This window comes from Actinotalea endophytica (assembly GCF_025717005.1).
Taxonomy (GTDB): domain Bacteria; phylum Actinomycetota; class Actinomycetes; order Actinomycetales; family Cellulomonadaceae; genus Actinotalea.
The window spans coordinates 232,019-345,760 of record NZ_JAOVZU010000003.1 but is presented as its reverse complement, the minus strand read 5'-3'; the positions used below and the strand labels follow the sequence as shown (position 1 = coordinate 345,760).

The window sequence follows — 113,742 nt, the reverse complement described above, 5'->3', positions numbered from 1 at the left end:
CCCCCGCCCGCCCCCCCCCCCGCCCCCCCCCGGGGGGGGGGGCCCCGCCGCCCCCCCCCGCCCCCCCCCCCACGCCTGGGTGCCTCACGCATCGCGGCCTGGCCAGGGTCGCGAGCGCTCGCAGGTCAGCAGTCCTTGATCGACCTGAAGGTGCCCCAGAGGCGGTTGTATCGGAGCTGCTCCGTGGAGTTCGCCGAGATCGCATAGCAGCCCGAGTCGTTGGCGTTCGCGATGTCGAGCCTGACCGTGATGGTGCGGCTGCACGAGTTCTTCACGTTGATGTATCGGTAGGAGAACGCAGAGCCGCTGCCCACGGCAGACGCGCACTGCACGTCGCTCGCCGCGGCCGCGGGCCCGGCGAGCGCGACCGAACCGATCGTGAGCGCCGCTCCGGTGAGCAGGGCGATGGCGCGCTTTCGCATGTGATGTTCCTTTCGTCCGGAATAGGGCGCGGTCACCGTAGCCAGTATGTTGATCAAGGACAAGTTGCGCAGTGACAAGAGTCATGTCGGCATCGACCATGATCGAACATGGCGGGACGCGATCGCGCGTGCGTGTCGGGCCAGCAAGGATGGGGCCATGGAGCCGCTTGCGCCGCAGACCCCCGACCCCCGCCCGGTCGACCGGCTCGCCGCGTTGCGGCGCAGCTACGTCCTCGGGACGCTCGACCCGGCCGACGTCGACCCGGACCCGGTCGCCCAGCTCCGCAGGTGGCTCGACGACGCTCAGGACGCGGGGCTCGTGGAGCCGAACGCGATGGTGCTGGCCACGGTGGACGCCGACGGCGCCCCGGCGGCCCGGACCGTGCTCTGCAAGGGGATCGACGAGCGAGGCCTGGTCTTCTACACCCAGGTGCGCTCCGCGAAGGGGCGGCAGCTCGCGGTGCACCCCGAAGCGGCCGCAGTGTTCGTCTGGCACGCGATGGACCGCCAGGCGATCGTGCGCGGCGCGGTGACCCCGGTGAGCCGTGCGGAGGTCGCGGCCTACTTCGCGAGCCGCCCGCGTGGCAGCCAGCTGGCCGCATGGGCGAGCGATCAGTCGGCCGTGGTGGCGTCCCGCGCCGAGCTCGAGGCGGACTACGCCGCGGCGGAGCGCCGGTTCGCCGGAGAGGACGTGCCGATGCCGGAGCACTGGACCGGCTACCGCCTCGCGCTCGGCACCGTCGAGCTGTGGCAGGGGCGCCGGGATCGCCTGCACGATCGCGTGCGCTACCGCCCGCTCGGGCACGGCTGGGTGGTCGAACGTCTGGCACCCTGAGAGGTGTCGACAACGGCGGGGGGAGACGGACTGACGGAGGTGCAGGGCATGAGCCGAGACTTCGGGTCGGACTTCCTGTGGGGAGCGGCCACGGCGGCGTACCAGATCGAGGGCGCGACCACCGAGGGCGGCCGCGGCGCGAGCATCTGGGACACCTTCTCCGCGACGCCCGGCAAGGTGCTCGACGGGCACACCGGGGCGGTCGCGGCGGACCACTACCACCGGATGCCGGCGGACGTCGCGCTGATGCGGGACCTCGGGCTCGCTGCCTACCGGTTCTCGGTGGCCTGGCCCCGGATCCAGCCGACCGGGTCGGGTCCGGCGCTCGCGGCCGGCCTGGACTTCTACTCCCGCCTGGTCGACGAGCTGCTCGGCGCCGGGATCGAGCCCGTGCTCACGCTCTATCACTGGGACCTGCCGCAGGCCCTCGAGGATGCGGGTGGATGGCCGGCTCGCGACACCGCGCTGCGCTTCGGCGAGTACGCGGCGCTCGTCGTGGATGCCCTGGGTGACCGGGTGCTGCGCTGGACGACCCTGAACGAGCCGTGGTGCTCGGCCTTCCTGGGCTACGCGTCGGGTGTGCACGCACCGGGACGCACCGAGCCGGCGGGGGCGCTCGCCGCCGCTCACCACCTGAACCTCGCGCACGGGCTGGCCGGGCGGGCCGTGCGCGACGGGCTCGGCGACCGAGGCCTGCTCTCGCTGACCCTCAACCTGCACGTGGTGCGTCCCGCGTCCCAGGCTCCGGGAGACCTCGACGCCGCTCGACGGATCGACGCGGTGGCCAACCGGATCTTCCTCGAGCCCGTGCTGGACGGCACCTACCCGGCGGACCTGCTCGCGGACACCGCGGCGGTGACGGACTGGTCGTTCGTCCACGACGGCGACCTCGAGGTGACGCACACCGGTCTCGACGTGCTCGGCGTGAACTACTACTCGTCGCAGGAGGTGCGCGCGGCGCGGCCGGGTGAGCCCCGGTCCATGGACGACGGGCACGGTGCCTCGACCTCCTCGCCGTGGGTCGGGTCGCCGGACGTGGAGTTCCTGCCCCGCTCCGGCCCGCTGACCGCGATGGGCTGGAACATCGACCCCTCCGGCATGACCGAGCTCCTGGTCGGGCTGCACCACCGGTACCCGGAGCTCCCGCTGATGATCACCGAGAACGGGGCCGCGTTCGACGACGAGGTCTCGCCGGACGGCCGCGTGCACGACCCCCGCCGGATCGCGTACGTGCACGACCACGTCGCCGCGGTCGGGGATGCGATGGAGGCCGGTGCCGACGTCCGCGGCTACCTGCTGTGGTCGCTGATGGACAACTTCGAGTGGGCCTACGGCTACCACCGCCGGTTCGGCATCATCCGGATCGACTACGACACCCTCGAACGGACCTGGAAGGACTCGGCCTACTGGTACCGGGCGCTGATCAGCACGGGCCGGCTTCCCTCGCCGACCGATCCCGGGGTGGTTCCCGACTAGACGCCCGACCGCGCACGGTCCGGACGAGGCCCGTCGCGGGTGGAGCCGGGCGGAGACACCCTGCGCGGCGCACTCCCGCGCCGGACGCCGCGATGCCAGGATGGGGCGATGACGACGGCGTCCGGGACTGCTCTGCGTGGTCGCGTCGTGACCGAGCACGGTGAGCTCCCCGGCGGCCTCGTGGTGGTCGACGCGGACACGGTCGTCTGGGTGGGTGCCGTCGCCGACGCGCCGCCGGAGCTGGCGGCGATGCCGGACGCCGCCCCACCCGACTCGACCATCCTCCCCGGGCTGATCGACCTGCACTGCCACGGCGGTGGCGGCGAGAGCTTCCCGGACGCGCCCGGGCCCGAGCAGGCGCGCACGGCTGCCCGCGAGCACCTGGCGCACGGCACGACGACGCTCGTCGCGTCCCTGGTCACCGCCCCCCGCGAGCGGCTGGTCGAGCAGACCGCGCTGCTCGCGACGCTGGTCGCGGACGGGGACCTGGCGGGCATCCACGTCGAAGGCCCGTTCCTGGCGCCGGCCCGGTGCGGCGCGCAGTCCGCCGAGCACATGGTGGCCGGCGACCCGGCACTCGTCACCGCGCTCGCCGACGCCGCGGACGGCGGACTCATCGGGGTGACGGTCGCGCCCGAGGTGCCGGGGGTGCTCGACGGCGTCCTCGCCGCCGTGGTGGCGGAAGGTGCGGTGCCGTCGTTCGGCCACACCGACGCGTCGGCCCCTCAGGTCGCCCGGGCGGTGGAGGAGGCGCGGCGCCTGCTGGCCGGCGGCCCGCGCGGCCGGCGCCCGGTGGCGACCCACGTGTTCAACGGCATGCGTCCGCTGCACCACCGCGACCCCGGACCGATCCCGGTGCTGCTCACCGCTGCCCGGCGCGGCGAGGTGGTGGTCGAGCTCATCGCCGACGGGGTGCACCTCACGTCCGAGGTGATCCGGATGGTGTTCGACCTCGTGGGTGCCCAGGGCATCGCCCTGGTGACCGACGCGATGGCCGGCGCCGGGATGCCGGACGGGTTCTACCTGCTGGGTCCGGCCCGGGTGCAGGTCACCGACGGGGTGTCCCGCCTGGTGCGCGGCGGTGCGATCGCTGGGGGCACGTCGCACCTGCTCGACGTGGTCCGGACGACGGTGGCGGCGGGCGTCCCGCTCGCCGAGGCGGTGCACGCCGCGTCGAGCACGCCGGCGCAGGTGCTCGGCCGTGGGGACGTCGGGAGCCTGGCCGCGGGTCGGCGGGCAGACCTCGTCGTCGTCGACGAGGAGCTGCGTCCGCGTCGGGTGATGCGTGCCGGGGCCTGGGTGGCCTGACCCCGGCACAATGGGGGGATGGCTCGCCGCTCGTCCAAACGCCCGTGGGGTGCACCGCACCCGGAGCTGGACACCGAGCGCGCCCGAGGCGGCTCGCGCGTCGAGCACCGCTCGGACGGCGCCTGGACGGTGCGCAGCGTCTCGGCCGCGGCCGCGACGAAGTCGTACCTGTGCCCCGGGTGCCAGCAGGAGATCCCACCCGGCACGCCGCACGTGGTCGCGTGGCACGATGACGCGTTGCTCGGCGCCCAGGCGGGCCTCGAGCTGCGGCGGCACTGGCACTCCTCGTGCTGGTCACGACGCCGCTGACGGCTCGTCCGGACGCCGCTGAGCCGCGCTCCCGCACCGCCACTAGGCTCGAGCTGATGAGCACCTCGCCCGCACAGATCCGTGCGCTGTCCGTCCTTCCCGCCACGCGCACCGAGATCGAGCTGCACACCGCCGACGGCCTCACGCTGGTCGGCGAGCTCGCCGTCCCGGTGGACCGGCCCCCGCTGGCGACCTTGATCACGCTTCACCCGCTGCCCACGCACGGCGGGTTCATGGACTCGCACGTGCTGCGCAAGGCGTCCTGGCGACTGCCCGCGCTCGCCGGCCTCGCCGTCCTGCGCTTCAACACGAGGGGGACCTCGAGCCCGCGCGGCACGAGCGGGGGCGAGTTCGACGGCGGCCAGGCCGAACGTTTCGACGTCGCAGCAGCGATCGAGTACGCGGAGTTCCACGAGCTGCCGCACCCGTGGCTGCTCGGCTGGTCGTTCGGCACCGAGCTGGCCCTGATGCACGGCGCGGACCCGGCGGTCGAGGGAGCCATCCTGCTCTCCCCGCCGCTGTCCCGGGCGACCGACGCCGACCTGGACCGCTGGGACGCGTTCGGCCGCCCGCTCGTGGCGTTGGTCCCGGAGCACGACGACTTCCTGCAGCCCGACGAGGCGCGTCGCCGGTTCGCGCGCGTGCGCCAGGCCGAGGTGATCGGCGTGGACGGTGCCAAGCACCTGTGGGTCGGTGAGCCGTCCGTACGCCGGGTGCTCGACGAGGTGGTGGCGCGCGTGCTCCCGGGCCACGGACCGCTGCCCACCACGTGGGACGGGGCGATGTCGACCGCCGCCAGCGGCGAGGCTGACGGCTGAGGCGAGGAGGAAGCCATGACGACCGACGGCATGCTCGCGCTGCACACCCTGCGACGGGGTGGGTCCGGGACGCCTCCGCTTGTCCTGCTGCACGGTTTCCCGCTGGACCACCGGATGTGGCTCGACGTCCTCGACCTGCTCACGGGCGATCCGACCGTCCTGGCACCCGACCTGCCCGGCTTCGGGGTGTCGCCGATCGGCGAGGACGTGGCCGAGCACGTCGGGGGTACCGGGCCCTCGGTCGACGTGATGGCGGACGCGGTCGCGGCCGCGCTGCGTGCGGCCGGCGTCGAGCGGGCCGTCGTCGGCGGGCTGTCGATGGGTGGCTACGTCGCGATGGCGCTGGCCGAGCGGCACCCCGACCTGATCGCCGGTCTCGCGCTCCTCGACACCAAGTCCGGCGCCGACCCCGAGCCCGCACGGGCGAACCGCCTCCGGATCGCCGACGCCGTCCTGGCGGACGACAGCGTCGACGCGGTGCTGCCGATGCGCACGACTCTGCTCGGCGCGACGTCCAGGCAGACCCGAACCGACCTCGTCGAGCACCTGGAGACCTGGATCGCCGACCAGGGGGCGTCCGGCGTGGCCTGGGCCCAGCGCGCCATGGCGGCCCGCCCCGACCGCACCGACGTCCTGCGGGGGGTCGGGGTGCCGGCCGTCGTCGTGGTCGGCGAGCAGGACGACCTGAGCCCGGTCGACCAGGCCGAGCTGATGGCCGAGGCCCTGCCGGACGCGACGTTGGTCGTGGTGCCGTCCGCAGGGCACATGACGCCGATCGAGAACCCCGAGCCGGTCGCCGCCGCGCTGAGCGCCCTGCTGGCGCGCGCGGGCCGCTGAGGCCGCGATGAACGCCCTGCACGTCTATCTCGACGGGTGGAGACGCAACGACGTCGCCGCCGCCGTCGGGGTCCTCACCGAGGCGTGCGTGCTGGTGGACTCCTCCGGGACGGTGCTGCGCGGGCGCGACGCCGTCGCGGAGTGGATGTCCGGCTGGTTCGCCGGCGGCGGTGTGGTGCACGACTGGCAGATCACCGACGAGTCCGTCGCCGACGGCGTGATCACGGCCCAGTGGGTGGTCCACGCGACGATCCAGGGCGTCGAGGCGAGGGTCGAGGGCCGGACGGTGGCGCACCTGCGCGACGGCGCGATCAGCTACCTGCGGGACTACACGACGTCGACGCCGTTGGGCGACTGGGACGGCACCTGGGCCGGGTGACCGGCGTGCCGACGCAGGCGGCCGATCGCGGCGACCGGCGGAGAGCTCAGTCGCCGAGCACGCGCCGCAGCGCGTCGGCGAGGTCGATCGACTCCCCGTCCCGCGCGCCGCGACCGAGGACCATCGGGGGGTCGGACTCCTCGAGCGTCACGCCGCGCAGCAGGGCCATCGAGCCGGCCGGGACGCTGAGCAGGTAGAACCTGCCCTCGGTGTCCACCCCGACGGTCTCGTTCGCGCGCAGGTACCAGCCGGTCAACCCGGTGCGGTACCGACGGCGTCCGTCGTACGAGCGGGCACGCAGCGGCTCCGGCTCGAGCCCGCGTTCGCGTGCGACCTCGAGGAACGCGGAGATCAGCTCCCGGGCACGGACCGTCTCCTTGGCCCGTGCCCGGTCGAGCGCAGCGGCTCGCTCGGTTGCGGCGTCGGCGCGGCGCTCGCGCCAGTCGTCCTCAGGCACCGCGGCCGGCACGCGCCTTCGAGTCCGCGGCCGTCGACTCGTCGGTGGCCGGCTCGTCCGCGGCGGGGGCCTCGTCGGCGGGGGCGTCCTCGGCGGGGGCGTCCTCGGCAGCGTCGGACGGGGAGTCCGCTGCGTTCGCGTCGGCCTCCGGCGCGTCGTCCACGTCCGTGGCATCCTCCCCGGCCCCGGTCTCGTCGGCGTCGGAGCCCTGCTCGGGCGAGCTCCCCTCGATCGCGGCGAGGCGCGCCTCGGCGGCCTCGACCTTCGCGAGGGTGCGCTGGCTGGGCACGGGCTCGTGGCCCAGGAGGCTGCGCAGCTCGTCGAGGTACGACGTGATGGCCTCGCGCTGGCGGTTGAGGTCCTCGACCTGCCGCTGAGCGGTGGTGCGCTCGCGCTCGGCCTCGGTCATCGCCTCGGAGAGCATGTTCTCGGCGTGCTCGCGAGCCTCGGCGACGACGCGGTCCGCGTTGCGCCGCGCGTTGGACAGCAGCTCCTTGGCGTGCGTGTCGGCGTCGCTGCGGATCTTCTCGGCCTGCTCGAGGGCGTGGGCGACGCGCTGCTCGGCGTCGGCCGCGTGCGCCTCCGCGTCGGAGACCAGCTTCTCGGTCGCGGCCCGGGCCGCGTCGTGGCGGGCGGCGTCGGCGTTCTCCGCCTCCTCGCGCTTCGTCGCGATCTCGACCTCGGCGTCCGCGAGCGCGCGGCCGGCCTGGCTGCGCAGTGCCTCGGCCTCGGTGGTCGCGGCGCTCAGCGTCTCGGTCGCCGTCCGCTTGGCCTCGGCGATCATCCGGTCCGCGTCGATCCGGGCCTGCTCGCGCAGCTCGGTGGTCTCCCGTGCGGCGGTCTCGCGCAGCTCGGTGGTCTCGCGTGCAGTGGTCTCGCGGAGCTCGGTGGTCTCGCGCGCGGTGGTCGACCGGAGGTGCGTGGTCTCCCGTGCGGCGGTCTCGCGCAGCTCGGTGGTCTCGCGCTCGGCGGTCGCCCGCAGCGTGCTCACGTAGTCCTCGGCCTCGGAGCGCTCGGCGCCGATCTCCTCGGCGAGCTCGTTGCGTGCGGCCTGGGCCTCGTCGGCCACCGCGGAGCGCAGCTCGGCGACCTCGCGGTCGGCCGTGGCCCGGACGAACGCGGAGTACTGGTCGGCCTCGGTGCGCAGCGCGTTGCTCTCCTGCTCGGCGTTGTGCCGGATGGCGCGGGCGTCGCGCTCGGCCGCGGTGCGCAGCGCGTCCGCCGCCTCCTGCGCGCGGGTCCGCAGCACGGCGACCGTGGCGTCGGCCTCGGCCCGCAGCTCGGCGGTCTCGCGCTCCGCGGCGGTGCGCAGGGCAGCGGCGTACTGCTCCGCCTCGGTGCGCAGCGCTGCGGTCTCGGACTCGGTGCGCTGCCGCAGGGCGGTGGTGTCGGCGTCGGTCGTCGAGCGCAGCTCGGCGGCGTAGCTCTCGGTCTCCTCGCGCAGCGCGCGGGTCTCGGCCTCGGTCGTCGAGCGCAGCTCGGACGCGTAGGTCTCGGTGGACACCCGCAGCTCGGTGGTCTCCCGCTCGGCGGTGGCGCGCAGCGTGCCGATCTCGCGCTCGAGCGTGCCGCGCCGCTCGGCCTCCTCGGTGGTGATCGCGCTGGAGATCCGGGCGGCCTCGCGCTCGGCCGACCCGACCAGCTCCTCCGCGCGGCGCTGCGCCGACGTGAGCGTGGACTCGGCCTCGGAATCCGCGGTGCCGCGCACCTCCTCGGCCTCACGACGGGCCGTGGCGAGCATCTCGGCGACCTCGTTCTCGGCACGGGCGCGCAGCTGCCCGGCGGCGAGCTTGGCCCTGGCCATCGCGTCGGCCGCCTGGGCGTTGGCCTGGGCCAGCACGTCGGAGGACTGCTCCTCGGCGGACCGCAGCAGCTGCTCGATCCTCGACCCGAGGCCGGAGTACGTCGGCCGCTCCGCCTCGCGGAGCTGGCGGTGGGCCTCGGACAGCTCACCGGCGAGCTGCATGGCCTTGGCGTCGAGCTGTTCGACCTGCCCCCTGGCGTCGTTGAGCTGGCGCTCGACGTCGCCGAGTCGCTGCTCGACCTGCGCTCGGTCGTACCCCCGCAGGACCACGGGGAAGATCGATCGCTCCTCGGACACAGGAACCTCCAGGCTTGGCTCGGTTCGGGCCTCGCCGGGGTCGTCTCCTCGGCGGCCAGGATCGCCCGGGGTGCGCGGCGAACCATCGCCAAGCCTAACGGTCCGGGCAGGGCGCCCCCAGCCCGGTTCCGGGTCGAACCCGCCCGCCCGGGCGGTCGACCCACCGTCGAGCGACGACCCGACGATCGTCTCGGAGCCCGAGCGGCGACGTCTCGGAGCGCGCTGCCGCCCGGCGCGGGAGAGCCCGGTGGGCACGATCTGCGCACACACCGGCCACACACCGACCACCGGGCGGGCACGCACGGTCGATCGTGCTCGCCTATCCTGGGGCGTCACGTCGGAAAGGGACATTCTGTGCTGTCTCGCGTTCTCGCGTCGCTGCTGTGCCTGCTCGGCGCCGCCGCGATCGCCCTGGGCGTCGCCTCGGCGACCGTCTGGCGCTCCTCGGACACCTTGGCCGCCACGGCCTCGGCGAGCGGGTACCTGGTCACCGACCCCGGTGTCCTCGACCTCGCCGCGGACGAGGTCACCGTCACGGCGTCGGCCACCGGCCCGGTCACCATCGCGCTCGGCCGGACGGCGGACGTCGAGGCATGGGTCGGTGAGGACGAGGCCACCCGTGTGACCGGTCTGGCCACCCTCACCGAGCTGACCACCGAGGCCGGGCAGGGGGTGAGCGCGACGTCGTCCCCGACGGCGACGGACGCGCCGAGCGAGTCGGCGACCGACACCGCGTCGGCGACCGAGTCACCCGAGCCCACGGACTCCGCGACCGAGTCCGCGGATCCCTCCGCGACCGAGTCCGCGGATGCCTCCGCGACCGAGTCCGGGGACGACGCGGCCTCCGGCGAGGACGGCGAGGCCGCGTTCGCCGACCCGTCCGGGTCCGACCTGTGGCTCACCGAGGCCACCGGCGACGGTCGCGCGACGATGACGTGGGAGCGCACCGACGGTCGCTGGAGCGTGCTCGTCGCGGCGGCCTCCGGCGACGACGTCGCGCTCACCCTCACCTGGCCGCAGGAGGTGACCACCCCGTGGCTGCGCCCGGGGGTCGCCGGCGGTTCGGTGCTCCTGGTGCTCGGCATCGCGTGGTGGGCGCTGATCCTGGTGCGTTCGCGCCGGGCCGTGGCCGGCGTCGGGGCGGCGGGCTGGTTCGGGCACGCACGGGACGTCCTGGGCTCGGGCCGCCCCTCGCGCGCGCCGTCCCCGACCGAGGGCACGACCTCCGTGGCGACCGCGGCCGAGAGCGCTGCGGTGCCACCGGTGGCCTTCTCGGCCGGTCGACGCGCGGCCCTCTCGGCGGTCTCCGCGTCGGACACGTCGGTCGCACCCGGTGCCACTGCGGGTGGCCTCGAGCAGCCTCCGGCGGCCGCAGGCGAGCCGGGCCCGGCCGAGGCCACCGGGCCGCGCCCGTCCACCGCGGCGCAGCCGACCGAGATCCTGCACGTGAGCGCCGACGGGGCGCCGATGACCCGGCGCCAGCTCCGCGAGCTGCGCGAGCGTGAGGAGCGCGAGCGCGCGGAGCTCGCCGCGGCCGACCGGCACGGGCGCCGCCCGCGCCCCGAGCCCGAGCCCGAGCCCGCGGCGACGCCCGGAGCCCCTCAGGGAACGGGGCCCGCGGCCGATACCGCCGGGCCGCAGCCAGGGGCTGTCGAGTGGCCCCGGGTAGGCACGGTGCGGATGCCCGAGCGAACCGCCTCCAGCCCCGAGACGACCGCTCGGGTGTGGCCCGCCACGGCCTTCGGTCGGGCCGCAGGGTCGGACCAGGCTGCGCCCGACCAGGCTGTACCGGATCGTGCTGTGCCGGATCGTGCTGTGTCGGATCGTGCTGTGCCGGCCCGTGCTGTGCCGGCTCGGGCTGTGCCCGAGACGCCGGTGCCGGAGGCGGTCACCGGGCGGGACACCTCGGACCAGGCGGAGCTCGACCGGGAGGCGGCGCGGACCGGACTGCGACGTGCGCTCGACCGGGCGATGCGGCGCAAGCCGGCGACGCCGCCGGTGGCGTGGAGCCCGCTCGAGGCGTCGGGCGAGACGCCGGAGGTTCCCGAGCTGCCCGAGCCACCCGCCGCGTCCAGCCCGTCGGCGGATGCCTGGCGGCGCGCCTGGGGCCTGCCGGGCACCGCACCGGGTGCCAACCACGACCAGGGGGAGGAGAAGCGATGAAGCGTCGGACCGCTCTCGTCCTCGCGCTCGTGCCGCTGCTCGGCGCGTGCGCCGCGCCCCTGCCCGTCCCCGAGCCCGAGGCCGTGCCGGCCGTCGCGCCGGCCGCTCTGGAGTCCGTGCAGGTCGACCGGGTCCTGACCGACCTGCACGCGGTTCTCGACGACGCCGACGCAGCCGGGGTGGCGGCTGCCGGGGCCGAGGACCCGGGGGCCGCGCGCACGGCTGCCGTCGATACCCTCGGAGCCCGTGCCTACGGTCCCGCCGAGCAGATCCGCCAGGCCCAGTACCTGCTCGCCGCGACCACCGGGGCGGACGCCCTGACGACCATCCCGTCCGGCGCCCAGACGGTGGTGGACCCGGCGACCACGACCTGGCCGCGCGTGCTCATGGTCGTCACCGACCCGTCCGAGGACCTCCAGGCGCCACTTCTGCTCACCCTGGTGCAGGAGGATCCGCGCTCGGCCTACAAACTGTGGGCGTGGGAACGGTTGTTCGGCGGCGTCGAGCTTCCGGCGACCACGCTGCCCGGCGTGGGCAGCGACCCGGTCCCGGCCGACGGCGGCACGGCGACCCTCACCCCCGAGGAGACGATCGACCAGTACGTCGACGTCATCGCGCACGGCACCGAGTCGGAGTACTTCGACGGGTTCACCGACACCCCGCTCCAGCAGCGGATCGCCGAGCAGCGCTCGGCCTGGAGCGCGGCCGTCGGCCAGGGCACGTTCACCGAGACGTACCAGCCTCTGGACACCGGCCCCTGGGCTCTGGCCACCGCCGACGGCGGCGCGATCGTGGTCGGCGGTTTCGGCGGCCTGACGACCCTGACGCTCGCGGACTCGACCCTGAAGGTCGCCGACCCGGCCACGACGACGCTGCTCGGCAAGGACACGATCACCAAGAACCTCAACCTCGCCTGGACCGTGACGGTCGCGTTCTCGGTGCCGCCCGCCGGATCCACGGACCCGGTCACGGTGCTCGGCGCCGAGTACGCTCTCGTCGCGGCCTCGGGGGAGTGACCGACCCGCACTGCGAGGAGCCCATGAGCACGACACCCGGATCTGACATGCGCCTGAACCTGCACGGCGCGGTGGACCTGTCCAGCCTCGGTCGGCCGCCTGCCGCCCCGCCGTCCGCGCCGACGGGTTCGGTGGTCGACGTGACCGACGAGGCGACCTTCACCGCGGTCGTCCAGCAGTCGACCTCGGTCCCGGTCGTGCTGGTCCTGTGGTCCTCGTACAGCGCGGCGAGCACCCAGGTGGCCGACGACCTGGCCGGTCTGTCCAGCGAGATGGGTGGCAGGTTCCTCGTCGCGCGGCTCGACGCGGAGGCCCACCCGGAGATCGCGCAGGCGATCGGTGCGCAGGCGATACCGACCGTGCTCGGCGTGCTCCGCGGTCAGCCCGTGCCGCTGTTCCAGGGCCCGGCGGAGCGTGAGCAGATCCGGGCACTGCTGGAGAAGCTGCTCGAGGTCGCCGAGGCCAACCAGATCACCGGGACCGTCGCCGCCGAGCCGGGGGAGGAGCCGGCCGAGCCCGAGGAACCGCCGCTGCCCCCGCTGCACGCCGAGGCGTACGACGCGATCGAGGCCGGCGACCTGGACCGCGCTGGCGACGCCTACCGGCGGGCCCTGGCACAGAACCCGCGGGACGAGATGGCCAAGGTCGGACTGGCCCAGGTGGAGCTGCTCGCCCGGGTGCAGGGCCTGGACGCAGTGCAGGTCGCGCAGCGCGCGCAGCAGACGACGGACCTCGACGCGCAGCTCGACATGGCGGACCTCGAGCTAGCGGCCGGTCAGGTCGACGAGGCCTTCGCGCGACTCCTGGCGGCGATCCGGAGCAGTGCCGGACCGGACCGCGAGCGGGTGCGTGTGCGGCTCGTCGCGCTGTTCAGCCTGGTGGGCGACGCCGACCCCAGCGTCGCCAGGGCACGCCGAGAACTCGCCAGCGCGCTGTACTGACCGGACCCCGTCGACCGGCCGGTCCGCGCGGATCGGGTTCGATCCGGCGCGGACCGCGGTCGGGTCTCAGGCCTGGCCCGGCTGCTCCTCGGGGACCAGCACGATCGCGCCGAGCGCGGGCAGTCGCACGCTCGCCGAGTAGCCCTGCGCGTGCAGCGGCTGCGGCAGGGCCTCGACCTGGCCGAGGTTGCCGACACCCCAGCCCCCGTAGACGTCCGCGTCGGTGTTGATGGCCTCACGCCACACGCCGCCCACCGGGAGGCCGAGCCGGTACCCCTCGTGCGTCACGCCGGCGAAGTTCACCGCGATCACCGCGGTGCGACCGGTCCGGTCGCGGCGGATGTAGCTGAGCACGTTGTGCCCGGCGTCCTGGGCGTCGATCCACTCGAAGCCGGCCGGGTCGGCGTCAAGCTCCCACAGGGCGGGCTCGGAGCGGTAGAAGCGGTTGAGGTCCACCACGAGCCGGGCGATGCCCTGGTGCGTGGGGTACTCCAGCAGGCGCCAGTCGAGGCCGTGCGACTCGTTCCACTCCGAGGTCTGGCCGAACTCGCCACCCATGAAGAGCAGCTGCTTGCCCGGGTGGGTCCACTGGTAGGTGAGCAGCGTGCGCAGACCGGCCGCCTGCTGCAGGTGCTCGCCCGGCATCTTGTGCATCAGCGAGCCCTTGCCGTGCACGACCTCGTCGTGGCTGAGCGGCAGGACGAACTGCTCGGAGAACGCGTAGACCATCGAGAACGTGATCTCGTTGTGGTGGTACCGGCGGTTGATCGGCTCCTCCGCGAGGTAGCGGAGGGTGTCGTTCATCCAGCCCATGTTCCACTTGAAGCCGTAGCCCAGGCCGCCGCCCGACGTCGGCGTCGTGACGCCCGGCCACGCGGTGGACTCCTCGGCGATCATCAGGATGCCGCCCGAGCGCCGGTAGGCCGTCGCGTTCGCCTCCTGGATGAATGCGATCGCGTCCAGGTTCTCCCGTCCGCCGTGAACGTTCGGGCGCCACTGGCCGTGGCTGCGCGAGTAGTCGAGGTAGAGCATCGAGGCGACCGCGTCGACGCGCAGCCCGTCCACGTGGAACTCCTCGAGCCAGTACGTGGCGTTGGCGACCAGGAAGTTGCGCACCTCGTTGCGGCCGAAGTCGAACACGAAGGTGCCCCAGTCCGGGTGCTCGCCGAGCAGCGGGTCCGGGTGCTCGTACAGCGGCGTGCCGTCGAACCGGCCCAGCGCCCACTCGTCCTTGGGGAAGTGCGCGGGAACCCAGTCGAGCACGACCCCGACCCCCGCCTGGTGCAGCCGGTCCACGAGCAGCCGGAAGTCGTCGGGGTGACCGAACCGCGAGGTCGGTGCGTAGTACGAGGTGACCTGATAGCCCCACGAGCCACCGAACGGGTGCTCGGCGACCGGCAGGAACTCGACGTGCGTGAAGCCCATCTGCGTGACGTGCTCGACCAGCTGGTCGGCGAGCTCGCGGTAGCCCAGGCCGGGCCGCCACGAGCCGAGGTGCACCTCGTAGATGCTCATCGGGCCGTCGTGCGGGTCGGACGTGCGCCGGCGGTCCATCCACGCGTCGTCGCCCCACCGGTGGCCCGACTCGACCACGACGGACGCCGTGGCCGGCGGGATCTCGGTGCCCTTCGCGAGCGGGTCGGCCTTCTGCCGCCACGAGCCGTCCTGCGCGAGGATCTCGAACTTGTAGGTCGCGCCGGCGGCAACGCCCGGGACGTACAGCTCCCACACGCCGCTGTCGCCGAGCGCGCGCATCGCGTGAGTCGCGCCCTGCCAGTGGTTGAAGTCGCCGACCACACGCACCGCGCGTGCGTTGGGTGCCCAGACCGCGAACGCGGTGCCCACGACGTCGCCGAGCGCGCTCGGGTAGCGCCGGACGTTCGCTCCCAGGGCGGTCCACAGCTCCTCGTGGCGGCCCTCGCGGACGAGGTGCAGGTCCATCTCGCCGAGCGTGGGCAGGAAGCGGTAGGGATCGTCGGCCGTGCTCGGGGCGCCGCCGTAGGTGGCCTCGAGCCGGTAGTCGGGAACCGCGTCGGCCTTGAACGCGGTGACCCAGACGCCCTCGTGCTCGTGGGTGAGCTCGCGGCGTCCCTCGGCCGTCACGAGCACGACCGAGTCGGCCATCGGGCGCAGGGCGCGGACGGTCACGACGTCGTCGTCGAGGTGCGGACCGAGGATCCGGTGCGGGTCCTGGTGCACCCCTGCGGCGATCGCGCCGAGCTCCTCGGTGAACACCGCGCGGGGGGTCGGGTCAGGCGTGGCGGAGGGCGTCGTCGTCATGAGGCCCACCCTGCCACGCTGGGCACCGGAGCGCAGTGGTCACGTGCGATCCGTGCTGACGAGTCGGTCGACCGCGTGCAGCGGCACGTCGATCCAGTCGGGACGGTTCCCGGCCTCGTAGACGACCTCGTACAGGGCCTTGTCGAGTTCGAGCGCGGTGAGCAGCTCGCCGTGCTCGCGGGGGTCGGCGCCGGCGACGCTCGCGTACCCGCGGCAGAAGGCGTCGCGCGCGTCGGCCGCCCAGGCCGCGGCGGCCCCGGCGGTGGCCGCGTCGTCCGTCGCCACCTGCACCTGGCCGGCGGCGTAGTCGAACGACCGCAGCATCCCGGCGACGTCACGTAGCGCGAGGTCCGGCCTGGTGCGCTCGTGCAGCGCGCGCAACGGCTCACCCTCGAAGTCCAGCACCACCCAGCCCCGGCTCGGGGAGTGCAGCACCTGACCGAGGTGGTAGTCGCCGTGCACGCGCTGCAGGTCCGGGACGTCGGACAGGGCCAGGTGCCCGGCGCGGTCGGCGAGGGTCGCGCGGTGCCGGTCCAGCGCGTCCGTGCTGCGCAGCGCCCAGGCGATCCGCTCGCGCAGGCCCTCCTCGGTGGCGCGGCGCGCGTCCGCTCCGGCCGGCGTCGTCCCGAACGCGTCGGCCAGCGCGGCGTGCAGGCGGGCCGTGGCCGCGCCGAGACCGTGGGCCTCGGCGCTGAAGTCGCGCCCCTCCTCGACGGCTGCGACCGCCTCGCGCCACGCGTCGCGGCCGTCCGCGACGAACTCGGTGGCGACCGCCAGGTGCCCGTTCGCCTCGTCGCCGCCGGGCGTGCGCCACGTGCCGCCGAGCCAGCCGATCACCGCGGGGACCTGGGGGAAGCCGTCCAGCCCGCGGAGCACCTCGACGTCGGGGTTGTCGCCGGGGTGCAGCGTCCGGAAGACCTTGACGATCAGGGGCCCCGATCCGTCGACGTCCACGATGACGCTCGTGTTCGACTGCTCGCCACGCAGCACCCTCGACCGGCTCGGTGCCGGGACGGGACGGCCGGCCGGGTGGTCGAGGGCCGCGAGGAGCGCGGTGACGTACGCGGGGTCGTGCGGGCCGTCGTAGACCCAGCGGGTGCGGCCGTGCTGCTCGGTGGTCCCGACCAGGGCGTGCTCGCCGGCCGGCAGCGGGGCGGCCCGGTACGTCAGCGGCACCTGGACGACGTCGAACCGGTCGCCGGAGTCGAGGCCGATCACGCGCACCTCGATGGTCGCGTCCGGGTCGGGCCCGCTCAGCGTGAGCGTGCCGAGCGGGCGCAGGCCCACGCCGCGGCCCTTGGCCGGGTACCAGCGCTGGGCCGGCATCCACCCGGCCAGCAGCTCGGTGACGGACGGGGGCACCGTGCTCATCGGGTACCGACCGAGAGCCAGAAGAAGTCGCGCGAGCCGAGCGTCACCCGCACGGTCCCGTCGGCGCCGATCGTGCCGAAGTCCGCACCACCGAACACGTCGGTCATCCTCGCGCCGACGTGATCGGGCAGTCTGAGCGTGGCGGCTCGGGCGGTCGAGGCCAGGTTCGCCACGCACAGCACGGTCTCGCCAGGACCCGAGCGCAGGAAGGCGAGCACCGACTCGTGGTCGGCCTCGACCGGGGCGTAGTCGCCGTTGCCGAACACCGGGTGCTGCCGCCGGATCGCCAGCATGCCGTGCACCCAGTGCAGCAGCGAGGTGTTCTGCGCCAGCTGGGACTCGACGTTGATCGCCGTGTAGTGGTGCACGAGCGACTGGATGACCGGCAGGTAGAGGCGCCCGGGGTCGGCGGTCGTGGAGAACCCCGCGTTGCGGTCCGGGGTCCACTGCATCGGGGTGCGCACCGCGTCACGGTCCGGCAACCAGATGTTGTCGCCCATGCCGATCTCGTCGCCGTAGTACAGGCACGGGCTGCCCGGCAGCGACAGCAGGAGCGCGTGCGCGAGCTCGATCTCGGCACGGGAGTTGTCCAGCAGCGGTGCCAGCCGGCGGCGGATCCCGACGTTGGCCCGCATGCGCGGGTCGGGCGCGTACCAGCCGTACATCGACGCGCGCTCCTCGGTGGACACCATCTCGAGGGTGAGCTCGTCGTGGTTGCGCAGGAACGTGCCCCACTGACCACCCGCGGGGATCTGCGGGGTGTCGGCCAGGATGTCCACGATCGCGGACGCCTTCTGGTCACGCATCGCGTAGTAGATCCGTGGCATCACCGGGAAGTGGAAGCACATGTGGCACTCGGGGGCGTCCGGTGTGCCGTAGTACGCGACCACGTCGTGCGGCCACTGGTTCGCCTCCGCGAGCAGGATCCGCCCGGGGAACTCGGTGTCCACCATCGCGCGCAGGTCGGCCAGGTAGGCGTGCGTGGCCGGCAGGTTCTCGCAGTTGGTGCCCTCCTCCTCGAACAGGTAGGGCACGGCGTCGAGGCGGAAGCCGTCGATGCCCATCCGCAGCCAGAACCGGGCGACGTCCTTCATCGCCTCGCGCACGTACGCGTTCTCGAAGTTGAGGTCGGGCTGGTGGGAGAAGAACCGGTGCCAGAAGTACTGCCGGCGCACCGGGTCGAACGTCCAGTTCGAGACCTCGGTGTCGACGAAGATGATCCGGGCGTCGGAGTAGCGCTCCGGGTCGTCGCTCCAGACGTAGAAGTCCCCGTACGGGCCCTCGGGGTCCGAGCGCGAGGCCTGGAACCAGGGGTGGGCGTCCGAGGTGTGGTTCATCACCATGTCGATGACCACCCGGATGCCGCGCACGTGCGCCGCCTCGATCAGCTCGGCGAACTCGGCGAGCGTCCCGTACTGCGAGGCCACGGCGGTGTAGTCGGAGATGTCGTACCCGCCGTCACGCAGCGGCGAGGGGTAGAACGGCGGCAGCCACAGCGCGTCGACGCCGAGCCACTGCAGGTAGTCGAGACGGTCGATCAGGCCGCGCAGGTCACCCGTGCCGCCTCCCGTGGAGTCGGCGAACGAACGCAGCATCACCTCGTAGAAGACCGCCGTCCGGTACCAGTCGGGGTCGTCGGACAGCCCGGGGTGGTGCTGGGCGGGCAGCGCCGCGGTCGGTTCGGCCCGGGACGGCATCGCGCGTGCCGGGTCGACGCCGCGCTGGATGTCCTCGAGCCGGATCGGGCCGGTGTCGACGGGAGCCGGGGTGGGGACCTCGCTCACGGTGCCTCCACAGCAAGGACGTGCCCGCAGCGCGCCCACGGGTCGAGCCGGACATAGGGGTTCGCGTCCCACGTGTAGGTGTCGCCGGAGAGCAGGTCGCGGACGACGAGCGCGGCCCCGCCGTCGGCGGGCGCGGGAAGACCGAGGGCCGCGAGGTCGAGCTCGACGTGGCCCTCGCGGGTGTGGTGCGGGTCGGTGTTCAGCACGACCAGCACCGTGTCGGCCTTGCCCGTCGGGCTCTGCGCGGCGGTGACCCGGCGGGAGAAGCAGATCGTCGCGTCATCGGTCGTGGGGTGCACGGTCAGCCCGCGCAGCCGCTGCAGCGCCGGGTGCTCGCGACGGACCTGGTTCAGCCGGGTCAGCAGGTCGCCGATCCCGGTCTGCCTCGCCGCGAACCAGTTGCGCGGCTTGTACTCGTACTTCTCGTTGTCGATCTGCTCCTCGACGCCCGGGCGCGGCACGTTCTCGACGAGCTCGTAGCCCGAGTAGATGCCCCAGGTCGGGGCACCGGTCGCGGCCAGGATCGCCCGGATCGCGAACGCCGGCGGCCCGCCGTGCTGCATGTACGGGGTCAGGATGTCGTGCGTCGTCGGCCAGAAGCTCGGCCGCATGTACGCGGCGCCCGGGCCGGAGACCTCCTCGAGGTACTCGGCGATCTCCTCGCGCGTGTTGCGCCAGGTGAAATACGAGTACGACTGGTGGAACCCGATCTTGGCCAGCGTGTGCATCATCGCGGGGCGGGTGAACGCCTCGGCGAGGAAGATCACGTCCGGGTGGCTCGCGTTGACGTCCGCGATCAGCCACTCCCAGAACTCCAGCGGCTTGGTGTGCGGGTTGTCGACCCGGAACGCGGTCACGCCGTGGTCGATCCACACCTGGAGCACGCGACGCACCTCGGCGTAGATCCCGGCGGGATCGTTGTCGAAGTTCACCGGGTAGATGTCCTGGTACTTCTTCGGCGGGTTCTCCGCGTAGGCGATCGAGCCGTCCAGCCGGGTGGTGAACCACTCCGGGTGGCTGGTCACCCAGGGGTGGTCGGGCGAGCACTGCAGCGCCAGGTCGAGCGCGACCTCGAGGCCGAGGTCGCGGGCCCGGGCGACGAACGCGTCGAAGTCGGCGAACGTGCCGAGCTCGGGGTGGATCGCGTCGTGCCCGCCGTCCGGCGAGCCGATCGCGTACGGCGAGCCGGGGTCGCTGGGCTGCGCGGACAGCGAGTTGTTGCGCCCCTTGCGGTAGGTCGTGCCGATCGGGTGGATCGGCGTGAGGTACACGACGTCGAACCCCATCTGGGCGATCGCGGGGAGCCGGGCGGCCGCGGTGCGCAGCGTGCCGGAGCGCCAGCGACGGGTCGACGGGTCGAAGGTCGCGCCCTCCGAGCGCGGGAACATCTCGTACCACGAGCCGGCGAGCGCGAGCGGGCGCTGCACCTCGAGCGGGTAGTCGGGCGAGGCCGTGAGCAGCTCGCGCAGCGGGTGCGCGTCGAGCGCGGCGACGACCTCGGCGGACTGCCCGGCGGAGAGCCGGACCCGGGGCGCGGTCTCGGTGTCGCGCAGCCCTGCCGCCGCGCTCTCGAGGGCTGCGCGTGCGTCCTCGGGTAGGCCGTCACGCGCGGCGGCGCGAGCCATCAGGGCCGCGCCCTCGGCGAGCATGAGCTCCACGTCCACACCGGCCTCGACCTTGATCGAGGCGTCGTGCACCCAGGTCGCGTACGGGTCGGACCAGCCCTCGACCCGGAACGACCAGCGTCCCGTGGCGTCCGGCACCAGGTCCGTGCGGTAGCTGTCCAGCCCCTTGTTGACCACGGTCATCCGGGTCCTGGCGTGCTCGGCGCCGTCCGGCCCGACCAGCACCGCGGTCGCTGCGACCGCGTCGTGACCCTCGCGGAACACGCGTGCGGTGATCTCGACCGCCTCGCCGACGACGGCCTTCGCGGGCCACCGGCCGGCCTCGAGCACCGGCTGGACGTCGACCACCGGGATCCGGCCGATCGAGCTCGAGGCGCCACCGGGCAGCGGCGGGATGGCCTGCTCGCGGCTGGTCGCAGGAGCGACCGACACCGGGGCGTGCGGGACCTCGGCGGGAGCCGCCGGCGGTGGGGTGGTCGCGGCCGGTGCCGGCTCGGCCTTCGGTGCGGGCCGGGCGGGCGGGGTGGCAGCCGCCGGTGCGGGCTCGGCGGCAGCCGCCGGCTTCGCGTCGCGGGGCTTCCGCGCGCGGGACTCGCGGGACTCGGTGGTGCGTCGGCGGTTGCCGCCGCCCCGACCGTCGGACGGGCGCGTGCTCTCGGACGGGCTCACGTTGCGAACCTACCCAGGGTCGGCTCGATCGGCACGCGTGCCGCGGCCGCGAGGGCTCACTCGGGTGCGCTGGCATAGACCCGCATCGTCAGCGGGTCCATCGGGATCGTGTCACCGGGCAGGACGGCGCGGCCTGCTGCGACGGGGTCGAGCTCGTCGGGGTGCTCCGCGGCGGAGTCCCAGCGCAGGCGCCACACCCCGTCGGTGCCGTCCGCGGCGACGACCTCGGTCTCGTCCAGGCTCCCGTTGATCACGACGAGCACCGCCGAGCCGTCGCACGCGGTACGGATCATCTGCAGGGTCCGTACCGCGGGGTCGTGCCACTGGTCGGTGCGCAGCTCGTGCCCGTCCGCGGTCCGCCAGAACAGGTCGGGCCGGGGGTCGGCGCAGTCGTCGTGCGGAACGCCGCGGAAGAACGCGGCCTGGTGCAGCGCGGGCAGCTCCTGGCGCAGCGCGACCAGGTGCGCGGCGGTGGCCAGCACGTTCTGCCGCCACGGGCTCAGCTCCCAGTCGAGCCAGGACATCGCGTTGTCCTGGTTGTAGGCGTTGTTGTTGCCACGCTGCGTGCGGCCGATCTCGTCGCCCGCGGTGATCATCGGCACGCCCGCGGACAGCAGCAAGGTGCCGAGCAGGTTGCGCATCGAGCGACGCCGCAGGGGGAGGATCTCCAGCCCCGGGCCGGCGGCGTCGAGCGGGCCCTCGATGCCGTGGTTCCAGGAGCGGTTGTCGTCGCTCCCGTCGCGGTTCTGCTCACCGTTGTCGAGGTTGTGCTTGTGGTCGTAGGCGACCAGGTCCGCCAGGGTGAAGCCGTCGTGCGCCGTGATGTAGTTGATCGAGGCCACCACACCGCGCATCAGCGGGGGGTCGGAGTAGCCGAACAGGTCGGCGGAGCCGGCCAGCCTCGTCGCGAGCTCGCGGACACCATGACCGGGCCGGCCGTGCGCAGCGGCCGCGGGGTCGCCGAGCCAGAACGAGCGCACCGCGTTGCGGAACCGGTCGTTCCACTCCGACAGCGGTGCCGGGAACCCGCCGGTCTGCCAGCCGCCCGGGCCGACGTCCCACGGCTCGGCGACGAGCTTGAGGTCGGACAGCACCGGGTCGGTCTGCAACGCGACGAGGAACGGGTGGTTCGGCGTGAAGCCGTCCGCGTCGCGCCCGAGCGTCACCATGAGGTCGAAGCGGTAGCCGTCCACGCCCACCTGCTGGGCCCACCAGCGCAGCGAGTCGAGCGCGAGCTGGACGACCCGAGGTCGACGGAAGTCGAGCGAGTTGCCGCAGCCGGTCACGTCCGCGAACCGGGCGGGCGTGCCGCCGTCGTGCAGGTAGTACACGGTCGGGTCGAGGCCGCGGAACGACAGGTGCGGGCCGTCGGTCCCACCCTCCGCGGTGTGGTTGTAGACGACGTCGAGCAGCACCTCGATGCCCGCGGCGTGCAGGGCCTGCACCGCGCTGCGCACCTCGGCGAGCACGGCGTCCGCACCGGCACGCTGTGCTGCCTCGGTGGCGTAGGCGGGGTGCGGCGCGAAGAAGCCGAGGGTGTTGTAGCCCCAGTAGTTCGTCCGTCCGGCCCGGACCAGCCACGGCTCGGTGGCCGCGGCCTGGATCGGCAGCAGCTCGACGGTCGTGACGCCGAGCCGCGTCAGGTGCTCGATCGTCGCGGGGTGGCCGAGACCGGCGTAGGTGCCGCGCAGCGCGGGCGGCAGCGACGACAGGCGTCGGGTCAGGCCGCGCACGTGCGCCTCGTACACGATCGTGCGGGACCACGGAACCCGCGGTCGGGTGTCCGGGGCCGGACCCGGGTCGGCGACCGCGACCGAGTGCGGGACGACGCCCCGGGAGTCGGTGCGGTCCGGGTCGAGCCGGTCGTGCGCGGGTCGGTGCTCCGCGTCGACCCGGTGCCCGTACGTCTCGGCCGGTCCCGCGGCGAGGCGCTGGAGGCCGTCGAGGCCGCGCGCGTAGGGGTCCACCAGCAGCTTCGCGGGGTTGTACCGCAGCCCGGCGGCCGGGTCCCACCGGCCGTGCGCCCGGAAGCCGTAGCGCTGGCCGGCGGTCATCCCCGGCACGTGCGCGTACCACACGCCGTGGCTCGGGCCGGTGAGCGGGACGCGCCGCTCGGTCCACCCGTCGGGCGACGTCGGGTCGGGATCCAGGAGGCACAGGTCCACCGCGGTGGCGTGCGAGGCGAGCACCGCCACGTCGGCACCGTCGGCGCGCAGGTGCACGCCGAGCGGGCGCAGGCCGCCGTGGGTGGTGTCGTCGTGACGCATGGTCACCCAGTGTGGCCCACGCACGGGCGCGCCGCGTGCACGTGCCGTGACGATTCACCCGGCCCCGGCCCGCGCGATGCGCCCGACCGGCGACCGCGGCGAGCGCCGGGTAGCCTGGTGCGTCGCCGTTGAGAGGGAGTGCTGAGCTCGGTGAGGATCGTCGTGTGTGTCAAGCACGTCCCGGACCTGATGGCCGAGCGGAGGCTCGACGACGCCGGTCGCGTGGTCCGCGACGGCGGTGACGGGACGCTCAACGAGCTCGACGAGAACGCCGTCGAGGCCGCTCTGACGCTCGCCGAGGAGCACGACGCCGAGGTCGTCGCGCTGACCATGGGCCCGGACGACGCCGTCGACGCCGTGCGCCGGGCGCTCCAGATGGGCGCCGACCGCGCCGTCCACGTGCTCGACGACGCGCTCACCGGTACGGACGTGTTCGGTACCGCCCGGGTGCTCGCTGCGGCGGTGCGCCGGATCGCCGAGGACGGCCCGGTGGACCTGGTCGTCACCGGCATGGCGTCGCTGGACGGCCTGACCTCGATGCTGCCGGCGGCGCTGTCCGCCGAGCTGGGCCTGCCGCAGCTGACCCTCGCCGTCGAGACGGCGATCGCCGACGGCGCGGTCACCGTGCACCGGGATCTCGATCACGCCACGGAGGTGCTCCGCGCGCCGCTGCCGGCACTCGTCTCGGTGACCGACCAGGCGAACGAGCCGCGCTACCCGGCCTTCGCCGGGATCATGGCGGCCCGCAAGAAGCCCGTGGACACGATCGGGCTCGACGACCTCGGTCTGGACGGCAGCGGTCTCGGCGCGCAGGGCGCGCGGACCGAGGTGCTGACCGCCACCGAACGGCCACCGCGCACCGACCGGGTGCTGCTCACCGACGAGGGCGACGCCGGGCTGCGCCTGGCCGAGTACCTGGTCCAGAACAAGCTCGTCTGAGGAAGCCCTGATGACCACCGACGTCCTCGTCCTGCTCGAGCACGCCGACGACGGCGCGCTGCGCCCCTCGGTGCCCGAGCTGCTCACCCTCGGCCGGACCATCGGCACCGTCGGCGCGGTGTGGGTGGCCGCCGCCGATCCCGGTGCCGACGTGCTCGCGGAGCTCGCCGCGCACGGCGTGCAGGAGCTCCACGTGGTGACACCCGACGCGCACCCGCGCCTGACCCCGGTGATCGCCGAGGCACTCGCCGCGTTGGTCGAGCCGTCGACCCGGGCCGTCCTGCTCGGCTCGTCGTTCGAGAACAAGGAGGTCGCCGCGCGGCTCGGGGTGCTGACCGGCGCCGGTGTGATGGTCGACGTGGCCGCGCTGAGCGTCGACGGCGAGCGGTTGGTCGCCGAGAAGCAGGTGTTCGCGGCCACCTGGACCACCCGCTGCACGGTGCGGACCCCGCTCGCGGTGCTCGCGGTCAAGCCGCACGCCGTCCAGGCCGAGACCACCGGGCCGAGCGAGCCGCAGGTGGTGCGGCACGAGGTGAGCGTCTCCGCGGTCGCCGCCGCGGTCGAGGTGGTCGAGCGGACCGAGCGCGCGCCGTCGGAGCGCCCGGACCTCGGTGCCGCGCAGGTCGTCGTGGTCGGCGGCCGCGGCACGGACGGTGACTTCTCGGCGCTCGACGAGCTCGCCGACGTGCTCGGCGGTGCGGTCGGGGCGACCCGGGTGGCCACCGACGAGGGCTGGATCGACCGGGACGCCCAGATCGGGCAGACCGGGGTCACCGTCGCGCCGCGCCTCTACATCGGGGCCGGGGTCTCGGGGGCGGTGCACCACCGCGGCGGGATGCAGGCCTCGGGCACCATCGTCGCGATCAACACCGATGCCGACGCACCGATCTTCGAGATCGCCGACCTGGGGATCGTGGGCGACCTGCGCCAGGTCCTCCCGCAGGCCACCGCCGAGCTGCGCCGCCTGCGCGGCTGAGCGCACGCGGGCCGGTCAGAACCGCCGCAGCCAGTCCAGGGCGGCGATTCCCTGCGCGAGCTGGAACGGTCGCAGGTTCGCGATCCCGGGCGGTGCGGGCTGCACGGCGTTCCGCACGAAGTACCCGGTCAGGCCGGAGACGACGGCACGAACGACGTCCGGGTCGGCGCCCTCCGCCGTCGGGTGGGACCAGAACAGCTCGGCCGGGTCACCGCCGCCCTGCATCGCGATGCTCGGCAGCATGCCGGCCAGGTCGAACCAGGCGGGTGCGTCCCGCGAGGCGTGCGGCCAGTCGACGATCCACACGCCGTGGTCGCCGAGCAGCACGTTGTCGGCTCGCAGGTCGTTGTGCGCGATCGTGTGCCCGACGGCACGCTCGGGCGCCTCGGCGGCCCAGGACGCCGCGTCGTCGAGGTGTGCGCGCAGCCATTCCCCGTGCTCGCCCACCGCGGCGGCCGCGGCCTCGAGGTCGTCCGGCTCGGCCGCGAGCTGCGGCCAGCAGGCCGCGAGCCCGGAGAGGGCGACTGTGATCGGCGGGAGCTGCTCGGGTGCGGGCGTCCCGGCCTCGGCGAGCTCGGTGATGACGTCCAGGACGCGCACCAGCTGCTCGTCGCGCCACGGATGCTCGGGCGGCCGGCCGGGGACGGCCTCGATGCCGAGCATGACCCACCAGCCGTCGTCGTGGGACCACAGGAGTCGTGGCGCCGGCACGCCCGGCGGGAGCGACTCGATCGCCCTGATCTCGGCGCGCGCCAGGTTCGGTGAGTCCGGGTTCTGCTCGGGCGAGACGGCCTTGACGAACACCTCGGTGCCGTCACCGAGCTCGAGGAGAGAGGCGTAGCCAGGGCTGAAGCCCGTCGTCGCGGGGGCCTCGGCGACCACCGCGGCACCCGAGAGCTCCGCGATCCGCGCCTTGAGGCTGCGCGGCAGGTCCGCCCAGGCCAGGCGGGATCCGCTGAACGCCAGCGGTGGGCCCTCGTCGGTCACGCCCGCGATTGTGGCAGGCCGCGCGCCGGGCCGCCCGGCCGTCCGACACTCGGGCGTCCCTAGACTCGCTTGGCGTGACCTACCTCGACCACGCGGCGACCACGCCCGTCGACCCCCGGGTGATCGAGGCGATGACGGAGCAGCTCGCGGCGGTCGGCAACCCGTCGTCGGCGCACGGCCCGGGTCGAGCGGTCCGTCGGTCCGTCGAGGAGTCGCGCGAGCGGATCGGCGCGGCACTCGGCGTCCGTCCCCGCGACGTGCTGCTCACCTCCGGCGGTACCGAGGCGGACAACCTCGCGGTCAAGGGCCTGTGGTGGGCGCGGCACGGCGCCGACCCACGCCGGACCCGGGTGCTGGTCAGTGCCGTCGAGCACCACGCGGTGCTTGACCCGGCGCGCTGGCTCGCGACGCAGGGCGCGACCGTGGTGGAGCTCCCGGTCGACCGGGTGGGCCGGGTCGACCTCGCGGCCCTGGAGGTGGAGCTCGCAGGCCACCCGGACCGGACCGCGCTGGTCTCGGTGATGGCGGCGAACAACGAGATCGGCACGCTGCAGCCGGTCGGGGACGTCGTGGCGCTCGCGCACGCGCACGGTGTGCCGGTGCACACCGACGCCGTGCAGGCGGTCGGCCACGTACCGGCGGACCTGACCGCCTGGGGTGCGGACGCGGTGACCGTCACGGCGCACAAGCTCGGTGGTCCGGTCGGGGTCGGGGCCCTGGTGGCCCGGCGCGGGCTCGACCTGGTGCCAGTCCTGCACGGAGGCGGCCAGGAGCGCGACGTCCGGTCGGGGACGCTCGACGCGGTGGGTGCGGTGGGGTTCGCGCTCGCGCTCGAGCTCGCGCTCGACGGGCTGCCGGCCGAGGCCGCGCGCGTCGCCGCACTGCGGGACCGGCTGATCGCAGGGGCGCGGGAGCTCGTGCCGGATGCCGTCCTGGGTGGGCCGGAGCCGGCCACCGGTGACCGGCTCCCGCAGAACGCCCACCTGGTCTTCCCCGGCTGCGACGGGGACTCGCTGCTGTACCTCCTCGACGCGCGCGGCATCGCGTGCTCGACCGGGTCGGCCTGCACGGCAGGTGTGCAGCAGGTCTCGCACGTGCTCACCGCGTGCGGTGTGGACGAGGTCCTGGCGAGGGGCGCGCTCCGCTTCTCCCTGGGCCGGACGTCGACGCCCGAGGACGTCGACGCACTGCTCGGCGTCCTGCCCGAGGTGGTCGACCGGGCACGCGCCGCGGGGGCTGCCGCGGCCGGGTGACCGGTGCCCCGCCCCTTCGGCGAGGCAGGGCCCTTGGACCCCGGCGGACGGAGGTCGCGCGCGCGTACCGTCGAACTGGGTGCAGCCGGAGCGCCGCGTCCGGCGGTCGCCGACTGCCCGGGTGAGAGGCAAGACCATGCGCGGCATCCATCGTGCTCCGGTCCGATCCCTGCGAACCCGCGGCGCCGCCGTCGTTGCCCTGGTCGCACTGGCCCTCATGGCCGGCGCGGGCTGCGATGCGAGACTGCTGCCTCCGCTGACCGGTGAGGTCGGTGGCGTCGTCACGATGGACAGCGACCGCGTTCGCGGCGTCGTGGTCGACGTGCTCGCGGCGGGCGGCGGCGTGGTCGGGAGCGCGACCACGAACGCAGCCGGCCGGTTCTCCGTGACCAGGGTGCCGCTCGGCGACGTGGAGCTGCGTGCGACGTCCCACGGCCAGGTCACCTGGTACGACCGGGCCGCCGACCGCAGTGACGCGACGGTCCTGACCGTCCGCAAGGGCCGGCCGCTCTCGGTGGACTTCGCCCTGCTGCCGGCCACCGCGGCGGTCACCGGCGAGGTGCTGGGCTGGATGGACCCGCTCGGTGGCGCGACGGTGACGGTCTACGACGCCGCGACGGACGAGCCGATCACCTCGGTGGAGCTGGGGGAGTACCAGTCCTCCTACCTGATCACCGGCCTGCCGCCGGGTGACGTCAAGGTCGGCGCCACGCGGGACGGGTGGCTGCCGGGCTTCGCGAACGGTGTCCGCACGCTGGCCGACGCCACCGTGTACACCCTCGAGCCTGGGCAGACGCTCACGCAGTCCTGGGACCCGATGGTGCTCTACATCGACCTCACGCCGATGTCGACGCTGATGGGGTGGGTCCACGGCGTTCGGGACGACCCCGAGCTCGGCTGGGACGGTCCGTTGCCGGATGCGACCGTGAGCCTGCTCGGCACGGAGACGGGTGAGGCGCTCGCGACGACCCGGACGGACGAGCTCGGCAACTTCCGGTTCGACGGGCTGGCTCCGGGGACCTACACGCTCCGGGCGGAGAAGGACGGGTGGCTGCCGATCTACGTCGGGCAGGTGGACAACGTGGCCGACGCGGCACCGTTCACCTTCTACGGCGGTGAGGTGCAGTCGACCGGCATGACGCTCTATGCCGAGCCTGCGATCACGGGCGAGGTGCTGGGCAACTTCGACCCGCTCGGTGGTGCCACGGTGACGGTGTACGACGCCGCGACGGACGAGCCGATCACCTCGGTGCAGCTCGGAGAGTACGAGACCACGTACCGGATCGAGGGTCTGATGCCCGGTGAGGTGAAGGTCGGTGCCACCAAGGACGGGTGGCTGCCGGGCTTCGCCGACGGTGTCCGCACGCTGGCGGACGCCACCGTGTACACCCTCGAGCCGGGGCAGACGCTCTCGCAGTCCTGGGACCCGATCGTGCTCTATGTCGACCTGACGCCGATGTCGACGTTGATGGGTGAGGTCCTGGGGATCAGGGACGACCCGGTCTACGGCTGGGACGACCCGCTGCGCGGTGTGACGGTCACGTTGCTGGACGCGACGACCGGTGCGACCGTCGCCACGACCCAGACCGACGAGCTCGGTGACTTCCGGTTCGACGGGGTTGCCCCCGGCGGGTACACCCTGCTCGCGGAGAAGGACGGGTGGCTGCCGGTCTATGCCGGGCAGGCCGACGACCTCGCCGACGCGGCGACATTCACCTTCGTCGGCGGTGAGGTCCAGGCGACCGGGCTCACCATCTACGCCGAGCCCGCCGTGACGGGCGAGGTGCTGGGCAACTTCGACCCGCTCGGTGGTGCCACGGTGACGGTGTACGACGCCGCGACCGGCGAGCCGATCGCCTCGGTGCAGCTCGGAGAGTACGAGACCACGTACCGGATCGAGGGTCTGACGCCGGGTGAGGTGAAGGTCGGTGCGGCCAAGGACGGGTGGCTGCCGTGCTTCGCGGAGGGTGCCCGCACGCTCGCGGACGCCACGGTGTACACCCTGCAGCCGGGGCAGACGTTGTCGCAGTCCTGGGACTCCGGCGTGCTCTACATCGACCTGATGCTGATGCCGAGGCTGTACGGGGAGGTCACGGGGATCAGGGACGACCCGGTCGACGGCTGGGACGGCCCACTCCCGGGCGTGACGGTGTCGCTGCTCGCGCTGCCGGGCGGTGACGTGGCCGCCACGACCCTGACCGATGCGTACGGTGCCTACCGGTTCTCCGAGATCCCGCCCGGCACGTACACCGTGCTGGCCGAGAAGGACGGGTGGCTGCCGATGTACGCCGGCCAGTCCGACACCCTCGCCGACGCGCAGACCTTCACGCTCTCCGGCGCTGAGGCGGCGTGGCTCGAGACGACCCTGTACGCCCGGCCCGCCGTGGCCGGTCAGGTGCTCGGTTGGATGGATCCGCTGGGCGGGGCCACGGTGACCGTCTACGACGCCGCCTCGGGTGACGTGCTCGCCCAGACGGTCGCCGACGGCGACGGCCACTACCGGGTCGAGGGTCTGATGCCCGGCGACGTCAAGGTCGGCGCGACCCACGACGGGTGGTCGCCGGGCTTCGCCGACGGCGTCGGCACTCTCGCGGCGGCGACGGTGTTCACCCTGGTGCCGGGTCGGACACTCGTGCAGAGCTGGGACCCGATGGTGCTCTACATCGACCTGACGCCGGGCGGCACGCTGAGGGGCAACGTCTTCGGGTTCAAGGATCACCCGAACGACCCGTGGGACGACCCCCTGGGCGGGGTGACGATCACCCTGCTCGACCGCGGCTCGGGAGCCGAGCTTGCGACCGCGACGACCGACACGTTCGGCGACTTCGCCTTCGCCGGGCTGACACCGGGTAGCTACACGGTGCGGGCAGACAAGGACGGTTGGCTGACCGTGTACGCGGGACAGACCGACACGTTCGCCGACGCGGCGACCATCGTGCTCGTCGATGGGGAGACCCAGGCCGTCGGATTGACGATGTACGGCGAGCCTGCCGTGCAGGGGCAGGTGCTCGGTGAGTTCGACCCGCTCGGTGGTGCGACCGTGACGGTGTACGACGCGGCGTCCGGTGCGCCGTTGGGCGAGACCGTCGCCGACGGTGACGGGTACTACCTGGTCGACGGTCTGCAGCCCGGCGACGTCAAGGTCGGCGCGGTCAAGGACGGCTGGCTGCCGGGCTTCGCCGACGGCGCGTCGACCTGGGAGACGGCGACGGTCTTCACGCTCGTCCCGGGCGGGGTGCTGAGGCAGAGCTGGGACCCGATGGTGCTCTACCTCGACCTGACGCCGGTGCCGTGAGCGTCGGGCGCCGCGACGGCCCCGGTCGCGGCGCCCGATCGGTGCGGGGCCCCTCCGGGGGCCCCGTACGCTGTGCGCATGCGTGTGCTGGCCGCCCTGTCCGGGGGCGTCGACTCGGCGGTCGCGGCGGCCCGTGCGGTGGACGCCGGGCACGAGGTCGTCGGTGTGCACATGGCGCTGTCGCGGGACCGCGGACCGGGACGTGAGGGCGGTCGCGGGTGCTGCACCATCGAGGACGCGTCCGACGCGCGCCGCTCGGCCGACCTGCTCGGCATCCCGTACTACGTCTGGGACCTGTCCGAGCGGTTCGAGCAGACCGTGGTCGCGGACTTCCTCTCGGAGTACGCCGCGGGCCGCACGCCGAACCCGTGCGTGCGGTGCAACGAGCACATCAAGTTCGCGACGCTGCTCGACAAGGCCCTCGCGCTCGGCTTCGACGCCGTGGCGACCGGGCACTACGCGCGCGCCACGACCGGGGCGGACGGCACCCCGGCCCTGCTCCGCGCACGCGACGCCGCCAAGGACCAGTCGTACGTGCTCGCCGTGATGGGACCGGACCGTCTGGCCCGGGCCCTCTTCCCGCTCGGTGAGACCGACTCCAAGGAGGAGGTGCGGGCCGAGGCGGCTCGTCGCGGGCTCCCGGTGAGCACCAAGCCGGACTCGGTGGACCTGTGCTTCGTCGCAGACGGTGACACGCAAGGCTTCCTACGCACCCATCTCGGCTCCGAGCCGGGCGACGTGGTCGACGCCGACGGAGCGGTCGTGGGGCGGCACGACGGCGCGTGGGCGTACACGGTGGGCCAGCGCCGGGGTCTGCGGCTCGGCACTCCGTCGCCCGACGGGCGCCCGCGGTACGTGCTCGACGTGCAGCCGGTCACGAACACGGTGGTGGTCGGACCGGCCGAGCTGCTCGGCGTCGAGGGCCTCGCGGGCTCCGACCCGGTGTGGTTCGAGGAGCCCGCGGCCGACTGGCGGTCGTGCTCGGCGCAGCTGCGTGCGCACGGCACGCCGGTGGCCGCCCGCGTTCGTGCGACCGCGGACGGGATCGACGTCGCCTTCGACGCGCCGGTCCGTGGCCTCGCGCCGGGCCAGTCCGCCGTGCTCTACGACGGCGACCGGGTGATCGCCCAGGCCACCGTGGACCGCACGCTGCGGGTGGCGGCATGACGGGGGTCAGCGCACTCGGGCCGTGGCCGGGGCACAAGGTGCTCAAGGCGCAGGACGTCGCCTTCACCGAGCTCGCCTCGACCGCCACCGGGGTGGAGGGCATCCCGCCGCTGGTGCACATGCCCAAGCGCGGCGAGTACGCCACGACGGTGGCCCGCACCGCGGCGATCCTCGAGGAGATGCCCACCGAGCTCGGCACGCACGGCTGGAAGCTCGCCGACCGGCCGGGCGTCGACGTCGAGCGGGCGGCCGCGCTGCTGCGCGAGGACCTGGACGCGCTCGCGGTGCTCGGGAACGGCTGGGGTGGTCCGCTGATGGTCAGCGCTCGCGGCCCGTGGACCCTCGCCTCGCAGCTCTGGCTCGCGCGCGGGGATCGCGTGCTGTCCGACCACGGCGCCGTGCGGGACCTGGTCGACTCGCTCGCCGAGGGGCTCGGCCTGCTCACCGTTCGGGTCCGGGAGGCGGCACCGCACGCGCAGATCAGGGTCGTGCTCCGCGAGCCGAACCTGCCGGACGTGATCGGGGGAGCGGTCTCGACGTTCTCGGGGCACGGCCGGATCGCGGCGGTCGCGGCGCCCGAGGCCGCAGCGGCTCTCGACCGGGTGCTGGCCCGGCTGCGCGCGGCCGGTGCGGACCGGGTCGTGGTGCACGGCGGGTCGCGCTTCGCGTCCCGGTCGCTGGCCGCGATGGCGGCGACGTCGGCGGACGGGATCGGGCTGGCCGCGGCCGGCGTGCGGGGTCCGCAGTGGGAGGCCGTGGCGGAGCTGGTCGAGCGTGGCACCCGGCCGTGGTTCGGCCTGCCGCGCGACCACCCGCGCAAGGGCGGACCGGACATCGCGAAGCTCGCTGCGCTGATCCACAAGCCGTGGCGAGAGATGGGCCTGCCGGTGGCGGGCCTGGCCGACGTCGTGGTGCACACCGACACCAGCGGCGCCGGCGACCAGGTGCTGGGCAACCTCCAGGCGGCCGCCTACGAGATCAGGACGGCCGTGCGGGTCGCGGAGGCGCTGGCCGAGCGTGCCGCGGACGGCTGACCCCCGGACCCGGGACCGCGTGCCTAGGTGCGGTCGAGCCCCAGACGCTCGGCGAGGAAGCGGTAGGCCAGCGCCGACATGAACGCCGCCTGGGCGTTGTCGGCCGCGCCGCCGTGCCCGCCCTCGACGTTCTCGTAGTACGTGACGTCCTTGTCGTGGTCGCGCAGCCACGCGGCGACCTTGCGGGCGTGACCGGGGTGGACCCGGTCGTCCCTGGTCGAGGTGGTCAGCAGCACGGGCGGGTAGGCGCGCGACCCGTCGAGCAGGTGGTAGGGCGAGAAGGTCCGGAGGAACTCCCAGTCGTCCGGGTCGTCCGGGTCGCCGTACTCCGCCATCCAGGACGCTCCGGCCAGCAGGTGGGAGTAGCGCTTCATGTCCAGCAGGGGCACCTGGATCACCACGGCGCCGAGCAGCTCGGGGTACTGCGTCAGCATGTTCCCGGTGAGCAGGCCACCGTTCGAGCCGCCCTGGATCCCGAGGTGCGCTGCGGTCGTGACACCGCGGGCGACCAGGTCGCGAGCGACCGCCGCGAAGTCCTGGTAGGCGCGGTGCCGGTTCTCGCGCAGCGCGGCCTGGTGCCACGACGGGCCGTACTCGCCGCCGCCGCGGATGTTGGCCAGCGCGTACACGCCGCCCTGCGCGAGCCAGGCCCGCCCCAGTGCCCCCGAGTAGGACGGCAGCAGGGAGATCTCGAAGCCGCCGTAGCCGTAGAGCAGGGTCGCGGCCGTGCCGTCGGCCGGGGCGCCGGTGCCGCGCACCAGGAAGTACGGGACCCGCGTGCCGTCGTCGGAGCGGGCGAAGTGCTGCACCACCTCGACGCCCTCGGGGTCGAAGAACGCAGGCGCGGACTTGAGCTCGCGCGGCTCTGCGCCGACCGTCGCGACGGAGAGGGTCGCGGGGGTCGTGAAGCCGGTCGTCACCTGCCACACGTCGTCCGACTCGTACCGGTCGACGGCGCGGACCGCGACCGTGCCGAGCTCCGGCAGGCCTGGCACGGCGACCGGGGACCACGCCGCGGCGACCTCGGGCAGGTCCGGCGGGGTCAGCGCGACGACCGTGGTCCGGACGTCGTCGAGCACCGTGAGCAGCAGGTGGTGACGGGTCCAGGTGAGGCCGGCGAGCGAGGTCGACGCGGTCGGCACGAACAGCAGCGTCAGGTCGCGCGACCCGTCGAGCCACGCCTCGAGCGGCGCGGCGAGCAGGCTCCCGGCCGGGTGCGTCGCGCCGCCGGGCACGGGTGTCCAGTCCTCGCGGAGCTGGATCAGCAGCCACTCGCGGTGCACGGACGTCTCGGCGCTGCGCGGCACGTCGATCAGCACGAGCTCGCCGTCCGGGCGACGCAGCCAGGTCTCGGCGCTGTAGAAGTCGATCGCCCGGACCACGAAGTCGCGGTCGAAGCCGGGGGTGTGGTCGTGCCAGGCGTCGACCGCGAGGTCCTGCTCGTCGATCGCGAACAGCTCCGGTGTCTGCGCCATCGGTGTGCCACGCCGCCACAGCCGCACCGTGCGGGGGTAGCCGGACGTGGTCGTGGTACCCGGCCCGAGGTCGGTGGTGACCAGCACGGTGTCCAGGTCGACCCAGGACAGCGACCCCTTGGCCTCCGGCCGCTCGAATCCGCCGTCCTCGGGCGCGATCCACTGCAGCGTCTCGAGGTCGAGCTCTCGGGTGACGTCGGCGTCCGAGCCACCGTGCGACAGGTCGACCAGGGCGCGGCGGAAGTCAGGGCGAAGGACCTTGGCTCCGTGCCACACCCAGTCCTCGCCCTCGGCGGCGTTCAGCGCGTCGATGTCGAGGACCGTCTCCCACTCGGGCTCGGCGGTCGCGTAGGAGTCCCACGTGGTGCGTCGCCACAGCCCGCGCGGGTGCTCGGCGTCCCGCCAGAGGTTGTAGAGCCGGTCGCCGATCAGGCTGACCTCGGGGATCTTGGCGGGGGAGTCCAGCACCTCGCGGACGGCGTCCCGCGTGGTCGCGAACTCGGCGGTCGCCGCGAGGCCGGCCAGGGTCTCGGCGTTGCGCTCGAGCACCCAGCCCATCGCGCGTTCGCCGTCGACCTCCTCGAGCCAGCCGTAGGGGTCGTCGCCGGCCGGCGCGTCGGGGGTGGCCGCGTCGGGGGTGGCCGCGTCGCTCATGGCGAGCCAGCCTAGGGGTCGCGGGACCGGGACGTCGCGTGCGCCATGCGTGACGCGGGCGGCGCGTGCGACCGGGCGCAGGCCGGCGCGCGCTGGTGCGGGCCGGTGCGGGCAGCGTGCGTGCAGCGTGCGTGCGTGGCGTGGGCGGCGTGTGGGCGGGTGCCGCCATGATGGGTCGGTGAGCACGAGCGAGACGGATCCCGGCACCGACCCCGCGACCGAGAGCGACACCGCGGCGCTGCGGCGCTGGTCAACCCTCGCCGACCAGATCCGCGAGCACCAGTTCGCGTACTACGTCCGTGACGCGCCCACCGTCTCGGACGGCGAGTACGACGCGCTCCTGCGCGAGCTCGGCGAGCTCGAGGAGGCCCACCCCGAGCTGCGCACCCCGGACTCGCCGACCCAGCTGGTCGGCGGCACGTTCTCCACCGAGTTCGCGACCGTCGAGCACGTCGAGCCGATGATGAGCCTCGACAACGCGTTCTCGGCCGAGGAGCTCGCCGCGTGGGCCGAGCGCGTGCACCGCGACCTCGAGGGGGCGGGCGAGGACCTGCACTGGCTGTGCGAGCTGAAGATCGACGGTCTCGCGATCGCGCTGCTCTACGAGGACGGTCGCCTGGTGCGCGCGGCGACCCGTGGCGACGGGCGGACCGGCGAGGACGTCACGCTCAACGTCAAGACGATCACCGGGGTCCCGCACCGCCTCACGGGCGACGACGTGCCCGAGCGGATCGAGGTGCGCGGCGAGGTGTACTTCCCGGTCGCCGACTTCGAGGCGCTCAACGCGGCACGGGTCGCCGCCGGCGAGGCGCCGTTCGCCAACCCGCGCAACTCCGCCGCCGGGTCGCTGCGCCAGAAGGACCCGCGCGTGACGGCGGCCCGGCCGCTCCGGCTGATCTGCCACGGCACGGGGGCGCTGGTCTGGGCGGGGCACGAGGCCGCCACGGTGCGGCAGTCCGAGACCTACCGGCTGCTCGAGTCGTGGGGACTGCCGGTCTCGGGGCGCTCGCGCGTGGTCGACTCCCTGGCCGGTGTGCTCGAGATGATCGAGTACTACGGCGAGCACCGGCACGACGTCGAGCACGAGATCGACGGCATCGTGGTCAAGGTCGACGAGGTCGCGCTGCAGCGCCGGCTCGGCGCGACCAGCCGTGCGCCGCGCTGGGCGATCGCCTTCAAGTACCCGCCCGAGGAGGTCAACACCCGGTTGCTGTCGATCGAGGTCAACGTGGGGCGCACCGGCCGGGTCACGCCGTTCGGCGTGATGGAGCCGGTCCGGGTCGCGGGGTCGACGGTGTCGATGGCCACGCTGCACAACCAGGACGTGGTGCGGGCCAAGGGCGTGCGGATCGGTGACATGGTCGTGCTGCGCAAGGCGGGCGACGTCATCCCGGAGATCGTCGGGCCGGCGCCGCGCGCGGCGGACGACGACTGGCCTCGCCGCGACTTCGTCATGCCGGACCGGTGCCCGGAGTGCGGCACCCCGCTGCGCCCGATGCGCGAGGGCGAGGTCGACCTGCGCTGCCCGAACGCGCGGACCTGCCCGGCGCAGGTGCGCGGCAGGGTCGAGCACATCGGCTCCCGCGGCGGGCTCGACATCGAGGCGCTCGGTGAGGTGACCGCCGCGGCGCTCACCCAGCCCGAGGTCCCGGAGCAGCCACCGGTGGTCAACGAGGCGGACCTGTTCGAGCTGGTCGGCTACCCCGCGGACGCGCCGGCCGAGCAGCGCGAGCGCGTTCGGGCCGCGAGCCTCGAGCGGCTGATGCAGGTCGAGGTCGTGGTGCGGGACCCGGAGACCGGTGAGCCGCGCGCCGACGACGACGGCGTCGTGCGCCGTCGCTCGCCGTTCCGCAAGGCGGCGAAGCACTCGCGGGCCGCGGTCGCCGCGGCGGCCGGCGAGGGTCGGACGCTGCCGCAGTGGGAGCCGTCCTCGGCCGCGCTGACCCTGCTCGACGAGCTCGACGCCGCGAAGACCAAGCACTTCTGGCGGGTGCTCGTCTCGCTGTCGATCCGCAACGTCGGCCCGACGGCGGCGCGCGCGCTCGCGCAGCGGTTCGGCTCGATGACCGCGCTGCGCGACGTCCTGGACGGGGACCGGGACGCGGCCGTGGCGGTGCTCTCCGAGGTCGACGGCGTGGGTCCGACGATCGCCGAGTCGATCCTGGACTGGTACGCCGAGGACTGGCATCGCGAGATCCTGGACCGTTGGGCTGCCGCCGGGGTCGCGATGCGTGACGAGCGGGACGAGTCCGTGCCGCGCACGCTCGAGGGACTGACCGTCGTCGTGACCGGGTCGCTCGTCGGCTACACGCGCGACGGTGCGAAGGAGGCGATCCTCGTGCGCGGCGGCAAGGCCGCGGGCAGCGTCTCGAAGAACACCGACTTCGTCGTGGTCGGCGAGAACGCAGGGTCCAAGGAGACGAAGGCGCGCGAGCTTGGCCGGCCGATCCTCGACGAGGCCGGGTTCGACGCACTGCTCGCGGGTGGGCCCGACGCGGTTGCCGATCGGGTCGAGGGCGGCGCGTGATCGAGGTACGTGCGGCCCGGCCGGAGGACGTGGCGGCGGCCGGTGAGGTGTGCGTGGCGGCCTACGTCACGGACGGCCACGTGCCCGCCGGGCACTGGTACACCGCGGAGCTCGGTGACGCCGCGACGCGCGCCGCCGAGGCGGACCTGCTGGTGGCCGTCGAGGACGGCACCGTCGTCGGGACCCTCACCCGGGCGCCCGCGGGCACCCCGTGGGCGGAGGTCGCCGAGCCGGGCGAGCACGAGCTGCGGATGCTCGCGGTCGCCCCGGTGGCACGCGGACGAGGTGTCGGTGAGGCGTTGGTGAGGTCCGCCCTGGATCGTGCCCGCGGCGACGGCGCAGCGCGGGTGGTGCTCACCACGGTCGAGTTCATGGGGACCGCTCAGCGGCTCTATGCACGGCTCGGGCTGCGGCGGGCACCCGATCGCGACTGGCGGGTCGAGACCGGCGCCGCCCTCGTCTACGTCGCCGACCTGGTGGACCGGCCCGGACCGCGCCTCGAGGTCGCCACGTGGCCGCCGCTGAGCACCCGCATGATCGGACCGTGGCAGCTCGGCATCTCCGCGGGCTTCACCCGCCGTGGCAACAGCGCGGTGCTGCTCGACTCGCAGGACGGCGCTCTCGCGTCGCTCGACGACGTGGAGGCCGCCTACCGGGCGGCCGGCCAGCGGCCGATCCTGCGCCTCGCCACCGATCGCTCGCCCGCGCCGGCCGCCGGTCCGCTGCGCGCCGAGCTCGACGCGCGCGGCTACCGCACGGTCTCGACGACGCGGGTCCTCGCGCGCCCGGTGCGCGGTGCAGGGGAGGCCGGGGCCGCCGCGTCCGGCGTCGACGTCGCCCCGGCCCCGGATGACGCGTGGCTCGCGGGCTGGCTGGGCACCAAGACGCGCACGTCCGGCGACGTCGCCACCGAGGTCGCGAGACGGTTGCTGACCGGCGTGCCCGCCCGGTACCTCACGGCGCGGGACCGCGACGGGGTCATCGGGGTGGTCCGCGCGGCCAGGGCCGGGGACTGGGTCGCCCTGTCCTGCCTGGCGGTCGACGAGCGTGCCCGGCGTCGCGGGCTCGGGCGTGCCCTGACGCTCGCCGCCCTCGGTGCGCCGGACGAGGACGGGCGCCCGGCGCAGCGGGCGTTCCTCCAGGTCGAGATCGCCAACACCGCGGCGTCCTCCCTCTACCGTTCGCTGGGCTTCGTCGAGGTGGACGAGTACACCTACGCCGAGCTCTGAGCAGTCCGGCGCCCGCGGCGCCCGCGGCGCCGGCGGCGGTTCGGGGGCGTCGAGGGGTCGCGTGGCACCGCCGCCCCGACGACACTGGCCGGATGGAGATCTCCGAGCACCGTGCCGCGGCGCTGCGCGACGCAGGGCTGCACTGGACTCCCGCGCCGGGCGACCGCTTCGTCATCCCGCAGCCGGACCTCGTCGGCGAGGTCTTCACGCTCTCGGAGATGACGATCGAGGCGCACCACTACCCGACGGGCACGATCCTGGGCTTCAACGGCACCACCGAGTGGGCACTGGACTCCGTCGCCCAGGAGGACGTGCTGTGGCTGCCGCGCGAGGACCAGCTGCGCGAGCTGCTCGGTGGGGCGTTCGTCGCCCTGACCCGGGGGGCTCGTGCCGAGTGGGTGGTGACGACCCGTCTGCCCGACGCCGACCCGGTCGACTTCGCGGCTCCGACCGCGGCCGACGCGTACGGGGACGCGCTGCTCGCGCTCATGCGGCACGTCGGCGCGCCGGTCTGAGCGGGTCTCCGGCGCTCGATCGCTCGGCTCAGCCGCCCGAGCGCGGGCCCCGGCGCGCACAGCGGCGCGCCAGGTAGCAGGCCCCGACGACCAGCGCGCTGTGCGCGGTGGCCACGCCCGCCGTCCAGCGGACTCCGACACCGCCCGGGTCGAACGGCCCGTCGAGCAGGGCGGTCGGTGTGATCGCCAGCACGGGAAAGGCGGCGGCGAGCTCGTCGATCCGCTCGGGTGACGCGGCGTCCAGGTCGCCGAGCGTCGCCCGGCCGACCACACCCATCGCGCGGATGGTCACGTCGAACGCCTCGCGGCGCTCGTCCGGGTCGGTGATCTCGCGGGCCGTGCCGGCGAACCGGGCGCCCGGCAGCACCAGCTCCACGCGCGGGTCGGCGAGCGCGTTGGCGAACCAGTGCGCCGATCTCCCGTACCCGGCGACGACCAGGACCTCGCCGGCACGGACGGCGTACCCGAGCGGCGCCTCGCGGATCACGCCGCTGCGCCGTCCCCGGGTGCGCAGCAACAGCATCGAGCCCGTCACGGGTGTGGCGATCAGGGGCCCGAGACCGTTGCGCAGGAGCGGGGCGGTGACCCGGCGGTTCACGACCAGGAATCCGCGCCGCATCGGCTCCAGCAGCCGCGTCATGACAGGTCCGTAGGGCAGCGCCGCGTCGGTCACGCGGGTCACCATTCCCCCGTCGCGGTCAGGCCGACTGGGCCAATCGTCCCCGCGGTCCGGTCATCGCGCCGCAACACACGGCCCGTAGACTCGCGGCCATGTCCACCATCTCTCGTGACGAGGTCGCGCGCCTGGCCGGCCTCGCCCGGATCGACCTCACCGATGCCGAGCTGACCCGGCTCGCGGGCGAGCTCGACGTGATCGTCGAGTCCGTGGCCCGCGTGCAGGAGGTCGCCACCGACGACGTCCCGGCCACCAGCCATCCGATCCCGCTGACGAACGTGTTCCGCGCCGACGTCGCCGAGGAGCCGCTCACCGTCGAGCAGGCGCTCTCCGGCGCGCCCGATGCCGAGGACGGCCGGTTCTCGGTGCCGCAGATCCTCGGTGAGGAGGCGTGATGGGCGACGACCTGACGCGCCGCAGCGCTGCCGACCTGGCCGGTCTGCTGGCCGCGGGCGAGGTGACCAGCGTCGAGCTGACCCAGGCCCACCTCGACCGGATCGCCGCCGTCGACGGCGCCGTGCACGCGTACCTGCACGTCTCGCCCGACGAGGCGCTGGCCACCGCGCGGGTCGTGGACGCCCGCCGCACCGCCGGCGACGAGCTCCACCCGCTCGCGGGCGTGCCGATCGCCGTCAAGGACGTCGTCGTCACCGAGGGCATGCCCACGACCGCCGGCTCGAAGATCCTCGAGGGCTGGGTGCCGCCGTACGACGCGACGCTGGTGACCCGGATCAAGGCCGCGGGCATGCCGATCCTCGGCAAGACGAACATGGACGAGTTCGCGATGGGCTCCTCCACCGAGCACTCGGCGTACGGCAACACCCACAACCCGTGGGACCTGGACCGGATCCCCGGTGGTTCGGGCGGCGGCAGCGCGGCTGCGGTCGGCGCGTTCGAGGCACCGCTCGCGATCGGCACGGACACCGGCGGCTCGATCCGTCAGCCCGCCGCGGTGACCGGGACGGTCGGCGTCAAGCCCACCTACGGCTCGGTGTCGCGCTACGGGCTGATCGCGCTGGCCTCGAGCCTCGACCAGGCCGGTCCGGTGACCCGGACGGTGCTCGACGCCGCGCTGCTGCACGAGGTGATCGGCGGGCACGACCCGCGCGACGCCACCTCGCTTCCCGAAGCCCTGCCGCCACTCGTCGCCGCAGCCCGTCAGGGGCTGACCGGTGACCTGTCCGGGGTGCGCGTCGGCGTCGTCACCGAGCTGTCCGGCGACGGCTACCAGCCGGGCGTGCGGGCCTCGTTCGAGGCCGCGCTCGACGTGCTGCGCGGTGCCGGCGCCCAGATCAGCGAGGTGTCCTGCCCGCACTTCGGCCACGCGCTCGCGGCGTACTACCTGATCCTGCCGAGCGAGGCGTCGAGCAACCTCGCCAAGTTCGACGGCATGCGGTACGGCCTGCGCGTGCTGCCCCAGGACGGTCCGGCGACCGCGGAACGGGTCATGGCGGCCACTCGCGGCGCCGGGTTCGGCGACGAGGTCAAGCGCCGGATCATCCTCGGCACGTACGCCCTGTCCGCGGGCTACTACGACGCCTACTACGGCAGCGCGCAGAAGGTCCGCACCCTGATCCAGCGCGACTTCGCCGCCGCGTTCGAGCAGGTGGACGTGCTGGTGTCGCCCACCGCGCCGACCACGGCGTTCAAGCTCGGCGAGAAGCTCGACGACCCCCTCGCGATGTACCTCAACGACGTCGCGACGATCCCGGCGAACCTGGCCGGCGTCCCCGGCCTCTCGGTGCCCAGCGGCCTGTCGGACGACGGTCTGCCGGTCGGCTTCCAGGTGCTCGCACCCGCCCGGGCGGACGACCGGCTCTACCGGGTCGGCGCCGCCCTGGAGACGCTGCTCGAGGCGAGCTGGGGAGCCCCGCTCCTGTCCCGCGCGCCGGAGCTGAGCGGATCGACGACCGAGGGGAGCGCGCGATGAGCGCCACGACCGACCTGGTGCCCTACGACGAGGCCGTCGACCGGTACGACCCGGTGCTCGGCATCGAGGTGCACGTCGAGCTCGGCACCGTGTCCAAGATGTTCGACGGTGCGCCCACCGAGTTCGGCGCGCCCCCGAACTCGCAGGTCACACCGGTCTCGCTGGGGCTGCCGGGCGTGCTGCCGTCGCTGAACGGCAAGGCCGTGGAGTCGGCGATCCGGATCGGGCTGGCGCTGAACTGCCAGATCGCCGAGCTGTGCCGGTTCGCCCGGAAGAACTACTTCTACCCGGACATCCCGAAGAACTTCCAGACCTCGCAGTACGACGAGCCGATCGCGTACGACGGCTGGGTCGAGATCGAGCTCGAGGACGGCACCCCGGTGCGGATCGAGATCGAGCGGGCACACATGGAGGAGGACGCCGGCAAGAACACCCACGTGGGCGGGCAGGCCGGCCGGATCCACGGCGCCGAGTACTCGCTGGTCGACTACAACCGCGCCGGCATCCCGCTGGTGGAGATCGTCACGAAGCCGATCACCGGGACCGGCGCGAGGGCGCCCGAGGTCGCTGCGGCGTACGTCCGCTACCTGCGCGACCTGTTCCGCGCGCTCGACGTGTCCGAGGCCCGGATGGAGCGGGGCAACGTCCGGGCGGACGTCAACGTCTCGCTGCGGCCCTCGCCCGACTCGCCGCTCGGCACCCGCACCGAGACGAAGAACGTCAACTCGTTCCGCTCGGTGGAGCGTGCCGTGCGCTACGAGGTCTCGCGGCAGGCCGCGGTGCTCGACTCGGGCGCCACCGTCACCCAGGAGACCCGGCACTGGCACGAGGACACCGGCATCACCACGCCGGGCCGGATCAAGTCCGACGCGGAGGACTACCGGTACTTCCCCGAGCCCGACCTCGTCCCGGTCGCGCCGTCGCGCGAGTGGGTGGCCGAGCTGCACGGCACGCTGCCGGAGGTGCCTGCGGTGCGCCGCAAGCGGCTGCAGGGGGAGTGGGGCTTCGCCGACGCCGAGATGCGGGACGTGGTCAACGCTGGCGCGGTCGACCTGATCGAGGCGACGGTCGCGGCCGGTGCCACGCCCGCCGCGGCCCGCAAGTGGTGGATGGGCGAGCTCGCGCGGACCGCGAAGACCGACGGCACGGATCTCGAGCAGCTGCCGATCACGCCGGAGCAGATCGCCGAGCTGCAGGGCCTGGTCGACTCGGGCCGCCTCAACGACAAGCTGGCGAGGCAGGTGCTGGCCGGCGTGCTCGCCGGCGAGGGTTCCCCGGAGCAGGTGGTCGCGGCCCGCGGCCTGGAGGTCGTCTCCGACGACGGCGCGCTGGTCGCCGCGGTCGACGAGGCGCTCGCCGCGCAGCCGGACATCGCGGACAAGATCCGGTCGGGCAACCTCGGCCCGGTCGGCGCGATCATCGGGGCCGTGATGAAGGCGACCCGTGGTCAGGCCGACGCCGCGCGGGTTCGCGAGATCGTGCTCGAACGAGTGGGACAGGGCTGAACCGGTGGTGAGCGTTCCGCGATGAAGGGCATGCCGACGCTGCGTGGCGAGATGGTCACGTTGCGCCCGATCCAGTCCGACGACGCCGACGGCATGTGGGAGATGGTCACCCAGGACCCCGAGGGGACCAGGCAGACCGGCACCACCGAGGTGTTCACGCGTGAGCAGGTCGACGTGTGGTGCGCCGAGGTCGCCGACCGGGACGGCCGGGCGGACTGGGCGATCACCCACCTGACCGACGAGTACCTGGGCGAGATCGTCCTGAACCAGATCGACGCCCACTCGCGCAACGCGAACCTGCGGCTCGCACTGCGCCCGAGCCACCGCGGCCGCGGGTTCGGGGGCGAGGCGATCCAGCTCGTCCTGGACCACGCCTTCGCGCCGGACGGGCTGGGGCTGCACCGCGTGTCGCTCGACGTGCTGAGCATCAACCCGCGGGCGTACGCGCTGTACGAGAGCCTGGGGTTCGCGGTCGAGGGCCGGCTGCGCGAGGCGCACCTGGACGGCGACCACTGGTGCGACGTGATCGTCATGGCGGTGCTCGAGGAGGACTGGCGGGCCCGGGACCGCTGACCGTGACCATCGACGACCGTGACCATCGACGACCGTGACCATCGACGACCGTGACCATCGACCCCTGCCACGGATCTCGGCGGACCCGGACGATCGGTCATGGGCGGGTGCCGTCGGGTGCCAGGATGTCGGCATGATCACCGTCACCGTTGCCAACGACGAGCTCTACGACCCGCTGGTCGCGAACCCGGTCGACGGTGTCCGGGTGGTCCGCTGGGACCTGCGGGCGCCGCTCCCGGTCCCGGTCGACGAGGTCGACGTCGTGGTCATCCCGCACTACTTCGTGCGGGCCGACGGGTTCGCGGTGCTGCACGACCTGCCGAACCTCAGCGTCGTGCAGCTGCCGAGCGCAGGGTTCGAGTACGCCGTCGACCTGGTGCCGCCGGCCGCGGCGCTGTGCAACGGGCGTGGCGTCCACGACGCCGGGACCGCCGAGCTCGCCGTCGGGATGCTGCTCGCGGTGCAGCGCGGCATCGACGAGTCGGCCCGGGCCATGACCGAGCACCGGTGGGCTCCGGTGTTCCGGTCGTCGCTCGCCGACCGCCGCGTGATGGTGCTCGGCTACGGCGCAGTGGGAGCCGCGATCGCACGGCGGCTGGACGCCTTCGAGGTCGACGTGGTCCCGGTCGCGACGACGGCTCGGGACGAGGACGGCCGCCACGTGCACGGCATGGACGAGCTCGCTTCGCTGTTGCCGACCGTCGATGCCGTGGTCCTGATCGTGCCGCTCACCCCGGGGACGGCGGGCCTGGTGGACGCCGACTTCCTCGCCGCGCTGCCGGACGGCGCCCTGGTGGTCAACATGGCTCGCGGCAAGGTGGTGGACACCGACGCCCTGCTCGCCGAGCTGCGGTCCGGCCGGTTGCGCGCGGCGCTGGACGTCACCGACCCCGAGCCGCTGCCCGATGACCACCCGCTCTGGGACGCGCCGAACCTGCTGGTCACACCGCACGTCGGCGGGTACACCAACGCGACCCACCCACGGTTCGAGGCCTTGGTGCGTCGTCAGCTCGAGACCCTGGTGGCCGGCGGGGCACCGCTCAACGTGGTGCGTCCGGCCCGCTGACGCCCACCCGGCGCGCGGGTGTCGGACGCCGGTGCGACGCTGACGGCATGACTCTGTCACGCGGGGCCGCGACCGCGGCGGTCGACCAGCGCCACTGGCGGCTGCTGCTGGGCAGGCTGCACACCACGATCCGGACGGGTTCGTTCGTCCGCGGTGTGGAGCTGGTGGAGCGGATCACGGAGGTCGCCGAGCGTGCCGGCCACCATCCCGACATCGACCTTCGTTACCCGGTGGTGCACATCTCGCTGGTCTCGCACGACGCGGGTGGCATCACCGATCGGGACACCGCGCTCGCGGCCGAGATCAGCCGGATCGTCGACGAGCTCGGTCTGGAGGCCGCACCCGGGGCGGCGCTCGCTCTCGAGGTCGCGATCGACGCTCTGGACATCCCTGCGGTGGTGCCGTTCTGGCGGGCCGTGCTCGGCTATGCCGACGACGGCTCGGCCGATCCCGACGACGCGCCGGCGCTCGTCGACCCCGCCGGGATCAACCCCTCGGTGTGGTTCCAGCAGATGGATGCCCCTCGGCCGCAGCGCAACCGGATCCACCTCGACGTCACGGTGCCGCACGACGAGGCCGAGGCTCGCGTCGCGGCCGCTCTCGCGGCCGGCGGGACGCTGGTCCGGGACACCCGCGCGCCCGCGTTCTGGGTACTGGCCGACCCGGAGGGCAACGAGGCCTGCGTCTGCACGTGGCAGGCCCGGGACTGATCTGGGTCGCTCGGGCGGCGAGTCCGGCACCGCCGAATGTCATCCACCTGATGAACTCGTGATCCACGATGCGAGACGGGACCTTCGGAGCGTGACACAGAGGAAACGGTGTCGTAGTCTCGCGGACGTGCGTACGTTCGTCGTCGTAGTCAGTCAGGCGTAGACCTCCCACGGTCCACGCCAGCCCCTCGCCGAGCCCACCCGGGCCGAGGGGTTTTTTCATGCCAGGGGTCACCCCCACGACGAGACACAGGAGAGCAACGATGGTCCAAGGGTCCCAGCAGGCGCCGCCGGCGGCCGGGAGGCCGGTCACGCCGGCCGACCTGCGCCCGGCGCAGCCGCAGCAGATGACCGGAGCGGAGTCGATCGTCCGTTCGCTTGAGGCCGTCGGCGTCGACACCGTCTTCGGCATCCCGGGCGGCGCGATCCTGCCCACGTACGACCCGCTGATGGACTCCTCGTCGGTGCGCCACATCCTGGTCCGCCACGAGCAGGGCGCCGGCCACGCGGCCGAGGGCTACGCGTACACCTCCGGCAAGGTCGGCGTCTGCATGGCGACCTCCGGGCCCGGCGCGACGAACCTCGTCACGGCGCTCGCAGACGCGAACCTCGACTCGGTGCCGATGGTCGCGATCACCGGCCAGGTCGGGGCGTCGCTGATCGGCACGGACGCGTTCCAGGAGGCCGACATCGTCGGCATCACGCTGCCGGTGACCAAGCACAGCTACCTGATCACCGACCCGGCCGACATCCCGAAGACGATCGCCCAGGCCTTCCACATCGCCTCGACCGGTCGGCCCGGCCCGGTGCTGATCGACGTCGCGAAGTCCGCGATGCAGGCGATGACGACCTACTCGTGGCCGCCGGCCGAGGTCGAGCTGCCCGGCTACCACCCGGTCACCAAGCCGCACGCCAAGCAGGTGCGGGAGGCCGCGCGGCTGCTCGCGACGGCTCGGCGCCCGGTGCTCTACGTCGGCGGCGGCGCGGTGCGCGCCGGGGCCGCGGCCGAGCTGCGCCGGCTGGTCGACGAGTCCGGCGCCCCCGCGGTCACCACGCTGATGGCCCGCGGCGTGCTGCCGGACACCCACCCGCAGAACCTCGGCATGCCGGGCATGCACGGCACCGTGCCCGCGGTCGCCGCGCTGCAGAAGGCCGACCTGATCGTCGCGCTCGGGGCCCGGTTCGACGACCGGGTGACCGGCAAGCTGTCGTCGTTCGCGCCGCACGCACTGATCGTGCACGCGGACATCGACCCCGCGGAGATCGGCAAGAACCGCCGCGCGGACGTGCCGATCGTCGGCGACCTCAAGGAGGTCATCGCCGACCTGCTGCCCGAACTGGCTCGTGAGCACGCGCAGCACGGCAAGCCGGACCTCGAGCGCTGGTGGAAGCAGATCGACGACTGGCGCGAGACGTTCCCGCTCGGCTACACCGACACCGAGGACGGCCTGCTCGCCCCGCAGCACGTGATCACCCGGATCGGCGAGATCGCCGGCCCTGAGGCGGTCTACGTCGCCGGCGTCGGCCAGCACCAGATGTGGGCCGCGCAGTTCATCAAGCACCAGCGCCCCGGTGCGTGGATCAACTCCGGGGGCCTGGGCACGATGGGCTTCGCGATCCCGGCCGCGATGGGCGCCAAGGTGGGCGACCCCGACCGGGTGGTCTGGGCGATCGACGGCGACGGCTGCTTCCAGATGACCAACCAGGAGCTGGCCACCGCGACCATCAACGAGATCCCGATCAAGGTCGCGCTGATCAACAACTCCTCGCTCGGCATGGTCCGCCAGTGGCAGACCCTGTTCTACGAGTCGCGGTACTCCAACACCGACCTGCACACCGGGCACGGCACGGTGCGCATCCCGGACTTCGTCAAGCTCGCCGACGCCTACGGCGCGGAGGGCATCCGGGTCGACTCCAAGGGCGAGGTCGACGCCGCGATCAAGCGCGCCATGGAGATCGACGACCGGCCCGTGGTGATCGACTTCACGGTGTCCCGCGACGCCATGGTGTGGCCGATGGTGGCCGCCGGCGTGAGCAACGACGAGATCCAGTACGCCCGTGGCATCAGCCCGGCCTGGGACCGGGAGGACTGACATGACCCGCCTCGAGGAAGCAGGTGCAGCATGAGCCGGCACACCCTGTCGGTCCTGGTCGAGAACAAGCCGGGTGTCCTCACCCGGGTGGCCGGGCTGTTCGCGCGCCGCGCGTTCAACATCCACTCGCTCGCCGTGGGTCCCACCGAGCACCCGGACATCTCGCGCATCACGGTGGTCGTCGACGTCGACGAGCTGCCCCTGGAGCAGGTGACCAAGCAGCTGAACAAGCTGATCAACGTCATCAAGATCGTCGAGCTGGAGCCGGACGCCTCGGTGCAGCGTGAGCTGCTGCTGGTCAAGGTCAAGGCCGACGTGTCCACCCGGGCCCACGTGCTCGAGGTCGTCCAGCTGTTCCGTGCCCACGTCGTCGACGTGGTGCCGGACGCGGTGACCGTCGAGGCGACCGGCTCCCCGGCCAAGCTGGAGGCGCTGCTCGCGGCGCTCGAGCCGTTCGGGGTCCGCGAGATCGTCCAGTCCGGCATCGTGGCGATCGGGCGCGGCTCGCGCTCGATCACCGACCGCGCGCTCGAGCGCGTGATGCGCTCGGCCTGAGGCCTAGGCTCGACGAGGGCCGCCGGGCCGGCACCGCGTACCCGCACCCACACCCGCACCACCAGCACCACCCGAGAAGGAGACACCCCGTGGCAGAGCTGTTCTACGACGACGACGCCGACCTGTCGGTCATCCAGTCCAAGAAGGTCGCCGTCATCGGCTACGGCAGCCAGGGCCACGCGCACGCCCTCAACCTGCGCGACTCCGGCGTGGACGTCCGGGTCGGGCTGCGCGAGGGATCGGCCTCGGTCGCCAAGGCGACCGACCAGGGCCTGCGCGTGCTGCCGGTGGCCGAGGCCGTCCAGGAGGCGGACGTCGTGGTGATCCTCGCGCCGGACCAGGTGCAGCGGCACCTGTACCGCGACGAGATCGCCCCGCACCTCAAGCCGGGTGCTGCGCTGGTCTTCGGGCACGGCTTCAACATCCGGTTCGGCTACATCCAGCCGGACCCGGGCCTCGACGTCGTGATGATCGCGCCGAAGGGGCCGGGCCACCTGGTGCGCCGCGAGTTCGAGGCGGGCCGGGGCGTCCCGGTGATCGTCGCGGTCGAGCAGGACGCGTCCGGGACCGCGTGGGAGCTCGCGCTGTCCTACGCCAAGGCGATCGGCGGCCTGCGCGCGGCCGGCATCAAGACGAGCTTCACCGAGGAGACCGAGACCGACCTGTTCGGCGAGCAGGCGGTGCTGTGCGGCGGTACGTCGCAGCTGGTGCAGTACGGCTTCGAGGTGCTCACCGAGGCCGGCTACCAGCCCGAGGTCGCGTACTTCGAGGTGCTGCACGAGCTCAAGCTGATCGTGGACCTGATGATCGAAGGCGGAATCGCCAAGCAGCGGTGGAGCGTCTCGGACACCGCCGAGTACGGCGACTACGTGTCCGGCCCGCGGGTGATCGACCCGCACGTCAAGCAGAACATGAAGGACGTTCTGGCCGACATCCAGTCCGGGGCGTTCGCGGCGCGCTTCATCGCCGACCAGGACGCCGGCGCGCCGGAGTTCACGGCGCTGCGCGCGAAGGGCGAGGCACACCCGATCGAGGCGACCGGCCGCGAGCTGCGCAAGATGTTCGCCTGGATCAAGCCGACCGACGCGGACTACTCCGAGGGTCACGCCGCACGCTGAGGAGTGGCCATGCAGGAGCGGGGCGGGCAGCCCGGACCCGAGGACCGGGCGCCCGACTCCGACGACACGGCGAGAGTCGCGTTGCTGGAGTTCTGGGAGGTGGCCCGGCCACGGGCCAAGGTGGCGCCGGTGCCGGAGTGGACCGGCCTCGGCGTCGTCGGCAGCATCGTGCCGCCGGCGTGGTCGTTCGGGGACTCGCCCGAGCTTGCGGACTCGCTGCTCCAGCTCGTGCTCGACGGGGTCAAGACCGGCACGTCCACCGCGGCCGCGGAACTCGTGGCGTCCGACGAGCCGGAGCCCAGACGAGGTGACCTGTCGATCGTGCTGGACGGCCGCGGGCGTCCCGGAGCGCTGATCCGGACGACGTCGGTGACCAGGTGCCGGTTCGACGAGGTCGACGCCGAGCACGCCGCCGCCGAGGGCGAGGACGACCGGAGCCTGACGTCCTGGCGCGCCGAGCACGAGCGCTACTGGCGGCGGGTGCTGCCGGCGATCGGCGTCGAGTTCTCGCCCGCGCTCGAGCTCGTCCTCGAACGCTTCACCCTGCTGTACCCCCGACCGAACGACCGATGACGACGCGCCGCAGGGCGCACGAAGGATGGCACGCATGGCGCAGGAGATCAGGCTCGCGGTGATCCGTGGCGACGGCATCGGGACCGAGGTCGTCGAGGAGGGGCTGCGCGTCCTGGACGCAGCGCTCGCCGGCAGCGGCACCACGGTCGCCACGACCGAGCTCGACCTCGGTGCGAGCCGCTGGCACGCGACGGGGGAGACCCTCACCGACGCGGACCTGGCCACCGTGCGCGAGCACGACGCGATCCTGCTCGGCGCGGTCGGCGACCCGAACGTGCCGAGCGGGGTCCTCGAGCGTGGGCTGCTGCTCCGGCTGCGCTTCGAGCTCGACCACTACGTGAACCTGCGCCCCGCCCGGCTGTTCGCCGGTGTCCGCTCGCCGCTCGCCGACCCCGGTGACGTCGACTTCGTGGTGGTGCGCGAGGGGACCGAGGGCCCGTACGTCGGCAACGGCGGTGCGATCCGGGTCGGCACGCCGCACGAGGTCGCCAACGAGGTCAGCGTCAACACCGCCTTCGGCGTCGAGCGCGTGGTCCGGGACGCGTTCGCCCGTGCCCGGAAGCGCCGCAAGCAGCTCACCCTGGTGCACAAGCACAACGTGCTCGTGCACGCCGGGCACCTGTGGCGCCGGACGGTCGAGCGGGTCAACGCCGAGTTCCCCGACGTCACCACCGACTACCTGCACGTCGACGCCGCCACGATCTTCCTCACCACGAACCCGTCGCGGTTCGACGTCATCGTCACGGACAACCTCTTCGGCGACATCCTCACCGACCAGGCGGCCGCGATCACCGGCGGCATCGGCCTGGCGGCGTCCGGCAACATCAACCCGGACCGGACCGCGCCGTCGATGTTCGAGCCCGTGCACGGCTCGGCTCCGGACATCGCGGGCCAGGGCAAGGCCGACCCGACCGCCACCGTGCTGAGCGTGAGCATGCTGCTCGCGCACCTGGGGCTCGACGACGCGTCCGCCCGGGTCGAGGCGGCCGTCGCGGCGGACCTCGCCGAGCGGGGCTCGGCCGTGCGGTCCACGTCGCAGGTCGGTGCCGACCTCGCCGCACGCGTGGCCGGCTGAGCACCGGACCATGACGATCACGGGCCCCGCGGAGCTGACCGAGGCGGCGCGCGCCTTCGCGGTGCGACGGTCCACCACGCCGCGGCCGGACGTCGAGCGCAAGGCCCTGCTGGCGGCGCCGCGGTTCGGCGACGTGTTCACCGACCACCTGGCCCGGGCGACCTGGACGAGCGAGACCGGCTGGGGCGACCGTCGGGTCGAGCCGTACGGACCGCTCGAGCTCGAGCCGTCCTCGCTCGTGCTGCACTACGGCCAGGAGGTGTTCGAAGGCCTGAAGGCGTACCGGCACCCCGACGGCTCGGTGTGGACGTTCCGGCCGGAGCAGAACGCGGCCAGGTTCGCAGCCTCGGCCCGCCGCCTGGCCCTCCCGGAGCTGCCGGCCGAGGACTTCCTCGGCTCGATCCAGGCGCTGGTCGCGGTCGACGAGGCCTGGGTCCCGGACGGCGCGGAGACCAGCCTCTACCTGCGACCGTTCATGGTCGCCACCGAGCCGACGTTGCTCGTCCGGGCCGCGCACCGGGTCGAGTACCTCGTGATCGCCTCGCCGGCGGGCGCGTACTTCTCGGACGCGCTCACGCCGGTGTCGATCTGGGTCGCCGAGGACCTGCATCGCGCGGGACCTGGCGGGACCGGCGCGGTCAAGACGATGGGCAACTACGGCGCGTCGCTCGCGTCGCAGGCCGAGGCCTATGCGCACGGCTGCGACCAGGTCTGCTTCCTCGACGCGCGAACCGGGGCCAACCTCGAGGAGCTCGGCGGCATGAACGTGGTCGTCGTGCGCTCGGACGGGTCGGTCGTGACACCGGGGCTGTCCGGCACGATCCTTCCCGGGGTGACCCGGGACGCCGTGCTCACGCTCCTGCGCGAGGCCGGGCACGACGTCGAGGAGCGGGACGTGCCGTTGGCGGAGGTGCTCGACGGGTTGCGCTCGGGAGAGGTCGCCGAGGCCTTCGCCTGCGGGACCGGCGCGGTGGTCACGCCGATCGGCCGGCTGGCCGGGACCGGCTTCGACGAGCGGGTGGGTGACGGGACCGCCGGACCGGTGACGGTGGCCGTGCGTGAGGGGCTGACCGACGTGCAGCACGGCAGGGCGGCCGACCCGCACGGCTGGATGGTCCGGCTGGTGTGAAGTGACCGGATGCACAGGTAGCCTCAGGGCCGGTTCCGTGGGCGCTGCGCCCCGGTCGAAGGGAACGAGATGAGCACCACGGCACACACCTCCGCCGACGCGTTCGAGCGACGGCTCAGCGACTCACCGCGCAGCGAGTCGGAGCGCGCCGAGCTCATCGCCTCGCCGTCGTTCGGCGTGGTCTTCACCGACCACATGGCGCGGGTGACGTGGACCGCCGACGAGGGCTGGACCGACCGCCGCGTCGAGCCGTACGGACCGCTCCAGCTCGACCCGGCCGCGGCGGTGCTGCACTACGGCCAGGAGATCTTCGAGGGGCTCAAGGCCTACCGCCACGCGGACGGCTCGATCTGGACGTTCCGGCCCGAGAAGAACGCGGCGCGGTTCGCGGCCTCGGCCCGTCGGCTGGCCCTGCCGGAGCTCTCGGTCGAGGACTTCCTGGGCTCGATCGAGGCACTGGTCGCGGTCGACGGTGCGTGGGTGCCGGGCGCGGACGAGACGAGCCTCTACCTGCGCCCCTTCATGTTCGCGGCGGAGTCGTTCCTCGGGGTGCGCCCGTCGCGCCGGGTCGACTACCTGCTGATCGCCTCCCCGGTTGGTCCCTACTTCTCCGGCGGTGTGCGCCCCGTGTCGATCTTCGTCGCCGAGGACTACCACCGGGCGGGCCCCGGCGGGACCGGCGCGGCCAAGTGCGGCGGCAACTACGCGGCGTCGCTGCTGCCTCAGCAGGAGGCCTACGCGCACGGCTGCGAGCAGGTGTGCTTCCTGGACGCGGCGACCAGCTCGCTGCTCGAGGAGCTCGGCGGGATGAACGTCATGGTCGTGCACCGGGACGGGTCGATCGCCACGCCCGCGCTGTCCGGCACGATCCTCGAGGGTGTCACCCGGGACTCGATCCTCACGCTGCTGCGCGAGGGCGGGCACGAGGTGGTCGAGCGCGACCTGCCCCTCGCCGAGGTGCTGGAGGGGCTGCGCACGGGAGACGTCACGGAGATCTTCGCGTGCGGAACGGCGGCCGTCGTGACGCCGATCGGCCGGCTCGTCGGAGACGGGTTCGACCTCGAGGTCAACGGCGGCGCGACCGGCACCGTGACCACCGCGATCCGGCACCAGCTCACGGCCGTGCAGTACGGGCGCGCCGAGGACACGCACGGCTGGATGCGCCGGCTCGCCTGAACGGTGCGCCCGGGCGGCGGGTCCGAGCAGCGGGTCCGACCGGCCGGCGTCGGCTCGTCCGAGCAGCCGGGCCCGCGCCCGGTTCGCTCAGGGGACGGTCGGGTGGAGCGTCCACCTCAGCACGCCGCCGAGCAGCGAGCCGATCGACAGGCCGACCACGAGGTTGACCAGGCCGCTCGCGACCGCGCTGCCCAGGTCGTCGGTCCAGGTCAGCGGGAGCAGCATCGCGACCACCGTGACCAGGCCCACGATCCAGCCGAAGAACGCCTGGGGACGGGGCGCGGCGATCACGAGCAGCTGGAGCAGCCCGGCCGCGAGCAGCGCGGCCACGGCTCCGCCGAGCACGTAGGCCCACAGGTGCGAGTCCGTGCCGAACGGGTCCTGCACCACGAGGTCGACGTTCAGGATCTCCTCGGCCACGATCGTGCCGACCACCCCCACGAGCGCGGCGACGACGGCGGTGGCGACCGCCCCGGCCCAGTACCTGCCGGCGTCGATCGTCCACGCGGGCTTCGGTGGCGCGGCGGGTGGCTCGGGCTGGGTGTGCTGGACCGGCGGCTGCACCGGCGGCATCCGGCGGGTCGGCTCGTACGGGTCGGTCATCGTTCCTCCAGGTGGGAGGGCCCGTCGTGCTGGGCCGTTCCGGCTCGACACGCCCACGCTAGCCATGGTGCCGTCGTGGCGCAGGGGAACGCGCGCGGCGCGGCTGAGACGGTCCTTGGCGGCGCTGGAGGGCTGTGGCATGATGCCCGCGTGACTCACCCAGCACACCTCATTATCGAGTAGCGCGTTCGGCACCTCGCCGGACGCGCAGACCTCCCGTGACCTCGGGGGGTCTTTTTGTTGGTCCGGGCACCACCCCCGCCCGACCGGCACCGTCCACGGCCCGACCGCCACCCCTGGTCGGGCAGCACCCCGCGTACCGTGGACGGAACCTGCCCGCAGTGCCTGGTTCGACCCGTCGGCACCGACGCCGACGGCCAGCCCGAGGAGACCCGGTGGACACCACCTTCGACGTCTACGACACGACCCTGCGAGACGGGGCCCAGCAGGAGGGCATGAACCTCTCGGTGGCCGACAAGCTCGCGATCGCGCCGCTGCTCGACGAGCTCGGGGTCGGCTTCATCGAGGGTGGCTGGCCGGGCGCGATCCCCAAGGACACCGAGTTCTTCAAGCGCGCCGCCAAGGAGCTCGACCTGCGCAACGCCGAGCTCGTCGCGTTCGGCTCGACCCGCAAGGCCGGCACCACGGCGGCCGAGGACACCCAGGTGCGGGCACTGCTCGACAGCGAGGCGCCCGTGGTCACGCTCGTCGCCAAGTCGGACATCCGTCACGTCGAGCGCGCGCTGCGGACCACGGGCGAGGAGAACCTCGCGATGATCGCCGACACCGTGCGACTCCTGCGCCGCGAGGGGCGACGCGTGGTGGTGGACGTCGAGCACTTCTTCGACGGGTTCCGGTACGACGAGGACTACGCGGTCGCAGCGGTGCTCGAGTCGTTCGAGGCGGGCGCGGAGACCGTCGTGCTGTGCGACACCAACGGCGGCATGATCCCGGAGTGGGTCCACGAGGTCGTGGCCACCGTGCAGCAGCGCACCACCGGGCGGCTGGGCATGCACGCGCACAACGACACGGGGTGCGCGGTCGCGAACACCCTGGCCGCGGTCAGCGCGGGCGCGGTGCACGTGCAGGGCACGGTGAACGGCTACGGCGAGCGGACCGGGAACGCCGACCTGCTCACGGTCGTCGCCAACCTGGAGATCAAGCACGGCCGTCGGCTGCTCGCCGGTGACGGCCTGCGGGAGATGACCCGGATCGCGCACGCGATCAGCGAGATCACGAACATCGCGCCGTTCGCGCGCCAGCCGTACGTGGGCGCGAGCGCGTTCGCGCACAAGGCGGGCCTGCACGCGAGCGCCATCAAGGTCGACCCGGACATGTACCAGCACACCGACCCGATCACGGTCGGCAACGACATGCGGATGCTGGTCTCGGACATGGCGGGCCGCGCGTCGATCGAGCTCAAGGGCCGTGAGCTGGGGTACGACCTGACCGGACGCGGCGAGCTGCTGACCAAGGTGACCAACCGGGTCAAGGACGCCGAGGCGCAGGGGTACACCTACGACGCAGCGGATGCGTCGTTCGAGCTGCTGCTGCGCGAGGAGCTCGACGGGGCGCGACCGGCGTTCTTCACCACCGAGAGCTGGCGCGTCTTCGTCGAGACGATGCCCGGCGACCCGACCCAGGCGTCGAGCGAGGCGACCGTGAAGATGCACGTCGGCGGCGAGCGGATGCTCGCGACCGGCGAGGGCAACGGTCCGGTGAACGCGCTCGACCACGCGCTGCGCAAGGCGGTCGAGCCGACCTACCCCGAGGTCGGCAGGTTCGAGCTGATCGACTTCAAGGTGCGCATCCTGGACACCGAGCACGGCACGGACGCCACCACGCGCGTGCTCGTCGAGACGATGGACACCGACGCGGAGACCACCTGGATGACGGTCGGCGTGGGGCCGAACCTGGTCGAGGCCTCGTGGGAGGCGCTGGTCGACGCGATCACCTACGGGCTGCTGCGCGCCGGGGTGCCGAACCGCTCCTGAGCACGGGTCCGGCCGTGCCGGGTCGCGCCGGGCGCGGTGTCAGGCGGGTCGTCGGGCGACCACGTGGAAGACGTGCCAGTGCTTGGGCCCGGTGTAGGCGTTGCCGTCGGCGTCCTCCTCACGCCAGTGCAGGATCTCGAGCCCGGCGAGCAGCTCCTGGGCCTCGGCCTCGGTGTGGAACGTCATCTCGGGGTCGCCGTAGGAGTCGTCGTTCGGGCCGAACAGCTGGACGGCGAGCACGGCGCCGGGGCGGAGCGCTTCGCGCACCTCGGCCCACAGGGCGTCGAAGGCGGCCGGCGGACAGTAGGGCAGGGCGTACGAGGAGTGCACCAGGTCCGCCGGCGGTAGCACCGGCGGGGCGGTGAAGTCGGCGTGCTGCACGTGCAGGGCGGCGTGCGAGCCGTGCCGGTCGACGATCCGCGCGAGCGCTGCGGGCTCGCCGTCGACCGCGTGCACGGTCCACCCGGCGTCGAGCAGGGCCGCCACCTCGACACCCTCGCCGCAGCCGAGGTCGACCGCGACGCCGGGTTCGCCGCTGGTCGCGTCCAGCGCGAGGTCGAGCGAGGCGCGGGGGACGCGGCCCCACTGGTGGGCGTTGTAGTCGTCCCAGCTGACGTCGTGGGGCACGGCTCGACCCTATCTGCCGGAGCCGCGCCCCGAATCGACCTCGCGACGGCCGTCCGAGTGGTATCGATGTCGGTGCGGAACAATCCTCGAGGGGTATACCCCTGGGGGTATGCTCATCGGTCGGGCCAGGGCGCCCGGCGGCAAGGCGCCGCAACGACCTCGAGGAGGAGATCGATGGCTCGCGTAGTGATCCTGGGGGCCGGCATCGCCGGACACACCGCGGCACTGCACCTGCGCAGGATGCTCGGCAAGCAGCACGAGATCGTCGTGGTGTCGCCGAACTCGAAGTGGAACTGGATCCCGTCGAACATCTGGGTCGGCGTCGGCAAGATGGCCTCGGACCAGGTGGTCTTCCCGCTCGCCCCGATCTACCGGCGCAAGGGGATCGGGTTCCACCAGGCGCTGGCCACCACGATCTTCCCCGAGGGCACGGCCGAGGACGAGCGACCGCAGGTGGAGGTCTCCTCGACGGCGCCCGGTTCGCAGGGGCAGACCGAGCGGCTCTGGTACGACTACCTGATCAACGCGACCGGTCCGAAGCTGAACTTCGCGGCGACCCCGGGGCTCGGTCCGGACGGCAACTCGTTGTCCGTCTGCACGGCCTCGCACGCGGCCGAGACCTCGAAGGAGTTCGACGCGCTCGTCGAGCAGATGCGGGCCGGCGAGAAGAAGACGATCGTGATCGGCACCGGCCACGGCATGTGCACGTGCGAGGGCGCCGCGTTCGAGTACACCTTCAACGTCGAGCACGAGCTGCGCGAGAAGGGCGTGCGGGACAACGCCGAGGTCGTGTACCTGTCCAACGAGTACGAGCTCGGCGACTTCGGCGTCGGCGGCATGAGCTTCACCCAGATGGGCTTCACGACGTCGTCGAAGACCTGGACCGAGTCGCTCTTCCGGGAGCGTGGCGTCAAGGCGATCCTGCGGGCCCACGTCCAGAAGGTCGAGCCCGGCACGGTGCACTACGAGCAGCTGGACGGCTCCGAGCACAGCCTCGACTTCGACTTCGCGATGCTCCTGCCGCCGTTCAAGGGCGCAGACATGAAGGCGTACGACCGCGCCGGTGCGGACATCACCGACCGGCTCTTCGCACCCAACGGGTTGACCAAGGTCGACGCCGACTACACGCCCAAGCCGTACGAGGAGTGGTCGGCCGACGACTGGCCCACCACCTACCGCAACCCCTCGTACCCGAACATCTTCGCGCCGGGCATCGCGTTCGCGCCGCCGCACCCGATCTCGGTGCCGCGCAAGAGCCCGAACGGCACGGTCATCACGCCGGCACCGCCGCGCACCGGCATGCCGTCCGGGATCATGGCCAAGACCGTCGCGCTCACCATCAAGGACCTGATCGCGAAGGGCGACCAGGCCCACGCGCACACCGCGTCGATGGCCCGGATGGGAGCCGCCTGCGTCGCGTCGGCGGGCAACGGCTTCACCCGGGGGTCGGCGGCCGCGATGACCATGTTCCCGGTGGTGCCGGACTGGAAGAAGTACCCGGGGACGGGTCGTGACCAGAAGGGCACGTCCGGCGAGATCGGCCTGGCCGGCCACTGGATCAAGGCGATGCTGCACTACCTGTTCATCTACAAGGCCAAGGCGCGTCCGTTCTGGTTCCTCATCCCGGAGTGACCGAGAGGGCGGGACGCGCGCAGGCCGCGCGACCGCCGGACCCGTGAGCGACTGGACGACCGACCAAGACCCGCCAGAGAGGACCAGTGACCATGTCCGACCCGATCGCCGACGAGGCCATCGCTTCGTCACCGCTGCCGACTCCCAAGACGTTGGCCCGCCGCAGGAACGTGTTCTTCCAGCTCGTCCGCTTCGCCGTGATCAACCTCAAGATGGTGCGCGTCGTCGCGCGCGGTCACGGCTGAGCACGGCTGACGCGACGAACCGAGGGCTCCGCGCGCTGCGGGGCCCTCGGTCGTGTCAGGCCTCGCGGAGCCGGCCCGCGATCCGAAGCAGGTCGAGCGCCGCGGGGCCGAGGTCGCCGCGCCAGACCGCGCGCAGCGGGCGCCGCAGGTCCAGTGCGACGTCCACCTCGACGAGCCGGCCGTCGGCGATGTCGCGGGACACAGCCAGCAGGCTCAGGGCGGCCGGCCCCGCGCCGGCCACGGCGGCGGAGCGCACCGCGCTCGTCGTGGAGAGCTCGAGCACGGGCGCGGCGGACGGTCCGACTCCCGCCCCCGCGAGGGCGGTCTCGAGGAAGGTGCGGGTGCCCGAGGTCGGCTCACGCTGCACCAGCCGGGTGGCGGCCAGCTCGCGGGGCTCGACCGGTTCGGACCGGTGGGCCCACGCGTGCCCGGGGTGCACGACGACGGCGAGCCGGTCGCGCGCGACCACGCGCGACCTGAGGCCGCGTGGCGGGTTCGGCCCCTCGACGAACCCCAGGTCGACCGAGCCGTCCAGGACCGCCTGCTCGACGCGCACCGAGTTCATCGCGTCAAGGGTCACGGTGGAGTCCGGGTGGGCCGCGGCGTAGAGCGCGAGCCAGCCGGGGAGCAGGTGCTCGGCGACGGTCAGTGACGCGGCGAGGCGCAGGCGCCCCCGCGCATCGCTGCGCAGCGAGGCGAGGCCGGCGCCGAGGTCCGCCGCAGCGTCCAGCACCGGTCCGGCCCAGCCGGCCACCAGTGCCCCCGCGGGGGTCAGTCGCGACCCGCGCGGTCCGCGGTCCACCAGCGTCGTGCCGACCCGGCGCTCGAGGGCCCGCAGCCGGGCCGACACGGCGGGCTGGCTCAGGCCGTGCCGGGCCGCCGCGCGGGACAGGCTCTGCTCCTCGCCGATCGCCCGCAGGAGCGACAGCGAGACGAGATCCGGCACCTGCGGCGCCGCCGGGCCGAGCGCCGGCTTCGGGTTCTCGGGCACGTGGCCACCGTACCCGGAGTCATCACGAATGGTGATGGGTCGATCAAGATCCTGGCCTTCCGCGTGGGCACCTGCGTAGCGGAGGCTTGCCCCGGTCGAACAGACATGGGACGAGCGAGGAGACCGGATGAGCGACGAGGTGCGGGCCGCGACGCGGCCGGGCGCGACGGTGGTGCCGGGCCCGGTCGAGCGGTTCGGGCGCCTGCGACCACTCGTACCCGGACTCGCTGCCGTCGCGGCCGCGACGCTCGTCGCGTTCGGTGTGGCCGCGGCCGTCCCGGGGCTCGGCGCCACGACCGTCGCCGTGGTGCTCGGCGCTCTCGCAGCCAACCTCGGGCTGCACCGCGCGGTGCTGCGGCCGGGCACCGCCTTCGCCGCGAAGCGTCTGCTGCGGGTCGGAGTCGTCCTGCTCGGTCTTCAGCTGTCCCTCGGCCAGGTGGCAGGGCTCGGCTGGGCCGGTCTCGCCGTGGTGGCGGCGACCGTCACGCTCACCTTCACCGGGACGCAGGTGCTGGGCCGGCTGCTCCGGGTCGGACGGACCCGCTCGTTGCTCGTCGCGACCGGGTTCTCGATCTGTGGTGCGTCCGCGGTCGGGGCCATGAAGGAGGTCGTGGACTGCGACGAGGAGGACGTCGGCGTCGCGGTCGCCCTGGTCACGCTGTGCGGCTCGCTCGCGATCCTGCTGCTCCCGCCGCTGCGCGGGGTGCTCGGCCTGGACGTCACGTCGTTCGGGGCGTGGGTCGGAGCGAGCGTGCACGACGTGGGCCAGACCGTCGCCACCGCGAACCGCGTGCCCGGGGCGCTCTCCGCCGCCGTCGTGGTCAAGCTCAGCCGTGTCGTGCTGCTCGCACCGCTGGTGGCCGCGGTCGCGCTGCGCGAGCGGCGGACCGCGGGGAGGCAGGCACAGCCGCGCGCCGACGGCCGGCGGCCCGCACCGGTCCCGCTGTTCGTCGTCGGGTTCCTCGTCGCGATCCTGGTGGCCAGCACGGGCTGGTTGCCGGACGGCGTCCTGCACGCCGCCGAGCTCACCCAGCAGGTCCTCCTGGTCGCCGCGCTCGTCGGGCTCGGGACCGGCATCCACATCGCGATGCTGCGTCGCACGGGCGGCCGCGCCTTGGCGCTCGGGCTCGCCTCCTGGGTGCTGGTCGCGGCGGTCGCCTACGCCGGGGTCCGGCTGGTGGGCGCCTGAGCAGCCGTGCCCGTGCGCGCGCTCGGGTCTGCGTTCACCCCGGCGGAGTCCTAGGATGACTCGGTGCACGGTGAGTACAAGGTCCCCGGTGGCAAGCTCGTGGCGGTCGACGTCGAGGTCGACGACGGGAGGCTGACCCGGGTCGCGGTCAGTGGCGACTTCTTCCTCGAGCCGGACACCGCGCTCGAAGCGATCAACGAGGCCCTGCTGGGGCAGCCCGCAGACACCCCGGTCGCCGAGCTGACCCGGGTCGTCGAGCAGGCGCTCGGAGCAGGCGCCGTGATGGTCGGCTTCAGTGCCGACGCGGTCGCGGTGGCGGTGCGGCGCGCCCTCGGGCACGCCACCGGCTGGGACGACCACGAGTTCGAGATCGTCCACGAGGGACCGGCGTCGCCGGCCATGCACATGGCGCTCGACCAGGCGATGGCCGAGGCGGTCGGCGCCGGGACCCGCCGGCCCACGCTCCGGATCTGGGAGTGGGGCGCGCCGGCCGTGGTGATCGGCTCGTTCCAGTCGCTGCGCAACGAGGTCGACGCGGAGGCGGCCGACCGGCACGGCATCACCGTGGTCCGGCGGATCTCCGGTGGTGGCGCGATGTTCATCGAGCCCGGCAACACGATCACCTACTCGCTCACCGTGCCGGCCTCGCTCGTCGAGGGCCTGAGCTTCGAGCGCTCGTACGCGTTCCTGGACGACTGGGTGCTCGGCGCGCTCGCCGAGATCGGGATCGACGCCCGCTACGTGCCGCTCAACGACATCGCCTCGCCGGCCGGCAAGATCGCCGGCGCGGCGCAGAAGCGGCTCGCCACCGGCGCCGTGCTGCACCACGTGACGATGGCCTACGACATCGACCAGTCGAAGATGCTCGAGGTCCTGCGGATCGGCCGGGAGAAGCTCTCGGACAAGGGCACGAAGAGCGCGAACAAGCGCGTCGACCCGCTGCGCTCGCAGTCCGGGATGGCTCGTGCCGAGGTGATCGAAGCGTTCAAGGCTCACTTCAGGTCGCGCTACCGGACCGTCGACGGGGCCGTCACCGAGGGGGAGCGGGCGCGCGCCGACGAGCTCGTCGAGACCAAGTTCGGCACCCAGGAGTGGACCGCCCGGGTGCCGTGAGGCTCAGGCGGCGTGCTGGGCGCTCGCCTCGACGCGAGCGGGCTCCTCGTTCGGCTCGCCGGCCGGCGGGAAGGCCGCCTCGGCCGTCTCGATGCCCTCGCTGAGGGCCGCGATCACCACCCGGGCGAGCGGGTGCCGCACCGGGCCGAGCAGGGTCCGCAGGGCTCGGGCCGACTCCGCCGCCTCCGGCGTCCAGGTCGTCTCGCCGAGCAGCCGCCAGGCGCCGCAGCGGTGCAGCACGTCGCGCGGGTGCCCGGTGACGATCTCCTCGAAGAGCCCGTCGTCGGAGAGCAGCACCGCGTGCGCGACGTCGCTCGGCGCGAACGCGTGGGGGCCGTGGTCGCGCAGGATGCTGGTGGGGGTGAACTCGGCGGTCATGACGTGCTCCGGTCGGTGGGGACTCACCTGCCCCATCGGCCCGATCGCCGCCGAGTCAAGGACCCCGACGGGACCGGTTTGGCGCCGCGGGTGACCGACGGTCCGGAGGTGTCGTGCGCTCATACCTGAAGAGAGGGCCGACGAGCGCCGCTGTGACGCAGGTCACCGGCCGACGATGCCGGGGGCCGGCAGGTGTGCCACCTCAGTCGAGGGAGAAGCCACGCCGTTGCGGGGCGATCACCCGCTCCTCGACGAACCCCAGGCCCTGGTAGAGGCTGCGCGCCGCGACGTTGGTCTCCCGCACCGTGAGGTGCACCCGACCGCAGCCGAGCGCCCGGAGGGCCGCCACCGCGGCCTTGACCAGCTCGCCGCCCCAACCCTGGCGGCGTGCGTGCTCCGCGACGCCGAGGAAGTCGAGGTACCCGTCACCGTCAGGTTGGCGCTCGGCGGCGAGGTAGCCGACGGGCGTGCCGTCCTGCTCGACCACCAGGCGCAGATGGTCGGGGTCGGCGTCGCGCAGCAGCCCGTCGCCGGTGGCGTGCGTCCTCGGGAACAGCCGGTCGTGCAGCGCTGCGACGTCGACGTCGTCCGGCCGCAGCGGGCGCGCTTCGACCGCGGGGCCTGGCAGAGGCCCGCCGAGCGTGAGGACGGCCGACCCGCTCTCCGCGGCGAAGCCGTGCGCGCGGGCCCAGGCGATCAGGACGTCGAACCGCGCGTCGGGTGCGAGCTCCTCCTGGTCGATAGCGGCGGGCAGCAACGCGCGGGCGTGCGCGTCGAGGGCGTCCGCGATCGCCACCCAGCCCTCGTCCTCGGCGGTGATGAACGGGCCGAACCACCACACCCGGCCGATCTCCTGGTCCACGGAGCCCACCAGCCACCCCACCGGGGCGCCGTCCCGCTCGGCCACGGCGCTCACCGCGGTCCAGTCGTCGTCCTCGGCGACCATCTCGGCGGCGATCGTCTCGGCGTCGAGGCCGAGGTAGGCCACGTGGCGCTCGGGTCGTCGCTGGAGCCCGGCGGCCAGCACGGCCAGGGTCGAGCGGTCGGACGGGACGGCGGTGCGCACGATCACGCGGTGAGTCTGGAGTCCCGAGGCGTCGGGTGCACGCGGATTTCCGTGGTCGGTCAGGCCGGCGGGCGCGGCCCGAACACCGCGCTGCCGAGGCGGACCATCGTGGCACCCTCGGCGACCGCGAGCTCGACGTCCCCGCTCATGCCCATCGACAGGCCGTGCGCATCGGCCGTGCCCGGTGCACCCGACCCGACGAGTGCGTCGCGCAGCTCGCGCAGCCGCGCATAGCCGGCGCGGACCAGGGCCTCGTCGTCCGACCGCGCGCCGATCGTCATCAGGCCCGCGAGGCGCAGCCGGGGCAGCGCGGCGACCTCGGCCGCCAGCTCGAGCGCCGCCGCCGGGGTCACACCGCTCTTGGTCGCCTCACCGGAGACGTTCACCTGCACCCAGACCTCGAGGTCGCGGTCGAGAGCCGTGCACCGCCGGGACAGTCGTGCGGCGAGATCGGTGCTGTCCACGCTCTGCACGGCGTGCGCCCACTGCAGCGCCGCGTTCACCTTGTTGGACTGCAGGTGCCCGATCACGTGCCAGGTCGGCGCGAGCGCGGCCAGTTCGGGTGCCACGGCGGTGAGCTCCTGGACCCGGTTCTGGCCGAGCAGCGTCGCGCCACTGAGCACCGCCTCGCGGACGACCCTCGCGGGCAGGGTCTTCACGGCGAGCAGGATCCGCACCTCACGGGGGTCGCGTCCGGCGGCGGTGGCGGCGTCGGCGACGCGGCGCTGCGCGTCCCGCCACCGGCCGGCGACGCGGGCGGCCCGCTCCTCGTCGGGGTGCGGACTGCTCACACGCCGGACTGTAGTGGCACTCTGGGCCGGTGACTGCTCTGGACGGTGTGCTCTCGGAGATCGGCCTCGCGGTGGACCAGGCGGGGCCCGGGCGGCTCCTGCTCGGGGTCGACGGTGTGGACGGCGTCGGCAAGACGACGGTGGCCGAGGCGCTCGCCGACTCGTTGCGCGCGGCCGGCCGAGACGTGCTGCGGGTGAGCCTGGACGACTTCCTGCAGCCCGCTGAGCGGCGGTACGCGCGGGGTCGCGACTCGGCGACGGGGTACTACCTGGACTCGGTGGACCTGGCCGCGTTCCTCGACGCGGTGGTGCGTCCGTTGCGCGACGACGAGCCGCGGATCCGCACCGCGGTGTTCGACCACCGGACGGACACGCCGGTCGACGTCCCTCCGGTGTGGGTCCCCGAGGACGCGGTGATCGTGGTCGACGGGATGTTCCTGCACCGCCGCGAGCTCGCGGCGCTGTGGGACGTGTCGGTGTTCCTGGACGCGCCGTTCGAGGTGACCGTCGCGCGCACGGCGCAGCGGGACGGGGGATCGCCGGACCCGGACGACCCGGCGAACCGTCGGTACGTCGAGGGCCAGGGCCTCTACCTCGACGAGTGCCGGCCGGCTCACCTGGCGACCGTGGTGGTCGACCTGACCGACCCGGATCACCCCCTGGTGGTCGCCGGCGAGTGACCGGCGGCCCGCTCGCCGGCCGAGATGCCGGGAGATCGACCCGGTGCCAGATCCGGGTGATCCCGGATACCGCCGCGCGCCGATCCGGGGCACGGTGGGGGTGTGAAGGTCGTCAACGCTCTGCTCAACGTCATCTGGCTGGTGCTCGCGGGTGCCTGGCTCGCCCTCGGTTACGTCGTCGCGGGCCTGATCTGCGTCCTGCTCGTCGTGACGATCCCGTTCGGCATCGCGTCGTTCCGGATCGCGGCGTACGTGCTGTGGCCCTTCGGACGCACCGTGGTCGACCGTCCGGACGCGGGCGCGTGGTCGACGCTCGGGAACGTCGTCTGGCTGCTCGTGGCGGGCTGGTGGCTCGCGCTCGGGCACGTGGTCACGGCGATCCCGCTGTTCGTGTCGATCATCGGGATCCCGATGGGCTGGGCCAACCTCAAGCTGATCCCGGTCTCGCTGCTGCCGATGGGCAAGCAGATCGTGCCGAGCGACCAGCGGTTCGGGGCCCGCTGACCGAGCTCGGTCCGGGTTGTCGCCGGTCCGACGCGTGCGCCGGGGTCGCTCACTCCTCCAGGCGGAAGCCGATCTTCAGCGACACCTGGACGTGCGCCACGGCCTGGTCGGCGAGGTGCCCGCGGATCTCGGTGACCTCGAACCAGTCCAGGTGCCGGGTGTGCTTCGCCGCGCGCTCGACCGCGTTGTTGATCGCTGCGTCGATCCCGGCCGCGGACGACCCGACGACCTCGACCACCTTGTAGACGTGCTCCGACATGGCGTCTCCTCCCGCACCTCGTCGTGCCTGGGACGCCTCGACGCTATCCCGACGGGGCGCCGAGCACGAGGGGGTACCGGGGCTGCGGCGGGCCGTCGGGCACGCGGCCGGGTCTGCCGATCAGTCGCGTGCGATGTCGGCGACCACGGCGTCGGTGAGCCGTACGAGGTCCTCCGGGGCGAGACCCACGTCGAGCCCGCGGCGACCACCGGAGACGTAGACCGTGTCGAACAGCCAGATCGTCTCGTCGAGCACCGTGGGGTGCGCCGTCTTCTGCCCGAGCGGCGAGATGCCGCCCACCACGTACCCGGTCGCGCGCTCGGCGGCGGCCGGGTCGGCCATCGCGGCCTTCTTCCCACCGACCGCGGAGGCCAGCGCCTTGAGATCCAGCTTACCGGCCACCGGGACCACGGCGACGGTGAGCGTGCCGTCCACCGAGGCCATCAGGGTCTTGAACACCTGCTCGGGCTCGAGCCCCAGCACCTGGGCGGCCTCGAGGCCGTAGCCGACGTCGCTGCCCGCGTCGTGGTCGTAGGGGTGAACGGTGTGCGGCACGCCCGCACGCTCGAGCGCGACGAGCGCCGGTGTGCCGACGGGCTGCTTCTTGCTCACGCGAGCACCGTACCGAGCGACCTCTCGCAGCGTGGCGGGCTAGAGGCGGCCGGCGTCGGTCACGTGCCAGACGGGCTCGCCGGTCTCGTCGGAGGCGGTCAGGTCCAGGACCAGGTCGATGTACCAGTCGTGGTGGCCCGCGGGGTCGTCGAGCAGCTGGCGCACCTCCCACCGGTCGCGGTGCTCGGTGACCAGCAGCAGCTGCGGCCCGCGGGCGTCGGGTCCGGTCAGCAGCTCGTCGTGCTCGTCGAAGTACGGGTCGAGCGCCGCGTGCCAGCGGTCCGCGTTCCAGGCGGCACCGTCGGGATCGGTGTCACCGAGGCGCCCGAGCTCGTCCCAGCGTTCCCGGGCCACCAGCTCGACCCGGCGGAACAGCGCGCCGCGCACCATGGCGCGCAGTGCCCGGGGTGCGGCCGACAGCCGGGTCGGCGGCGGCGGCTCGAGCGGCACGCCGCCGGTGCCAGCAGCGCCCTCGCCGGCCGCGAGCTTCTCCCACTCGTCCAGCAGGCTCGAGTCCGTCCCGCGCACGACCACGCCGAGCCACTCGAGCAGCTCGTCGAGCGCGCCGTCCCGGGCCTCGGGTGGCACGGTCTGGCGCAGCGCGCGGAAGGCGTCCGCGAGGTAGCGCAGCAGCACGCCCTCGGTGCGTTGGAGCCCGTAGGTCGCGACGTAGTCGGAGAACGTCGCGCCGTGCTCGGCCATGTCGCGCACCACGGACTTCGGCGACAGGGTGTGGTCGGCGACCCAGGGGTTGGTCCGCCGGTAGATCGCGAAGGCGGCGGCGAGCTCCTCGGCGAGCGGGCGCGGGTAGGTGACGTCCTCGAGGGCCGCCATCCGCTCGTCGTACTCCATGCCCTCGGCCTTCATCGCGGCGACCGCTTCGCCACGCGCCTTCTTCTCCTGCGCGACGAGCACCTGGCGCGGGTCGTCGAGGGTCGCCTCGACCACCGACACGACGTCCAGCGCGTAGTCGGGGGCTGCCGCGTCGAGCATGTCGAGCGCTGCGAGCGCGAACGGCGACAGCGGTTGGTTGAGGGCGAACTCCTCGGGGAGCGACACCGCGAGGCGCACGGTCCACCGCCCGTCGGCCGACCGCACCCGGTCGACCACGCCGGACTCGCGCAGCGAGCGGTAGATCCGGACGGCCTGGCGCACCAGGCGGCCGCGCGCGGCCTCCGGCTCGTGGTTGTCGGTGAGCAGCCGGCGCATCGCCTCGACCGGGTCGCCCGATCGGCGGGCCAGCACGTTGAGCACCATGGCGTGCGAGACGGTCAGGCTCGACGTGAGCGGCTCGGGCGGGGCGTCGCGCAGCCGCTCGAAGGTCTGCTCGGTCCAGTTGACCTGTCCGGGCGGCGCCTTCTTGCGCACGATCTTCTTGACCTTCTTGGGGTCGTCCCCGGCCCGGGCCAGCGCCGCGCGGTTCTCGATCACGTGCTCCGGCGCCATCACCAGGACCTCGCCGAGGGTGTCGAACCCGGCGCGTCCGGCCCGGCCGGAGATCTGGTGGAACTCGCGGGCGGTCAGGTGGCGCATCCGCTCGCCGTCGTACTTGACCAGCGACGTCAGGACGACCGTGCGGATCGGCACGTTGATGCCCACCCCGAGCGTGTCGGTGCCGCACACCACGGTCAGCAGCCCCTGCTGGGTGAGCCGCTCCACGACCCGCCGGTAGCGCGGCAGCATCCCGGCGTGGTGCACGCCCACCCCGTGCCGCAGGAACCGTGACAGGGTCTGGCCGAACCCGCCGGCGAACCGGAACGCGCCGAGCTCGGCGGCGATCGCATCGCGCTGCTCGCGGCTGGCGAGCGTGGTCGACATCAGCGCCTGAGCGCGCTCGACCGCGTCCTTCTGGGTGAAGTGCACCAGGTACACCGGTGCGCGGCCCCCGGCGACCAGACCGGCGACGACCTCGTGCAACGGGTCGACGACGTAGCCGTAGGTGAGCGGCACCGGACGCTCGACGCTCGTCACGCACGCGACCTCGACGCCGGTGCGCCGGCGCAGGTCCTCGGCGAAGAACGACGGGTCGCCCAGGGTCGCCGACATGAGGACGAACTGGGTTCGCGGCAGCTCCAGCAGCGGGACCTGCCATGCCCAGCCGCGCTGCGGGTCGGCGTAGAAGTGGAACTCGTCCATCACCACCTGGCCCACGGCGTCGGTCCCGGGGACCGCGGGGTCGTCGGCGTGGCCGGCCGCCTCTGCGGTGCCGTCGCCGGTGCGCAGCGCGATGTTCGCCAGGATCTCGGCCGTGCAGCAGATGATCGGGGCGCCGGGGTTGACCGAGGAGTCCCCGGTGATCATCCCGACGTTGGCCGTGCCGAACGCGGCGACCAGGTCGAAGAACTTCTCGCTGACCAGGGCCTTGAGGGGCGCGGTGTAGAACGTCCGGCGGCCCTGGGCGAGGGCGACGAAGTGCGCGGCCATCGCGATCAGCGACTTCCCGGACCCGGTCGGGGTCGACACGATGACGTGCGACCCGGTGACCAGCTCGAGCAGGGCCTCGTCCTGGTGCGGGTAGAGCGTCTGGCCACGCTCGGCGACCCATCCGGTGAAGGCGTCGTAGAGCGCGTCGGGGTCGGGCTCGCCGGGCACGCGGTCGGCGAGCGATGGGGTCACGCTCGGAACGGTCACGGGCCGCCAGTCTGCCAGGCCCGCCGGGTGGGCGGGTGAGCGTGCGGCGGCCCGCCGCAGCGGACCGGGCCGAGCGCCACGTCACACCCGGCGACCTTGCCGTTCGCGCCGGGCGGGGGTGGGATGGAGTCATGCTTCCGACCGAGGCGTCTGCGGCGATCGAGTCGATCGAGCGCACTCATGAGCGAGTCCGTACGACGATCGAGGGGCTGACCGACGACGACGTCCGGGCCGCGTCGCGGCTGCCCGGCTGGACGCGTGGCCACGTCCTCGCGCACCTGGCGGGGTTCGGTGCCGCGGCCGAGCGGCAGGTGCTCCGGGCGCTGGAGGGGGCCGACCCGGGAGAGTTCTACGACGGCGGCCGGCCCGGGCGGGACGCCGCGATCGAGGCGGGCGCGTCGGCCGGCGCCGCCGAGCACGTCACCCGGGTGGAAGCGGCGATGGACCGCATGGAGGGACTCCTCGACCTGCTCGACGAGGACGTCCTGCGGCGGCGGACCGCCTTCAAGGACGGGCTGCCGGTCGAGGCCGTGGTGCTCGCCTGGTGGCGGGAGTTCTCGATCCACCTCACGGATCTCGACCTGGGCGCCGAGCACACCCTGTGGGGTCCGGAGCTGCGCGAGCACCTCGTGGCGTTCCTCTCGCCGCGGGTGCCCGACGGCACGCAGCTCGACCTCGAGCCGACCGATGTGGACGAGCCGCGGCGGCTCGGCCAGGGTCGGGTGCTCCGGGTGCGGGGCGCGGCCAACGACCTGGTCGCCTGGTTGGCCGGGCGCGAGCCGATCGTGCCGCTGGTCGCGGACAACGGGGGCGCCGTGGTGGACCTGCCGGAGCTCGGTCCCTGGCCGTGACCCGCGGCGGTGACTCAGCTCTCGAGCTCGGCCCGCGCCTCGTCGAGCGCGGCCAGCACCTCGGCGTCGGTCGTGGGGGAGAAGTCGTCGTAGTCCTGCCCGACCGCCCGGAAGTGGGACGGGACGTGCAGCGCGATGCACTCGTCCGCGACCTCGTGCATCGGCCATGCCCAGTGCGGCGGGGCGACCGGGACCGCGAGGACCACGCGCTCGGCGCCGCGCGCGCGGGCCGCCAGGCAGGCCGCTCGCGCCGTGGACCCGGTCGCCAGTCCGTCGTCGACGACCACGACCGTCTTGCCCTCGAGCGGCACGGCCGGGCGCCCGCCGCGGTACGCCGCCTCGCGGGCCAGCGCGGGAGCCTCACGCTCGGCCGCCGCGTCGATCGCGGCGTCGGTGAGCCCACCACGCGCGACGACCTCGGCCTCGACCACCCGGACGCCGCCCTCGGCGATCGCGCCCATCGCGAGCTCGGGCTGCCACGGCACGCCGAGCTTGCGCACCGGGAGCACGTCGAGCGGCGCCTCGAGCGCCACGGCCACGGGTGCCGCGACGGGCACGCCGCCTCGCGGGAGGCCCAGCACCACGACCGGTGTGCCGTGCAGCGGTGCGAGCCGTTCGGCCAGCCGGCGTCCCGCATCCGTGCGGTTCGCGAAGGTCATGCCTCCTATCGTGCGCCTCGGGCTGTGCGCGGTGCAGGCGTTCGGTCGGGATGCGCTGTGAGCCGGGCCGTCCGTGGTCCGGTCCGGGGCCACCGTCTGGCTAGGGTGACCGCGTGGCCGACGACAACGAGCTGACCGACGTCGAGATGTGGACCGACGGCGCGTGCAAGGGGAACCCGGGTCCGGGCGGCTGGGGCGCCTGGCTGCGGTCCGGCGACCACGAGCGCGAGCTGTTCGGCGGCGACGCGCTGACCACGAACAACAAGATGGAGCTCACCGCGGTGATCGAGGCGCTGCGTGCGCTGCGTCGCCCGTGCCGGGTGCGACTGCACGTGGACTCGACCTACGTGATGAACGGTGTGCAGCGGTGGATGCCGAACTGGAAGCGCAACGGGTGGCGGACCGCGGACAAGAAGCCGGTGAAGAACGTCGACCTGTGGCAGGCGCTGGACGCCGAGCTCCAGCGGCACGACGTGACCTGGCTGTGGGTCAAGGGCCACTCCGGGGACCCCGGCAACGAGCGTGCGGACGCGCTCGCGAACCGAGGCGTCGACCAGCTGGGTCTCGCTCGATAGGTGAGACGATTCGTCCTGGATATTGAAACGCAGACGTGGCTGGGCTTCCCTGGCCTGGTGACCTACACCCACGGGCACGCCGAGAGTGTGCTCCGCTCGCACCGCGCACGGACGGCGGCCGACAGCGCGGCGTACCTGCTGCCCGAGCTGCGGCCCGGCCAGCGGCTGCTCGACGTCGGCTGCGGGCCGGGCACCATCACGCTCGACCTGGCGCGGGCCGTGGCGCCGGGCGAGGTGGTCGGTGTGGACGCGTCGGACGCCGTCCTCGCCGAGGCGCGGCTGCTCGCGGACGCGGCCGGCGACGTGCCGGGTCTGTCGTTCCGCGCTGCCGACGCGATGGCGCTGCCGTTCCCCGACGCCAGCTTCGACGTGGTCCACGCGCACCAGGTGCTCCAGCACCTGCCCGACCCGGTTCGGGCGTTGCGCGAGATGCGGCGCGTGGTGCGGCCGGGCGGTCTCGTCGCGGTGCGCGACGTGGACTACGCGACCATGACCTGGGCTCCGGCGTCCGAGGGCCTCGCCGAGTGGCGAGAGCTCTACCGCGAGGTCGCCAACGCCGACGGCGGCGAGCCCGACGCCGGCCGGTACCTCGCCGGGTGGGCGCTGCAGGCGGGCTTCGCGAGCGAGGACCTCACCAGCTCGGCGAGCGCCTGGGCCTACGCCGGCGCGGAGGCGACCTGGTGGGCGCAGGTCTGGGCCGACCGCGCGACCCGATCGGACTTCGCGCAGCACGCTCGCGACCACGGGCTCGCCGACGACGTGCTCCTCGAGGAGATCTCGGAGGGCTGGCTCGACTGGGGTGCCCAGCCGGACGCCTGGTTCGGCATGCTGCACGGCGAGCTCCTGGCGCGGGTCCCGGGCTGACCGGACCTGCCCGACGCGCCTCAGGGCTCCGAGCGCGCCGGGGTGGCGAACGACTCGCCCACCGCGACCGACGCGCCGTGGATGAGCCGCTCGAGCGGTCCGCGGCCCCAGAGCGATCGCCAGACCCAGCAGGCGGCGACGGTCACGACCACGAACGCGGCGAGCACCACGTTGCTCGGCTGGTACACCACGTCCCGGCCGAGCACCGCGATCGCCACCACCTGCCCGGTGTACGCCGTGAGGGCCAGTGCGCCGGTCGCCGCGAGCGGTGCGACGACCCCCGGGAGTCGGCGCGAGACGGCGAGCGACCCGGCCAGCACGACGAACGCGACGCCGAGGTTGCCGAGCGCCTCGGGCACCGTGCTCGAGTGCGGCGTCAGGTCGAGCGGCCCACCGGCGACGGGGCCGGCGACGAACGCCGCCACGGCCCCCGTCCCGTAGCCCACCAGCGCGAGCGCGAGACCGATCGCGGCGAGCCGCGCCGGGCGGCCGAGCAGGCCCGCCCGGACCACGGCGAGGCCGGCGAGCAGGTAGGCCGTCCAGACCACGACCGGGTAGTAGTGGCCGAGCAGGATCGACACGGGCCACTCCAGCGCCCACGCGGCGTCGCGCACGGCCTCGTGCACTGCGGCACCGACCACCAGGACGACGCCGGCCAACCCGGTCAGCAGCCGTGGCGAGGCGCCCAGCACGGGCAATGCGAGCAGGAACATCACGGCGTAGGACGGCAGGATCACGACCACCGGCGTACCGAGCGCCATGAGCAGCACGCCGAGCGTCCCGATCAGCACCGCGCGGGTCGCGATCCGGGCGCGGGCCACCGGGAGGTCCCGCGGTGAGCGACCGCCGGAGAGCAGCCCGATCGACACCCCGGCGAGCGTGGCGAAGGTGGCCGCGGACCGGCCGTCGGCCAGCTGGAGAGCCCCGGTGACCTCGTCCCAGGTACCGGCGTCGCCGACGTGCGCGGCCGCCATGCCGAGCACCGCGAGGCCGCGCGCGACGTCGACCCCGACGATCCGGCCCTCGGCTCCTGGCACGGAGGCAGGCTACGTGCCCCGTAGGCTCGACCCATGCGGATCGCACGTTTCACCACCGGCGCCGACCCCCGTTTCGCGATGGTCCAGGGGGAGGGGGACGCCACTGAGCTGCACGTGCTCCGCGGCGACCCGCTGTACATGCCGGCCGAGCTGACCGGCCAGGTCGTCCCGATGAGCGACGAGGTGCGCCTGCTCGCGCCGGTCATCCCACGGTCGAAGATCGTCGGCGTCGGCCGGAACTACGCCGACCACGCGGCGGAGATGGGCAACGAGCTGCCGACCGCGCCGTTGCTGTTCTTCAAGCCGAACACGTCGGTGATCGGTCCGGACGACCCGATCCTGCTGCCGTCGTGGACGTCCGAGGTGCACCACGAGGCCGAGCTCGCCGTGGTGATCGGCAAGGTGACCAAGGACGTGTCGCCCGAGCGGGCGCTGGACCAGGTGTTCGGGTACACCGTGGGCAACGACGTCACGGCCCGCGACGCGCAGCGCTCCGACTCGCAGTGGCTGCGCGCGAAGGGCTTCGACTCCGCGTGCCCGCTCGGCCCGTACCTGGTGCCGGGTCTGGACGTGGAGGACCTCGGCGTCACCGCACGGGTCAACGGAGCGGTGCGTCAGGACGGCCGCACGTCGCAGCTGATCTTCGACGTCGCGTACCTGATCTCCTACGTCTCCGAGGTGTGCACGCTGCTCCCCGGGGACGTGATCCTCACCGGGACCCCGGCGGGAGTCGGGCCGATCGAGCACGGCGACGTGGTCGAGTGCGAGGTCGAGGAGATCGGGGTGCTGCGCAACCCGGTGCTGCGGCGCGACTGAGCGCCAGGCGGGGCCGCAGCGCGGCGTCCGCGCAGGCCGCCGACGGCCGGACGGCGGCGGGTGGGCACGGCACTAGGCTGGCGACACCATGACCAGCACCGCCACCACCAGCGTTCCCACGACCGAGGCGACCGGCTCGGACATCCGCGTCCGGTTCTGCCCCTCGCCGACCGGGACCCCGCACGTCGGGCTCATCCGCACCGCCCTGTTCAACTGGGCCTACGCCCGCCACGTCGGCGGCACCTTCGTGTTCCGGATCGAGGACACCGATCCCGAGCGCGACTCCCAGGAGTCCTACGAGCAGCTGCTCGACGCGCTGCGCTGGCTCGGCATGGACTGGGACGAGGGTGTCGAGCTGGGCGGGCCGTACGGGCCGTACCGCCAGTCCGAGCGCCTGGGCATCTACGCCGACGTCGCGCAGCGGCTGGTCGACGCGGGCTACGCCTACGAGTCGTTCTCCACCCCGGAGGAGATCGAGGCGCGCCACCGCGCTGCCGGGCGCGACCCGAAGCTCGGCTACGACGGCTTCGACCGCGACCTCACCGAGGAGCAGAAGGCCGCCTACCGCGCCGAGGGGCGCGAGCCGGTGCTGCGGATCCGGATGCCCGACACCGATGTGACCTTCACCGACCTGGTGCGCGGCGAGCTGACCTTCGCGGCCGGCTCGGTCCCGGACTACGTGATCGTGCGGGCCAACGGCCACCCGCTGTACACGCTGACCAACCCCGTCGACGACGCGCTGATGCACATCACGCACGTGCTGCGCGGCGAGGACCTGCTCTCCTCGACCCCACGCCAGGTGGTGCTCTGGCGGGCCCTGGTCGAGCTCGGGCTGACCGAGGCGGTGCCGGTGTTCGGCCACCTGCCGTACGTCATGGGCGAGGGCAACCGGAAGCTGTCCAAGCGCGACCCGGAGTCCAACCTCTTCCTGCACCGCGAGCGAGGCTTCACGCCGGAGGGGCTGCTGAACTACCTCGCGCTGCTCGGCTGGTCGATCGCACCGGACCGGGACGTGTTCAGCGTCGCCGAGATGGTCGCGGCCTTCGACGTCGCCGACGTCAACCCGAACCCGGCGCGGTTCGACCTGAAGAAGGCCGAGGCGATCAACGGCGACCACGTCCGGATGCTCGCCGCCGACGACTTCCGCGACCGGGTGGTGCCCTACCTGCACGCGGCCGGGCTGGTCGACGCCGCAGCGTTCGCCGAGCTCGGCGAGCGCGAGCAGGCGGTGCTCACGGCCGCGGCGCCCCTGGTCCAGGAGCGGATCGGGCTGCTCGGCGAGGCGGTCGGCATGCTCGGGTTCCTGCTCGTGGCCGACGATGCGCTCGTGGTCGAGGACGACGCGCGGGCCGCCGCCGTCAAGGGCGAGCCGGCGACGGCGCTGGACGCGTCGATCGGCGCGCTGGAGACCGTCGAGCCGTTCGAGGCGGGTCCGATCCAGGACGCGCTCGCCGCCGCACTGGTCGACGGGCTGGGCCTCAAGCCCCGGCTCGCCTACACGCCGCTGCGGGTCGCCGTCACGGGCCGCCGGGTCTCCCCGCCGCTGTTCGAGTCGATGGAGATCCTCGGGCGCGACGCGACCCTGGCCCGGCTGCGGGCCTTCCGCGCCTCGCTGTGACGACGGTCGACGGCGTCCTGCTGGACGTCGACGACACGCTCGTCGACACCCGGGCCGCGTTCGAGGCCGCGCTGGCGGAGGTCGCTCGCGTCTACCTGCCCGAGGTGGGCGAGGCCCGGCTCGCCGAGGTCGTGATGACCTGGCGGGCCGACTCGGGCGGCTGGTACCGGCGATACACGCGCGGCGAGGTCGGCTACGTCGAGCAGCGCCGGGCGCGGGCCAACGAGCTGCACGACCTGTTCGGCGGACCGGCGCTGGACGGTGACGGGTTCGCTCGCTGGGACGCGGTGTTCGAGGCCGCCTTCGAGGACGCCTGGCGCGCGCACGACGACGCGGTCGCCACGGTCGCTGCCCTGGTCGGCCGTGGTCTCGCGGTCGGTGCGCTGACCAACGCCGCGGTCGGCTACCAGACCCGCAAGCTCGAGCGCGCGGGGCTGGAGCAGGTGCCGGTGCTCGTCGGGATGGACACGTTGGGTGTCGGCAAGCCCGACGAGCGCGTCTTCCACGAGGCGTGCCGCCGGCTGGGCACCGATCCGGCGCGCACGGTGTACGTCGGCGACGAGCTGGACATCGACGCGGTCGCGGCCGTTCGCGCGGGTCTGGTCGGCGTCTGGCTCGACCGGCCGGGCACACGCCGGCACGTGGTGCCGGAGGCGGAGATCGCCGCGGCGCGGTCGGTCGGTGTCCACGTGGTCGCGACCCTCGACGCACTCGACGGCGTCGTCTGAACCTTCCCGGCGGCGGCCCGGGCAGCCGGCGATACGCTGGCAGGGCTTCCCATGGGTCCAGTGCCGTGCCCAGCTGCGGCAGCGAGGAGTCAACCGTGCAGAGCCTGTCCGTGGCGCAGATCTCCGACGTGCTCGAGGCCCTGTCGCCGGAGCGGCGCGAGACCCTCGAGGTGCGGCTCGAGCGCTGGTGGCCCGACGTGCACGCCGGCCTCAGCGCCGTGTACCGGCCCGACCAGGTCCCCGAGCTCGAGAGCCGGCTGCTGCGCGTCGTCGCGCGCGCGTTCGCCGAGCGCGGCCCCGAGCTCGCGCGGCTCGACCAGGCGAGGACCCTCGATCCCGGCTGGTTCCAGTCCGAGCAGATGATCGGCTACGCGTGCTACGCGGACCGGTTCGCCGGAACGCTGCAGGGCGTGCGGGAGCACATCGACTACCTCCGGGAGCTCGGCGTCACCTACCTGCACCTCATGCCGGTGCTCCAGCCGCGGGAGGGGGACAACGACGGTGGCTACGCGGTCGCCGACTACCGCCAGGTGCGCGCCGACCTCGGCTCCGTCGACGACCTGCGGTCGCTGGCCACCGACCTGCGCGAGAACGGGATCTCGCTGGTCGCGGACCTCGTGCTCAACCACGTGGCGCGCGAGCACGCCTGGGCCGCGGCCGCGCGCGCGGGGGACCAGCGGTACCGCGACTACTTCTACGTGCACCCCGACCGCACCGTCCCCGACGCGTTCGAGGCGACCCTGCCGGAGGTCTTCCCCGACTTCGCGCCCGGCAGCTTCACCTGGGACGACGACCTCGCCGGCTGGGTCTGGACGACGTTCAACTCCTGGCAGTGGGACGTCAACTGGTCGAACCCCGACGTGTTCGTCGAGTACGCGGACATCGTGCTGTTCCTCGCCTCGCTCGGCGTCGAGGTGGTCCGCCTGGACGCGATCGCCTTCGTCTGGAAGGAGCTGGGCACCAACTGCCAGAACCGGCCGCAGGTGCACGCGATCACGCAGGCGCTGCGGGCCCTGGTCCGGGTCGCCGCACCCGCGGTGATCTTCAAGGCGGAGGCGATCGTCGCGCCGCAGGACCTCGTGCACTACCTGGGTCAGGGTGCCCACCACGGCAAGGTCAGCGACCTCGCGTACCACAACAGCCTCATGGTGCAGGTGTGGTCCATGCTCGCCGCCCAGGACGTGCGGCTCGCGGTGCGGGCGCTGCAGGCGATGCCGCCCGTGCCGGCCTCCACCGCGTGGATCACCTACCTGCGCTGCCACGACGACATCGGGTGGGCGATCGACGACGCGGACGCGGCGGCGGTGGGTCTGGACGGCTTCGCGCACCGGGCGTTCCTGTCGGACTGGTACACCGGCGGGTACCCGACCTCACCCGCGACCGGGCTGGTCTTCCAGGCCAACCCGGCCACCGGGGACCGACGGGTCTCGGGCACGGCGGCAGCGCTCGTCGGCCTGGACCGTGCCGTGGCCGAGGGCGACCCGGGGGCGACCCAGAAGGCGATCGACCGGTTGCTGCTCGCCCACGCGATCGTGATGGGCTTCGGCGGCATCCCGGTGCTCTGGATGGGCGACGAGCTCGGCCTGCCGAACGACGACGCCTGGGCGTCGGAGCCGGGCCACGCGGACGACAACCGGTGGGTCCATCGACCGCGGATGCCGTGGGACGTCGCTGAGACGCGGCACACCCCGGGCGTCGTCCCGGAGCGGGTGTTCGCCGGTGTGCGGCACCTCGTGGACGTACGGCGCGCGACCGCGCACCTGGACGCCTCGGTGCCGGCCCGAGTGCTCGGCGCGTCGGACCCCGGTGTGCTCGCCGTCCTGCGCCGGCACCCGCTGGGTCCGTTCCTCGCGCTGTACAACATCACGGACGAGTGGCGGGCGTGGCCCGGGCACCGGCTGGTCGAGCTCGGGCTGGGGACCGCGCACGACCTGCTCTCCGGGCTGGACCTGGACGCCGGCGCGGACGGCAACGTCTGGCTCGCCCCGCTGGCCAGCCACTGGCTGGTCCGAGGGTGAGGCACCCTGACCTGGCGTTCCGTGGCCGGATCCTGGCGCAGGTTGGCCGGAACCGGAGTGCTGGGGGTCGGGGCCAGGCCGTAGCGTCGTCGCCATGACCAGCACCACCACCGAGGACCTGCGGACCGCAGTCGTCCTGGACGCCGCCCGTGCGATGGCCGAGGCCGGCGGACCGCTCCCGACCCCCGAGCTCGCCCGCCTCGCCGGCGTCTCCGAGCGCACCCTGCGCCGCGCCTTCACCGACCTGCTCGGGGTCGGCCCGCGGGCGTTCGGCCAGGCCGTGCGCACGGGCGCGGTGCGGGGTCTGCTCCGCGACGGTGCGCCGGTCACCGACGCGCTGCTCGGGGCCGGGTTCGGCTCGGTGCGGGCGTTCTACGAGACGGCCGGGGAGACGATGGGCATGCCGCCGAGCCGCTACGCCGCCGGCGCCCCGGGCGAGCAGCTCGGCTGGACCGCGGTCCGGACCGAGGTCGGCGTCGTGCTCGGGGTGGTCAGCCCGCGCGGGCTGTGCGCCGTGCGGATCGGACCCGAGGTCGGGCCGCTGCTCGACGACGTGCGTGCGGAGTTCCCCGGCGCGCTGCTGGACCGCGACGACGAGGGCCTGTCCGCGATCGGCGCGGCGCTCGGGGCGCTCGCCGCCGGTCACCCGGCGCCCGCGCTGCCGCTCGACGTGCGGGGCACGGCCTTCCAGGCCCGCGTGTGGGATGCGCTGACCCGCATCCCGCTCGGCGAGACCCGCACCTACGCCGAGCTCGCGGTCGAGGTCGGCCGGCCCACGGCGGTCCGAGCGGTGGCCGGTGCGTGCGCCCGCAACCGGCTCGCGCTGGTCGTGCCGTGCCATCGCGTGGTGCGCAGCGACGGCGGGCTCGGCGGGTACCGCTGGGGCCTCACCGTGAAGCGGGACCTGCTCGCCGCCGAGCACGCCTGGACGGCCGAGGACGACGTCGAGGTCGCCGGATGAGCGCGCCGGCCCGGGTCGGCGCGGCGACCACCGCACCACCGGCCCGCACCTGGCTGCCGCTCTACCTCGCGAACGCGCTGGTCTGGGGCTCGTCGTTCGGGTTCGTGCGAGCCGGCCTGACCGCGCTGAGCGCCGTGCAGGTCGCGTTCGGGCGGGTCGCGATCGGCGCGCTGACGCTGGGTCTGCTCGCCGTGGTGACCCGGACACGGCTGCCCCGCCGGCCGGAGCTGTGGAAGCACATCGTCGTCTACTCGGCGCTGCAGAACGCGGTGCCGCTGCTGCTGTTCGCGTTCGGCCAGCAGTTCGTGCCGTCGGTGCTCGCCGCGATCATCAACGCCGCGACGCCGCTGAGCACGTTGCTGTTCGTGATCGTCGCGTTCCCGGAGGAGCGGCCCACGCCCCGTCGGGTGGCGGGACTGCTGACCGGGTTCGTCGGCATCCTCGTGGTGCTCGGCGTGTGGCAGTCGTTCCCGGCGACGCAGTGGTACGGCGCGCTCGCGTGCCTGGCCGCGATCCTCTGCTACGGCGCCGCGCTGCCTTACGCACGTCGGCACATCGTCGGCGCGCCGGAGGGGCCGGTCGCGGTGACGACGGCACAGATCGGCTCGGCGGCGGTGCTGCTGCTCCCGGTGGTGCTGCTCACCGGCGTCACGCCGCACGGCGAGGTCACGGTCGGCGTCGGCGCTTCCATGATCGCGCTGGGCGCGCTCGGCACGGGTCTGGCGTTCGTGTGGATGAACCGGGTGATCGCTGCGGTCGGGTCGACCACGGCGAGCACGGTCACCTACCTCACCCCGATCGTGGCCGCCGTCATCGGGTTCCTGGTGTTCGACGAGCGGTTGTCCTGGAACGAGCCGCTGGGTGCGCTCGTCGTGATCGTGGGGATCGTCATCGCGCAGGGCGTGCCGCGCATCGCGCGTCCGGGGGCACGGACGTCCTGAGCGGACGTGCGTCGGCCCGTCGGCCCGGACACTCGGATCGGTGAGTCGTCAGCCCCACCAGAGCGCGGCGGCCGCAGCGAGCGCGGCGACCACGATCACGGCGCGCAGCACGGGTGCCGGGATCCGCCGTCCGATCCGCGCGCCCAGCGCGCCGCCGGTCGCCGAGCCGACGGCGACCAGGGCGGCGATCCGCCAGTCGACGAGCCCGCCGAGGATGAACACCACGGCTCCGACCACGTTCGCGGTGCCGGCCAGGACGTTCTTCGCGCCGTTGGCCCGTTGCAGGTCGGTGCTCCACGCGATGCCCAGCAGCGAGATGAGCACCACGCCCTGCGCCGCGCCGAAGTACCCGCCGTACACCCCGGTCGCCATGATGCCGAGCGCGAGGCCCACGGACAGCGGTGCGGTGGCCGGCTCGGCACCCGACTCGTGCTCGGCGTGGCGCCGGACCCAGCGCGCGACCCGTGGCTGCGCTGCGGCGAGCGCGGCGGCGACCACGAGCAGCCACGGCACCACCGCGGTGAAGGTGTCCGGCGGGGCCGCGACGACGAGCAGCGATCCCGCGATGCCGCCGACCGCCGACAGCGCGGCCATCCGGCCCACCTGGCCCCACGAGCCCACGAGCTCGCGCCGGTAGCCCCACGCACCGGTCACCGCACCGGGCACGAGGCCGACCGTGTTCGACGCGTTGGCGGTGAGTGGGGGGACGCCGAGCGCGACCAGCAGCGGGAAGGTCACCAGCGTTCCGGCGCCCACGATGGCGTTGACCGTCCCCGCGGCGAGGCCGGCGAGCAGGACCCCGACGAGCTCGATCGGCGTCATCGACCCACCGCGTAGGCCTGGGCGCCGCGGGAGGTCGCCGCGCCGCGCAGCAGGCCGTCGGGGCGGGTGCCGGCGGCGGACAGCCGCCCGAGCGACCAGGGGCCGGTGACGGTGAGGCGGTGGCCGCGGCGACGCAGCTCGGCGAGGACCTCGGGGCCGACCCGCTCCTCGATGTGCACGCCGAGCAGGTCGACCGTGCGAGGCTCGAACGACGCGACGTGGTGGGTGGTGTGCCACATCGGTGCGTCGATCGCGGCCTGCAGGCCCAGGCCGCCGCGCAGGTGGCGCAGCAGGAACGGGACCTGCCACTGGTCCTGCATGTCGCCGCCCGGGGTCCCGCAGGCGAGCTCGGGGACGCCGTCGCGCAGCACCAGGGTCGGCGAGAGTGTGGTGCGGGGCCGGCGACGAGGGCCGATCGAGGCCGGCAGTCCCTGCTCGAGCCAGAACATCTGGGCACGCGTCGGCAGCGCGAAGCCGAGTCCGGGCACCACGGGGCTGGACTGCAGCCACCCCCCGCTCGGTGTGACCGCCACGACGTTGCCCCACCGGTCGGCGACGTCGAGGTGGCAGGTGTCGCCGCGTGGTGGGGCAGCGGTGTCGTCGGCGGCGAAGGTGGGTTCGCCACGCGCGGTGGAGGTCCCGGAGCCGGGGTCACGGCCGGCCGGCCCGCCGAAGGTGGGTTCGCCGGTCGCGGTGGGCGTGCCGGACGGAGCGGTGCGGGGGTCGCCGAGCGCATCGGTGATCAGCCGTGGCAGGCGCGGCGCGCGACCGTCGGGGGAGCCGGGTCGCAGCTCGGCCGACGCCTCGTGCCCGATCAGTCGCCGACGCTCGTCGGCGTAGGCGGTGGAGAGCAGGGTGGCCAGCGGGACGTCCGTGTGGTCGGGGTCGCCGTACCAGGCGTCGCGGTCGGCCAGCGCGAGCTTCGCCGACTCCACGACGGTGTGCACCAGCTCGGCGCTGGTGGGTTCGGTGTCATCGAGGTCCATCCCGGCGAGCACGAGGAGCTGCTGCAGCAGCGCCGGGCCCTGGCCCCACGGACCGGTCTTGGCGATGGTCCGGCCGAGGACGTCCACGGTGACGGGCGCCTCCTCACGGACCCGCCAGGTCGCCAGGTCGTCGGCGGTGAGCAGACCGGCGTGCTCGGAGCCGGAGGAGTCCCAGGTGGCGATCCGCACCGAGGCGTCGATGCGCTCGGCGACGAAGCCCTCGTAGAACGCGCGACGCGCGGCCTCGATCTGGACCTCCCGGGCGCTGCCGGCTGCCTCGGCCTCGTGCAGCAGGCGCTCGAGCGTCGCGGCGAGGTCCAGGTTGGCGAACCGCTCGCCCGGTGCGGGTACCCGGCCGGCGGGCAGCCACACCCGGGCCGAGGTCGGCCAGTGCCGGGTGAACGTCCCGGACATCCGGCCGATCGTGGCCGACGCGGCCGGCAGCAGCGCGTGACCGCCCGCCGCATAGCCGATGGCCGGCTCGAGCACGTCGCGGAGCGTCCAGGAGCCGTAGCGGGCGAGCAGGTCCATCCAGGTGCCGAAGGCGCCCGGCACCACGGCGGCGAGCACGCCGGCGCCGGGCACGACGTCGAGACCCAGGTCGGTGAACGCGTCGGGGGTGGCCGCTGCGGGGGAGGTGCCCTGCCCGCAGAGCACGAACGGCTCGTCTCCCGCCCGGCAGCCGATCAGCGGTACGTCGCCGCCGAGCCCGTTGAGGTGCGGTTCGACCACGTGCAGCACGAGGCCGGCGGCGACCGCCGCGTCGAACGCGTTGCCGCCCCGCTCGAGCACGCCCATGCCGGTCGCGGACGCGAGCCAGTGGCTGGAGGCGACCATCCCCAGGGAGCCGAGCAGCTCGGGTCGGGTCGTCACGCCCGGCATCGTCGCACAGCTGTGAGGGCGGCTCCGACACGGAGGCGCAGGGGAGGCTCGGAGCGGGGCGTGCGGGCGGCCGTTTGGAGCCGTCGTCCGGCTCCGGTAGCATCGTGCGCCGGTAGTTCGCGTGGCGTCCCTCTCGGGAAGCCGAGCGGATACCCCGGTGGGGTATGGTGTAATTGGCAGCACGAGTGATTCTGGTTCACTTAGTCTAGGTTCGAGTCCTGGTACCCCAGCCATGGTCGTGACGGCGTCCCGTCGGTCCGACCAGCTGGTCAGCGGCATGCCGAAGATGCTGTATGGTTGTCCGCTGTCGCTCCCTTCGGGGAGTGTCCTGGCCCCCATCGTCTAGCGGCCTAGGACGCCGCCCTCTCACGGCGGTAGCAGGGGTTCAAATCCCCTTGGGGGTACATCAGACGAAGGCCCCGGTCCATCGGACCGGGGCCTTCGTCGTTGCCCTGACTGCCGTGTCCGACTGCCGTGTCCGACTGCCGTGTCCGACTGCCGTGCCTGACCGCCGTGCAGGCGCTCGACGCGGGCCCGGACGGGTTCCCCTCAGCTGCCGGGGAGACCCGCGGCGAAGCCGCTCAGGAACGCCAGCACTCCCAGGGCGATCCAGCCGACGGCGATCAGCGCGCCGGCGACGGCCATGCCGTGGCCACGCTGCCCGTTCTTCTTGATCTGCGACTCGGCGACGGCCGCGAAGATCACCGCGAGCAGCGAGACGCCGAGGATCCCGAGCACCAGGGCTGCCACGGCGAAGCCGTTCGTGGTGCCCGCCTTCGGGTTGCCGGGCACCTGGTAGCCCCACGTCTCGTACGAGGGCGTCGTGCCGAAGCGGGAGGCGCCGGGCGCGGGCTGGTACGGATAGGGCTGGGCCGCGTAGGCCTGCGGTGCGGGGTACGTCTGGGGTGCCGGCTGGCCGACGGGGGCCGCGTAGGGGTTCGTGGCCGGCGGGGTGTCCACGGCCTGGGGCTGCCAGCTGCTCACGGCCTGCTGACCGGTGGTCGTCGGCGGCTCCCAGACGGGGGCCGCGGAGCCGGCGGCTCCGGCCGGGCCGTACGGTTCGCGTGTCGCGCTCACGGTGGTTCCTCTCGTCGCACGGTCGGGGGTCCGTGCCGTCCAGGAGAGCCATCGCCACGTTGCCGCCGACGGATGAGGCCAAGTCACCTGGACGGCGCAGCACATTTCACCCGGGCGCGAGGAGGCCCTGGGGCCGGTCGCGAGGGTCGGTCGTGACCGCTCTCGCGGCCGGCGTCACTCGCCGGTGCGGCGCAGCACCTCGGTCAGCCGGTTCGCGGCGGCGACGACCGCACCGGCGTGCAGCCGGCCGGGCTGGCGGGTCAGTCGCTCGACGGGACCGGAGATCGACACGGCGGCGACGACCCGACCCGAGGACCCGCGGACCGGTGCCGACACCGACGCGACGCCCGGCTCGCGCTCGGCCACGGACTGCGCCCAGCCGCGGCGGCGCACGCCGGACAGGATCGTCGCGGTGAACCGCGCTCCCTGCAGGCCGCGGTGCAGGCGGTCCGGCTCCTCCCAGGCGAGCAGCACCTGGGCGGCCGATCCGGCCTGCATCGTCAGGGTCGCCCCGACCGGGATCGAGTCGCGCAGGCCCATCGGGCGCTCGGCGGCGGCGACGCAGATCCGCTGGTCGCCCTGGCGCCGGTAGAGCTGGGCGGACTCGCCGCAGTGGTCGCGCAGCGCGGCGAGCACGGGGTTGGCCGCGGCCAGCAACCGGTCCTCGCCGGCCGCCGTGGACAGCTCGCCGAGTCGCGGTCCGAGGATGAACCGGCCCTGCATGTCGCGGGCGACCAGACGATGGTGCTCGAGCGCAACGGCGAGACGATGTGCCGTCGGTCGGGCAAGATGGGTCGCAGCGACGAGCTGCGCGAGGGTCATCGGCCCCGCCTCGAGAGCACTGAGGACCGCGGCGGCCTTGTCCAGGACGCCGACTCCGCTAGAGTTGTCCATAGGTCGATATTGGCGTCTCGAAGGCTGAGATGCAAGTACAGGGCCCGATCGACCGGGACGCACCACCCCGACACCCCGCCATGCGCCGGATCGGGCAGGAGAGGACACGCGATGGGACGCACGCTCGCCGAGAAGGTCTGGGACGCACACGTCGTGCGCCGGGGCACCGACGGAGCTCCGGACCTGCTCTACATCGACCTGCACCTGATCCACGAGGTGACCAGCCCGCAGGCCTTCGAAGGTCTGCGCCTCGCCGGTCGCCCGGTGCGCCGGCCGGACCTGACGATCGCGACCGAGGACCACAACACCCCGACCCTCGACATCGACCTGCCGATCGCCGACCGGACCAGCCGGACGCAGATCGAGACGTTGCGCAACAACGTCAAGGAGTTCGGGGTCCGGATCCACTCGCTCGGCGACGCCGACCAGGGGATCGTGCACCAGGTCGGACCGCAGCTCGGCCTGACCCAGCCCGGCCTCACCGTGGTCTGCGGCGACTCGCACACCTCGACGCACGGCGCGTTCGGCGCGCTGGCGTTCGGGATCGGGACCAGCGAGGTCGAGCACGTCCTGGCCACCCAGACGCTGCCGCTCGCGCCGTTCAAGACGATGGCCATCACGGTCGACGGCACGCTGCCGAAGGGCACCACGAGCAAGGACATCATCCTGGCGGTGATCGCCAAGATCGGCACCGGCGGCGGCCAGGGCTACGTGCTCGAGTACCGCGGCGAGGCGATCCGTGCGCTGTCGATGGAGGCGCGCATGACGATCTGCAACATGTCGATCGAGGCGGGCGCCCGGGCGGGCATGATCGCGCCGGACCGGACCACGTTCGACTACCTCCAGGGCCGGCCGCACGCGCCGGAGGGCGCGGACTGGGACGCCGCGGTCGAGTACTGGTCGACGCTGCACACCGACGAGGACGCGGTGTTCGACGCCGAGGTCGTGCTCGAGGCGGCCGACCTGGAGCCGTTCGTCACGTGGGGCACGAACCCGGGCCAGGGGCTCCCGCTCAGCGGCAACGTCCCGGTGCCGGCCGAGATCCCGGACGAGAACGCGCGCATCGCCGCCGAGCGTGCCCTGGAGTACATGGGCCTGACGCCGGGCATGCCACTGCGCGAGATCGCCGTGGACACGGTGTTCATCGGCTCGTGCACCAACGGCCGGATCGAGGACCTGCGCTCGGTCGCGAAGCTGTTCAAGGACCGCACCAAGCACCCGGACGTGCGGGTTCTCGTGGTGCCGTCGTCGGCTCGGGTCCGGCTGCAGGCCGAGGCCGAGGGGCTGGACCGGATCTTCCTCGACTTCGGCGCCGAGTGGCGCAACGCGGGGTGCTCGATGTGCCTGGGCATGAACCCGGACCAGCTCAAGCCGGGGGAGCGCGCCGCGTCCACGTCGAACCGCAACTTCGAGGGCCGGCAGGGCAAGGGCGGCCGCACCCACCTCGTGTCGCCGCTCGTCGCCGCCGCGACCGCGATCCGCGGCACGTTGTCCTCGGTGGCCGACCTGGACGGCGTCGAGGCGCCGGACGGCAGCCCGCTCGAGCCCGCGACGGTCTGAGCCCGCGGCCCCGGCCGGACGCTCGACCGCTCAGTCACCACAGACCACCCGAGACCTGAACCGCCTGAGAGGCACCGATGGAGAAGTTCACCCAGCACACCGGCGTCGGGGTCCCGCTGCGTCGCAGCAACGTGGACACCGACCAGATCATCCCGGCGGTGTACCTCAAGCGGGTCACCCGCACCGGCTTCGAGGACGCGCTGTTCGCCGCGTGGCGGGGTGACCCGGACTTCGTGCTGAACCGCGACGCGTACACGGCGGGCTCGGTGCTGGTCGCGGGTCCGGACTTCGGCACCGGCTCGTCGCGTGAGCACGCCGTGTGGGCGCTCAAGGACTACGGCTTCCGTGCGGTGCTCTCCAGCCGGTTCGCGGACATCTTCCGCGGCAACTCGGGCAAGCAGGGCCTGCTCGCGGCGCAGCTCGCGCAGGACGACATCGAGCTCTTGTGGAAGATCCTGGAGACCGAGCCCGGCACCGAGGTCACGGTGGACCTCGACGCGCGCCAGGTGCGGTGCCGCGACGTCGTCGTCCCGTTCCAGGTGGACGACTACACCCGCTGGCGTCTCATGGAGGGTCTCGACGACATCGGCCTGACCATGCAGCACGAGGCCGAGATCAGCGAGTTCGAGCAGACCCGCGCGGCCTGGCGACCCACCACGCTGCCGGCCAAGCACCTGCCGCCGGTCGAGGTGGTGGCCGCTCGCCCGGTGCACGCGGACGACGCGCTGAGCTGAGCCGCTCCTGGGTCGCGCGCGGGCGCCGTGGCCGCCCCCGCGCGCACTCGGTGAGGGCGGTCAGCTGTCCGACCCCGCCGGCGGTGCCTCCTCGCTGTCCGCTGCGTCGGCGTGCATCCACGGTGTGTGGCTCACGCCCACCAGCAACCCCTCCGGGCTGAGCAGCCGTGACGTGGTCTGGCCCCACGGCTCCTCCGCGGCGCCGCGCAGGACCTGGTACCCGGCTGAGCCGAGCTCGACGACGGCCTCGGCGACCTCGGCCGGCGTCGCGACGTCCAGCTCGAGCCATGCCTGCGGTACAGGGTGCTCCGCCGGCCACGTCGACGTGCCGAAGACCGACTCGGCAGCCTGGTCCAGCGACCAGATGGCGAACGCCTTCGCGCCGGCGACCTGCTCCGAGTGGAAGTACGAGGGCGCGAGCTCGGTGAGCGGCAGCCCGAGCGCACCGACCCAGAACCGGTGCGAGTCGTCGACCGAGCGTGCGATCGGACCGAACCCGGCGATGAAGCTGACCTGCATGAGAACCTCCGTGGTGACGCAGCGGCGGACGGGGGGGCGGCGGCCCGCACCGGGACCGGTGGGCTGATCAGACGATCGGCGGGCGCTGGGCGATGCGGTCGAGGTGCGCCTCGACCGACGTGCTCGGCGACCAGTCCGCGTGCACCCACCAGGTGACGCCGGCCGCCTCGAGCTCGCGGGCGGCCTCCGCAGCGGCGGCGGAGTCCTGCGGGAGCGCCTGACCGAGCACCACCTCGTACGGACCTGACCGGCCGTCGGCGGACCGGAGCGCGCGGATCTCGGCGAGGACGTCGCGCACCATCGCGGCGTCCACCGGGTCGGCCGAGCGCAACCGCTGCAGCACGACCCCGTCCCAGCGCGCGGCGCGCGCGATCGACCGGCGGCTCGGCCAGGCGCCGACGACCCACACCGGCACATGGGGTCGCTGCACCGTGCCCGGCTCGAGCACGACGTCGCGCAGCTCGCTGTGGCGCCCGTGCACCGTCACCGGTCCACCGCCGGCCGCCGCGGCGAGCACCTCGAGGGCGTCGTCCAGCCGTTCGGCGCGCTCCCGGGTGGCGACCGGCCGCCGGTCCGGGTCGGTGGCCCCGGCGGCGCCGGTCGTCGACCCGGCCGCTCCTGCCGCGCCGGGGCCCACCCGGGAGTAGGCGGCGTCGTCGTCCACGCCGAGCCCGACCGGGAGCACCAGGCGGCCGCCCGAGAGGTGGTCCACGGTCTGCACCTGACGCGCCAGCGTCCACGGCTGGTGCCGCGCCGGTGCGAACACCATCGCACCCAGGCGCACCCGGGTCGTGCGCACGGCGACCGCCGCGAGCAGCGACCACGGGTCCCAGGTCACGTCGGCGCCGATCGACAGCGCGTCCCAGGTGAAGAAGCCGTCCCAGCCGTGCTGCTCGACCGCGACCGCCTGCTGCACCAGCAGCTCCGCAGACCCGAACGTCCCGACGTACCCGAACCTCATCGCCCACCCCTCGTGCTCGCGCCCACGCTAGGTGCCCGCTGTGACACGCCTGGGAGCCCGACGTGCACAGGACCTCCACGGGACCACGCCGAGCGCGACGTGAGAATCGGCTCGGCGTGCGCGACGATGGTCCCCATGCGTGACGTCCTCCAGGTCAACGGCGGTATCCCTCTGCACGGTGAGATCACCGTGCGCGGGGCGAAGAACTTCGTCTCGAAGGCGATGGTCGCCTCGCTGCTCGGCGACAGCCCGAGCGAGCTCCGCAACGTGCCGATGATCCGGGACGTCACCGTCGTCACCGAGCTGCTCGAGCTGCACGGCGTCAAGGTCGACCTCGACGAGGAGGCCGGCACCCTCCGGCTCGACCCGCGCAACGTCGAGCTCGCGCACGTCGCGGACATCGACGCGCACGCCGGCTCCAGCCGGATCCCGATCCTGTTCTGCGGCCCGCTGCTGCACCGGCTCGGCGAGGCCTTCATCCCGGACCTCGGCGGCTGCCGGATCGGCGACCGGCCGATCAACTACCACCTGGACATCCTTCGCCAGTTCGGCGCGGAGGTCGACAAGCTCGACCAGGGCATCGCGATCCGCGCGCCGCACGGTCTGATCGGCACCAAGGTGCGCCTGCCGTACCCGAGCGTCGGCGCCACCGAGCAGCTGCTGCTCACCGCGGTCCGGGCGGACGGCATCACCGAGCTGTCGAACGCGGCGATCGAGCCCGAGATCCTCGACCTGATCAACGTGCTGCAGAAGATGGGCGCGATCATCTCGGTCGACACCGACCGGGTGATCCGGATCGAGGGGGTCCCGCGGCTGTGCGGGTTCCGGCACACCTCGCTGCCGGACCGGATCGAGGCCGCGTCCTGGGCGTCGGCCGCCCTCGCCACGCGCGGCGACATCACGGTGCGCGGTGCCCACCAGCCCGAGATGACGACGTTCCTCAACGTGTTCCGCAAGGTCGGCGGCGAGTTCGACGTGCTCGACGACGGGATCCGGTTCTGGCACCCGGGCGGCGACCTGCGCTCGATCGTGCTCGAGACCGACGTCCACCCGGGCTTCATGACCGACTGGCAGCAGCCGCTCGTGGTCGCGCTGACCCAGGCGAAGGGCCTGTCGATCGTGCACGAGACGGTCTACGAGAACCGGTTCGGGTTCGCGGACGCGCTGATCGGCATGGGCGCGAACATCCAGGTCTACCGCGAGTGCCTCGGCGGTCACCCGTGCCGGTTCGGGCAGCGGAACTTCTACCACTCGGCGGTGATCTCCGGCCCGACCCCGCTCGAGGCCGCCGACATCGAGGTCCCGGACCTGCGCGGCGGGTTCAGCCACCTCATCGCAGCCCTCGCGGCCAAGGGCCAGTCGAACGTCGCCGGGATCGGCATCATCGATCGGGGCTACGAGCACTTCCGGGACAAGCTCAGCGCCCTCGGCGCCGAGTTCCGGATGCTCTGAGCACCCACAGGTAGCATCGGCGCCGTGCCGGCCCCGTCGCGTGCATCGCGCGCCTACGTCAACCTCGCCCGAGTGGTGCGGACCTTCCTGCTGTCCTCGACCCGTCGGGACTGGCACGGTGCGGAGCACCTCGCCCAACCGGGCGGGTTCATCGCCGTGGGCAACCACGCCACGAACATCGACCCGCTGACGTTCGCGCACTACCTGTGGGACAACGGCGTCGCCCCCCGGATCATGGCGAAGGACTCGCTGTGGAAGATCCCCGTGCTGCGCAGCATGCTCACCGCGACCGGTCAGATCCCGGTCTCGCGGGGTGCCGCGTCGGCGGGCGAGTCGCTCAAGGCGGCCGAGCAGGCCCTCGCGAGCGGTGAGTGCGTCGTGGTCTTCCCCGAGGGCACGTTGACCCGCGAGCCGGACCTGTGGCCCATGCAGGGCAAGACGGGCGTGGCCCGCCTCGCGCTGGCGACCCGGGCCCCCGTCGTCCCGATCGCGCAGTGGGGCGCGCACCGCCTGCTCGGTCGCTACCGCAAGCTGCTCAAGCCGATCCCGCGCAAGACCATCACCGTGGTCGCCGGCCCGCCGGTCGACCTGAGCGACCTGTACGACAAGCCCGTCGACGGCACCGTGCTCCGCGTGGCGACCGACCGGATCATGGACGCGGTCACGCACCAGCTCGAGCAGATCCGGGGCGAGCAGGCGCCGGCCGAGCGGTTCGTCTGGCGCAAGGGGATGCCGGAGCCCGGCCGGTGAGGGTCGTCGGGTGAAGGTCGCAGTGCTCGGTGCCGGTTCGTGGGGCACCACGTTCTCGGCGGTGCTCGCCGAGGCCGGGAACGACGTGGTGCTCTGGGCGCGTCGCGCGGAGGTCGCCGAGGCGGTGAACACGACGCGGACGAGCCCCTACGTCGACGGTCTCGTCCTGCCCGAGGCGATCCGCGCGACGACCGATCCGCGCGACGCGGTGCGTGGCGCCGCCCTGGTCGCGGTCGCAGTGCCGGCCCAGTCCGCGCGCCGGACGCTCGCTCCGTTCGCCGGGCTGCTGGAGCCGGACGCCGTCGTGCTGTCCCTGATGAAGGGTGTCGAGCTCGCGACCGACCAGCGGATGAGCCAGGTGCTCGTCGAGGTGCTCGGCGTGCCGACCGAGAAGGTGGCCGTGCTGTCCGGGCCGAACCTCGCACGTGAGATCGCCGAGCACCAGCCCGCGGCCACGGTCGTCGCGGCGGCCGACGAGGAGCTCGCCCGGTGGATCACCGAGGTCTGCGCGACCGTGTGGTTCCGGCCGTACACCAACACCGACCTCATCGGCGTCGAGCTGTGCGGGGCCGCCAAGAACGTCATCGCGATCGGCATCGGCGCCGCCCAGGGGCTCGGCTACGGCGACAACACCACCGCGACCCTGATCACCCGCGGCCTCGCGGAGATCACCCGGCTGGGGCTGGCGCTCGGCGCCGACGCGGAGACCTTCGCGGGCCTGGCCGGCATCGGCGACCTGTTCGCGACCTGCGACTCGCCGTTGTCCCGGAACCATCAGCTCGGTCGTCGGATCGGCGAGGGGATGGACCTGGCGGCAGCGCTCGAGGCCACGCCGGGTACCGCCGAGGGAGTCAAGACCGCCCTGTCGGTGCTCGACCTCGCGCGGCGCAGCGGCGTCGACATGCCGATCACCGCGGCCGTGGTCGCGGTGCTGCACGAGGGGCGACCGGTCGAGGAGATGGGCCAGCTGCTGCTCGCCCGCCCGCACAAGGCCGACGGGGTCTGAGGGCCGCCCGGACCCGATCCGGAGCCCGGCTAGGACCCGAGCCGGTCGCGCACCTCGATGACGATCCGGGACGGGTCGCTCATGCCGTAGGCCCGGAACGGCTCGCGGCCACCGTCGACGCCGATGAACAGCTGCAGCTCGCCCTCGAAGATCGAGGACAGCACCGCCTCGGTGACCACGGCGGTCCCGGCCGCGGAGACCTTCTGGGGGCCGTCGTACGGGTTCTCGCCGGACTCGGGGTAGGCGACCGGCTGGAGCAGCACCTGGAGCACCGCATCGCCCTCGACGTCCACCACGATGCCGCTCGGGTCGCCGAGCGCACGGTCGACGTAGCCGACGTCCCACGCCGGGATGTCGGGGCCGTCGAGCTGGATCACGACCCGGTCGAAGCCGTCCTGGGCGGAGACCCGGATGTCCACGAGGCTGCCGACGTCCGACCCGGTCCCGTTGCCGGTGTCGTCGGCGGTGTCGGCCCGGAACGGGGGAGCGTCGCCGCCGTCGTCCACCGGCGTCGAGGGGCTCGTGCTCGGGCTGAGGCTCGGGGTGGGGCTCCCGCTCGTCGTGCCGGTCGTCGGGGTGCTCGGGGTCGTGCCAGGCGTGCCGGTGGCGCTCGAGGCGGATGTCGTCGCGGCGGTCGAGCCCTCCGCGGTCGACGAGCTCGGTGTCAGCCCCGCGGTGGGGTCGAGCGTGCAGGAGGCGGTTCCGAGACCGATCCCGAGCACGGCCACCAGCACGGCGGCGCGGCGCGCTCGCACCATCGAGGCGTCCCCTTTCGACGGCCCTGATCGTACGCGGCAGGGCTCCGCCGTGCGGTCGCCATGCCGTGCTGCTGCCGTGCTTGCTGCCGTGCTTGCTGCCGTGCTGCTGCCGTGCTGCCTCAGCCCAGGCCGTCGAGCGCCTGGGCGAGATCCGCCCAGAGGTCCTCCACGTCCTCGATGCCGACGCTGAGCCGCAGGAGGTCCTCGGGCACGGTCTCGGCCTCGGTGGCGAACCGGCGCCGCCGCTCGAGCATCGACTCCACACCGCCGAGACTCGTCGCCGGCACCCACAGCCGTACCGCGTCGACGACGGCGTCGGCGGCTGCGACACCGCCCCTGGGCCGCAGACCCAGCACCGAGCCGAAGCCGTCGAGCAGCCGGGCGGCCCGCTCGTGCCCGGGGTCCGTGGGCAGGCTCGGGTGGCGGACCTCCACGACCGAGGGATGCGCGGCGAGGCGTGCCGCGAGCACGGCCGCGGACGCCTGGGACCGTTCGACCCGCAACGCGAGGGTCCGGAGCCCACGCAGCGCGAGCCACGCCTCCCAGGGCCCGGCGATCGCCCCGTGCAGCGTGCGATGGGCGTGCAGCCGGGCCCGCAGGTCGGGGTCCGACGTGACCAGCGCACCGAGCACCAGGTCGGAGTGCCCCGCGAGGTACTTGGTCACCGAGTGCACCACGAGGTCCGCGCCGTGCTCGAGCGGACGCTGCGCGATCGGGGTCGCGAACGTGTTGTCCACCGCGACCGGCGTGCCGGCCTCGTGCGCGCCGGCCACCAGGGCGGGCAGGTCGGCGACCTCGAGCATCGGGTTGGTCGGCGACTCGAGCCACAGCAGGTCGGTGGGCTCCGCGCGGACGGCCGCGAGGGTCGCCTCGGTGTCGGCGACGTCCACCGGGACCGCGCGCAGCCCCGTGCGAGCCGCGAGGTCGGCGGCGAGCACACCGGTGAGCTGGTACGCGTGACGGGGCAGCACCACCCGGCCACCCGGCGGCACGAGGGACAGCGCGGCGTCGATCGCGGCCATCCCGGACGACAGCACGAGCCCCGGCAGCGCGGCGTCCTCCAGCGTCCCGAGCGCCGCCTCGAGATCGGACCAGGTCGGGTTGGCAGCGCGCCCGTACAGCGGCTCGTCGCCGGTCGGCACCCCGCTGGAGACGAAGGTCGAGCTGAGGACGACGGGCGGGCTCAGTGCGGCACCGCGCTCGTGGGTGGGGCGGCCGGCGGTCACCGCGAGGGTCGCGCGGGACAGGGGGGTCGACGGGTTCACGGTCGCAGCCTAGGTCGCCGCCGTGTCGGCACCGTGTCGCCGCCACGTCGCCGCCACGTCGCCGCCACGTCGCGGCCCGGACACGAGGTCCCGGGCCGCCCCGGTGTAGCCTTCACCGTCGTGCTGACGGCCCTGGCTGACGACCTCCTGGCCGACCGGATCGGTCGGCCGGCCTCCGAGGTGCTCGCACTGCACGGCTGGATGCGCAGCGGAGCGGACTTCGCCCCCGTCGTGGCGGGAGAGGACGCCCTGGCGGTCCACTTCCCCGGGTTCGGCATCACGCCTGAACCGCCTGCGGTGTGGGGGAGCACGGAGTACGCCGACCAGCTGGCCGGCGCGCTCGCCGGCACCGGCCCCTACACCGTGGTGGGCCACTCGTTCGGCGGACGGGTCGCGGTCCGGCTCGCGGTCCGGCACCCCGAGCTGGTGCGGTCGCTGGTCCTGACCGGCGCGCCGCTCGTGCGCGCGACCCCTCCGCCCACGCCGGCGCTGCGGCTCAGGCTGGCCAAGCGCCTGGTCGGCTGGCACCTGGTCCCGGAGTCCGTCGTGGAGCGGATCCGCCGCAACGCGGGGTCCGACGACTACCGCGCGCTGCAGGGCCGCATGCGGGAGATCTTCGTGCGGGTCGTCAACGAGGACTACCGCGAGGACCTGGCCCGGATCTCCGTGCCGACCACCTTCGTCTGGGGCGAGCTCGACGACCAGGCACCGCTCGCCGGTGCTCGGCTGGCCGCCTCGCTCGTGCCCGGCGCCGGGCTCGAGGTGGTCCCCAGCGGCGGTCACCTGCTGACCGGTCCGGTCGCCCGTGCGGTCGCCGCGGCACTGGCCGCCCACCTCGACACCGACCGCGGGAGCACCGCATGACCCGGACGGACCTCGCATGAGCCTCACCGACCTCGCCGTGCTCGTCGTGGTGGTCGCCGCGACGGCCGTCGGCGGCCTGCGCTGGCTGCGTGTGTGCCAGCGCGAGCACTACCTGCCCGGCCGCGCGACCGTGATCGCGCGGCTCTGGTTCACCCGGTCCGCCGAGGATGCGACGGGGGTGCTGGTCTCCGCCGCACTCGCCCTGGTCGCGCTCGTGCCGTTCTCGCGGGCGTGGCTCGCTGCCGTGCTCGCAGCGGCGCTCGGCGCACTCGTGCCGCGTGGCCTGTCGGTGCGCGGCCGTACGTCGGCGCTCGCGTGGACCGGGCGGCTGCGCCGGCTCGCGATCGGATGGGCGGTGGTCGTCCTCGCCATCGGTGCGCTGCTCTGGTTGCTGATCGGCGTCCGCGCGACCGCGCTCGTGGCCGTGACGGTCCCGTTCACGGTGGACCTGGCGGCCGCGGTGATGGGCGCGGTGGAGAAGCGCCTCTCGGCGCCGTTCGTCGCGAAGGCCCAGCAGCGGCTGTCCCGCGTGCGTCCGACCGTGGTCGCGATCACCGGCTCCTACGGCAAGACCTCGACGAAGGGCTACGTCGCGCACGTCCTGGGCGGCGCGCGCTCGGTGGTCGCGTCGCCGGCGAGCTTCAACAACCGGCTCGGCCTGTCGCGTGCGGTCAACGACGCCCTGGTGGACGGGACCGAGGTGTTCGTCGCCGAGATGGGTACGTACGGCCCCGGTGAGATCCGCGAGCTGTGCGGGCTGTTCCCACCGGACATCGCCGCGATCACGACGATCGGCGAGGCGCACCTGGAGCGGATGCGCTCCACGGACGTGATCCTCGCGGCCAAGTCGGAGATCACCGAGCGGGCCCGTGCCGTGGTGCTCCCCGTCGACGAACCCGGGCTGGCCGCGCTCGCCGAGCGCTGCCGCGAGCAGGGCAAGCGGGTGGTGACCTGCACGGTCGCCGGCGCCGACGCGGACGTCCGGGTCGACCTCGTCGCCGCGACGGCGACGGTGCCGGGGCCGGACGGCCCGGTCGAGCTCGACCTCGGCGAAGGCGTCGCGCACGGGGTCAACCTCGCGATCGCGCTCGGCATCGCGACGGTCCTCGACGTCGACCCTGCAGCGCTCCGGCCGCGGCTCGCCGCCCTGCCCCGTGCCGCGCACCGTGCCGAGGTCCAGCGGACCGCGGAGGGCCTCACCGTGGTCGACGACACCTACAACGCGAACCCGGTCGGCGCGCGGGCCGCGCTCGTCGAGTCCGCGGCGATCGTGGGGGACGAGGGACGCCTCGTGCTCGTCACGCCGGGGATGGTCGAGCTCGGCCCCGTGCAGCGTGAGCGGAACGCGGCGCTCGGCACCGAGGCCGCCGTGCTCGGGGCGCACGTCGTCATCGTCGGGCGCACGAACCGTGCCGCTCTGCTCGAGGGCGTGCGTGCCGGCGGCGGCACCTACGACGTGGTCGACCGCCGTGAGCAAGGTGTCGCCGTGGCGACCCGGGTCGCCGGCCCGAAGGGCGTCATACTGTACGAGAACGACCTGCCCGATCACTATCCGTGAGTCGGGACCCCCGACCCGCGAGGTAGCAAACGTGTCTGCAAGCCCGTCCGACAGCCGCTGGGCCGTGGTCTTCGGGGGGCCGTCCCCCGAGCACGAGATCTCGATCCTCACGGGTCTGCAGGCCGAGCGGGTGCTGACCGGCGCCGGCCAGGACGTGCTCGCGCTGTACTGGGCGCCGACCGGGGGCTGGTTCCTCGTCCCGCCCGGCACCGAGGCCAAGGACTACCTCGAGGGTGCGCCGTCCGGGTCCAAGCCGGTGGACGTCCGTCTCGGCGCCGACGCCGGCCTGTACGTCAAGGGGCGGCTGCGCAGCGAGCGGATCGAGCCGACCGCGGCGCTGTCCTGCCTGCACGGCGGTCTCGGTGAGGGCGGTGGCTACGCGGGCCTGATGGCGCTGCTCGGCATCCGGACCACCGGCGGGTCGCTGTACGCGTCGGCGCTCGGCATGGACAAGCTCGCGTTCGGCGCCGTGATGGCATCGGCGGGGATCCCGACGCTGCCGAGGGTCGCGCTCGAGCCGGACGTGGACCCGCCGTTCGACGGGCCGTACATCGTCAAGCCGCGCTTCGGTGGCTCTTCGATCGGCATCGAGATCGTCGACGACCTCGCGACCGCCCGGGTGGTGGCCAGGTCGAGCGCGCACCTGCGCGCCGGCGCCGTCGTGGAGCCGTTCCGCCGCGACCTGGTGGACCTCAACATCTCGTTCCGCACCGCGCCGGCGCTCGAGGTGTCCGACCTCGAGCGGCCGCTGCGGCGTCCGGACGGCGCGGTCTACTCCTACGACGAGAAGTACCTCGCCGGCGGCGCCGGGGAGGCCGGGCTCTCGTCCGCGCCGCGCGAGCTGCCCGCCCAGGTGCCGGACGAGGTCGCCCGGCGCGCGGCCGAGCTCGCCCGCCGGGTCGCGGTGGTCACCGGCCTCACCGGCGTGGTGCGTCTGGACTTCCTGTACGACGAGTCCTCGGGCGAGCTCGTGGTGAACGAGGTGAACTCGGTGCCGGGTGCGCTCTCGCTCTACCTGTGGGCGCCCAAGCACCCGGCGTCCGAGGTGCTGCTCGACGCGCTGCGCGAGGCGCGCGACGCGCCCGTGGTGGGTGCCCCGAGCGGGTTCGGCTCCGGTGCGGCGCTGCGTGCGGCGGGTGGGATCGCGGGCAAGCTCGTGGGCCTGGACGGGCCGCGGCTGTAGCGAGGACCGCGACCCCGGTCAGCGACCCGCGCCGCGCTCCTTGGCACGCACCAGGAGCTCCGCGAGCAGCGTGCCCAGCGGGCGCCCGACCTCGGCCGCCGCGAGCGGCAGGACCGACGTCTCGGTGAGCCCGGGCGAGATCGCCCCCTCGAGGAACCACGGCGTCCCCTCGGCGTCGACCACGACGTCGGTGCGGGACAGGTCCCGCAGGCCCAGGACGCGGTGCACGGTCTCGGCGGTCGTGCGTACCTCGGCGGTCGCCGCGTCGCTCAGCGGCGCGGGCAGCGCGATCGAGATGAGGTCGGCGCTGTACCGGGCCTCGAAGCTGAACGGCGAGACGCTCGGGTTCGCGAACTCGGCAGGCGGTAGGGCCTCGGGCTCGCCCGCGGCGTTCTCCACCACGACGGTCTCCACCGTGCGGCCCTCGACGAACCGCTCGATCAGGGCGACGTCGCCGAACGTGAAGCAGCGCACCAGCGCCGCCGGGAGGTCCGCGGCCTCGGCGACCAGGCTCATGCCGAGGGTCGAGCCGCTCGTGGCCGGCTTGACCACCACGGGCAGACCGAGGTCGGAGACCACCGAGCGGACGATCTGCGCCGGGGAGAGCTCCCGGAAGCTGCGCGCCGAGATCGCGACCCACGCCGGCGTCGTCAGGCCGGCCCGCTCGACCAGCACCTTGGCGACGACCTTGTCCCACGCGAGGTGGCAGGACGGTGGCGGCGAACCCACGTACGGCAGCCCGACCAGGTCGAGCGCGGTCTGCAGGGAGCCGTCCTCGCCGCTCGCGCCGTGCACCGCGATGTAGGCGGCGTCGACGTGGTCGGCGGCGAGCCGGTCGAGGAGGGTCTCGTCGGCGTCGTAGAGCGTCGCGTCCACGCCGGCCTCGTCGAGCGCGAACTCGGCCCGCCGGCCCGAACGCCACGACACCTCGCGCTCGTTGGACAGCCCGCCGGCGATCACCGCCACGCGCCCCAGGTCGCTCACCGCACCCCTCCTCGCATCGATGCCGCGAGCCTAGTGGCTCACACGCAGTGCCGGGTCGCGGGGATCTTGGAGATCGCCGGACCGAGCTCGACCAGGAAGGACGTGGACCGCGTCCCGGTCACCTCGGCCGGGACGAACACCTCGACGGCCGGGGAACGGCCGTAGGTCGTGAACGTCCAGTCGGCCGCGCCGGTGGCGTCGGCCTCCCCGGGCACGGCGACCCAGTCCACCGCGACCTCCCCGTCGTCCGCCGTCACGCACTGGTCGGTGGTGGGCCCCGGGGGCTCGACACCGCACCGCAGCACGATCGGGTGCGCCGGGTCGCCCCACGCCATGCTCGCCTGGCTGTCGGTCAGCACGCGTTCGAGCCCGCCGAGCTCGAGCGGCAGCGCGAGCACGACCTCGGCGCACAGCGGGTCGCCGGCCGACGGCGCGGGCTCGACCGGGACCCGGGTCGCGCAGCCGGCCAGCGGGACGACGAGGGCGAGGGCCGCGGCGACGGGGAGCGGGCGCACGGCCCCACGCTATCCGCCGGTAGCGTCGGGGGCGTGACCGACGAGGACGCCCTGCTCGCCCGGATCCTGCCCCGGCTGCCGTTCGGCCGGGACACCCTGCTCGGGCCGGGGGACGACGCCGCGATCGTCGCCGCGCCGGACGGGCGGGTCGTGGTGTCCACCGACGTGCTCGTCGACGGACGGCACTTCCGGCGCAGCTGGTCGAGCGGCGCCGACGTGGGCTACCGCGCCGCGGTGCAGAACCTCGCCGACGTGGCCGCGATGGGCGCCAGGCCGACCGCGCTCGTCGTCGCCCTGGTCTGCCCGCCGGACGTGACGCCGGACTGGTTGGCCGACCTCGCCGGCGGGCTCGCCGAGGCGTGCGGCGACGTCGGGGTCGTCGGCGGCGACCTGTCGGCCGGGACCGAGCTGTCGGTGGCGGTCACGGTGCTCGGCGACCTCGAGGGCCGCGCGCCGGTCCGCCGGGACGGTGCGCGTCCCGGTGACGTGGTCGCGCACGCCGGGCACAGGGGCAGGTCGGTCGCCGGTCTGGGGCTGCTGGAGGCCGGTCTCGACGCAGGTCACGAGGGCTTCGGCGCCCTCGTCGAGGCCTACCGGCGCCCGACGGCACCGCTCGCGGCGGGGATCGCAGCCGCACGCGCCGGGGCAACGGCGATGCTGGACGTCTCCGACGGGCTGCTGCGCGACGCCCAGCGGCTGGCGCTCGCGAGCGGGGTCGGCCTGGACCTCGCCGCGGCCAGCGAGGTCTTCGGGGACGAGCTCGCGGCGCTCGCACCGGCCGCGGTCGCGCTGGGCGTCGACGCGACGACGTGGGTGCTCACCGGGGGCGAGGACCACGGCCTGCTCGCGACCTTCCCGGCGGACGTGGCGTTGCCCGAGCCGTTCCGCCGGATCGGCCGGGTGCTGGACGGACCTGCCGGGCGTCTCACGGTCGCCGGCGAGGAGCCCCAGGGCCCGTTGGGCTGGGACCACTTCGCGCGCTGAGGCTCGGTGGGTGCCGGACCCGCGGGCGGCCCCGGCGTGCGTCAGCCTCTGCGGTAGCGGACCTCGAGCACGCTCGCGCCGCCGATCTCCTCCATCCGCTCCACCCCGTCGGGTGTGAAGCCGTGGCGCCGGTAGAAGTGCCGGGCACGCTCGTTCGAGGCGAGGGCCCACAGCGTGACGGTGCCGCTGTCGGGCAACGAGCCGAGCAGGGTTCGCATCATCTCGCGGGCGGCGCCGTGGCCCCAGGCGTGCGGCTCGAGGTAGATCGCGTAGATCTCGATCGTGCCGGGGGAGGCGTCCTCGTCACGGCTCGCGCCGTAGGACACGAAGCCGATCACGTCGCCGTCGTCCTCGGCGACGAGGATCGTGCCGTGCCGGCCGGCGATCCGGTCGCGCCACGACCTGGACCACGACCCCGTGTCGAGCCCGTCGAGCTGGGCCTGGGGCACGTGCCCCGCGTAGGCCTGACGCCACGAGGCCACGTGCACCTGGGCGATCGCGTCGGCGTCGTCGACGACGGCTGGGCGGATGGTGACCTCGGGCAGCTCGTCCTGCATGCCGCCCAGCCTGCCATCGACGTGCGGACCGGGCCAGACGTCCGTCCCCGGACAGAGCGACGCCCGCGAGCCGTCTGGCGTCGCGGGCGTCGGTGAGCTGGGGCTCAGGCCGAGCGGACCACCTTGCCGGCCTTGAGGCACGAGGCGCACACGTTCACGCGCTTCGGCGTGCCGGCCACCACGGTGCGCACCCGCTGGATGTTCGGGTTCCAGCGCCGCTTCGTCCGGCGGTGGGAGTGCGAGATGCTGTGCCCGAAGCTCGGGCTCTTGCCGCAGATGTCGCAGTGAGCAGCCACGGGTCGGTCTCCTGATCGTCGCGTGCGCCAGGGCGCGGGTTCATGTTCGTGTCGGTGCGGCGGGGCAGGATGCCTGGCGAACGATGAGCCGCTCACTGACGCACGCCCCGCGGGTCCGGGTCCACCCGGACAACCTGGATAGGGTAGCCGATCGTTGACGGTGGACCCAAAACGGCGCCGGTCGACGTCGCAGGACGAACGGGGCGAGGAGCCGGACGACCGGCAGGTCGCCTGGCCGGGACGGAGGTGCGGTGGCCGTCAGCGAGCGCTGGGACGAGCCCCTCGCACGGCTGCTCGGCAAGCGTGCCGCAGGGCCGCTGGCAGCACTCGGCCTGCACACGACGGGCGACCTGCTGCGCCACTACCCGCGCCGCTACGCCTCGCCCGGCCGGCTCACCGACCTCACCTCGCTCGTGCCCGGCGAGCATGTCACGGTCATGGCCGAGGTGCGCCAGGCGACCGTCCGCACCATGCGGTCGCGCGGCGGCGTGCTCCTCCAGGCGGTGGTCACCGACGGGCTGCGGGAGCTGTCGCTGACCTTCTTCGGCAAGCACCCGGGCTCGCTGCGCGTGCACGAGAGCCGCCTCCGACCGGGCCGACAGGGCATGTTCACCGGCACCGTGACCGTCTACCGCGGCAGCCTCCAGCTCACCCACCCCGACTACCAGCTGGTCGGCACCGACGTCGACGACGAGGCCGCGGCGCTCGTCGAGGCGAGCCGGCCGATCCCGGTGTACCCGGCCTCGGCCGCGCTGCCCACCTGGCGGATCCAGCGCGCGGTCCGCACCGTGCTCGACCCGATGACCGAGGCAGACGTGCCCGACCCGCTGCCCGACGAGGTGCGCGCGCGCCGACGGCTCCCGACCCTGCTGGAGGCCCTCCGCCTGGTGCACGAGCCCTACTCCGACGACGACGCGTCCCGCGGGCGGCGCCGGTTGCGGTTCGAGGAGGCGTTCGTGCTGCAGGCCGCGCTCGCCCGGCGCCGGGCCGAGGCCGCGGCGCGGCCCGGCACCGCGCGCCCCGCGGCCGACGGCGGCCTGCGGGACGCGTTCGACCGCAGGCTCCCGTTCGCCCTGACGGCAGGGCAGCGCGCGGTCGGCGAGGAGATCTCCGCGGACCTCTCCTCGGCGGAACCGATGCAGCGTCTCCTGCAGGGTGAGGTCGGCTCCGGCAAGACCGTGGTCGCGCTGCGAGCGATGCTGCAGGTGGTCGACGCAGGTGGCCAGGCGGCGCTGCTCGCGCCGACCGAGGTCCTCGCCGCGCAGCACCTGCGGACCCTGCGCGACCTGCTCGGGCCGCTCGCGGAGGAGGGCATGCTCGGCGCCGCCGACCGCGCCACCCGGGTGGTGCTGCTCACCGGCTCGCAGACCGCTGCCGCTCGCCGCGAGGCGTTGCTCGATGCCGCCTCCGGGGCCGCCGGGATCGTGGTCGGCACCCACGCGCTGCTCGGTGAGCGCGTGCAGTTCGCCGACCTGGGTCTGGTGGTGGTCGACGAGCAGCACCGCTTCGGCGTCGAGCAACGGGACGTGCTGCGCTCGCGCGGCGGTGACGACGCCCGGGTGCCGCACCTGCTCGTCATGACGGCGACCCCGATCCCGCGCACGGTCGCGATGACCGTGTTCGGCGACCTCGAGGTGTCGACGCTCACCGAGATCCCGTCGGGACGGTCGCCGGTCCGCACGCACGTCGTGCCCGCCGACAACCAGGCGTGGCTCGAACGGACCTGGGCGCGGGTTCGCGAGGAGGTCGACGCCGGCCGCCGCGCGTACGTGGTCTGCCCGAGGATCAGCGCCGACGGCGACGGCGACGGCGGCTCGGGCGACGACGACGCGGACCTGCTCGCCCGGGATGCCGTCGGCGAGACGGACGCCCGGCCGCCGCTGCGCGCCGTGGAGGAGGTCGCCGCCGAGCTCGCGGCGCACCCCGCCCTGGCCGGCGTGCCGGTCGGTGTGCTGCACGGTCGGATGGCCCCGGCCGCGAAGGACGAGGCGATGTCGGCGTTCGCGACCGGCCGGACGCCGGTGCTCGTCTGCACCACCGTGATCGAGGTCGGTGTCGACGTGCCCGAGGCGAGCGCGATGGTGGTACTCGACGCGGAGCGGTTCGGCCTGTCCCAGCTCCACCAGCTGCGCGGTCGGGTGGGCCGGGGACGCGAGCCCGGCCTGTGCCTGCTGGTCGCGCGGGCGGCCGAGGGGTCCGACGCGGCCGTCCGGCTGGAGACGCTCGCCTCGACGACCGACGGGTTCGCGCTCGCGGCCGTCGACCTCGAGCTCCGACGCGAGGGCGACGTGCTCGGGGCGTCCCAGTCCGGGCGGTCCAGCTCGCTGCGGCTGCTGCGGGTGGTGCGTGACGCGGAGCTCATCGCCGAGGCTCGGGACGAGGCTCGCACGCTCGTCGCGGAGGACCCCGGGCTGCGGGAGTGGCCGGCCCTCGCCGCGGCGATCGACGCCTGGCTGGCACCCGATGCGCAGGAGTACCTGGACCGGGCCTGACCGCGGCGCCGTCCGGGCGTGGCCGAAGGCAGGTCTCGCGGCTCGTAGGCTGGGCGGGTGCCCCGCCCCGCTCCTGTGCTCAGTGCCAATCGTCTCGAGGTCGGCTGGGTCGGCCGGCCGGTGTGCGGCCCGGCCACCTTCACGCTCCGAGCCGGCCGGGCGATCGCCCTGGTCGGGCCGAACGGGTCAGGGAAGTCGACCCTGCTGCGCGCCGTGCTCGGCCTGCTCGAACCGCTCGGCGGCACCGTCAAGGTGCTCGGATCGCCGGTCGACGAGCGGACCGCGACCTTCCGCGCCCACGTCTCGGCCGTCCTCGACGACGATGCGTGGTTCCCCGCGCTCACCGTCGCGGAGCACCTGTACCTCACCGCTCGGGGGCACGGGGTCGCCGGTGCCGGGGACGAGGTGGACGAGCTGCTCGACGAGTTCGGGCTGACCGGTCACGCCGAGGTCCTGCCCAACGCGCTCTCGTCGGGTCAGCGCCGCCGCCTGCTGCTCGCCGCCGGTCTGGTGCGGCCCCGCAGCCTGCTCGTGCTGGACGAGCCCGAGCAGCGCCTGGACTCGGCGATGCGGCGTCACGTCGCCGACCGCCTGGTGGCCGAGAAGCAGGCCGGTGGGGCCGTGCTGATCGCCACGCACGACGCGGAGCTGTTGGCGTCGGTCGCGGACTCGGCCGTGATCGTCGGGGACGAGACGCGCGTCGTCCGGGTCGACGAGGCGGTCGACGCGCTCCGGCCGGGCGCGCTGTGAGCGCGACGGTCCTGGACCCGGCCGTCGGGCCGGCCGACCGGACGCCGATCCCGGCCGCGCGGTCGATCCGGGGCTACACCGCGGCGGTCGCCCGGCAGCGTGCCGACGCCGGCATGATGACGTTGCTGGGCGACGTCTACTACTCCGTGATCATGGTCGGGATCGGGGTGCTCATCGCGCTCGGCGCGCTCCAGCAGCTCCCGGTGGTCGACCCGCCGGGCGGTCCGGTAGGCCTCTCGCTCGACGCGCTGGCCAGGCCGGTGCTGATGGTCGCCGCGGGGGCCGTGGTCTCCCTCGCGGGGCGCCTCGGGCCGGTGGGTGTCGGCGGGGCCGAGGCGCAGTGGTGGTTGTCGCTGCCGGTCGATCGGCGGGGTCTGCTCACCCCGTCGGCCCGGCGCGTCCCCGTGGTCGCGGCCCTGGCCGGTGCGCTCGTCGCGGGCGTCCTCGACGCCGCGCTCGCCGGGTCGGCGTCGCGGGCGCTGCGGGTCGGGATCGGCGTCGGGCTCGCGGCGGCCCTGCTGGTCGGCTCGGCAGCGCTGGTGCAGTCCTGGCGCGGGTCGCGCGTGGTGGCTCAGGGCGGTGACGCACTCATGGTGCTGGGCGCCGTCAGCGCCGTGGCAGTGCTGGCGCTCGGCTGGCAGCCGAGCGGCGCCGTCGACGTCCCGTGGTGGGTCAGCGGTGTCCTGGTCGTGCTGCTCGGTGCGGTCGGGGCCCTGGTGACGACCCGCCTGGACCGGATCCCGGCGCGGAGCCTGCGGGACAGCGGCGCCGTCGCGGCCCAGGCGACCGGCGCGCTGGTCTCGTTCGACTCCCGCGAGCTCGGCCGGGCGCTGACCGACCGGATCGCGCGCCAGGAGCGGCGCCGGTCACGTCGGATGCGCACGGTCCGCGGTCCGCTCAGCGCGCTGGTGACCTCGGACCTGCTGGTGCTCGTGCGGTCGCCGCGACACCTCGTGCAGCTCGCGGCGACCGCGCTCGTGCCGGTCCTGGTGGTCTCCGCGCCCGCGCTGGCCGGGTCGGTCCAGGTCGCGCTCGCCGTGCTGTTCGCGGGCGGTGTCGCGATGGCTGCGACGACCGAGGGTGCGCGTCGCGCGGAGCTGACGCCGGGTCTGGACCGCCTGCTGCCGCTGTCGGCCAACGGTCTGCGCCGGGCCCGGCTCGTCGTCCCCGCGATCGTGATGACCGTCTGGAACCTGGCCGCGTTCGGCGCCGTCGGGGTCTGGTACGGCTCGGTGCCGCTGTGGCTCGCCCTGGGCGTGCTCGCCGGGCCGGCGTGGGCGGGCGCCGCGTTGCGCTCCGCCTTCCGCCCCGCGCCCCGCTGGGACCTCGCGGTCGTGGCCACCCCGGCCGGCGCCGTGCCGATGGGTGCCGCCGCGGTCATCGCGCGCGGGCCGGACGCCGTGGTCGTGGGGCTCCTGCCCGCCGTGATCGCGATCCTGGTGGGCGCACCGCTGCCGGTGTTGCTCCTGGCGCAGGTCGTGACCAGCGCCATCGTGCTGGCCTGGGGGTCGAGCACGGAGACCAGGAGCCTGTTCGAGCGGCTGACGGACAGCGAGGCGGGCCGGTGACCAGGATCATCGCGGGCCTCGCGGGCGGTCGGGGCCTGACGGTCCCGCCGCGTGGCACGCGACCGACCTCCGACCGGGTGCGCGAGGCGCTGTTCTCCCGGCTCGAGCACCTCGACGTGGTCGACGGGGCCCGGGTCGCCGACCTGTACGCGGGCTCGGGGGCGCTCGGGCTGGAGGCCGCGAGCCGTGGCGCGGCGCACGTGGTGCTCGTCGAGTCGGCGGGCCCCGCGGTCGCGGTCTGCCGTCGTAACGTCGCGGCGCTCGGCCTCGCCGGGGTGCGGGTGGTCGCCGACCGCGTGCTGCCGTGGTTGCAGCGCGGCGACGAGACGTTCGACCTGGTGCTGCTCGACCCGCCGTACGACCTGGCCGACGCGGCGCTCGGCGACGTGCTCGTCGCCCTGGTGCCGCACCTGGACCCGCAGGGCGTGGTCGTGGTCGAACGGTCGACCCGGTCGGGCCGGCCGCCGTGGCCGGCGACCTGGCGCGAGCTCGACGAGCGCCGGTACGGCGAGACCACGGTGTGGTTCGCCGAGCCCGAGGTCTCGGAGGATGCGGCGACGTAGGGTGTGGCCGTGACCATCGCGGTGTGCCCCGGCTCGTTCGACCCGGTGACGTACGGTCACCTCGACATCGTCCGCCGCGGCACCGGTCTCGCCGACGAGGTCGTGCTCGCGGTCGCGACCAACGCCGGCAAGCAGCCGCTGTTCGGCCTGGACGAGCGGGTCGCCCTCGCGCGCGAGGCGGTGGCCGGGCTCAGCGGTGTCCGTGTCGAGCCCGTCGCGGGGCTGCTGGTCGACTTCTGCCGGGAGATCGGCGCGACGATGCTGCTCAAAGGGCTGCGTGGGGGCGGCGACTACGACGCCGAGCTGCCGATGGCGTTCATGAACCGGCACCTCACCGGCATCGAGACCGTCTTCCTGCCGGCCGACCGGTCGGTGATCCACATCGCGTCGTCGCTGGTCAAGGACGTCGCGAGGTACGGCGGTCAGATCGACGACCTGGTGCCCGAGCACGTCGCTGCGGCGGTGCGGGCCAGGCTGGCCGAACGGGGGACCTGATGGATGACGCCCGTGAGCAGAGTCTGACGGCCCTGCTCGACGAGCTCGAGGCGCTGGTGACCGGCGCCCGGGCGATGCCGATGTCGTCCTCGGTGCTGGTCAACCGGGACGAGCTGCTCGCCCTCGTCGAGCGAGCGCGTTCGGTGCTGCCGGACCAGCTCGCGCACGCCGACGAGGTGCTGGCGGGTGCGGACCAGGTCCTTGCGGACGCCCAGGCGCGCGCCGATCAGATCGTCCGGGCCGGGCACGCCCGCGCCGAGGAGCTGGTCAGCCGCGAGCAGGTGGTGCTCGAGGCCCGGGATCTCGCGGCGCGGATCGTGGCGGACGCCGAGACCATCGCCGCCGGCCTGCGCCGGGACGCGGACGACTACTGCGACCGGCGGCTCGCCGACTTCGAGATCGACCTCGGACGGGTCGTCGCCCAGGTGCAGGCGGGGCGGGCGAAGCTCGCGAGCCGCCTGGAGCAGCCGCAGGAGCGCCAGCCGTTCAGCGATCCCGAGGCGTGACCGTGGCCGTCCGTCCGGCCGCGGTCGCGCGGTGTGAAGTCGGTTCGTGCCGGGCCTCGGACCGCGAGTTGGGGCACCGCCCGGCATGCCGTAGGATGGCCCGTCGGTCCACTGCTCGCGGCGTGGACCGGGACCCCTCGAACCTGGACCGTTGATGGAGCACCACGCCCTCGATCCCCGCGCACCGTTCGTGCTCGACACTCACGAGCTCGGCCGCCGCCCGGGGACGATGCGCACGGTCTCCCGGACCGTCCCGGCCCCGGAGGATCTCGGTACCGCCGTGATCGGTGTCCCGGCCGGATCCGACCTCGAGCTCGACCTGCGGCTCGAGGCGGTGATGGAGGGGATCCTCGTCTCGGGCACCGTCCGGGGCGGGACCGTCGGGGAGTGCGTGCGCTGCCTGGACGAGGTCGTCGGCGATGTCGACGTCGAGATCCAGGAGCTGTACGTCTACCCTGAGCGGGCCCGGGTCGCCGTCGAGGACGGCGACGACGAGGAGGATCTGCGCGAGCTCGAGGGCGATCTGATCGACATCGAGCCCGCGGTGCGTGATGCGGTGGTGCCTGCGCTGCCGTTTCGCCCGGTGTGCTCTCCGGAGTGCCCCGGGTTGTGCCCGCAGTGCGGGGCCCGCCTGGCGGACCCCGAGAACGCGGACCACGCTCACGAGGTCACCGACCCTCGGTGGCAGGCGTTGGCTGACCTGTACGACGACCCGAAAGAGAGCTAGCCGTGGCTGTTCCGAAGCGCAAGATGTCGCGCAGCAACACCCGTGCGCGTCGGTCGCAGTGGAAGACGACCGCAGCGACGCTGACCACGTGCCCGCGCTGCAAGGCCGAGAAGCTTCCGCACGTCGCGTGCCCGGCGTGCGGCGCCTACAACGGCCGTCAGTACGCCGAGGCGCTGCGCAGCGAGCACGAGGCCCGCTGACCTGTGCCTCCCGGCGGTGACGAGCCCGTGACCACCGCCTCCAGGCTCATCACGACGCTCGGGGTCCACCTGGACCCCGAGCTTCTCGTGCTTGCGCTCACGCACCGCTCGTTCGCGCACGAGGCCGGCGGGCTGCCGACCAACGAGCGTCTGGAGTTCCTCGGCGACACGGTTCTGGGCCTGGTGGTCACCGAGGCGCTGTACCGGCGCTACCCGAACCAGGCCGAGGGCGAGCTCGCGAAGATGCGCGCCGCGACGGTGTCCCAGCGGGCGCTCGCGGCCATCGCGCGAACGATCGACCTCGGCGACTTCCTGCTGCTCGGCAAGGGCGAGACGGCCACGGGTGGTCGGGAGAAGGACTCGATCCTGTCCGACACGCTCGAGGCGCTGTTCGGTGCGGTCTACCTGACCCACGGTCTGGAGCCGGCTCGGGAGCTGGTCGAGCGCCTGGTGGGTCCGACCCTCGAGGCAGCGGCTCAGCTCGGAGCGGGGCTGGACTGGAAGACGTCCCTGCAGGAGCTCGCTGCCCGGCTCGGTCTGGGCGCGCCGCAGTACGACGTCCAGGGCAGCGGGCCGGACCACGCACGGACGTTCAACGCCCGCATCCTGATCGCCGACGAGCTGTGCGGCGAGGGCACCGGTCCCGCGAAGAAGGTCGCCGAGCAGGAGGCCGCGGCGGCCGCCTACGAGTGCCTGAGCGCGCGCGGTCCCGAGATGGTGGCGCGCGCCGCCGGCGGGGCCTGAGTGCCCGAGCTGCCCGAGGTCGAGACCGTTCGTGACGGCCTCGCCCGGCACGTGGTCGGGCGCACCGTCACCGCCGTGCAGGTGCATCACCCGCGTGCGGTGCGCCGGCACGTGCCGGGAGCGGCCGACTTCGCGGAGCGCCTGGCCGGGCGCACCTTCGAGGCAGCGGTCCGGCGCGGCAAGTTCCTGTGGCTCACGATCGGTGGCGACGACGCACTGACCGCGCACCTCGGGATGAGCGGCCAGCTGCTGGTGCACCACGCGGTGGACGCCCCGGAGCACCCGCACCTGCGCGTGCGGATGACGCTCACCGCCGCGGCCGAGCCCGACCGGGTGCTCGACTTCGTCGACCAGCGCACCTTCGGTCACCTGGGGCTCGCCGAGCTCGTGCCGACCCCAGACGGCGGGCCGGGCGGGTACGGCAGCCCGCTCGCCGCGCTGCCGCCCTCGGTCGTCCACATCGCGCGCGACCTGCTCGACCCGGACCTGGACCGCGCGGCGGTCGTCGCCGGCCTGCGTCGGCGGCACACCGAGCTCAAGCGCGCGCTGCTGGACCAGACGCTGGTCTCGGGGATCGGCAACATCTACGCGGACGAGGCGCTCTGGCGGGCACGTCTGCACGGCGCCCGACCCACCGACCGGCTCCGCCCGGGGCAGATCGCCGCGGTGCTCGCCGCGGCAGAGGCCGTGATGCGTGCGGCGCTGCAGGTCGGAGGCACGAGCTTCGACGCGCTCTACGTCGACGTCAACGGCTCGTCGGGGTACTTCGACCGCGAGCTGGCGGTCTACGGCCGGGCCGGCCTGCCGTGCCGCCGGTGCGGTGCACCCGTGGTGCGCACGGCGTTCATGAACCGGTCATCGTTCACCTGCCCACGATGTCAGGCGCGACCACGCCGAGGACGGTAGGTGCAGGCCCTGCACCGTGTTATCTAGGATGCCTGCCGTGGTGACTAATGTGCCGCCCGCACCGGGCCGTTCCAGCGAGATCGCCGTGATGATCGTCGACGACCACGAGGTCGTGCGACGGGGCATCGCGGAGGTGATCGACCGCTCCGACGGCATGGGCGTCGTCGCAGAGGCCGGCACGGTGGCCGAAGGCGTGCGCCGTGCGACCCTCGTCCGACCACAGGTCATGCTCGTCGACCTGCAGCTCCCGGACGGCACCGGCATCGATCTGATGATCGCGCTGCGCGAGTCGCTGCCCGACACCCGCGCGATCGTGCTGACGTCGTTCGACGACGACGACGCGCTGGCCGCGGCGCTGCAGGCGGGCGCGGCGGCCTACATCCTCAAGTCGGTCCGGGGCACGGAGATCGCCGAGGTCATCCGGCAGGTGGCCGCGGGTCGCACGCTCCTGGACGAGCGGACCGTCACCCGCCGCCGGGCGGACCACGACGACCCGACCGCCGACCTGACCCCGTCCGAGCGCAAGGTGCTCGACCTGATCGGGGAGGGCATGTCCAACCGTGAGATCGCCGAGCGGCTCGGCGTCGCGGAGAAGACCGTCAAGAACCACATCACGTCGCTGCTGTCCAAGATGGGTCTGCAGCGGCGCACCCAGGTCGCGGCCTGGGTGGCCGGCCACAAGCACAGCTCGTGGCGCAGCGAGCCGGGGGAGTGACGCACCCCCGGATCGACTGACCGCGTCCTGACCGCTCAGGACCTGGTGTGCAGGGACGCCGTCCAGGTGAGCAGCGTGCCGCGCCCCTCGATCGTGGTGCCGAGCGTGAACGTCCCGCCGTGCCGCCGCGCCCGCGCGGCGAGGTTGTCCGTGCCCGAGCGCCGGTCGCGCTCCGGCGGCAGACCGGCGCCGTCGTCCTCGACCTCGATCGTGATGGTCCCGGCGGGCCCGTCGCCCGCGAGGTCGACCCGCACGGTCACGGCGGTCGCCTGCGCGTGCCGCGCGGCGTTGGCCAGACCTTCGCGCACGACCGCCACGACGTCGTCGGCCATGTCCTCGCCGACCCGGTCGTCCAGTGCCCCGGCGTCGCCGTCGAGCGACTCCGCGGAGTCGAGCACCCGGCCGTCGACCGTGATGACGAGCGACGGCGCGAAGCCGAGGCCGGTCCGGGCGAGGCTCGACTCTCGACGCAGCCGTTCGGCAAGCGGGGCCGAGGCGTCCGGGTCGCGCAGCGCGTGCACGATCGAACGGATCTGGCGGACCGTCGAGTCGACGTTGTCGAGTGCGTCCTCGACGATCCCGGTGAGCTCGGACGGGTCGACGCCGCGCGCCGCCCGGCGGCGCACCGTCTCCAGCTGCATGCCGGTCGCGAACAGCTGCTGGATCGCGAGGTCGTGCAGGTCCCGGGCGATCCGCTCGCGCTCGTCGAGCAGCGCGGCGACGTCCTGGGCGTGGCGGGCCTCGGCGAGCACCAGGGCGAGCGCGGCCTGGGCCGCATACGTCTCGGCCGTCGCGAGGTCGCTCGGTCCGAACGGCGCCGAGCCGACCCGGCGCAGCAGGATCAGCACGCCGACGCCCTGACCGCGGGCCTGCATCGGCGCGTAGAGGGCGGGCCCGAACTGGCGCATCGACTCCACGCGCATGGCGCGGGCCCGGGACAGCGAGTCGACCACGAGGCCGTTGCCGTCCCGCAGCACCGTCTGGGCCCGGCCGTCGGGGGGCATGACCGTGCCGATCAGCTCGTCCGAGCCGACGCCGTCGACGATCTCCATCAGCCACTGGTCGCCGACACCGGGAAGGACGAGGGCGGCGGTGTCCGCGCCGGCGACCTCCCGCGAGGACGCCGCGATCTGCTGCAGCACCTCCTCCTGCTCGGCCCCGGAGAGCAGCATCGTGGTGATCTGCTGGCCGGCTCGCAGCCAGTGCTCGCGTCGCTCGGACTCGGCGTACATCTGGGCGTTCTGGATGGCCACGGCGGCGGCCGCCGCGAGGGTGAGGACGACCTCGTCGTCCTCGTCGGTGAACCCACCGGTCTTGTCCGCGAGGTACAGGTAGCCGTAGACCCGGTTGCGCACGCGCACGGCGGTCCCCAGGAACGAGCCCATCTTCGGGTGGTGCGGGGGAAAGCCCTTGAACTGCGGGTGCTGCAGGAGGTCCTCGAGGCGCAGCGTGCCGTGCGGGGGGATCGCGCCCAGGACACCCGTGGCGTGCGGTGCCCGGCCGAGCAGCGCGGCGAGGCGCTCGTCGACACCGGTGTGCACGAACGTCGTGGACCGCCCGCGCGCGTCGAGCACGTTGATCGCACCGAACCGCGCCCCGGTGAGCTCGGCGCTCGCGGTGACGAAGCGGTGCAGCACGGTCGGCAGGTCGAGGTCGGAGGCGAGCCCGAGGGCAGCCTGCAGCAGGTCCGCAGCTGCCAGGGACTCCTCGCGTCCGCGGTGGCCGTCGCCGTGGGCGACCTGGGTGCTCACCGGCTCATTCCCCTTCCGTCTGCTCGGCCTGCTGCTCGGCCCGCCACGCCGCTGCGTAGGCCGGCTCGGCGTGCTCGCCGTGCAGCAGGGCGTGGTGGTGGCCTCGTGCCCTGACGGTACCCGTGGCATCGAGCAGGATCACCTCGTCGGCGGCGTCGAGGCCACCGAGGCGGTGTGTGACGACGACGACGGCCCGTCCCGGGGCGAGCGTGCCGTCCAGGAGCCCGGCGAGCAGAGCGCGGCCGCCGGCGTCCACGTGCTCGGTGGGCTCGTCGAGCAGGAGCACCGGTGCGGCCGCGAGCAGGGTCCGCGCGACGAGCAGGCGGCGGCGCTCACCACCGGAGACCCTCGCGGCGTCCGACCCGAGCACGGTGTCGAGCCCGTCGGGCAGACCGTCGAGCCATCCGTCGAGCCCGACCGCTCGGAGCACGGCCGTGGCCTCGTCCGGTGTGACGTCTCCGCGTGCGACGCGCAGGTTCTCCAGCACCGTGGTGTCGAAGACGTGGGCGTCCTCGGTGGTCAGGGCCACGCGCGAGGCCGCTGCCGCTCGGTCCAGCACGTGGACCGGTCGGCCGTCGACCAGCACGTGCCCTGCGCGCGCCTCGAGCAGGCCGGCGAGCGTCAGCAGCAGGGTCGTCTTGCCGAGGCCGCTCGGCCCGACGATCGCGGTCGACCGGCCCGGGACGAGCTCGAGGTCGAGGCCCCGGACGAGCACCGGTCCGTCGGGCCAGCCGCAGGCGAGGTCCTCGGCGCGGAGCACGGCCACGCCGGCGGGGACATCGGCCGTGGCGTCACCGGAGGCCGGCGCTGCCGGGGTCGCCGCGGGAGCCTGGACCGAGCTGTCCAGCAGGTCCACGACCCGGCGGGCCGCCTCGCGCGAGCGCAGCAGCGACACGGCGGCGCCGGGCAGCACCGACGTCGCCTCGAACACCGCGAGCGGCGTGAGGACGACCACCGCGAGCTCGACCGGGTCGAGGCCTCCTGCGGTGACCGCCGGGATGCCGAGCACGAGCGCGGCGAGCATCGCGATCCCGGTTGCGAGCGGCCCGAGCGCGGCCGCCACGGCGGCCGGGCCGGCACCCCGGTCCACGGCCCGGGCGAGCCGTGCGTCAGCGGCCCGAAGCTCGTCCAGGGCCGGCGCGACACGGCCGGCGACGGTGAGCTCGCCCGCGCCGTCGAGCAGGGTCTGGGTCGTCGCGGCGAGGTCGGACCGAGCTGCGGCGGACTCGCGCTCGGTCGCCCGAGCCGTCCGGTAGGCCCACCAGGGCGCGACGACACCGGCGAGCAGCAGGCACGCCGCCAGCGCGACGCCGGCCGTCGGCAGGAACACGCCCATGGCGATCGCGCTGCCCAGTCCGACGACACCGGCGACGGCCATCGGGAGCAGGCCGCGCACCACGACGTCGCCCACGGCGTCCACGTCGGCGCCGACCCGGGCGAGGAGGTCGCCCCGGCGGAGCGCGAGCATCCCCGCCGGGGAGCCCGACGCGAGCCGTTCGTAGAGCCGGACCCGGAGGTTGGCCATGCCGCGCAGCGCGACGTCGTGGGAGACCAGACGCTCGACGTAGCGCAGGACGCCACGCGAGATGCCGAACAGCCGGACCGCGACGGCCGCGATGGACAGCGCGGGCACCGGGGGCATCTGGGCGGCCCGCGCGATGAGCCAGGCCGAGATCGCGGCGAGCGCGATCGCGCTGCCGAGGCCGCCGGCACCGGCCAGCACGGCTCCGAGCACGCGCTTCGGGTCGACGTCGAGCAGGCGGACGGCCCGCCACAGCGGGTCGGTCCTCATCGGACCTCCACCGGCGCGGAGTGCACCACGACGGTGCGGTCGGCGAGTCGCAGCAGCGACGCCCGGTGCGCCACGAGGAGCACGGTGCGCCCCTCGTCGCGCAGGCGCGCGACGGTGTCGAGCACGACCTGCTCGCCGTCGGCGTCCAGGTGCGCGGTCGGCTCGTCCAGGACGACCAGCGGCGCGGGTTCGAGCAGCGCGCGGGTCAGGGCCAGGCGCTGGCGCTGACCGAGCGACAGGCCGACGCCGCCCTGC

General features: G+C 73.8%; 105 protein-coding genes and 2 tRNA genes (1 of these 107 running past the window's edge). 70 read left to right on the top strand and 37 right to left on the bottom strand.

From position 1 onward, the window contains the following. Positions 1–125 precede the first annotated feature (125 nt). Positions 126–422 (bottom strand): hypothetical protein, encoded by a 297-nt coding sequence (locus OEB99_RS07145; RefSeq protein ID WP_263509283.1) that lies wholly within the window; start codon positions 420–422, stop codon positions 126–128. A gap of 157 nt (positions 423–579) precedes the next feature. Here OEB99_RS07145 and pdxH point away from each other — a divergent pair, with 157 nt between their 5' ends. The 7 genes from pdxH (at position 580) to OEB99_RS07110 (ending at position 6,384) form a co-directional block, all read left to right on the top strand. After that, positions 580–1,257 carry a pyridoxamine 5'-phosphate oxidase gene (pdxH, locus tag OEB99_RS07140; protein WP_263509282.1) on the top strand — a complete coding sequence of 226 codons (678 nt, stop codon included), beginning with the start codon at positions 580–582 and terminating at the stop codon, positions 1,255–1,257. A 48-nt stretch (positions 1,258–1,305) separates the two neighbouring features. Next, positions 1,306–2,733, top strand: a complete 1,428-nt coding sequence (locus OEB99_RS07135; RefSeq protein ID WP_263509280.1) for a GH1 family beta-glucosidase — start codon at positions 1,306–1,308, stop codon at positions 2,731–2,733. A gap of 108 nt (positions 2,734–2,841) precedes the next feature. Further along, positions 2,842–4,041: an N-acetylglucosamine-6-phosphate deacetylase gene (locus tag OEB99_RS07130; protein WP_263509279.1), complete on the top strand. Its 1,200-nt coding sequence runs from the start codon at positions 2,842–2,844 to the stop codon at positions 4,039–4,041. 18 nt (positions 4,042–4,059) lie between these two features. Continuing rightward, the gene (locus OEB99_RS07125) at positions 4,060–4,350 is read left to right on the top strand and encodes a hypothetical protein (RefSeq protein WP_263509277.1); all 291 of its coding nucleotides are present in this window, start codon (positions 4,060–4,062) and stop codon (positions 4,348–4,350) included. A 56-nt stretch (positions 4,351–4,406) separates the two neighbouring features. Then, positions 4,407–5,168, top strand: coding sequence for an alpha/beta hydrolase (locus tag OEB99_RS07120; RefSeq protein ID WP_263509276.1), 762 nt, complete (start codon positions 4,407–4,409; stop codon positions 5,166–5,168). A 15-nt stretch (positions 5,169–5,183) separates the two neighbouring features. Next, positions 5,184–6,005, top strand: a complete 822-nt coding sequence (locus OEB99_RS07115; RefSeq protein ID WP_263509275.1) for an alpha/beta fold hydrolase — start codon at positions 5,184–5,186, stop codon at positions 6,003–6,005. Positions 6,006–6,012: 7 nt separating this feature from the next. After that, positions 6,013–6,384 (top strand): nuclear transport factor 2 family protein, encoded by a 372-nt coding sequence (locus OEB99_RS07110; protein ID WP_263509273.1) that lies wholly within the window; start codon positions 6,013–6,015, stop codon positions 6,382–6,384. A gap of 46 nt (positions 6,385–6,430) precedes the next feature. Here the strand turns inward: OEB99_RS07110 and OEB99_RS07105 are convergent, their stop codons facing one another. After that, complete coding sequence (locus OEB99_RS07105) at positions 6,431–6,841, bottom strand: hypothetical protein (RefSeq protein WP_263509272.1); 411 nt, start codon at positions 6,839–6,841, stop codon at positions 6,431–6,433. Beyond that, a complete protein-coding gene (locus tag OEB99_RS07100) occupies positions 6,834–8,942 on the bottom strand; it encodes a coiled-coil domain-containing protein (protein ID WP_263509271.1) in 2,109 nt (702 codons plus the stop codon). Before OEB99_RS07100 ends, OEB99_RS07105 begins: the two co-directional genes overlap by 8 nt. Positions 8,943–9,296: 354 nt before the next feature. On the opposite strand from OEB99_RS07100, the gene OEB99_RS07095 reads away from it, so the two are divergent. The 3 genes from OEB99_RS07095 to OEB99_RS07085 are packed head-to-tail and all read left to right on the top strand — an operon-like array spanning position 9,297 to position 13,062. Beyond that, entirely contained in the window at positions 9,297–11,105 is a 1,809-nt protein-coding gene (locus OEB99_RS07095; RefSeq protein WP_263509270.1) for a hypothetical protein, read from the top strand. Continuing rightward, the gene (locus OEB99_RS07090) at positions 11,102–12,121 is read left to right on the top strand and encodes a DUF8094 domain-containing protein (protein ID WP_263509268.1); all 1,020 of its coding nucleotides are present in this window, start codon (positions 11,102–11,104) and stop codon (positions 12,119–12,121) included. The genes OEB99_RS07095 and OEB99_RS07090 overlap by 4 nt, the downstream gene beginning before the upstream one ends. Before the next feature lie 23 nt (positions 12,122–12,144). Next, a complete protein-coding gene (locus tag OEB99_RS07085) occupies positions 12,145–13,062 on the top strand; it encodes a tetratricopeptide repeat protein (RefSeq protein WP_263509267.1) in 918 nt (305 codons plus the stop codon). Between the two features lie 66 nt (positions 13,063–13,128). Here the strand turns inward: OEB99_RS07085 and glgB are convergent, their stop codons facing one another. From glgB to glgX, 5 genes are all read right to left on the bottom strand, one after another. Next, a complete protein-coding gene (gene glgB, locus OEB99_RS07080) occupies positions 13,129–15,342 on the bottom strand; it encodes a 1,4-alpha-glucan branching protein GlgB (protein WP_263509266.1) in 2,214 nt (737 codons plus the stop codon). Positions 15,343–15,381: 39 nt separating this feature from the next. Next, on the bottom strand, positions 15,382–16,713 hold the full coding sequence (locus OEB99_RS07075; RefSeq protein ID WP_263509264.1) for a maltokinase N-terminal cap-like domain-containing protein: 1,332 nt from the start codon (positions 16,711–16,713) through the stop codon (positions 15,382–15,384). After that, positions 16,710–18,410 carry a maltose alpha-D-glucosyltransferase gene (gene treS, locus OEB99_RS07070; RefSeq protein ID WP_263509442.1) on the bottom strand — a complete coding sequence of 567 codons (1,701 nt, stop codon included), beginning with the start codon at positions 18,408–18,410 and terminating at the stop codon, positions 16,710–16,712. Before treS ends, OEB99_RS07075 begins: the two co-directional genes overlap by 4 nt. Before the next feature lie 83 nt (positions 18,411–18,493). Continuing rightward, positions 18,494–20,518: an alpha-1,4-glucan--maltose-1-phosphate maltosyltransferase gene (locus OEB99_RS07065; protein ID WP_263509441.1), complete on the bottom strand. Its 2,025-nt coding sequence runs from the start codon at positions 20,516–20,518 to the stop codon at positions 18,494–18,496. Between the two features lie 329 nt (positions 20,519–20,847). Then, on the bottom strand, positions 20,848–23,058 hold the full coding sequence (gene glgX, locus OEB99_RS07060; RefSeq protein ID WP_263509263.1) for a glycogen debranching protein GlgX: 2,211 nt from the start codon (positions 23,056–23,058) through the stop codon (positions 20,848–20,850). Between the two features lie 150 nt (positions 23,059–23,208). On the opposite strand from glgX, the gene OEB99_RS07055 reads away from it, so the two are divergent. After that, entirely contained in the window at positions 23,209–23,997 is a 789-nt protein-coding gene (locus OEB99_RS07055; RefSeq protein ID WP_263509262.1) for an electron transfer flavoprotein subunit beta/FixA family protein, read from the top strand. A 10-nt stretch (positions 23,998–24,007) separates the two neighbouring features. Continuing rightward, the gene (locus tag OEB99_RS07050; protein ID WP_263509261.1) at positions 24,008–24,973 is read left to right on the top strand and encodes an electron transfer flavoprotein subunit alpha/FixB family protein; all 966 of its coding nucleotides are present in this window, start codon (positions 24,008–24,010) and stop codon (positions 24,971–24,973) included. 15 nt (positions 24,974–24,988) lie between these two features. Here OEB99_RS07050 and OEB99_RS07045 read toward each other — a convergent pair whose 3' ends face one another. Continuing rightward, positions 24,989–25,960, bottom strand: coding sequence for a phosphotransferase family protein (locus OEB99_RS07045; protein WP_263509259.1), 972 nt, complete (start codon positions 25,958–25,960; stop codon positions 24,989–24,991). Between the two features lie 131 nt (positions 25,961–26,091). Between OEB99_RS07045 and OEB99_RS07040 the strand changes: the two genes are divergently transcribed. From OEB99_RS07040 to OEB99_RS07025, 4 genes are all read left to right on the top strand, one after another. After that, positions 26,092–27,213, top strand: coding sequence for a cysteine desulfurase family protein (locus tag OEB99_RS07040; RefSeq protein ID WP_411910673.1), 1,122 nt, complete (start codon positions 26,092–26,094; stop codon positions 27,211–27,213). A 121-nt stretch (positions 27,214–27,334) separates the two neighbouring features. Beyond that, positions 27,335–30,508 carry an MSCRAMM family protein gene (locus OEB99_RS07035; RefSeq protein WP_263509256.1) on the top strand — a complete coding sequence of 1,058 codons (3,174 nt, stop codon included), beginning with the start codon at positions 27,335–27,337 and terminating at the stop codon, positions 30,506–30,508. Between the two features lie 78 nt (positions 30,509–30,586). After that, the gene (mnmA, locus tag OEB99_RS07030; protein ID WP_263509255.1) at positions 30,587–31,675 is read left to right on the top strand and encodes a tRNA 2-thiouridine(34) synthase MnmA; all 1,089 of its coding nucleotides are present in this window, start codon (positions 30,587–30,589) and stop codon (positions 31,673–31,675) included. After that, entirely contained in the window at positions 31,672–32,709 is a 1,038-nt protein-coding gene (locus OEB99_RS07025) for a uroporphyrinogen decarboxylase/cobalamine-independent methonine synthase family protein (protein WP_263509254.1), read from the top strand. Before mnmA ends, OEB99_RS07025 begins: the two co-directional genes overlap by 4 nt. Positions 32,710–32,732: 23 nt before the next feature. Here the strand turns inward: OEB99_RS07025 and OEB99_RS07020 are convergent, their stop codons facing one another. Next, positions 32,733–34,838: a prolyl oligopeptidase family serine peptidase gene (locus tag OEB99_RS07020; protein ID WP_263509252.1), complete on the bottom strand. Its 2,106-nt coding sequence runs from the start codon at positions 34,836–34,838 to the stop codon at positions 32,733–32,735. A gap of 178 nt (positions 34,839–35,016) precedes the next feature. Between OEB99_RS07020 and ligA the strand changes: the two genes are divergently transcribed. From ligA to OEB99_RS07005, 3 genes are all read left to right on the top strand, one after another. Next, on the top strand, positions 35,017–37,365 hold the full coding sequence (gene ligA / locus OEB99_RS07015; RefSeq protein WP_263509250.1) for an NAD-dependent DNA ligase LigA: 2,349 nt from the start codon (positions 35,017–35,019) through the stop codon (positions 37,363–37,365). Next, positions 37,362–38,594, top strand: coding sequence for a GNAT family N-acetyltransferase (locus OEB99_RS07010; RefSeq protein ID WP_263509248.1), 1,233 nt, complete (start codon positions 37,362–37,364; stop codon positions 38,592–38,594). The genes ligA and OEB99_RS07010 overlap by 4 nt, the downstream gene beginning before the upstream one ends. Before the next feature lie 92 nt (positions 38,595–38,686). After that, positions 38,687–39,109 carry a pilus assembly protein CpaE gene (locus OEB99_RS07005; protein ID WP_263509247.1) on the top strand — a complete coding sequence of 141 codons (423 nt, stop codon included), beginning with the start codon at positions 38,687–38,689 and terminating at the stop codon, positions 39,107–39,109. Between the two features lie 28 nt (positions 39,110–39,137). On the opposite strand, the gene OEB99_RS07000 is transcribed toward OEB99_RS07005, so the two are convergent. Next, positions 39,138–39,749, bottom strand: a complete 612-nt coding sequence (locus OEB99_RS07000; RefSeq protein ID WP_263509246.1) for a nitroreductase family deazaflavin-dependent oxidoreductase — start codon at positions 39,747–39,749, stop codon at positions 39,138–39,140. A 131-nt stretch (positions 39,750–39,880) separates the two neighbouring features. On the opposite strand from OEB99_RS07000, the gene gatC reads away from it, so the two are divergent. The 13 genes from gatC to OEB99_RS06935 all read left to right on the top strand — a co-directional run bounded on the left by gatC (position 39,881) and on the right by OEB99_RS06935 (position 53,288). Next, on the top strand, positions 39,881–40,180 hold the full coding sequence (gene gatC / locus OEB99_RS06995) for an Asp-tRNA(Asn)/Glu-tRNA(Gln) amidotransferase subunit GatC (RefSeq protein ID WP_263509245.1): 300 nt from the start codon (positions 39,881–39,883) through the stop codon (positions 40,178–40,180). Further along, a complete protein-coding gene (gene gatA / locus OEB99_RS06990) occupies positions 40,180–41,715 on the top strand; it encodes an Asp-tRNA(Asn)/Glu-tRNA(Gln) amidotransferase subunit GatA (protein WP_263509244.1) in 1,536 nt (511 codons plus the stop codon). Before gatC ends, gatA begins: the two co-directional genes overlap by 1 nt. Beyond that, positions 41,712–43,220 (top strand): Asp-tRNA(Asn)/Glu-tRNA(Gln) amidotransferase subunit GatB, encoded by a 1,509-nt coding sequence (gatB, locus tag OEB99_RS06985; RefSeq protein ID WP_263509242.1) that lies wholly within the window; start codon positions 41,712–41,714, stop codon positions 43,218–43,220. The genes gatA and gatB overlap by 4 nt, the downstream gene beginning before the upstream one ends. 21 nt (positions 43,221–43,241) lie before the next feature. Continuing rightward, positions 43,242–43,793, top strand: coding sequence for a GNAT family N-acetyltransferase (locus OEB99_RS06980; protein WP_263509241.1), 552 nt, complete (start codon positions 43,242–43,244; stop codon positions 43,791–43,793). 133 nt (positions 43,794–43,926) lie between these two features. Further along, positions 43,927–44,859, top strand: coding sequence for a 2-hydroxyacid dehydrogenase (locus OEB99_RS06975; protein ID WP_263509240.1), 933 nt, complete (start codon positions 43,927–43,929; stop codon positions 44,857–44,859). Positions 44,860–44,906: 47 nt separating this feature from the next. Next, positions 44,907–45,569 (top strand): 4a-hydroxytetrahydrobiopterin dehydratase, encoded by a 663-nt coding sequence (locus tag OEB99_RS06970; protein ID WP_263509239.1) that lies wholly within the window; start codon positions 44,907–44,909, stop codon positions 45,567–45,569. Positions 45,570–45,832: 263 nt separating this feature from the next. Next, positions 45,833–47,662 (top strand): acetolactate synthase large subunit, encoded by a 1,830-nt coding sequence (locus OEB99_RS06965; protein ID WP_263509236.1) that lies wholly within the window; start codon positions 45,833–45,835, stop codon positions 47,660–47,662. Between the two features lie 30 nt (positions 47,663–47,692). After that, positions 47,693–48,217 carry an acetolactate synthase small subunit gene (ilvN, locus tag OEB99_RS06960; RefSeq protein WP_263509235.1) on the top strand — a complete coding sequence of 175 codons (525 nt, stop codon included), beginning with the start codon at positions 47,693–47,695 and terminating at the stop codon, positions 48,215–48,217. An 89-nt stretch (positions 48,218–48,306) separates the two neighbouring features. Continuing rightward, the gene (gene ilvC / locus OEB99_RS06955; RefSeq protein WP_263509233.1) at positions 48,307–49,335 is read left to right on the top strand and encodes a ketol-acid reductoisomerase; all 1,029 of its coding nucleotides are present in this window, start codon (positions 48,307–48,309) and stop codon (positions 49,333–49,335) included. A gap of 9 nt (positions 49,336–49,344) precedes the next feature. After that, complete coding sequence (locus tag OEB99_RS06950; protein WP_263509232.1) at positions 49,345–49,908, top strand: ASCH domain-containing protein; 564 nt, start codon at positions 49,345–49,347, stop codon at positions 49,906–49,908. 34 nt (positions 49,909–49,942) lie between these two features. Further along, entirely contained in the window at positions 49,943–50,983 is a 1,041-nt protein-coding gene (locus OEB99_RS06945; protein WP_263509231.1) for a 3-isopropylmalate dehydrogenase, read from the top strand. Positions 50,984–50,993: 10 nt separating this feature from the next. Next, positions 50,994–52,112, top strand: a complete 1,119-nt coding sequence (locus OEB99_RS06940) for a branched-chain amino acid aminotransferase (RefSeq protein WP_263509230.1) — start codon at positions 50,994–50,996, stop codon at positions 52,110–52,112. Between the two features lie 69 nt (positions 52,113–52,181). Beyond that, positions 52,182–53,288 carry a branched-chain amino acid aminotransferase gene (locus OEB99_RS06935; RefSeq protein ID WP_263509229.1) on the top strand — a complete coding sequence of 369 codons (1,107 nt, stop codon included), beginning with the start codon at positions 52,182–52,184 and terminating at the stop codon, positions 53,286–53,288. Positions 53,289–53,375: 87 nt separating this feature from the next. Here OEB99_RS06935 and OEB99_RS06930 read toward each other — a convergent pair whose 3' ends face one another. Next, positions 53,376–53,891, bottom strand: a complete 516-nt coding sequence (locus tag OEB99_RS06930) for a DUF6069 family protein (RefSeq protein ID WP_263509228.1) — start codon at positions 53,889–53,891, stop codon at positions 53,376–53,378. Positions 53,892–54,346: 455 nt separating this feature from the next. Here OEB99_RS06930 and cimA point away from each other — a divergent pair, with 455 nt between their 5' ends. Beyond that, the gene (gene cimA, locus OEB99_RS06925) at positions 54,347–55,885 is read left to right on the top strand and encodes a citramalate synthase (RefSeq protein ID WP_263509440.1); all 1,539 of its coding nucleotides are present in this window, start codon (positions 54,347–54,349) and stop codon (positions 55,883–55,885) included. Between the two features lie 39 nt (positions 55,886–55,924). Here cimA and OEB99_RS06920 read toward each other — a convergent pair whose 3' ends face one another. After that, complete coding sequence (locus tag OEB99_RS06920) at positions 55,925–56,512, bottom strand: class I SAM-dependent methyltransferase (RefSeq protein WP_263509226.1); 588 nt, start codon at positions 56,510–56,512, stop codon at positions 55,925–55,927. Positions 56,513–56,686: 174 nt separating this feature from the next. Here OEB99_RS06920 and OEB99_RS06915 point away from each other — a divergent pair, with 174 nt between their 5' ends. Together OEB99_RS06915 and OEB99_RS06910 are read left to right on the top strand one after the other, a co-directional pair. Next, positions 56,687–58,144: an NAD(P)/FAD-dependent oxidoreductase gene (locus OEB99_RS06915; protein ID WP_263509224.1), complete on the top strand. Its 1,458-nt coding sequence runs from the start codon at positions 56,687–56,689 to the stop codon at positions 58,142–58,144. Between the two features lie 92 nt (positions 58,145–58,236). Continuing rightward, positions 58,237–58,389 carry a hypothetical protein gene (locus OEB99_RS06910; RefSeq protein ID WP_263509223.1) on the top strand — a complete coding sequence of 51 codons (153 nt, stop codon included), beginning with the start codon at positions 58,237–58,239 and terminating at the stop codon, positions 58,387–58,389. Positions 58,390–58,444: 55 nt separating this feature from the next. Here the strand turns inward: OEB99_RS06910 and OEB99_RS06905 are convergent, their stop codons facing one another. Next, positions 58,445–59,380: a LysR family transcriptional regulator gene (locus tag OEB99_RS06905; RefSeq protein WP_263509222.1), complete on the bottom strand. Its 936-nt coding sequence runs from the start codon at positions 59,378–59,380 to the stop codon at positions 58,445–58,447. Positions 59,381–59,507: 127 nt separating this feature from the next. Here OEB99_RS06905 and OEB99_RS06900 point away from each other — a divergent pair, with 127 nt between their 5' ends. Then, the gene (locus OEB99_RS06900; RefSeq protein WP_263509221.1) at positions 59,508–60,569 is read left to right on the top strand and encodes a YeiH family protein; all 1,062 of its coding nucleotides are present in this window, start codon (positions 59,508–59,510) and stop codon (positions 60,567–60,569) included. Positions 60,570–60,632: 63 nt separating this feature from the next. Beyond that, positions 60,633–61,682, top strand: coding sequence for a lipoate-protein ligase LplAB (gene lplAB, locus OEB99_RS06895; RefSeq protein ID WP_263509220.1), 1,050 nt, complete (start codon positions 60,633–60,635; stop codon positions 61,680–61,682). Positions 61,683–61,685: 3 nt separating this feature from the next. Here lplAB and OEB99_RS06890 read toward each other — a convergent pair whose 3' ends face one another. The 3 genes from OEB99_RS06890 to OEB99_RS06880 all read right to left on the bottom strand — a co-directional run bounded on the left by OEB99_RS06890 (position 61,686) and on the right by OEB99_RS06880 (position 63,917). Then, the gene (locus tag OEB99_RS06890) at positions 61,686–62,060 is read right to left on the bottom strand and encodes a hypothetical protein (RefSeq protein ID WP_263509219.1); all 375 of its coding nucleotides are present in this window, start codon (positions 62,058–62,060) and stop codon (positions 61,686–61,688) included. A 202-nt stretch (positions 62,061–62,262) separates the two neighbouring features. Continuing rightward, on the bottom strand, positions 62,263–63,132 hold the full coding sequence (locus OEB99_RS06885) for a GNAT family N-acetyltransferase (RefSeq protein WP_263509217.1): 870 nt from the start codon (positions 63,130–63,132) through the stop codon (positions 62,263–62,265). 53 nt (positions 63,133–63,185) lie between these two features. Then, positions 63,186–63,917: a YggS family pyridoxal phosphate-dependent enzyme gene (locus tag OEB99_RS06880; protein WP_263509216.1), complete on the bottom strand. Its 732-nt coding sequence runs from the start codon at positions 63,915–63,917 to the stop codon at positions 63,186–63,188. A gap of 29 nt (positions 63,918–63,946) precedes the next feature. Here OEB99_RS06880 and OEB99_RS06875 point away from each other — a divergent pair, with 29 nt between their 5' ends. Both OEB99_RS06875 and OEB99_RS06870 read left to right on the top strand, forming a co-directional pair. Beyond that, a complete protein-coding gene (locus OEB99_RS06875) occupies positions 63,947–64,597 on the top strand; it encodes a nucleoside/nucleotide kinase family protein (RefSeq protein ID WP_263509213.1) in 651 nt (216 codons plus the stop codon). Between the two features lie 102 nt (positions 64,598–64,699). After that, positions 64,700–65,101 (top strand): YccF domain-containing protein, encoded by a 402-nt coding sequence (locus tag OEB99_RS06870; RefSeq protein WP_263509211.1) that lies wholly within the window; start codon positions 64,700–64,702, stop codon positions 65,099–65,101. Between the two features lie 49 nt (positions 65,102–65,150). On the opposite strand, the gene OEB99_RS06865 is transcribed toward OEB99_RS06870, so the two are convergent. The 3 genes from OEB99_RS06865 to OEB99_RS06855 all read right to left on the bottom strand — a co-directional run bounded on the left by OEB99_RS06865 (position 65,151) and on the right by OEB99_RS06855 (position 68,588). Beyond that, positions 65,151–65,360: a dodecin gene (locus OEB99_RS06865; protein ID WP_263509210.1), complete on the bottom strand. Its 210-nt coding sequence runs from the start codon at positions 65,358–65,360 to the stop codon at positions 65,151–65,153. Positions 65,361–65,480: 120 nt separating this feature from the next. Then, a complete protein-coding gene (gene ybaK, locus OEB99_RS06860; RefSeq protein ID WP_263509208.1) occupies positions 65,481–65,972 on the bottom strand; it encodes a Cys-tRNA(Pro) deacylase in 492 nt (163 codons plus the stop codon). Between the two features lie 39 nt (positions 65,973–66,011). Further along, on the bottom strand, positions 66,012–68,588 hold the full coding sequence (locus OEB99_RS06855) for a DEAD/DEAH box helicase (RefSeq protein ID WP_263509207.1): 2,577 nt from the start codon (positions 68,586–68,588) through the stop codon (positions 66,012–66,014). A gap of 146 nt (positions 68,589–68,734) precedes the next feature. Here OEB99_RS06855 and OEB99_RS06850 point away from each other — a divergent pair, with 146 nt between their 5' ends. After that, on the top strand, positions 68,735–69,454 hold the full coding sequence (locus OEB99_RS06850) for a maleylpyruvate isomerase family mycothiol-dependent enzyme (protein WP_263509206.1): 720 nt from the start codon (positions 68,735–68,737) through the stop codon (positions 69,452–69,454). Positions 69,455–69,468: 14 nt separating this feature from the next. Here OEB99_RS06850 and OEB99_RS06845 read toward each other — a convergent pair whose 3' ends face one another. Further along, complete coding sequence (locus tag OEB99_RS06845) at positions 69,469–70,113, bottom strand: phosphoribosyltransferase (protein ID WP_263509205.1); 645 nt, start codon at positions 70,111–70,113, stop codon at positions 69,469–69,471. 146 nt (positions 70,114–70,259) lie between these two features. Here OEB99_RS06845 and rnhA point away from each other — a divergent pair, with 146 nt between their 5' ends. Next, entirely contained in the window at positions 70,260–70,688 is a 429-nt protein-coding gene (rnhA, locus tag OEB99_RS06840; RefSeq protein WP_263509439.1) for a ribonuclease HI, read from the top strand. Between the two features lie 57 nt (positions 70,689–70,745). Continuing rightward, positions 70,746–71,552: a methyltransferase domain-containing protein gene (locus OEB99_RS06835; RefSeq protein ID WP_318011394.1), complete on the top strand. Its 807-nt coding sequence runs from the start codon at positions 70,746–70,748 to the stop codon at positions 71,550–71,552. A 20-nt stretch (positions 71,553–71,572) separates the two neighbouring features. Here the strand turns inward: OEB99_RS06835 and OEB99_RS06830 are convergent, their stop codons facing one another. Then, positions 71,573–72,589 (bottom strand): heparan-alpha-glucosaminide N-acetyltransferase domain-containing protein, encoded by a 1,017-nt coding sequence (locus OEB99_RS06830; protein ID WP_263509204.1) that lies wholly within the window; start codon positions 72,587–72,589, stop codon positions 71,573–71,575. Between the two features lie 33 nt (positions 72,590–72,622). Here OEB99_RS06830 and OEB99_RS06825 point away from each other — a divergent pair, with 33 nt between their 5' ends. The 6 genes from OEB99_RS06825 (at position 72,623) to OEB99_RS06800 (ending at position 79,671) form a co-directional block, all read left to right on the top strand. Continuing rightward, entirely contained in the window at positions 72,623–73,405 is a 783-nt protein-coding gene (locus OEB99_RS06825) for a fumarylacetoacetate hydrolase family protein (protein WP_263509203.1), read from the top strand. An 88-nt stretch (positions 73,406–73,493) separates the two neighbouring features. Beyond that, positions 73,494–75,023 (top strand): glutamate--tRNA ligase, encoded by a 1,530-nt coding sequence (gltX, locus tag OEB99_RS06820; protein WP_263509202.1) that lies wholly within the window; start codon positions 73,494–73,496, stop codon positions 75,021–75,023. After that, on the top strand, positions 75,020–75,751 hold the full coding sequence (locus tag OEB99_RS06815; protein WP_263509201.1) for an HAD family hydrolase: 732 nt from the start codon (positions 75,020–75,022) through the stop codon (positions 75,749–75,751). Before gltX ends, OEB99_RS06815 begins: the two co-directional genes overlap by 4 nt. Before the next feature lie 95 nt (positions 75,752–75,846). Beyond that, complete coding sequence (locus OEB99_RS06810; protein WP_263509200.1) at positions 75,847–77,769, top strand: alpha-amylase family protein; 1,923 nt, start codon at positions 75,847–75,849, stop codon at positions 77,767–77,769. 94 nt (positions 77,770–77,863) lie between these two features. Then, complete coding sequence (locus OEB99_RS06805) at positions 77,864–78,730, top strand: methylated-DNA--[protein]-cysteine S-methyltransferase (RefSeq protein WP_263509198.1); 867 nt, start codon at positions 77,864–77,866, stop codon at positions 78,728–78,730. After that, positions 78,727–79,671, top strand: coding sequence for a DMT family transporter (locus OEB99_RS06800; RefSeq protein WP_263509197.1), 945 nt, complete (start codon positions 78,727–78,729; stop codon positions 79,669–79,671). Before OEB99_RS06805 ends, OEB99_RS06800 begins: the two co-directional genes overlap by 4 nt. 48 nt (positions 79,672–79,719) lie before the next feature. Here OEB99_RS06800 and OEB99_RS06795 read toward each other — a convergent pair whose 3' ends face one another. Together OEB99_RS06795 and OEB99_RS06790 are read right to left on the bottom strand one after the other, a co-directional pair. Continuing rightward, positions 79,720–80,493: a sulfite exporter TauE/SafE family protein gene (locus OEB99_RS06795; protein WP_263509195.1), complete on the bottom strand. Its 774-nt coding sequence runs from the start codon at positions 80,491–80,493 to the stop codon at positions 79,720–79,722. Further along, positions 80,490–82,361: a gamma-glutamyltransferase family protein gene (locus OEB99_RS06790; protein WP_263509193.1), complete on the bottom strand. Its 1,872-nt coding sequence runs from the start codon at positions 82,359–82,361 to the stop codon at positions 80,490–80,492. Before OEB99_RS06790 ends, OEB99_RS06795 begins: the two co-directional genes overlap by 4 nt. A gap of 158 nt (positions 82,362–82,519) precedes the next feature. On the opposite strand from OEB99_RS06790, the gene OEB99_RS06785 reads away from it, so the two are divergent. Then, positions 82,520–82,594 (top strand) — tRNA-Gln (locus tag OEB99_RS06785). A gap of 98 nt (positions 82,595–82,692) precedes the next feature. Next, positions 82,693–82,765 (top strand) — tRNA-Glu (locus OEB99_RS06780). A gap of 145 nt (positions 82,766–82,910) precedes the next feature. On the opposite strand, the gene OEB99_RS06775 is transcribed toward OEB99_RS06780, so the two are convergent. Together OEB99_RS06775 and OEB99_RS06770 are read right to left on the bottom strand one after the other, a co-directional pair. Next, entirely contained in the window at positions 82,911–83,438 is a 528-nt protein-coding gene (locus OEB99_RS06775; RefSeq protein ID WP_263509192.1) for a DUF4190 domain-containing protein, read from the bottom strand. 174 nt (positions 83,439–83,612) lie between these two features. Then, a complete protein-coding gene (locus OEB99_RS06770; RefSeq protein WP_263509190.1) occupies positions 83,613–84,332 on the bottom strand; it encodes an IclR family transcriptional regulator in 720 nt (239 codons plus the stop codon). 111 nt (positions 84,333–84,443) lie between these two features. Here OEB99_RS06770 and leuC point away from each other — a divergent pair, with 111 nt between their 5' ends. Together leuC and leuD are read left to right on the top strand one after the other, a co-directional pair. Next, positions 84,444–85,892 carry a 3-isopropylmalate dehydratase large subunit gene (gene leuC, locus OEB99_RS06765; RefSeq protein WP_263509189.1) on the top strand — a complete coding sequence of 483 codons (1,449 nt, stop codon included), beginning with the start codon at positions 84,444–84,446 and terminating at the stop codon, positions 85,890–85,892. A gap of 77 nt (positions 85,893–85,969) precedes the next feature. Then, complete coding sequence (leuD, locus tag OEB99_RS06760) at positions 85,970–86,626, top strand: 3-isopropylmalate dehydratase small subunit (protein ID WP_263509188.1); 657 nt, start codon at positions 85,970–85,972, stop codon at positions 86,624–86,626. 60 nt (positions 86,627–86,686) lie between these two features. Here leuD and OEB99_RS06755 read toward each other — a convergent pair whose 3' ends face one another. Both OEB99_RS06755 and OEB99_RS06750 read right to left on the bottom strand, forming a co-directional pair. Next, on the bottom strand, positions 86,687–87,145 hold the full coding sequence (locus OEB99_RS06755) for a VOC family protein (protein WP_263509187.1): 459 nt from the start codon (positions 87,143–87,145) through the stop codon (positions 86,687–86,689). A gap of 67 nt (positions 87,146–87,212) precedes the next feature. After that, positions 87,213–88,106, bottom strand: a complete 894-nt coding sequence (locus tag OEB99_RS06750) for an LLM class flavin-dependent oxidoreductase (RefSeq protein WP_263509186.1) — start codon at positions 88,104–88,106, stop codon at positions 87,213–87,215. Between the two features lie 135 nt (positions 88,107–88,241). Here OEB99_RS06750 and murA point away from each other — a divergent pair, with 135 nt between their 5' ends. Genes murA through OEB99_RS06735 form a run of 3 tightly spaced genes read left to right on the top strand, consistent with a single transcriptional unit; the run spans position 88,242 to position 91,314 of the window. Next, complete coding sequence (gene murA / locus OEB99_RS06745) at positions 88,242–89,558, top strand: UDP-N-acetylglucosamine 1-carboxyvinyltransferase (RefSeq protein WP_263509185.1); 1,317 nt, start codon at positions 88,242–88,244, stop codon at positions 89,556–89,558. 24 nt (positions 89,559–89,582) lie between these two features. Continuing rightward, positions 89,583–90,308, top strand: coding sequence for a lysophospholipid acyltransferase family protein (locus OEB99_RS06740; protein ID WP_263509183.1), 726 nt, complete (start codon positions 89,583–89,585; stop codon positions 90,306–90,308). 10 nt (positions 90,309–90,318) lie between these two features. Then, positions 90,319–91,314, top strand: coding sequence for an NAD(P)H-dependent glycerol-3-phosphate dehydrogenase (locus OEB99_RS06735; protein WP_263509182.1), 996 nt, complete (start codon positions 90,319–90,321; stop codon positions 91,312–91,314). Positions 91,315–91,343: 29 nt separating this feature from the next. Here the strand turns inward: OEB99_RS06735 and OEB99_RS06730 are convergent, their stop codons facing one another. Together OEB99_RS06730 and OEB99_RS06725 are read right to left on the bottom strand one after the other, a co-directional pair. Further along, a complete protein-coding gene (locus OEB99_RS06730) occupies positions 91,344–92,072 on the bottom strand; it encodes an AMIN-like domain-containing (lipo)protein (RefSeq protein ID WP_263509181.1) in 729 nt (242 codons plus the stop codon). Positions 92,073–92,191: 119 nt separating this feature from the next. Beyond that, positions 92,192–93,337, bottom strand: a complete 1,146-nt coding sequence (locus OEB99_RS06725; protein WP_263509180.1) for a trans-sulfuration enzyme family protein — start codon at positions 93,335–93,337, stop codon at positions 92,192–92,194. Positions 93,338–93,457: 120 nt separating this feature from the next. Here OEB99_RS06725 and OEB99_RS06720 point away from each other — a divergent pair, with 120 nt between their 5' ends. Genes OEB99_RS06720 through OEB99_RS06710 form a run of 3 tightly spaced genes read left to right on the top strand, consistent with a single transcriptional unit; the run spans position 93,458 to position 96,942 of the window. Then, positions 93,458–94,201 carry an alpha/beta fold hydrolase gene (locus OEB99_RS06720; RefSeq protein ID WP_318011393.1) on the top strand — a complete coding sequence of 248 codons (744 nt, stop codon included), beginning with the start codon at positions 93,458–93,460 and terminating at the stop codon, positions 94,199–94,201. 16 nt (positions 94,202–94,217) lie between these two features. Next, positions 94,218–95,759 (top strand): Mur ligase family protein, encoded by a 1,542-nt coding sequence (locus tag OEB99_RS06715; RefSeq protein ID WP_263509178.1) that lies wholly within the window; start codon positions 94,218–94,220, stop codon positions 95,757–95,759. A 31-nt stretch (positions 95,760–95,790) separates the two neighbouring features. Then, the gene (locus OEB99_RS06710) at positions 95,791–96,942 is read left to right on the top strand and encodes a D-alanine--D-alanine ligase family protein (RefSeq protein ID WP_263509177.1); all 1,152 of its coding nucleotides are present in this window, start codon (positions 95,791–95,793) and stop codon (positions 96,940–96,942) included. A gap of 18 nt (positions 96,943–96,960) precedes the next feature. Here OEB99_RS06710 and OEB99_RS06705 read toward each other — a convergent pair whose 3' ends face one another. Both OEB99_RS06705 and OEB99_RS06700 read right to left on the bottom strand, forming a co-directional pair. Continuing rightward, entirely contained in the window at positions 96,961–97,926 is a 966-nt protein-coding gene (locus OEB99_RS06705) for a D-alanine--D-alanine ligase family protein (RefSeq protein WP_263509176.1), read from the bottom strand. Positions 97,927–97,964: 38 nt separating this feature from the next. Further along, positions 97,965–98,441 carry a DUF3515 domain-containing protein gene (locus tag OEB99_RS06700; RefSeq protein ID WP_263509175.1) on the bottom strand — a complete coding sequence of 159 codons (477 nt, stop codon included), beginning with the start codon at positions 98,439–98,441 and terminating at the stop codon, positions 97,965–97,967. 33 nt (positions 98,442–98,474) lie between these two features. On the opposite strand from OEB99_RS06700, the gene OEB99_RS06695 reads away from it, so the two are divergent. After that, positions 98,475–99,425 carry a thiamine-phosphate kinase gene (locus OEB99_RS06695; RefSeq protein ID WP_263509174.1) on the top strand — a complete coding sequence of 317 codons (951 nt, stop codon included), beginning with the start codon at positions 98,475–98,477 and terminating at the stop codon, positions 99,423–99,425. Positions 99,426–99,466: 41 nt separating this feature from the next. Here the strand turns inward: OEB99_RS06695 and OEB99_RS06690 are convergent, their stop codons facing one another. After that, positions 99,467–99,982 (bottom strand): GNAT family N-acetyltransferase, encoded by a 516-nt coding sequence (locus OEB99_RS06690; protein WP_263509173.1) that lies wholly within the window; start codon positions 99,980–99,982, stop codon positions 99,467–99,469. Between the two features lie 104 nt (positions 99,983–100,086). Continuing rightward, the gene (gene rpmB, locus OEB99_RS06685) at positions 100,087–100,278 is read right to left on the bottom strand and encodes a 50S ribosomal protein L28 (RefSeq protein WP_263509172.1); all 192 of its coding nucleotides are present in this window, start codon (positions 100,276–100,278) and stop codon (positions 100,087–100,089) included. Positions 100,279–100,529: 251 nt separating this feature from the next. On the opposite strand from rpmB, the gene OEB99_RS06680 reads away from it, so the two are divergent. The 11 genes from OEB99_RS06680 (at position 100,530) to OEB99_RS06630 (ending at position 109,944) form a co-directional block, all read left to right on the top strand. Beyond that, positions 100,530–102,770: an ATP-dependent DNA helicase RecG gene (locus OEB99_RS06680; RefSeq protein ID WP_263509171.1), complete on the top strand. Its 2,241-nt coding sequence runs from the start codon at positions 100,530–100,532 to the stop codon at positions 102,768–102,770. Between the two features lie 57 nt (positions 102,771–102,827). Then, entirely contained in the window at positions 102,828–103,520 is a 693-nt protein-coding gene (locus OEB99_RS06675; RefSeq protein WP_263509170.1) for an ABC transporter ATP-binding protein, read from the top strand. Then, positions 103,517–105,088, top strand: a complete 1,572-nt coding sequence (locus tag OEB99_RS06670; RefSeq protein ID WP_263509169.1) for a DUF6297 family protein — start codon at positions 103,517–103,519, stop codon at positions 105,086–105,088. Before OEB99_RS06675 ends, OEB99_RS06670 begins: the two co-directional genes overlap by 4 nt. Further along, positions 105,085–105,651: a 16S rRNA (guanine(966)-N(2))-methyltransferase RsmD gene (gene rsmD, locus OEB99_RS06665; RefSeq protein WP_263509168.1), complete on the top strand. Its 567-nt coding sequence runs from the start codon at positions 105,085–105,087 to the stop codon at positions 105,649–105,651. The genes OEB99_RS06670 and rsmD overlap by 4 nt, the downstream gene beginning before the upstream one ends. Positions 105,652–105,660: 9 nt before the next feature. Continuing rightward, positions 105,661–106,146 carry a pantetheine-phosphate adenylyltransferase gene (gene coaD, locus OEB99_RS06660; protein WP_263509167.1) on the top strand — a complete coding sequence of 162 codons (486 nt, stop codon included), beginning with the start codon at positions 105,661–105,663 and terminating at the stop codon, positions 106,144–106,146. Then, on the top strand, positions 106,146–106,652 hold the full coding sequence (locus tag OEB99_RS06655; protein ID WP_263509166.1) for a hypothetical protein: 507 nt from the start codon (positions 106,146–106,148) through the stop codon (positions 106,650–106,652). The genes coaD and OEB99_RS06655 overlap by 1 nt, the downstream gene beginning before the upstream one ends. Before the next feature lie 154 nt (positions 106,653–106,806). After that, entirely contained in the window at positions 106,807–107,379 is a 573-nt protein-coding gene (locus tag OEB99_RS06650; protein WP_263509165.1) for a YceD family protein, read from the top strand. Between the two features lie 2 nt (positions 107,380–107,381). Continuing rightward, a complete protein-coding gene (gene rpmF / locus OEB99_RS06645) occupies positions 107,382–107,579 on the top strand; it encodes a 50S ribosomal protein L32 (protein WP_263509164.1) in 198 nt (65 codons plus the stop codon). A 27-nt stretch (positions 107,580–107,606) separates the two neighbouring features. After that, a complete protein-coding gene (gene rnc, locus OEB99_RS06640; protein WP_263509163.1) occupies positions 107,607–108,323 on the top strand; it encodes a ribonuclease III in 717 nt (238 codons plus the stop codon). After that, on the top strand, positions 108,324–109,229 hold the full coding sequence (mutM, locus tag OEB99_RS06635; RefSeq protein ID WP_263509162.1) for a bifunctional DNA-formamidopyrimidine glycosylase/DNA-(apurinic or apyrimidinic site) lyase: 906 nt from the start codon (positions 108,324–108,326) through the stop codon (positions 109,227–109,229). Positions 109,230–109,317: 88 nt separating this feature from the next. Then, positions 109,318–109,944 carry a response regulator gene (locus OEB99_RS06630; RefSeq protein ID WP_263509437.1) on the top strand — a complete coding sequence of 209 codons (627 nt, stop codon included), beginning with the start codon at positions 109,318–109,320 and terminating at the stop codon, positions 109,942–109,944. A 35-nt stretch (positions 109,945–109,979) separates the two neighbouring features. Here the strand turns inward: OEB99_RS06630 and OEB99_RS06625 are convergent, their stop codons facing one another. The 3 genes in view from OEB99_RS06625 to cydD are tightly spaced (at most 4 nt apart) and all read right to left on the bottom strand, a layout consistent with a single transcriptional unit that may run on beyond the window. Next, a complete protein-coding gene (locus OEB99_RS06625) occupies positions 109,980–111,695 on the bottom strand; it encodes a sensor histidine kinase (protein WP_263509161.1) in 1,716 nt (571 codons plus the stop codon). 4 nt (positions 111,696–111,699) lie between these two features. Continuing rightward, positions 111,700–113,487, bottom strand: a complete 1,788-nt coding sequence (cydC, locus tag OEB99_RS06620; RefSeq protein ID WP_263509160.1) for a thiol reductant ABC exporter subunit CydC — start codon at positions 113,485–113,487, stop codon at positions 111,700–111,702. After that, positions 113,484–113,742: the 3' end of a thiol reductant ABC exporter subunit CydD gene (gene cydD, locus OEB99_RS06615; protein WP_263509159.1), read on the bottom strand. The gene runs 1,412 nt beyond the window's last position; only the last 259 of its 1,671 coding nucleotides appear in the window; its start codon lies beyond the right edge, outside the window; its stop codon occupies positions 113,484–113,486. The genes cydC and cydD overlap by 4 nt, the downstream gene beginning before the upstream one ends.

Bases quoted from the DNA above. Each gene is read 5' to 3' on its own strand.
- rnhA (WP_263509439.1), top strand. From the start codon at position 70,260: ATGTGGACCGACGGCGCGTGCAAGGGGAACCCGGGTCCGGGCGGCTGG.
- OEB99_RS06950 (WP_263509232.1), top strand. From the start codon at position 49,345: ATGCAGGAGCGGGGCGGGCAGCCCGGACCCGAGGACCGGGCGCCCGAC.
- OEB99_RS06750 (WP_263509186.1), bottom strand. From the start codon at position 88,106: ATGAGGTTCGGGTACGTCGGGACGTTCGGGTCTGCGGAGCTGCTGGTG.
- OEB99_RS06890 (WP_263509219.1), bottom strand. From the start codon at position 62,060: ATGACCGCCGAGTTCACCCCCACCAGCATCCTGCGCGACCACGGCCCC.
- OEB99_RS06910 (WP_263509223.1), top strand. From the start codon at position 58,237: ATGTCCGACCCGATCGCCGACGAGGCCATCGCTTCGTCACCGCTGCCG.
- leuD (WP_263509188.1), top strand. From the start codon at position 85,970: ATGGAGAAGTTCACCCAGCACACCGGCGTCGGGGTCCCGCTGCGTCGC.
- murA (WP_263509185.1), top strand. From the start codon at position 88,242: ATGCGTGACGTCCTCCAGGTCAACGGCGGTATCCCTCTGCACGGTGAG.
- OEB99_RS06865 (WP_263509210.1), bottom strand. From the start codon at position 65,360: ATGTCGGAGCACGTCTACAAGGTGGTCGAGGTCGTCGGGTCGTCCGCG.
- OEB99_RS06850 (WP_263509206.1), top strand. From the start codon at position 68,735: ATGCTTCCGACCGAGGCGTCTGCGGCGATCGAGTCGATCGAGCGCACT.
- OEB99_RS06715 (WP_263509178.1), top strand. From the start codon at position 94,218: ATGAGCCTCACCGACCTCGCCGTGCTCGTCGTGGTGGTCGCCGCGACG.
- pdxH (WP_263509282.1), top strand. From the start codon at position 580: ATGGAGCCGCTTGCGCCGCAGACCCCCGACCCCCGCCCGGTCGACCGG.
- OEB99_RS07110 (WP_263509273.1), top strand. From the start codon at position 6,013: ATGAACGCCCTGCACGTCTATCTCGACGGGTGGAGACGCAACGACGTC.
- cimA (WP_263509440.1), top strand. From the start codon at position 54,347: ATGAACCTCTCGGTGGCCGACAAGCTCGCGATCGCGCCGCTGCTCGAC.
- OEB99_RS06900 (WP_263509221.1), top strand. From the start codon at position 59,508: ATGAGCGACGAGGTGCGGGCCGCGACGCGGCCGGGCGCGACGGTGGTG.
- glgX (WP_263509263.1), bottom strand. From the start codon at position 23,058: ATGCGTCACGACGACACCACCCACGGCGGCCTGCGCCCGCTCGGCGTG.
- OEB99_RS06800 (WP_263509197.1), top strand. From the start codon at position 78,727: ATGAGCGCGCCGGCCCGGGTCGGCGCGGCGACCACCGCACCACCGGCC.
- OEB99_RS07040 (WP_411910673.1), top strand. From the start codon at position 26,092: ATGACGGAGCAGCTCGCGGCGGTCGGCAACCCGTCGTCGGCGCACGGC.
- OEB99_RS07090 (WP_263509268.1), top strand. From the start codon at position 11,102: ATGAAGCGTCGGACCGCTCTCGTCCTCGCGCTCGTGCCGCTGCTCGGC.
- OEB99_RS06655 (WP_263509166.1), top strand. From the start codon at position 106,146: ATGGATGACGCCCGTGAGCAGAGTCTGACGGCCCTGCTCGACGAGCTC.
- OEB99_RS06790 (WP_263509193.1), bottom strand. From the start codon at position 82,361: ATGCCGGGCGTGACGACCCGACCCGAGCTGCTCGGCTCCCTGGGGATG.
- OEB99_RS07050 (WP_263509261.1), top strand. From the start codon at position 24,008: ATGACCACCGACGTCCTCGTCCTGCTCGAGCACGCCGACGACGGCGCG.
- OEB99_RS07005 (WP_263509247.1), top strand. From the start codon at position 38,687: ATGGAGATCTCCGAGCACCGTGCCGCGGCGCTGCGCGACGCAGGGCTG.
- leuC (WP_263509189.1), top strand. From the start codon at position 84,444: ATGGGACGCACGCTCGCCGAGAAGGTCTGGGACGCACACGTCGTGCGC.
- gatC (WP_263509245.1), top strand. From the start codon at position 39,881: ATGTCCACCATCTCTCGTGACGAGGTCGCGCGCCTGGCCGGCCTCGCC.
- OEB99_RS06690 (WP_263509173.1), bottom strand. From the start codon at position 99,982: ATGCAGGACGAGCTGCCCGAGGTCACCATCCGCCCAGCCGTCGTCGAC.
- OEB99_RS07025 (WP_263509254.1), top strand. From the start codon at position 31,672: ATGACGGGGGTCAGCGCACTCGGGCCGTGGCCGGGGCACAAGGTGCTC.
- OEB99_RS07130 (WP_263509279.1), top strand. From the start codon at position 2,842: ATGACGACGGCGTCCGGGACTGCTCTGCGTGGTCGCGTCGTGACCGAG.
- OEB99_RS07125 (WP_263509277.1), top strand. From the start codon at position 4,060: ATGGCTCGCCGCTCGTCCAAACGCCCGTGGGGTGCACCGCACCCGGAG.
- treS (WP_263509442.1), bottom strand. From the start codon at position 18,410: ATGCCGTCCCGGGCCGAACCGACCGCGGCGCTGCCCGCCCAGCACCAC.
- gatA (WP_263509244.1), top strand. From the start codon at position 40,180: ATGGGCGACGACCTGACGCGCCGCAGCGCTGCCGACCTGGCCGGTCTG.
- OEB99_RS07000 (WP_263509246.1), bottom strand. From the start codon at position 39,749: ATGACGCGGCTGCTGGAGCCGATGCGGCGCGGATTCCTGGTCGTGAAC.
- OEB99_RS06965 (WP_263509236.1), top strand. From the start codon at position 45,833: ATGGTCCAAGGGTCCCAGCAGGCGCCGCCGGCGGCCGGGAGGCCGGTC.
- OEB99_RS06630 (WP_263509437.1), top strand. From the start codon at position 109,318: ATGATCGTCGACGACCACGAGGTCGTGCGACGGGGCATCGCGGAGGTG.
- gltX (WP_263509202.1), top strand. From the start codon at position 73,494: ATGACCAGCACCGCCACCACCAGCGTTCCCACGACCGAGGCGACCGGC.
- OEB99_RS06845 (WP_263509205.1), bottom strand. From the start codon at position 70,113: ATGACCTTCGCGAACCGCACGGATGCGGGACGCCGGCTGGCCGAACGG.
- OEB99_RS07020 (WP_263509252.1), bottom strand. From the start codon at position 34,838: ATGAGCGACGCGGCCACCCCCGACGCGGCCACCCCCGACGCGCCGGCC.
- OEB99_RS06805 (WP_263509198.1), top strand. From the start codon at position 77,864: ATGACCAGCACCACCACCGAGGACCTGCGGACCGCAGTCGTCCTGGAC.
- OEB99_RS06975 (WP_263509240.1), top strand. From the start codon at position 43,927: ATGATCACCGTCACCGTTGCCAACGACGAGCTCTACGACCCGCTGGTC.
- OEB99_RS06980 (WP_263509241.1), top strand. From the start codon at position 43,242: ATGAAGGGCATGCCGACGCTGCGTGGCGAGATGGTCACGTTGCGCCCG.
- OEB99_RS07145 (WP_263509283.1), bottom strand. From the start codon at position 422: ATGCGAAAGCGCGCCATCGCCCTGCTCACCGGAGCGGCGCTCACGATC.
- ilvN (WP_263509235.1), top strand. From the start codon at position 47,693: ATGAGCCGGCACACCCTGTCGGTCCTGGTCGAGAACAAGCCGGGTGTC.
- OEB99_RS06730 (WP_263509181.1), bottom strand. From the start codon at position 92,072: ATGGTGCGAGCGCGCCGCGCCGCCGTGCTGGTGGCCGTGCTCGGGATC.
- OEB99_RS07075 (WP_263509264.1), bottom strand. From the start codon at position 16,713: ATGAGCACGGTGCCCCCGTCCGTCACCGAGCTGCTGGCCGGGTGGATG.
- glgB (WP_263509266.1), bottom strand. From the start codon at position 15,342: ATGACGACGACGCCCTCCGCCACGCCTGACCCGACCCCCCGCGCGGTG.
- OEB99_RS06930 (WP_263509228.1), bottom strand. From the start codon at position 53,891: ATGACCGACCCGTACGAGCCGACCCGCCGGATGCCGCCGGTGCAGCCG.
- mnmA (WP_263509255.1), top strand. From the start codon at position 30,587: ATGCGTGTGCTGGCCGCCCTGTCCGGGGGCGTCGACTCGGCGGTCGCG.
- OEB99_RS06770 (WP_263509190.1), bottom strand. From the start codon at position 84,332: ATGGACAACTCTAGCGGAGTCGGCGTCCTGGACAAGGCCGCCGCGGTC.
- gatB (WP_263509242.1), top strand. From the start codon at position 41,712: ATGAGCGCCACGACCGACCTGGTGCCCTACGACGAGGCCGTCGACCGG.
- OEB99_RS06940 (WP_263509230.1), top strand. From the start codon at position 50,994: ATGACGATCACGGGCCCCGCGGAGCTGACCGAGGCGGCGCGCGCCTTC.
- OEB99_RS06650 (WP_263509165.1), top strand. From the start codon at position 106,807: ATGGAGCACCACGCCCTCGATCCCCGCGCACCGTTCGTGCTCGACACT.
- OEB99_RS06945 (WP_263509231.1), top strand. From the start codon at position 49,943: ATGGCGCAGGAGATCAGGCTCGCGGTGATCCGTGGCGACGGCATCGGG.
- OEB99_RS06795 (WP_263509195.1), bottom strand. From the start codon at position 80,493: ATGACGCCGATCGAGCTCGTCGGGGTCCTGCTCGCCGGCCTCGCCGCG.
- OEB99_RS07085 (WP_263509267.1), top strand. From the start codon at position 12,145: ATGAGCACGACACCCGGATCTGACATGCGCCTGAACCTGCACGGCGCG.
- OEB99_RS06970 (WP_263509239.1), top strand. From the start codon at position 44,907: ATGACTCTGTCACGCGGGGCCGCGACCGCGGCGGTCGACCAGCGCCAC.
- OEB99_RS07115 (WP_263509275.1), top strand. From the start codon at position 5,184: ATGACGACCGACGGCATGCTCGCGCTGCACACCCTGCGACGGGGTGGG.
- OEB99_RS06755 (WP_263509187.1), bottom strand. From the start codon at position 87,145: ATGCAGGTCAGCTTCATCGCCGGGTTCGGTCCGATCGCACGCTCGGTC.
- OEB99_RS06935 (WP_263509229.1), top strand. From the start codon at position 52,182: ATGAGCACCACGGCACACACCTCCGCCGACGCGTTCGAGCGACGGCTC.
- OEB99_RS06915 (WP_263509224.1), top strand. From the start codon at position 56,687: ATGGCTCGCGTAGTGATCCTGGGGGCCGGCATCGCCGGACACACCGCG.
- cydC (WP_263509160.1), bottom strand. From the start codon at position 113,487: ATGAGGACCGACCCGCTGTGGCGGGCCGTCCGCCTGCTCGACGTCGAC.
- OEB99_RS06825 (WP_263509203.1), top strand. From the start codon at position 72,623: ATGCGGATCGCACGTTTCACCACCGGCGCCGACCCCCGTTTCGCGATG.
- OEB99_RS07135 (WP_263509280.1), top strand. From the start codon at position 1,306: ATGAGCCGAGACTTCGGGTCGGACTTCCTGTGGGGAGCGGCCACGGCG.
- OEB99_RS07120 (WP_263509276.1), top strand. From the start codon at position 4,407: ATGAGCACCTCGCCCGCACAGATCCGTGCGCTGTCCGTCCTTCCCGCC.